Source organism: Paenibacillus sp. FSL R5-0527 (assembly GCF_038008055.1).
Classification (GTDB): domain Bacteria; phylum Bacillota; class Bacilli; order Paenibacillales; family Paenibacillaceae; genus Fontibacillus; species Fontibacillus macerans.
This window is the reverse complement of sequence record NZ_JBBOYI010000001.1, coordinates 6,361,985-6,477,327: the sequence shown is the minus strand read 5'-3', so window position 1 is coordinate 6,477,327 and position 115,343 is coordinate 6,361,985. Positions and strand designations below refer to the sequence as shown.

Here is a 115,343-nt window from a genome sequence, read left to right as displayed (position 1 = left end):
AAACCAAGCCTGCCAACGCTTCGCCGGATAATATTTCGCTTATGGGCAACTACGTATGTATGGACAACCAGGCATGCAATCACAGTATTACCGATACAGGATCATTGGAAAAGTTCATTCTCCCTGTATGTAAATAAAGCTACAACCGGAAATAGGCTGCCGTTTAAGGCAGCCTGTTTTAGGTTCGCCTAAGCGGCTTGCCGGCTAAGGAGATCTTATTATTTTTTATTTGTATGATAGAAAATACGCGCTTATGGCATCAGTATGTTGTGGACACGAAAGGAGTGGGCGAATTGCGGGCTTCACATCACGGGATGCAGGAAGCTGAAATTGAACTGTCGGCGGACAAACGGGTGAAAGCGGTGCCGGCGCTTCGATCAGGCTTCCGTTATGAGCCTGCTGCCAACGAGGGCGGGCGTTCGGAGCCTGTGAGCGAGAAGGAATTGGTTGAACAAGCGAGAAGCGGGGATCCTGATGCATTCGGTGAATTGGTACGCCGTCATCGAGCCAAAGCGTTTGGGATCGCGCATTCGCTTACGCAGGATCACCACTTGGCGGAAGATGTCGTTCAAGATGCCCTTGTTCGTGCGTTTCTTCATCTCGGCACCCTGATTGACGCCGCCCGCTTCTCGCCTTGGCTGGCGAAAATCATTCGCAACGAGGCGTATATGAAGTTGCGCCGGGGCGGTCCGAACTGGAAGGAACGGCCGTTCACAAGCCTGGAAGGCGTTATTTCCCCGGAAATCGGCGCCGGCGATTGGCATGACATCGACCGCGTCCTCTTCCAGTTGAGCCGCTCCGCGCTGGAATCCGCGCGGCAGGCGTCCGACCCGTCCGCCGCTCTATTGCGCAAAGAGCTGATCGACAACATTCATACCATGCTGCGGTGTCTAAGCCCCAGAGAGAAGCGGATTTTCGAAGCCTATTTCTTTGAACAGCTTCCCCCGCAAGAAATCGCCGCCCTGCTGGACACCGCGATTGCAAACGTGTACAACAGCATCTCCCGGGCGCGCGGCAAGATCCAGCAGGAGCGGATCCGCGTCCACATCAGCATGTACGTGCAGCAACGCAAGAAAATGGGTAAACCGGCCAAAAGGCTGCTTGTCCCGCCTTCATTTAAACCGTTATGGAAGGGTTGAGTTCGGATGGGGAAAAGAACAAGGGATGATTTTACATGGAGCCAGAATACGGATACGATCGCGATTCACAGTATGCTGGAATACACCGGCAAAGCAGGCATGTCGTTGGTCGACGTTATGGGCTACACCGCCCATGCGTTCCGTATCATTATTGACCGGGAAGCGGTCGAAGTAGGCAGCTATTCCGCTTTCGATTGGCCGCTTCATCATACGGAGCAGCTGCAAAATCTCGGCTTTACGGTGCAAACCGCAGGCAGGCCGAACCATATTCCGCCGACGCCGGCAGAACTGGAGGAAGCGCTCGGCTTCATTCAGGATAGCCTTGACAAGGGAGTCCCAGCGCTCGGCTGGGATCTGTTTATCCCCGAATGGGGCGTGATTTACGGCTATGACGACGAGAAAAAAACGCTTCGCTGCCGCGATGCCCGGAAGGACGGCGAGCTTCCTTACGAGAAGCTTGGCCGCGGAGAAGCGACGGAGCTGTATGTGCTTGCGATCACGGGTTCCTTCCCTGTAGATAAGCGCAGCATGTTGAAAGGCGCGCTTAAGCTCGCCGTGAAGCATGCCCGCCGGCAATGTTTGGGGCACGAGCGCGGCAACTACCGCAATGGCTTGGCCGCTTATGACGCCTGGATCGAGGCGTTCACGAAACGGACCGTCGATCCGTTCGGAAACGGTGTCAACACCGGAAAAGTGTGGGACACGCGGGAGTTTGCCGCCCAATTCCTGCTTGAGCTTTCCCGGAACTGGGAGGGAAGCTCCCTGCAGGACGGCCGGCTTCGCACCTTAGCCGGGGAAGCAGCGGAGCGCTACGCCGCCGTTGCCGAACGGCTTGGCGAAATGCGCGACATGTTCCCCTTCCCGCATGGCGGCGAACCGAACGCCGACGCGCAAGCCGAGCGTGCACTGACGTTGCTTAGGGAGGCTAAAGCAGCGGAGACGTCAGGTGTTACGTTGCTCGAACGCATGCTGGAACTTTTAGAATAGCGGAAGTAGCCGCGAGCAACGCCATATCAGCCTTGGTCTGGCCGAGTCCCGGAATCAATAGGAAACCGGGGCTTGGCCTTTTTTGCATGGAAGCCGGCTCATCGGGCCGGCGGGGTTATCTCTCCGGCGCTTTATCGAATTGCAGCGGAGCGGCGGAGAACGTTTCATGCATTTGATCGAGCTTGCGGTCCCAGGCCTTCATCCGCTTTTTGCCCAGCGCGATGAACGGTTTTTCAATCGTGTAGTAGAGCACCGTGGATACCGCAAACAAGACCGCCAGATAGACGCCCAGCGCCACCAGCGCGGTGTCGAGTTTGCTTAGCGAAGTATAATGAATCACGCCCGTGACGACGACGGGGAAGAGAATCAGGTGAATCAAATACATCGAATACGAGAGGTTCGCGCCGAAGGCGGAGAGCCGGTTGCCGAACAGCCAACGTACCCCGGCCAACCATTTGTAGACAGCACCGGGGATGATTTTTTTCTGCTTCAAAGGCTCCAGGAACAAGAACAGCGTAATCACCAGCACCATCACAATCGATAACCTCTGCTGCACCAGCAGGACGGTCAGAAGGCTGGCGAACAAGTATCTGGCTTTGACTTTTCCCAAACCGACCGCAGCCAGCAGCATGCCGTATAAGAATAAATGAAGCTTATAGAATAGGATCGACGGCACGGGGAAATGGTTGAACAGGCCTGCGGTCCCATAAATGCCGAATAGCTTGGGCATCGCGTAGGCCAGCACGAACGCGGCCGGAATAAGCAATCCGACCCATCTGATCCGCCGCTCAGCGGCGAAAAAGCAGGCGTAAAGAAACGGAAAGACGAAATAAAACTGCATTTCCAGGGACAAGCTCCAGGCCGGGTCCAGAAATCCGACGGCAAATTCGGCGTAGAAACCGTGCGTAAACGCCAGGTTGCTCAGCAGGTTTTTAAGGCCGGGCTGGTAGTGGCCATAAGGCATATTGAAGCCGGTGATCACGTCGCCCGTGAAAAATTTCAAAATTTCATGTTTGGCGGCCACAAGCTGATCGTTGAAAATAAAGGCGGCCAGAATGGCGATGACATACAGCGGATACAGCCGATACAATCTCCGCAGCCAAAATTTCCAGATCGTCGGAGGATAATGATAGGGCTCCTGCGCCTGTCTCTGCACGTAGTGATACATCATCAGAAATCCGGTAATCGTGATAAAGCCGTCCACAGGAACCGCCCCGTTTAATAGAGTCCAGCTGTAGGGAAAAGAAAAGAAATTGTTGCCTCCCAGGAAAGCGTAAAAATGATCCAAAACGACCCACATGGCGAACCAAAACCGGAGTCCATCCAAATATTTTGTATTTAATTTAACAGCTTCCCCCACTGCATTTCCCTCTTCTTTCTGCAAGATATTTCCTTGAATCAATTTCTGCGTATTACTATGCCATCCCGATCAGAAAAAAGCAACACCTCACAAAAAAAGAATCAGAAAATTCGGATTATTCATTTTTTTGACAGATTCTTGTCTAGTTTTTGTATAGTTTTTGTTTAGTTCTTGTCTAGACGGTGAATCTATACTCTTGCATGTAAATTTTTTTGAAAATTTTCATGTGTTTACGAGGTTCAACTTATAAAAGCAGAGGGACTGAATGGTTATGGTGAGCAAGAGAAAACGAGCGCTGATTATGGCCTCGATGGTCGTTATGACCATCTATTTATTTTGGCGAGTATTTTATACGCTGCCTTCGGGATGGTCCTTGATCTTGGGGCTGATGTTGCTTTTTGTTGAGGCGATATCCATTTTCCAGGCTTTCTTTTTCCATTTGATTATTTCCAAGCCTACGAAGCGAACGCCGGCCCCCTTGCCCGCACAGCCGTTTACCGTCGATGTCACGATCGCTACTTACAATGAGCCGATGGCGATTATCCGCAAGACCGTGCTGGCTTGCCTCAACCTGGATTACCCGAAGGAATATTTGAAGATCTGGGTATGCGACGACGGCAGGCGGGACGAAATCAGGCGGATGGCCGGGGATTTGGGCGTCATGTACCTGACCCGGCCGACGGGCGAGCATGCGAAAGCCGGCAATTTGAACAATGCGCTGCGTTATTTAAACGGCGAGTTAATGCTGACCCTGGATGCGGATATGATGCCTCTTCCGGATTTTTTGAAGCGGACCGCCGGTTTTTTCGCGGAAAACAAGAAGCTCGCTTTCGTTCAGACTCCCCAGGTTTTTTATAACGAGGACATCTTTCAGTACAACTATTATCAAGGCAGAAACATCCCCAACGAACAGGATATGTTCATGAGGCTGATCCAGAGCGGCCGGGACCGCTACAACGCGACGATCTTCGTGGGGAGCAACGCGGTGTTCCGCCGCAGCGCGCTGCTGGACGTCGGCGGTTTCGTGACGGGAACGGTGACGGAGGACCTGGCCACGGGGATGATTATTCAGGCCAAGGGCTACGATACCTACGCTTTGAATGAAGTGCTGGCTCTGGGGCTGTCGTCCGAGTCAATTTCGGACCAGGTTAAACAAAGAAGCCGCTGGGCCCGGGGCACGATTCAAACGATGCGCAAGTGGAATCCCTTGACGATTCGCGGTTTGTCTTTCATGCAGCGGATGCTCTACTTATCGAATCTGCTGTACTGGTATTTCGGGTTTACAAGAATGGTATTTATACTCGCGCCGGTCTGCTTTTTCATCTTCGGAACGACAAGCGTTGAAACGAATCTGTGGCAGCTCATGGCCTTTTGGCTCCCCTATTTCCTGCTCTCCATGACTATGCTTCCGATGATCACCGGGAAAAAGATAAATGTGCTGTGGAATGCCATCTACGAGAATGCGATGGCGCCGACGATTTTTTTCGCGGCCATGGTCGAAACCTTTTCGAAACGGGAGATTCCGTTCCAGGTTACGCCCAAGGGAGTAATCCGGGACAAAACGACGATCAACTACTCGTTCATTCTCCCGCATTTTGTGCTGTTGGCCGTTTCGGCCGTACTGCTGGCTTTTAACGTGCACCGCGTGGCCGACCCCGATCCGATCGAACAGCAGCGGGTCTTCGTCAACGGGTTTTGGGTTCTGTACAACATTGTTGTCCTCTTTTTGACCATTCTGCTCGGTTTCGAGCGGCCGCGGATGCGCAATATCGAACGTTTCAGCAAAGAGTTCAGGATCGGGCTAACGTTTGCGGACGCCCGCGGCGTTCGTCAGCGGTACGAATTAAGCACCTTGGATATCAGCGACCAGGGAGTGCGGATATCGCTGCCCGAAATGATCGCCTTGCCCGAGACGGTCGACCTGGAGCTTTATGGGGACGACGGGCCGATTCCCGTGCTGGGCGAAAAGGTATTTTACGATAAGCAGCAAGACATGTTCCAGGCCGGCTTCAAGGTTCAATTTCCGTCGCTTGCGGAGGAGCGCCGCTGGCTGCGGACGGTTTACGGTTCCGTGGATCAGTTTGTGACCGGGTCTTTCCAATGGCCCGCTTATAAATCGCTGCTGCAGTACATCTCCAAGTTCCAATTCAAATACAGGACGATGAACCGGAAGCATCCGCGCGTAGAAACCAACCTGAATGCCTGGCTCGACACCGGGCAGGACGGCAGGCGCAAGGTCAAAATCATGGACTTGAGCATCAACGGATGTCTGCTCGAAGCCGACGGCGATGCGGATGTGCAAAATGACGAGCCCGCTTTGTTGTCCTTCCCGGGAATCGATTTTAAATTTTCCGGGAAGCTGGTCAGAGTCGGGCCGAAAGACGGAAAGCCGAGAAGATTCGGAGTCGTTTTCGACGAGGAGGCTTCTCCGTCCGCCGTCCGGATGATTCAATCCTTAAGCGAATTCGCGGGGCCTGCCCGGACAGTTGAGACGGGACGTACGGATATGAAGACAACATCGATCAACTAAGTACCCGAGGAGATTAGTACATGGATATTCAGCAACTGGTTAGTTTTGTTTTCCGCAAAATATGGATCATCTTGGCCTGCGCCCTGATTTTTGCCGCCTTCGGGTGGGAGTACAGCGCTTCGGCGGTTCCCAAGTACCGGGCGTCGGTGGACCTGCTTGTATCCTCGGAGACCGATAGCGGAACCTATGTCTCCATCCAGGGAAGCATCAAGCTGATGGATACCTATAACGTGCTGCTGAAGAACCGCTTTATTTTGGATAAACTGATCGCCAGTTTGAAGCTGCCTTTGGATTACAAAGAGCTTGCGGACAAAATTACGGTTCATTCCGTAGATATGTCGCAAATCATCAGGGTGACCGTGACGGACACCAATCCGAAAATGGCGGCGGAGACCGTTAACGGACTGGCCGAGATTTTTCAAAAGGAAAGCAAGAAATTGTTCAATCTCAACAATGTTTATATTTTGCATGCCGTGGACGACTTTGGGCAGTTGGAGCCCGAATATCCCAGCAAACCTTTCTATGCTCTGATCGGGTTGGTCGGAGGGGGAGTTCTTTCCCTGGCCGTTCTGCTGCTCGGATATCTGTTATCTCCGCATGTCAATAGCCGGCAGGAGCTCGGCGGGATCTTCAAGGGCGCGGTCGTGGATGCGGTGCCGGGCGGCCATTCCCGGAGGGCGAAAATAAAGCTCCGCTATATGAAAGCATACCGGGAAAAATGGCGGACCGGCAGGCTGGCGTGGAGCATCGGGCTCAAATATAAGATCGACACCCGCTCCATCGCGGCTTTGTCAATGTTCGGCGTGCAGCGAACCGGCGGCCAGGCGGAGTTGATACGTTCGCTGGCCGGCGAATTGTCCGGCGGGATCAAAACGGCTGTGGTGTCGATCGTGACGAAGCCGCGCTCCGCCAAGGAGCCGCCGGCGAAGGAGCTGCCGGAAGCGGAGCTTCCCGGCTGGCAGGCGACGGTGGCGGAGCGGCACGAAAAGCTGGCGGAAATCCGGCTTTATCCCCGGGAAGGGGGCGCCGTTTCTTTGGCCGACCCGGAGCTGCTGCGGTTTTTGACTATAAAGCTGAAGGAACGATATGCACTTCTGCTGTTCGATCTGCCGCCGCTTGACAGCCGGCCGGACGCCCAATGGATTTTGCGGGCATCCGATCATGCCGTCCTGGTGGTGGATCAGGGACGCACGCCGCGTTCGAAATTAAACGATTGGCAACTAAGACTCGCGGAACTCGATATCGATGTCGGGAGCGTTGTTTTCCTGGAAGATTAAAAAAAACTTTTGAGGAGAGATGGAAATGAAGAAAGTGACGAAAGCCGTCATTCCGGCGGCGGGGCTCGGAACGCGCTTTCTGCCCGCGACGAAAGCTTTGCCGAAGGAAATGCTGCCGATTCTCGACAAGCCGACGATCCAGTATATCGTGGAAGAGGCCGTTCAGTCCGGCATCGAAGATATTCTGATCGTTACGGGCAAGGGCAAGCGGGCGATCGAAGACCACTTTGACAGCGCGTTTGAGCTCGAGGCCAACCTGACCGCCAACGAGAAATACGAGCTGTTGGACAAAGTCCGCGAAATCCCGAATGTCGAAATTCACTACACGCGGCAAAAAGAGCCGCAAGGTCTCGGACACGCGGTTTGGTGCGCGCGTAAATTTATCGGCAATGAGCCGTTCGCGGTACTGCTCGGCGATGACATCGTCCGCGGGGAGAAGCCCTGCACCAAGCAGTTGATGGAGATCTACGAGCAAACGGGCAAGTCCGTGATCGGGGTGCAGCAGGTTTCCGACAAAGAAACTTCCAGATACGGAATTATCGCTCCATCCGGACGGCAAGGGAATTTAATCGGGGTGGACGGACTGGTGGAGAAGCCGAAGCCGGGCACGGCGCCGTCCAATTATGCCATTATGGGCAGATATATTCTTACGCCGGCTATTTTCGATCTGCTGGGCAAGCAGGAGCGGGGCACCGGGCGCGAAATCCAGCTGACCGACTCCCTGCAATCCCTGAACCGGATTGAAGGGATGACGGCGTGCTTGTTTGAAGGCACGCGTTACGATGTGGGGGAAATCCCCGGGTTTATTTTGACGAATGTGGAATTCGCGCTGCAGCGGGAAGATTTGGCGGACGATATTATCGCTTCTTTGGAATTTATTTTAAGTCGTGCAAAAAGCGGGGTTTTCCAATGAAAAAAATAACGATTATAGGTACAGGTTATGTGGGATTGGTATCGGGCACCGGATTTGCGGACATCGGCCACCAGGTCATCTGCGCGGACATTGATGAAGAAAAGATCGCCAAGCTGAACAACGGGATCATTCCGATCTATGAACCGGGCCTTGAGGAATTGGTTCAGCGCAACCGGGAAGCCGGCCGGCTGCATTTTACCAACGACATGACGGAAGCGATCCAGTCCTCCGATATTTTGTTCATCGCCGTCGGCACGCCGATGCTGCCTTCGGGCGAGGCCGATTTAAGTTATGTCCGGTCCGTCGCCGAGATGATCGGGGAAGCGATCAACGGGTATAAAATCGTGGTCAATAAAAGCACGGTTCCGGTAGGAACGGGCAAGCTCGTGCGCGAGATCATTCAGCGCAAAGCGGGCGAGAAAGGCATCGCTTTCGACGTCGTTTCCAACCCCGAGTTTCTGCGCGAGGGCACGGCGATCGCCGATTTCTTCAAGATGGAACGGGTCGTCATCGGCTCGGAATCCCCGGCGGCGATCCGGGAACTCGCCGATGTGCACGAACCACTGCAGACGACGGTGGTCGAGACGGACCTGGAGACGGCGGAAATGATCAAATACGCCAGCAATGCGTTTCTGGCGATGAAAATATCGTTTATCAACGATATCTCCAATATTTGCGAAAAAGTCGGAGCGAACGTCGTCGATCTGTCCTACGGTTTGGGGCTGGATTCCCGGATCGGGTCCAAATTTCTGAATCCGGGCATCGGCTTCGGCGGCTCCTGTTTCCCCAAAGATACGGAAGCGCTGCTGTCCATCGCCAAAAAGGCGGGCCATCCTTTCAAGCTGATGGAGTCGGTGATCGAAACCAACAAGCAGCAGCCGCTGCTGTTCGTGAAAAAAATCGAAGAGGAGCTGCGGACGCTCGCTTCGCGGAAAATCGCCGTGCTGGGGCTGGCTTTCAAGCCGGGAACGGACGACATGCGCTCCGCGCCTTCGATCCAGATCATCCGGAATTTGGCGCTGCGAAAAGCGCAGGTCCAAGCGTTCGATCCCGTGGCGATCGACAACGCCAAGCCGTATTTTAGCGATCTGCCGGGCATTCGATATTCGACCGATCTTTATGAAACGCTCGAGGGCTGCGACGCCTGCGTGATTTTGACGGAATGGCAGGAGATCGCCTCGATCGATCTGGCCAGATTGAAACGGGCGCTGGCCCGCCCGATCGTCATCGACGGCCGGAACATTTTCGATTTGGCCGAGATGGAAGCGCACGGGTTCGTCTACGTTTCGATGGGCAGACCCAAGGTTAACGCCGGTACGGTCAACTATGTCTAACGACGCCGCAGGTCTGCGCCGGAAAACGCGTTCCGGGTTTCTCTGGGCTTTTGCGGGGGCGGGAGCCCAAAACATCCTGCAGTTCGTTGTGCTGCTGGTGCTGGCCAGATATTTGTCCGCGGACGAATTCGGGGTCGTCAACCTGTCCCTGATTATCGTCGGGTTTTCGGCCCTGTTCTCCAACATGGGGGCAGGTCCGGCCATCGTCCAGCGCTATACCTTGACCAGCGGGCATATCAAAGCGGCTTTTATCGTGTCCTCTGTGCTGGGAGCGGCGGTCGGCGCCGTTTTATGGGGATTGTCGGACGTTCTGGCTCATTTTTTCCGCATGGAGGAGCTGCGGAGCGTGGTGCAAATCTTTGCCCTGATCTTCCCTTTGGGCGGTCTGACGGTCGTGCCGGAAGCTTTGTTGCAAAGAGAGATGCGGTTTAAGTATTTATCGGCGCTCCAGGTCGCTTCTTACGCCGCCGGCTACGGCGTGGCGGGAATCGGGCTGGCGATTCTGGATTTCGGGATCTGGTCATTGGTGGGCGCGCATCTCGTACAGACGGCGATCCGTACGATCGGGCTCTGGAGCGCTTATCCGCCTTTGCGTTTGCTTCGCCAGCCGGGGCGTATCGGCAAACGGACGGTTTTCGAAATGCTGCGTTTCGGCGGGGGGGCTTCCCTGGATCAACTCGGGAATTACGCCGCTCTGCAAGGCGATAATGTGCTGATCGGAAGATGGCTGGGAGCGGATGCCTTGGGGATTTACGGGCGGGCCTACCAATTGGCGGTGCTGCCGGCCACGCTGCTCGGCCAGGTGCTCGACAAGGTGCTGTTTTCCTCCATGTCCAAAGTCCAGCAAGATATGGCGGCGTTTCGGGCTTCTTATGTCAGAAACCTGGCCTATGTCAACGGATTCGTCGTCCCGCTGACCGTCTATTGCATCGCGTTTGCCCCGAATATCATCGAATGGGTGCTCGGCGGGGCCTGGTCGGCGGCTGTCCGGCCGTTTCAAATCCTTTGTCTGGGCATGATGTTCCGTACGGGATACAAAGTCAGCAATTCCGCCGCATTGGCGCTGGGACTGGTGTACCAACGCGCCTTGCGCCAATGGATTTACGTGGCCCTGGTGATCGCCGGCACGCTGGCCGGGCTGCGCTGGGGACTGCCGGGCGCGGCGTTCGGCGTATTGGCGGCGATCGCCATCCATTATTGGAATATGATGGCGCTGTGCCGACGCGGCCTTGGGCTGGGCTGGCGGGAACTCATCCGCCTTCATTATCCGGCGCTGGCCGCCGCCGTCTGGCTGGGCTTCGGCATGTGGCTGGGCCTAATGCTGCTCGCGCGCATCCAGGCCGGCAGCTTCCTCGAGTTGGTGCTGGGCGGAGGGATGCTTGTATCGCTGTATGCCGCGCTTGTCTGGCTGGTTCCGGAATTTATGCTTGGCATCGATCGCGAAGGAATTAAGCGCATGTTAACGCGTATTACGAAGTTTGCCCGCGCCGGCAATCGCGGAGTCCGGCGGGCAGAAAGCGGTGAACAACCATGAATCGAGAAGTGAGCGTCGTCCATCTGACCACGGTTCATCATCCGATGGATACGAGAATTTTTCATAAGGAGTGCGGCTCCCTGGCCGCGGCGGGCTTCCGCGTCACCTTGATCGCGACGGAGCATCCCGATCTGGCCGCGGCGAAGCCGGCGTTCGAGGTGCTCCGCCTGTCTCCCGCCCGCAACCGCTGGGCGCGGATGACCCGGAATTGCTGGCAGGCGTACAAATTGGCGAAACGCTTAAACGCCGATATTTATCATTTTCACGATCCGGAGCTCATTTGGGTGGGCTGGCTGCTGAAAAACAAGCGCAACCAGGTGGTGTACGACATCCACGAAGATTACGAAACGGGCATCCGGCAGAAAAAATATTTGCCCCGTTTCGCCCGCCGTTTGCTGGCCGGCGCGTACAGGCTCGCCGAGCGCTTGTGCATCGGCCGGTTCGAGCTGGTGCTGGCGGAGAAATATTACTACGACAAATACGGGCGGGGCACGGCCGTGTTGAATTATCCGCTCCTCGGACCGGCCATTGAAAGCGGCGAACGCCCATCTGCGGATGAGGGCGAGGACCAGCCCCGGGAGCAGGATCAAATCCGGCTGCTTTACACGGGGAATATTACGCTGGACCGGGGAGCGCTTGTTCATGCCAGAGCGGTGAAATTGGACCCGCGTATCCGGCTTTATATGATCGGGAAGTGCCCGCGCCCGCTGTCGGAGCAGATGCTCGGCGAGGCGGGCGGCCATAAGGAACGGCTTCACATCGAGGGAATTGACGCGTTTATTTCGCGGGAGACGATCGACGGCTATTATCGCGCGGGCGGCTGGACGGCCGGCCTGGCGCTGTTCCCGCCGACGGATCATTACATGCAGAAAGAACTGACGAAATTTTTCGAATACATGAACGCGGGTTTGCCGATCGTCTGCTCGGATTTTCCCAGCTGGAAGGCGTTTGTCGAGAAGCATCGCTGCGGCATCGCGGTGAATCCTTACGACGATAAGGCGATTTTGGAAGCCTTGACGTATTTGCACGAGCATCCGGACGAGGCCCAGCAAATGGGTCGAAACGGTCAGCGGGCGGTAAGAAGCGAATTGAATTGGGAGCATGAGCAAGAGAAGCTGATTTCCATGTATATAGAAGGCAAGAAAGGTTCGTCATTGCAGTGTTAGCAAATGGGACGGAGGATCGGGAGAAACGATGTGGAAACGAAAACTATTGATGTTATTGTTAGATATGATTTTAATCTCTGTCATATCCGCTTTGTGCATCATCCTTATTGAAGGAGAGCTCTCCCCCCATTGGTCCGATTGGATCGAGCTTTCGGGTTCTTTAATCATTCCGATCGTCGGATTTATGATGAGCTACAACTTATACAGCCGGCTTTGGAAATATTCGAGCATCGGTGAATTGGTGTCCATTTTCAAGGCCGTTACTTTCGGGACGATCGCGGGGGCCGTGATTTATTTCTTCTTCACGAGCAGCGAGCATCAGGCGATGGTCATCTTTATGTGCTACCAGTCGATGCTGCTGTTCCTGGGGGGCAGCCGGTTTGTTTACAGGCTGTTCAGCGACAACTATCACCGCAAGGGAACGAACGAAACCAGAGTGCTGGTGATCGGCGCCGGAGACTGCGGCATTATGGTCGCCAAAGAAATCAAGCAGAACAAGTACCTTAACAACAGCTACCTGGTCGGCTTTATCGACGACGATCCGCAAAAAAAGCTAAACAGGGTGGTCGGCATCCGGGTGCTTGGCGACAGAAACGACATCCATCAGGTCGTGAAAAAACACGCGGTGAATCATATTATCATCGCCATGCCTTCGGCGAGCCGCAAAGATATTTCCGAGATTGCCAACATTTGCAAAGAGACGAACTGCGAGCTGAAGATCACGCCCAAGCTGGACGATATCCTGCAGGGAAAAATTACGGCTTCCGCCGTGCGCGATGTGGATGTCGAGGATTTGCTGGGCAGAGCGCCCGTGCAGATCGATTTGGAAGGCATAGCCAATTATGTGGAAAATAAGATCGTCCTAATCACGGGCGCCGGCGGTTCCATCGGTTCCGAGCTTTGCCGGCAGATCGCTCCGTTTAAACCGAAATTGCTGTTGCTGCTGGGCCATGGCGAAAACAGCATCTATCTGATCGAATCGGAGCTGCAGAAGCGTTTTCCGGAGCTGAAGCGCGAGCCGCTGATCGCGGATGTGCAAAATATGGAGTCGGTCATGCGGATTTTCCGGGAGTACCGCCCGCAAGTCATCTTTCACGCCGCGGCCCACAAGCATGTGCCGCTGATGGAGAAGAACAGCTACCAGGCGGTGCTCAACAATATCATCGGCACGAAAAATGTGGCCGAGGCCGCCTATCTGAACGGGGCGGAGCGTTTTGTGCTGATCTCGACGGACAAAGCGGTCAACCCCACCAGCGTCATGGGCGCGACCAAGCGGATCGCGGAAATTCTCGTGCAATGCTTCAGCCGCAGAAGCGCGGGCACGAAGTTCGCCGCGGTGCGCTTCGGCAATGTGCTGGGCAGCCGCGGCAGCGTCATTCCGCGGTTCAAAGAACAAATATCCGAAGGGGGACCCGTGACGGTTACGCATCCCGAGATGATCCGCTATTTTATGACGATTCCCGAGGCGTCGCAGCTGGTGATCCAGGCGGGCGCTTACGCGACCGGCGGCGAGGTGTTCATACTGGACATGGATAAGCCGGTGAAAATCTTCGATCTGGCCAAAGACCTGATCCGGCTGTCGGGTTTCGAGCCGTTCAAGGATATCGATATTGTGTTTACCGGCATGCGGCCCGGGGAGAAAATGTTCGAGGAGCTGCTGACGGACGAAGAGGGGATGTCCGCGACGAAGAACAACCGGATTTTTATCGGCAAGCCGATGTCGGCCGAAGCGCAGGAAATCAATGAAGAAATCGGACAGCTGGAGCGGATTATCCGCGTCGATTTAACCGAAATCAAAGCGTTTATCCGCGAGCTGCTGGAGGAAAAACCGCAGTTGTCGCACACATCATAGGGAGGTGGATTCGTGGTTCCGTTTGTCAGCTTGGTGCTCCCCGCCAAAAATGAAGAAGCGTTTATCGGCGAATGCATGAGCACGCTTTTGGCCCAGCAGTACCCGCAGGACCGCTATGAAATCATCGTCGTGGACGGCAATTCCGCCGACCGGACGGTGGAGATCGTAAACGGCTTTAGGCAAGAGGGAGGGCCGGCGATCGTTACGCTTTCCAACCCCAAGTCGATCGTGCCGATCTCGATGAATATGGGGATTAAGGCCGCAAAAGGCCGATATATCGTCAGAATCGACGCCCACTCCACCTACCGGAGCGACTATATTCAAAAAGCGGTGGAATTTCTGGAGAAGACCGGTGCCGCCAATGTCGGCGGACCGATGATCGCGAAAGGCACCTCCTTTGTCGGAAAGGCCATTTCTTACATACACCATTCGCCGTTTGGGCTGGGCGGCGGGAAGTTTCACGACAGCAAGTATTCGGGTTACGTCGATACGGTATACCTTGGCGCTTTCCGCAAAGAGATTTTCGACAAGGTCGGGTTATATGACGAACGGTTGGCGCGCAACCAAGACATTGAATTAAACGCGCGCATCCGGGGGCACGGGTACAAAATCTTTTTGACGCCGGAAATCCAATCGACCTACTACAACCGCGGCAGCATCGGGGGATTATGGAAACAGAATTATAAAAACGGCTACTGGAACGTGATTACGAAGGCGCTGAATCCCGCCGCCCTGTCCTTGCGCCACTTCATCCCGGCGGTGTTTGTGCTGGCGGTGCTCATCGGCCTGATTTTGTCCTTCTCCTGGATCGGACGTTTGTTGTTGGCGGGGGCGCTCGGGTCCTATGCGCTGGCGAATATTCTTTTCTCATTGCAGCTTGGCCGCAAACACGGCTGGCGCTACGTTCCGGTCGCGGCGGTTTGTTTTGCGGCGCTTCATTTCAGCTATGGCTTCGGCACCTTGATCAGCCTGTTGAAGGGAAATCTGTTCAAACCGGCGGGCTTTTAAAGTACGAGTTTACTCTCTTAATAATGAAAGGAAAGGATTTGGCGGTGATGAACCAACAAGATACCATAAGTCCTCTATCCGCAAGGCAGCGCTTCGTGAAACATGCGTTTGACTTTGGGGTGGCCTTGATCGGTTTCGTTCTGACGTGGTGGATCATGGTGTTGGCGGTCGTCATCGCGTCGGCCGACACCCGTTCCTTCGGGCTGTTCGCCCAAACCAGAATCGGCGCGGGCGGGAAGAAGTTTACCATCTATAAAGTGAAAACGATGCGCGCCGGCACGCAGGTCACGACGACGGTGACGGCGCGGAACGATCCCCGAGTGACCGCAACCGGGAAATGGATGAGAAAATTGAAAATCGACGAGCTTCCCCAACTGCTGAACATTTTGCTGGGCCAGATGAGCTTTGTCGGCCCCCGGCCCGACGTCGCAGGCTTTATGGACCGGCTGGAAGGCGGCGACCGGATCATCCTCACGCTCCGTCCGGGGATTACCGGCCCGGCGACGATCAAGTACCGCCATGAAGAGGCCATTCTCGCCTCCGTGCCCGACCCTGAAACATACAACAGAGAAGTGATCTTTCCGGACAAGGTGCGGATCAACAAGGAGTACATCCGGAACTATACATTTGCCGGCGATATCCGCTATATTCTGCAAACCGTCTTTCCCGGCCGCGTTCCGTCCGATGCCGAATCGGACATGAATATCTCAGTTTAGAATTAGGGAGTGAAGTTATGAAACGTATTTATTTGTCCCCTCCTCACCTGGGAAACATGGAGTTCGAATTTGTGCAAGAAGCTTTCCGCAGCAATTGGATTTCGACGGTCGGACCGCATATTGAAGCTTTTGAAGCGGAAATCGCCCGGTATGCGGGGACGAAGGGAGCGATCGTGGTCAGCTCGGGCACGGCGGGGCTTCATCTGGCGCTGCGCGTCCACGGCGTCGGCCCCGGGGATACGGTGTTTGTGTCGACGCTGACCTTCATCGCTTCCGTCAATCCGATTATTTATCAGGGCGCGGAGCCGGTGTTCATCGATTCGGAGCCGGACAGCTGGAATATGTCGCCCGCCGCTCTGGAGCGGGCGCTCGCCGACGCCGCGCGGAAGAACCGGCTGCCCAAAGCGGTCATCGCCGTCAACCTGTACGGACAGAGTGCCAAGTATGACGAGATCAAGGCGCTTTGCGCTCCTTACGGCATTCCGGTCATCGAGGACGCGGCCGAATCTTTGGGGGCCGAGTACAAAGGCAGACGCAGCGGGTCCATCGGCGATATCGGGGTGTACTCTTTTAACGGGAACAAAATCATTACGACTTCGGGCGGCGGGGCCGTTGTATCCGACAATCTCGAACACCTGCAAATCATGAAGCATTGGTCGACGCAGGCCCGTATGCCGGAAATTCATTATCAGCATGAAGAAATCGGCTATAATTACCGGATGAGCAATATTCTTGCCGGGATCGGGCGGGGGCAGCTGCTGGAACTGGACGGGCGCGTGGCCGCAAGAAGGAAAGTATTCGCCAATTACCGGGAGCGCCTGGGCGCCATCGAAGGCATCTCGTTTATGCCGGAGTTGGCCGAAGGCTTCTCCACCCGCTGGCTGACCGCCATGACGGTGGATCCGTCCCAATGTCCGGTGCCGGTTTCGCGGATTATCGCCGCTTTGCAGGAAAATGAGATCGAGAGCCGGCCGGTATGGAAGCCGATGCATCTGCAGCCTTGCTTCGCAGGGAAGGAGATATACGCGCACTCCCCGGAGTTGAACGTTGCGGAGCAATTGTTTGCATGCGGGATTTGTTTGCCGTCCGGCTCAAATTTGACGGAAGAGGAGCAAAGCAGAGTCATGGACATCATTGAGGAAGTCATCCATAAACAAAGCGTGAGTTTGTAGCCGATGAACATGCCGAACTACCTACGGGCTCCGGTCAGCGGCGAGTTCTGGATAGCTGTGTTTATTCTCTCCGGTTTTATCAAAGGGCAGTTTACTTTTCTGCCGGTCGATTTGACGCAACTGCTGCTGGCGGTGACCGTCCTGATCGCTTTTACGCGCATGCTCAGGAAGCCGGAGATTTCGCGCGGGAAGCTGATTCCGATCATGCTGTATCTAGTTTTGTTCGGATATATGTGCATCAGTTTGATCTACTCGCCCAGCAAGGCCTATGCGTTCGACAAAACTTTGTCGTTTCTGCTCTTGACGGGCTGGTCGTTCATAGGGCCGATCCTGCTGGTCAAGGACGATCAGGGCTTAACCCGGTTTTTGATCGGCGTGATATTCGTCTCGTGCCTTATGACGTTTTATGGCTTCCAGCTTTTTATCGAGCATCTTCGCGCCGGGGAATACATCGGGCAGATCAACGCCATGGGCGCGGACTATCTGTCCTTCGGGAGAACGAACGGAATCGCCGTTCTCGCTTTGATCTGCGGCTTTCTCTACCATCCGAAGCTGAAGGCTCCGGCCAAGACGCCCGCCGTTATCTTGCTCCTGATCACGATCGTATCGTTATGCATCAGCGGCGCGAGAATGCCGCTGCTTTCCCTGGCGGCGGTGATTCTCCTCATCGCGGCGATTTCCTTCCGGCTGAAGGAAGGCAGGCTCAGCGCCCGCAAAGGCACCGGATACTTGCTCGCCGTGCTGGCGATATTCTCCATCATTCTTGTGCCGCTCATGGCCTCGGGATTTCTGGACACCTTTATCTACAGAATGTCGGTGCTGTTCACCGAATCCGGAGGCGGGCATTCCGCGGAAGGCCGGGTGGACCGGTTCAAAATCGCCTTTGATATGATCCGGCACGCCTTCTGGGCCGGACATGGCATCGGAAGCTTCACGATTTATTACGCCGGGGAGGATGTTTCCAACTACCCGCACAATATCTTTTTTGAATTATGGAGCGAGCTCGGCTTCGCGGGGGTTGTGTTGTTCTGCGCCGTAGCCTCCGCAGCCTTCGCGGCGGCCGTTAAGGCGGTGATCGGCAAAGCCCGCGATCATCTTACTTTGGTCACCTCGATGACCTTCCTTTATTTATTTTTGAATGCCAACGTATCGGGAGATTTGAACCAAAACCGGGTAATGTTCGCTTACATCGGTTTATGTTGGGTGGTCTCGCGTTTCGGCGAAAACCAGAATACGAGCGAAGAGAGGTAAAGCATGAACATGTGGTTTGGAAAAAATCGACGGGTATCTCTATTGGCCATCTTGCTTCTGATCACGACGGGATTGTTGATCATCAGCCTGGTCAAGCCTGTAAATCTCTTCTCCCCAAACGCCCGTGATTTCGGCGAGCGCGCCGAAAGTTCGGTCGTATCCGCCGCCGCGAGCAAATCGGCGCTCGTGAACGTCGCCGATTTCGGCGCCGCGGGAGACGGGAAGACGGACGATTACAAAGGGATCGTCAGAGCGGTCAGCCGGGCGGCCGCCCTTAAAAACGACGGGCTGGAAACCGCGCTGCTGTTCCCCGAAGCGACGGCGTACGCCTCTTCCGGAACGATCGAAATCCCCGCCAATATTTCGGTGATCCAGAAGGCTCCGCTGATTTACACGGGGAATGAGCCGAAGCCTTTTCTTGTTCTTGGCAGCGAGGACGAAACTTCGACCGCGACTTACAGCGGGTTGTCCGTGATCAAGCGTACAAGCACGGATTGGAAAAAGGACGGCAAGGAAACGGGGATCGGGATCTCGATCATCAATGCGAGCAATTCCCGGATCGAGGTCGCCCACGCCGAGAATTTTACGATCGGGGTGCAAACCGCCGGCATCGGCAAAGGGTTCGTTTACAACAAAGTGGAACTCGGAAAGATCTCATCCAATAAAATCGGCCTGAAAATTACGAATAAAACGAACGGTTCCGGAGCTAAAGGCTGGAACAACGAAAACATCTACTTGAACGGCAACTTTGCCGTGTGGTCGAATGTGAACGAGGGCGAGAGCCGTTACGGCGTGCTCATCACCAGCGAAGACGGAAGTTACTTGAACAACAATAACAACGTTTTTCTTAAACCCAGCTTCGAGCTGAACGACAAGAGCTTGACAAGCGCCAAAGCGGAAAGCATACCGATCGTGATCGAGCACGGACTGAACAACAGTTTTGAATATGTCAGAAATGAAGGCAACGGGACGTATGTGGCGCGGGTGATGAACAACAGCAACAATAACGTCATTTCCGTCGCATACGGTGACGCGGCGATCGAAGATGTATCGGAGTTCGGCAACCAGGTGCTGCGCGATGTGAACGATCAGTTTTTGGCGCAATTTCAGCTGGCTTACTCCTTTCCTTTGTTGGAACGTTACACAGCGCAAAATCAAACCCGGGCTTTTCGCGGCATGACGTTTCTGGACGAAAACGGGAAAGAGCTGAGCTCGACCACGGGCGATTGCATCGGTTTGGATGGGGGATTTGTCTCGTTGGGCCGGGGCTGTGTGGCCCTGGGGGTAAAACTGGATACCTCGTCCGTCAAGCAGTTCGTGATCAAAAGGGCAGCTAGCGATGACATGGGCGGGCGCGTCGCCGTCAAAGGCTTCGACGCCCAAGGGCGGCAAGTGGATGGCCGAACCGCGCCGTGGATCAGAGGGACAAGCAAAAACTCCTTCTTCTACTCGGAGAATTTCGGAGGCGTGTATTTATCGGGAGCCGACAGCTCCGTCCCGGTGTATTTCGATGTGAACGACAAAATTAAATCGATTTGGGTGGGTGTGGCTTCCGGCACGAACACCGCCAAAATCAACAGCATCGGCATCTTTACGAAGCAAACGGATTATCCGGCTCTATTGAGCGGTTTGGAATAAAGGATGAGCGCGATGAAATGGGTTGTAAAGGCACTGGCGGCGTTTTTTGCGGCTTTGCTGCTCTGGGAGGGCATACTGCAGCTTACGACCATTCGATCCACCGGGTACAAGTATGATCCCGTGCTGGGCAAAATCGCCAATGAAGGGACGTATATCAACGGGCAGGAAGGCTACGGATGGACGCGCATTTATGCCGACGGGGCGATCGGCAGGCCGTATCCCGACGCATCGGCGAAGCGCGCGAAGTCATCGGATGAGCGGCGCATTCTGTTTATCGGGGATTCGTTCACGGAAGCGAATCAGGTGATGACCGCGGTGAAGTTTCCTTATCAGGTCGAGCGCAAATGGGCGCAGGCCGGGAACGGGCGGATCGAGTCGTTCGATGCCGGGAGAAGCTCGGGATCGCCCGCCTACTATATTCATCTGGCGGATTATTACCGCGAGCGGATCGATCCCGATTATGTCGTCGTGCAAATCAATGAGAACGATTTGAAGGATGTCAAGAATGACGGCGCCAATTTCTATATCGGCGAAGAGAACGGCCGTTACCGGACCGTCTTTAACGAGAGCTTCCGGAGCGGAAACGCGGTCGCGGCAAAACTGGCGGGCTTGTATCGCCTGTTGGAGTTTTCCGCCGTGCGGGTGGCGTCGGAGAAGCTGCAGAACCTGTTGGCGGATGAAGCCGTGGAGCCGGCGGACAACCGCGATCCCGCGGGGGATCTGGCGCTGACGGAATGGATGCTGGCCGAGCTGCGGCTGAAATATCCGCACCTGGTGGTGCTGTTTCTGCCGGAGCTCGATTTTCGCGGCGATCTGAACGAGCAAGGGTACTTTGAACAGCTTGTCGTTCAGGCGGCGAAGGATCAGAAGGTCGATTTGATCAATATGCGCGCCCCGTTTGCCGGCTTGTACCAGCGTCAGCACAAAATACCGTACGGATTTGCCAATACGCAGTATGGAACGGGACATATGAACTCTTACGGTCACGATCTTACCAGCGATGTGCTTGTCGATTATTTTAGGGAGAAGTTGATCAAATGATTTTTACAAGCGTACAGTATCTTGGCTTTTTTGCCATCATCCTGTTTCTCCTCCGCGTCATTCCCGTAAATAAATACAAAAAAATGCTGCTGCTCGGGGCCAGCTACCTTTTTTATTCATTCTGGGATTACCGTTTTGTGGCCTTGATCGTCGCCATGACGCTGATAAATCACGCGGCGTCCGCGATGATCAGCCGGTCGGACGATAACCGGGTGCGCAAGCTGTGGCTGGCGATCAGCGTGATCGCCAATCTGAGCGTGCTGGGCTTCTTTAAGTATTACAACTTTTTTGTCGAATCGGCGAATGTGTTCCTGGATCAATGGGGGCTCGGCTTTCCCCTGCTGGACATCATCCTGCCGGTGGGCATCTCCTTTGTGACCTTTGAAGTGATGAGCTACACGATCGATATTTACCGCAAAGAGATCAAATCCCATTCGTTCTGGGACTTCTCCTTGCTGGTCGTGTTTTTCCCGCATCTGGTGGCGGGACCGATTCTGAAGCCGCGGCTTTTTTTGCCGCAACTGGAGAAAGACATCGTTATCCGGCGGGACAACGTCGTCAGCGGGATGCAAATCTTCATCTTCGGCGTGGTCAAAAAAGTTGTGATCGCCGACAACATCGCGCATTTTGTCGACCCGGTGTTCGCCGATCCGGGCATGTACGACTCGCTTACGGTGTGGTGCGCCGTGCTTGGCTATGCGGTTCAAATTTACTGCGACTTCTCCGGTTATTCCGATATGGCCATCGGGTCGGCCAGATGTATGGGACTCACGATTCCGCGCAACTTCAACATGCCGTACCTGTCGCTGAATGTTACGGAATTTTGGCGGAGATGGCATATTTCGCTGTCGACCTGGCTGCGCGAGTACCTGTATTTCTCCCTCGGCGGAAACCGCAAAGGAAAGCTCCGGCAATACATCAATTTGACGATCGTCATGCTGTTGGGCGGCTTATGGCACGGGGCCAGCTGGAATTTTGTGGTGTGGGGCCTGCTGCACGGTATCGGGCTGGCCGTTCACAAAGCGTACTTTGATTTTGTCTTAAAGAAGAAAGCCGTCGTGTCCCGGGTTTATCGTTTTTGCTCCTGGGTCGTCACGTTTGTTTTTGTTTGCGTCACCTGGGTGTTCTTTCGTTCGCCGAGTTTCGCGACAAGCGGAGAAATCCTGGCCAAGATGTTCAGCTTCGGCAGTCCCGGCGTCTTCTGGTTTTATCCGCTATGGGGAGTATGCTTGGCGCTGGTCATTGCCGCGCATTTCGCGGGCATGAAGCTAAGCGACTATCCGCAAGTCGATGTCAGGAGCTTTCGGGGACTGTTCATTATTTTCTTCGTCCTGCTGGGGATCTTGTTCTTCATGCCGGTAAATTCATCGCCATTCATTTATTTCCAATTCTAAATGGGAGCCGATCGGTCTATGCCGCAAGCCGCTGTTATCGTCAATACAAGGAAAAAACGCAAACTCGGGATCATCGTCATTGTCTTGCTCCTGGCGGGATTATGCGGCTTCCTGTGCGCCGGCCGTTGTTTGGTCATTACCCCCAATCCGGCCGCCTCGCAAGCGATTGTCGTGCTAAGCGGCGAAACGGGACGTTTGGCCAAGGGGCTGGAATTGTACCGGCGGTACGGGGCCGATTTTTTGATTGTCTCCAACGCGGACGACCGGGATATGGCGGAGGAAATGGCCCGGCTTTCGCTGCCTGAAGGCCGCGTTCTGGAGGAAGTCCGGGCGAAAAGCACGCTGGAAAACGCGGCGTATGTCAAAGAAATCATGAAGGAGAAGGATATCCGCTCCGCGATTGTCGTCACGTCCAATTACCATTCCCGCAGAACCAAATACCTGTTCGATCAAGTGTTTAGGGGGGAGGGGATTCGGCTATCTTACGACTATTACGTCAGCGGCCAATTCCGGCCCGATGGCTGGTGGAGCACGAAGCTGAGCTTTATGATCACCGCGGACGAATACGTGAAGCTGCTCGGGAACTCGTTGGGCTTGGAGGGCGAGGGGGCCAAGCGGATCTTGCGGAAAATCAACAATCTGTTTTTTTGAGTGCGAAGGCAAAAATAAGGCGGTCAGGGGGGCTAAAGCGGGTGACAAGAAAAAGCTTAATCGCAGCGGTCCTGCTTTGTTTGGTTTTGCTGCAACTTAACGGCTGCTCCCCCCTGGGAGCGGATTCGGGTCCGGGTTCGAAGGCGAATGAAGCTGCGGCCGTGAATCCGGCCAAAGACTGGAAAAAAGCGGCCAACGCGCAAATCGAGCGGCTGCGCAAGCGGAATGCGGAGATTCTGGTCGTCGGTCTTAACGGAAAACCGCTGCCCGGCGCGACCGTGCGCGCGGTTCAGCGTACGCATCAATTCGGTTTCGGCACCGCCATCAACCGCACGGCGCTGACCGATCCCGTGTACGCTGATTTTGTGAAACATCATTTTGAATGGGTGACCTTCGAGAACGAGTCCAAATGGCTGTGGAACGAATCCAGTCCGGGGAACGTCTCCTACCGGGAGGCCGATCAATTGCTGGAATTCGCGGCGCAAAACGGGCTGAAGGTTCGGGGGCACAACCTGTTCTGGGAGGCGGAGCAATTTCAGCCGCAATGGGTGAAAAGTCTGACGGGTCCCGAGCTAAAAGCGGCGGTCGACAACCGTCTTAACAGCGCCGTGCCGCATTTCAAGGGCAAATTTGTCCATTGGGACGTCAACAACGAGATGTTCCACGGCAGTTTCTTCAAGGACCGGCTGGGGGAATCCATCTGGTCTTATATGTACAGCCGCACCCGGGAGCTGGACCCGGACGCCAAGCTTTTTATCAACGATTACAATTTGATCGAATACCCGCCGGAAAGGGATTACAACAAGGAAATCCAAGCATGGATCGACCAAGGTGTTCCGATTGACGGAATCGGCGCGCAGGGGCATTTTAACGGCACGGTGAACCCTGTATTCGTCAAGGGAAGATTGGACAAATTGGCCGAATTGAAACGCCCGATCTGGATCACCGAGTTCGATTCCGTCAACGCGAACGAGAATGTAAGGGCGGACAATCTGGAAGCGATGTACCGGGTGGCGTTTGCCCATCCGGCGGTCGAAGGAATTGTGATGTGGGGGTTTTGGGCGGGTTCGCAATGGAAGGGCGCGGCCGCTTCGATCGTAAATGAAGACTGGACCTTGAACGCGGCGGGGCGGCGGTATCTGCAGCTGATGGATGAGTGGACGACGAACGTTCAGGGAACCACCGGCAAGGACGGGAAATTCAAGTTCCGGGGCTTTCAGGGAACCTACGATATCATTGTCGATTATCCCGATGCGGCGGCGGTGAAACAAACTCTGACGCTTACGCCCGGTTCGACCGTTATGCGGCTCAAAATTCCCTTTGACGTCCACAACAAGTCCGTACCGGAGCAGCCTGCGGAGCTCAGCGCCGTGGCGGCGGATTCGCGGGTTATTCTCAGCTGGGACGAGGCCGAAGGGGCGACGGGTTAAACGGTAAAAAGCGCGGCCAGTCCCGGCGGTCCGTATACGACGGTTGCCGATCATTTGACTTCCGCGACATTCACGCACACGGGGTTGGCCAACCGGAACGATTATTATTACGTTGTGAGCGCCAGCAACCGTGTGGGCGAGGGCCCGGACTCCGCGCAGGTTCAGGCTGCGCCCGCTGCGGCGGACGCAAGTCAGGTTCAGCTTGCGTTGCAGTATCGTTCCGCCGATACCGCGGATAACGACCGGCAGATCCAGCCTCAGTTCAATATCAGGAATACGGGAAAAACGCCCGTTTCTTTAAGCGATCTGAAGCTTCGCTATTATTTTACGGCGGAGGGGACAGGGACGGTGGAGGCCAAGATCGACTGGGCCCAGTTCGGGATTGAAAATGTACAAGCTTCGGTCGTTCAACACGCGGGTTCCGATAAGAGCGCATATGTCGAGGTCGGCTTTTTGGAGGCGGCGGGAACGATCCGGCCCGATACCACGGCAGGCAATATTCAATTGCGGATTGTCCATAGCGACGGCTCCGCGTTCGATAAAACGAACGATTACTCCTTCGACCCGGCGAAAACTTCTTACACGGAATGGGATAAAATCACGCTTTATCTAAACGGGGAGCTTGTCTGGGGAATCGAGCCGGAGGCCAGCAAACCGTGGCCTTCTGAGTGATTGGCAGGTAAACAGTTGCAAAAGAACAGGCGATTATAGGGATGAGGAGGAACAGGCTGCCGTTCAAGGCAGCCTGTTTTGCGCTGTACTCCATTCGAAAGATATCCTACAGGCGGACAGTGAAATGAATTGGCCATGCGTAAATCTGACGCGTTAGAGGTATTGCGTAGCGGGATGTATAGTAAGTCCCTTGAATATGACGAGCTAACATTGAAATTTTTGGGAAAATCGGCTGAAGGACATTTAATGGCTCAACCTAATAATCAGATCAATATCCACTGTCCGGACGCTTTGCACAATTATCCCGTTTGATCCGGAAGCAGGAAGGAGGGTAAGTTCAGGAGAATAGGTTTGGGAGAAGCAGACATGTTCGAGATCGTTAAACAGGTTTGTGAGAAGGAGGTTTAGGAGAAGTGAAGCAGACCTGACGGAAGGAATGGGGCAAGACACACCGCGAAAAATGAAAGGACCGTGATTAGCCCCCACCCTCTCACCCCCTGAACAAGAGGGATAATCGTGCAAAGCAGCATGCAGGGATACCAAGACACAAACGCTATAGACAGCCACCTTTAGAGCCAAAGTCATAATTTATTTTCAAATCATTTCTAAACAACTCATTGGGATCAAATGCAAAAGTATATAGTCTTTGCATCGGGCTATTCTCCTTTAGTGATCAGATGTATAATTATGGAACATGAATATTAAAAAGAGGTGTAACAATGGAGATAGCTTCTGAAGTGATCGAGAGTATGTTAGTCAAATTTAAATCTGAACAGAAATGGACTCTTCAGGCGATTGCGCAACTGTCAGAAGAAGATATTAATTGGTCACCGAACTTGGAAAGCAATAGTATTGCGAATTTGGTTGCTCATATTCGGGGTTGTGTTCACTCACGAATTGAAACCATCTTTTTTGATATTCCTGATACAAGGGACCGGGATAAGGAATTTGAACGCGGGTTAACCATGTCCATTGAGGAAGCCTATAACAAGACAAAGGAAGCCTTCGATATAATCATTCAATATCTCGAACACTTAGGCTCGAACCCGGAATTGTTATTGTCTCAACCCTTTATCAACCGTCCGCCCCTTACATATAGCCAAGTAAATAATGAAACAACCGCGCTTAACCTAATGATAGCGATGGTTAGAGAGATTCATTATCACACAGGGCAAATCATATATGCGGCAAAAATAAGAAAAGGGCAGCTTGTATGGCAATATGACTAGACAGAACTCATGGAGAGGGACTGTCTTTTTTATTAAACGAGAAGATATGGTAACGGGATTGCTTTGGATCGATCTTTAAAGGACTCGTTTAATGAATTATTTAATGAAGAATTGGTTTGTACAAGAATAAGATTACGAGAATTAATAATCTGAAAGGAGGAATAATTTCATGCCGTATCATGAATTTATAGTTGGGGATGAACGAGCACCTTTAGAAAATGTGATATGGGATAAAAACAAAATTGTTATTAATGGAATTGAAGTTTTGCCTCAGGTTTCAATAAATGATGATTTTATTAATTATATTAGTGATACTCTCGCATGGATTAAATCTAGGGGGCCGAGTGATGCTTTTCATGGATTTGGATTGGATGTATATGGATATACGATAATCCGGGATAAAGAGAGTCTGAATACTTTTAGGAATATTATTTCATCTTGGAAGGAACTTTTTTTGAACGCTCCTCCAGAGTTTATTATTACCGGAAATTACGGTTGGGAAGCAGGGTCAGATAAAGGGCGCTACGAAAAGATATCAGTTACGCGAAATGAATTAATCGAATCTTTAACCAATTTAATAGAGGTAATAGAAACTGCCTTAGAAACTAATCAATGTGTTATACACTTTGGAATATAATGAAATAACACAGTTGCTTCTCAAACTATGAGAAATTTCTTTCGGCAAGATGGTCGGAATTAACAGGGACTACAGACTATTTAAGAAGCTTATAAATGTAAATGGAGGCTAATGATGATGATAGTCAAAAGAATAGTGACCAACATCCATACAGAGCAGATTGAAAAAGCTAAATACTTTTACCAGGAAGTGTTGGGACTAAATTTATTAATGGATCAGGGGTGGATTGCAACATACGGATCTGATGAAGCAATGAAAGTACAAATTTCTTTTGCTTCAGAGGGAGGTTCTAAGACTCCTACACCTGACTTATCTATTGAAGTTGATGATGTTGATTTTGCATATAAACGAATGAAGGAATCTGGATTTCCAATAGAGTACGGGCCTGCGGATGAACCTTGGGGGGTTAGGCGATTTTATGTTCGAGACCCGTTTGGGAAATTAGTAAATATTCTTGCCCATCGGTGATTTGAGCATTTGAGCATTAAAAATCAAAGAACTAGGGAGGGGGCCCTTTATGAATATTTACTTAGAGTACGGTGATACAAATTTTATAGGGTTAGTTAACGCTGAGGAATACAGGTCTTTTGTTAATGAAGACTGGGAACTGGTTGAACTGCTACAGCATTTTAGTAGTGAAATGTTAAACGAAAACATATTAGTTTACCAAATGACAAACGAAGGAATTGAACATTCTTGGAATATAGATGTAATCATAGGTCCGGAAACAACGGAGGAAGAGTGCTTCAGGAAGGCCGAAGGATACATTAAAGTAACAGACAACAAACTGTATATCGTGGATTATGATTGTTTAACGATGTCGGCGCAATTTGAAGATGAACAGGTCCCGGATCATAATTGCACGAAAAATCAAATAAATATCAACAACGGGACATATAAAGTAACTTTTTATCAGTATTATGATGTGGATGAAAACAAGTTTATTGGCAGAAACGATATTGATATTAGGATGATTTTAACGGAAACTTCTGAAATAAAAGATCAGGCGGGCAAAGTTTATTGGTGCACTTATAACTGATTTCTGTTATGATGATCAACAAAGAGCAGCTCTCTGATGAGGGCTGCTCTTTGAATTTTTTTAATCTAGACCTGCTACTTAGAATGGTATAATCAGGAAGAAGGGACTGATTCAATGATAACAATAAGACAAATCACAAGAGATGACTTAAAGGATTTGTGTATGCTCTACGAGGAACTTATTGATAGACAGACAAATTTTGGGAAATTGCTTGAAGCATTTGAAAGCATTAAAAGTAACGATAACTATTATATACTTGGGGCTTTTAAAGATAATGAATTAGTAGGTTCGGTAATGGGGATTATTTGTCAGGATACTGTAGGGGAATGCAGACCTTTTATGGTAATCGAGAATGTCGTGGTTTCCGGTCGAGTTCGTAAACAAGGAATCGGAAAAAAATTAATGACCAATATTGAAACAATAGCTAAGGAAAGAAACTGTTATTATATAATTTTTGTGTCTGGCGGACATAGAAAGGAAGCGCATGCTTTTTATGAGAGATTAGGATTTAAAGATGAAAAGGTTGAAGGATATAGAAAACATTTTTCTTGAAGGGTAAGTTAAGGGGAAGTCATGAAGAAATTAATTGTGATTAACGATTGAAAGGCTTGAGCCTGGTTTAAGCATCGTCATCGGCGGCACCTTTATTGCGGTTATTTCTCGTGCTATTTTGGTGGATTACAATAATCAATAAGCGGGATAAGAAGGTAATGGGGATAGGCCCTGTCGAATTCTGACGCAGGAGGGTGCACTGTGAATATAGAAATTGCAACGGAAAAGGATTACAAGTACATTGTTGATAAAGATAAGCATATTCCTGAATCACTTGTGAGAACAAAGATTAAAGAAAAGGAGATTTTTATACTAAAGGAGTTGGAACGAGAAATTGGGTGGATGAGATACGGCTACTTTTGGGATAACATTCCTTTTATGAATATGTTATGGATCGAAGAAGAATATAGAGGGCAAGGAATCGGTAAGAAAATTGTATTGCATTGGGAAGAAAATATGCGTCAAAGAGGATTTAAACTGGTGATGACGTCAACGCAGTCCGATGAAGAAGCACAACATTTTTACAGGAAGATTGGATATCGTGATGCCGGATGTTTAATCCTTGAAACCCAACCTCTTGAAGTAATACTGACAAAGAATCTCTAAAATCATTGAATTTGAATTTATAAGGAAACTGTAGTTTAGACATCAAACGACCCAGCCCAAAGTAAGAGCTATCTAGAGTTGGGTATTTTGCTGCTATAAGAGCTGGCGGCTTTACGCTTTTAGGAGGTTGTATGAAAACATATGTTTATATGGTGAGACACGGAGAGTCCCCGAAAACGGAAAATAATGAGAGAACTCGCGGGCTGACGGACAAAGGATGGTCTGATGCAAAAAGAATCACGGAAATACTTAAAAATGAAGGAATAAATGTATTTGTATCAAGTCCTTATAGGAGAGCCGTGTTAACCATCGAGGAATTAGCGGAGTGTTATGATAAAGAAATATTACTTTTTGAAGAGTTAAGGGAATTGGAATTTTCAAACGAAAATCGGATAATGACTGATCAGGAATTATATCCCGAAGTAAATAAGATGATTGGTGATCCCGACTATTCATTGCCTGGAGGAGAGTCCAGTGCGATGTGTATGAACCGGGCTATTGGTGTTTTGAAGAAGATAGTAGAGGAAAATCAAGGAAAGAAGATCGTTGTAGGTACACATGGATTGGTCATGACATTAATGATGAGATATTTTGACAGTAAGTACGATTTCGATTTTTTATTAAGCACAACGAAACCGGATATATACCGGATGGAATTTGAAGAGGGAAGTTTAATGGAAGTAAAGCGAATATGGAATTGAGGAACCGGGTGGAGTTGTTCTTATATCATTATTTTGAATCGAGTCACGGACCGTTCAGAAATTTGTCAGGGATGAAGAAATAATACATAAGTACATTAAGAAGAACGGTATGTGAAAAGGAGAACTTATGCCAACTACATTAGAGCAAGACATACTTTCAACAGCAGAAAGCTTCACCAAAAATTTTGCGGATAAGGGAAACTTTGATTTTAGTATTGAAAGCCTACATGATGTAGATGATCTTCTTGATGAACTATGCGATTTTGAATTGGATGAAGACCATTTGGATTCAATCTCTTCTATGGTAGGATGTTATATTTTTGAAGTTGCCAGAAGGAGCTATGGCGGGAAATACTATTGGGTGCAAGACCGAAAACAACCGATTCTAATTACCGGCGAACCGGATTTTTCAATTTCATTATTAGCTTTTGATAAAGTGAAGGGAAGAATTCTAAATGGAACGGAAGATAATATCCCTTTTTACTTTAATGGCTATGTCGAAGCGGTGAAAAAAGGCAAAGAAACAGGATACTGTGCAACAATTGTTTGAACTTGCCGGACGAATTCAGTTCTCATCAAGAAGAAAGGGGGCATTAGATGAATTTACTTCAAACCATGGTTGAAAGAAGCATATGAAGAACTAAAGGGGAAAATACTCATAGAGGATGAACATTCAATGAAAGAGTTGGAAAAAGCTATAGAACTCAGGCAAAGCGGAAAGTTGGAACAAGCCAAATCGTTGCTGCTCGATTTAGTAGCGCAAGATCCCAAGAATCCATTCGTGTGGTACCAGTGTGCTTGGGTACATGATGCTGCGGGACAGGAAAGGGAAGCGGTTCCGTTTTACCAGAAAGCATTGGAGTTGGGACTCCAAGGAGAGGAAAGACAAGGAGCATTATTGGGTTTGGGAAGTACGTATCGAACACTGGGAATGTACCAACAGTCCGAGAAAATATTTGAAGAAGCGATAAAAGAATATCCGGAATCAAAAGAGTATCAAGTCTTCCTGGCAATGGTTAAATACAATCTTAACGACCACAGTGCTGCAATGGAAATTTTATTAAGCTTATTGGCTGAAACAAGCTGCGATAAGGGGATTCAAACTTATAAGAGAGCCATTCAATTTTATTCAAACAAGCTAGATCAGGTGTGGGAGTAAGAATTAAAGGAGATCGCCATGAGCAAAGAATATATTACAAGGTATATTTTTATATTCAAGACATAGCGGTCATGCCAAAACATCAGAACAATGGTGTCGGAAATAGGATCATGGCAGCCATTACGGAATACTTGCAGGAAAATGCGCCGGACAAATCATTTGTAGGCTTATTTGCCTCGCAAGGAAAAGAGCCATTCTACAATAAATATGGCTTCCATAAACATGACGGAATGACGGGAATGTTCGGCGTTATTCATGAAAGTGAAATAAGATGACGCTATTGCATAAATCTAAAAAAGAAAGAGGGGAACGTTGCATATGATAACGGAACATCCTCGGATCATTTTAATTACGGGGGTTATGGCGAGCGGCAAATCGACGGTGGCTCAATTGCTTGCTGAACGGTTTGAGAAGTCGGTCCATTTGCGCGGGGATATTTTTCGAAAAATGATTGTCAATAACCGCACTGAGGTAACGCCGAACCCGGAAGAAGGCGAAATAGAACAATTGCTGCTCCGGCATAAGCTAACGGCCCAAGCTGCCGATCTTTATTTTGAAGCAGGGTTTACGGTGATTGTTCAAGATGTTGTCATTGGCCCGATGCTGCAAGAGTTTATATCATTTGTCCGTAATCGTCCTTTGGATGTGGTTGTTCTTTGTCCCAATAAATCAGTTGTGGCACAAAGGGAAGCTGCGCGAACGAAGAAAGGATATGGAATTTGGACCGTAGAAGGATTAGATAACGTACTGCGGAAGGAAACTCCGCGAATCGGAATGTGGTTGGATTCCTCTGACTTAACACCCGAAGAAACCGTTGATCAAATTTTAGGAAGCCTCATTTGGAAAGAATAAATTGAAAAATAAGTGATTTTGCGAGCATTCTTTAGGAGATGACGAAATTGTCAAAGGTTGAATTGACAAATATGTGCATGATTTACGATAAAGATACCGGCAAGGTTTTAGTACAGAATAGAGTTAAGTCATGGAAGGGGATAGCTTTTCCGGGCGGACATATCGAAGACGGCGAAAGTATTATAGATTCTACAATCAGAGAAATCAAAGAAGAAACAGGGTTAGCGATCAGTGATTTGGAGCTATGCGGAATCATTCATTGGTTTGATGATGAAACCGGCGATAAGTACCTGGTGTTTTGTTATCGAACGGAGAAGTATAGCGGCGATTTATTGGCTGAAACGGAAGAGGGTCAATTAAGTTGGGTGGATATTAAAGAGTTGCCCTCACTTCCCCTTGCGGAAGGGTTTAGAGAAAGGCTGCCCATGTTTATTGAAAAGAAGTATTCCGAGGGATTCGGAATTTGGAATAAGACGGCAAGTGAAATGAAATGGCAATAGAAGGAGGATATTATGGAAGTATACATTGAAAAACTGTCAGATAAATTTTCCGCGCCCTATGATTTATTGTTGCTCGCAGATCCATCTAAAGCGATAGTTGATGATTATTTATCAAGAGGCACTTGTTACACGGCTTCATTGGAAGATGAGGCAGTTGGTGTATTCGTTCTTTTAAGAACCCGGCCGGATACGATTGAAATTGTAAATATCGCAGTGAAAGAGGACTATCAAGGTCAGGGACTAGGTAAAAAATTGTTGTCGCACGCCATACAAATCGCCAAAGAGATGAACATCAAAACGGTTGAGATCGGCACGGGCAATTCAAGTGTTTCACAGCTGGCCTTGTATCAGAAGTGCGGTTTTCGGATCGTTGGGGTGGATCACGATTTTTTTGTAAGACATTATGATGAAGAGATTTATGAAAACGGGATCCAGTGCAGGGATATGATCCGTTTGCGGATGGAGATTTGATACTGACGCTGGAATGATGTCAATAAACCTTAATGAGGAGAATTAAGATTTGAAACCAAATGATAAATATCTGATCAAGCTGTGGATTCCGGCAATTATCTTCGGCTTGCTAACCATCTATAGTATTTTTGCAAGCGGAAATTTTGGTTTTATCCTGATTCCCGTTGTTGTCGCTATTGTATTTATGGTACTTAAAATTAGGAGTAAAAATGGTGTGGCCAAAGCGCTTCAGCATGAAGATCCATCCAGGTTGATAGACACGATCGTAAAACCATTGAAATCTTCCATTTCGCAAAAGAAAACAGCGGAGTGTTTGATGGCTTACAATACGGCTATCTCCTATGTAATATACGGAGAATACAAGCCGGCCGAAGACGTGATGAGCAGGGTGGATTGGGCCTCCAAAGAGCCGATGTTTCAAGCTTTGGACTGGAGTATCAAGAGTTTAATTCACTTGTTTAGCGGCAACATTCATTTAGGGCTTTCCGAAGCCCGTCAAGCGAGAGCGTTGGCTACGACATCAGCGTTTCCGGGAGCACAAAAAAGTATCGACACCTATGAGGCGTACATACAGATCGGCCAGATCCTGGCCGGGATATGTCATGACGAAATGATACATAGTTTGGAAGCAAAGCAGCAGAAGCTGCCGCTTATTCCCGCTTTGATTGCCGCATGGGGGTTAATGAATGGATATCAACAGAGAAATGAACTGGAGAAATACCGCCGTATGGTTGAATTTTGCGAAAATAACGCGCCCCATTGTCATCCATTAAGACGTTTGGTTTCTGCAAATGGGGATTAGGATGACAGACACTGGGGGAGACAAGTATGGAAACTGAAAGATACGGCTCAAGATTATTACATGAAATAGAATCTCAAGCACAGGCGAAAGGATGTAAACTTGTTCATCTGGACACATGGAATTTTCAAGCCCCGGATTTTTATGTGAAACATGGATATGAAATATTCGGCACCCTGGAAGGATTTCCTGAAGGAACAAAAAGATATTTTTTAAGAAAAGAAATTGGATAGTGTGCAGATCTGCCCTTTAGGTAGCCTGTCATCCGCTCCATGGTCCACCGGGGCTAACATGCAAAAAAACCGGACGAAGGTGTCCGGTTTTTGCATGTTAAGCGATCAAGCAACATCCACCGCAGTCCAACTGGAGTCCAACCGCAGCCACAATGGGCAGGGTTCATAAGGAAGCAACTGGACACTAAAAATAACAAGACAGACAGCCAATAGATGGAGAAATGTATATTTGGGGGATATTTGAAATTGGAATATAGCCTGAAAAAGACATGCCCAACAAGTGCCCACCCTGCTCGCCGTTTAGCAGAAACTTCTTGGTTTCACATTTCGCAATAAACTTATCTACTTATTAATTATGTTGTAATAGCCTAAATTCGTTTCTATAAAAATCAATCAAGCCATCCCGCTTCATCCATGCAAGCTCTCTGGATAAGGCGCTGCGGTCAACATCAAGATACTCGGCCATCGCTTCCCTATTGAAAGGGATGGTAAAGATCTGTGTTCCGGCCTCACGGCTGACCTTTGTTAAATAGGTCCATACTTTGTCGCGAATAGTGGGCATAATTAGGCAGTCATTTCGATCATGCAACTCCAATGCGCGCTCTGCAATACTATCAAAAAGATTGCCAAGTAATTGTTCGTGTGCTACACAAAGCTTCGTACAACGGCTCAATATTTTTTTGACAGGAATAAATAGAACCTCAAGCGGCTCCAATGCCTGTATTGACATAGGGCATCTTCTTCCACGGTTAGCCGCTGTTAAAACAGCAGTATATCCGCCCGGATAATGAAGGGATACAATAATTTGTTTTCCCGTGATGCTCAATTTCGTACTTTGAGCGACACCCTGCAATATGATACCGACATCATCAACTACATCACCCTCACGGACAACCATCTCGTTTTTTGCATATTTTTTCCGTGTGGCTGACAGACATTTGAGCATTGGGGGAATATCATTTGGGGAAATCCCCGAAAATAAGCGTGATTGACATAGGGAATCAAAGTTGTTCATGAGAGGCTCCACGTTGCACGTGCAACATTCTTTTTCTTTCTATCATACTATATTAGTCTTGAATAAATAAGAAGTTTAGTCACCTTCTCTAACGTCAGAATGGAGGAATAACAATGCAAGAAAAAGAAAATGCAATAAGAGCGAGAAATCGGTTTTTAGTATCAAAGGTTATTAAAAATCTGCAAAGCAGAAAGTTTGAGGCTCATTACTGTGATAACGCTATAGAAGCCGTAGAAAAGGCACTATCATTCATTCCGGAACATTCTTCGGTATCATGGGGTGGGTCAGTCACGCTTGAGGAAATCGGACTGCTTAATCTAGTACGTCAGGGCAACTATACAATCATTGATCGTGATAAAGCACAAACAATGGATGAACGTTATGACCTCATGCGCCAATCTCTCTTGTGTGATACTTATTTGACAAGTTTCAACGCAGTTAGCGAAGATGGCATATTGGTCAATATAGACAGTGTGGGCAATCGAACAGCGGCAATTACTTTTGGGCCGAAAAGTGTTATTGCCATCGTCGGGATGAATAAGATCTGTAAAACCGCCGAAGATGCGGTTATTAGAGCCAGAACATATGCGGCCCCCATCAATGTATACCGCTGCTCGTGCTCGTCCAGCCCATTTTTACATTCGTCACAAAAAACACCCTGTCTTATCAATGGCGCTTGCGGAGATTGCAAAACGGATGATTGCCTGTGTTCTTACATTGTCCAAACGAGAATGTGCAAGATTGCCGGAAGAATAAAGATTATTCTTGTCGGTGAGAGCTTGGGATTTTAGTGAAGGGGCTCTCGACATTGTAATATAATACCAGATAAATAAGTTGCCGGGAATCCCAAAAATCTGCTGATCTTCGGGACTGCCGGTTGTTTTTGCAATTCGATGACTTTGGATTTTATACTAGAGTAGGGGTTTTCGGTCAAAGAATTGTAAATTAACGGACTGGTTTGCAGATTTTTATTCAAAAAAATACCCGAACCTTGAATGACATTCACCATGCCCATGTCTTTTAGTTTTTTGATCGCTTCTTGGATCGTATATCTGGAAACGTTGTATTGTGCCGCCAGCTCCCGCTCGGTTGGCAGTTTCCAATCGGGAAAATAGTTTTGGTATATTTTGCTCAGCAAATCGTTAATGACAAATTCTTTCTTGTTCATGAAGGGCTCCTCCTAAACGCATGAATCAAGGCTGTTGATTTCCCCTCAAGTATAACTCAGATTCATAGATTAGATCAGGAGGTAAAACAGATGTTTTTTAAACGCAAGAAAAAAGAGGAAAACCTGCCGTACCTGGATATTCCATCCCCTCTGCCGGGGAAAATCATACCTTTGGATCAAGTGGAGGATGAAGCTTTTTCCAGCAAAGCGATGGGCGAAGGGTTCGCCATTCTTCCCGATTCGGGCAAGGTTGCCGCTCCATTTGCGGGCAAAATCGCCCATATCATGGAGAAAAGCAAACATGCCGTTTTGCTTGAGCATGAATCCGGAGTTCAACTGTTAATTCATGTCGGGATGAATACCGTTGCGCTGAAAGGAGAAGGATTTAAAGCCCATGTAAAGAGCGGCGATCGGGTGAAAAAAGGACAGCAGCTGCTTGAGTTCGATATCGATTTGATCCGTCGGGAGGGATACTCCGTCATTACGCCCGTTGTCGTTCCCGCAGGACAAGAGGCCGTCAAGAGCATCGAACAAATCGATATCGCTCAAGGTTCGCTGGAGGAAACGGTTCTGCGGATTCATTTCTAAATTAACCCTGGAAGGGATGAGGCGGGATGAACATGGGTGAAGCTGAAAAATACCATGTGTTAGCGAGAGGAATTATCTTATCCCATAATTATTTGCTAGTTGCTCATTGTATCGGGATGAATAATACTTTTTTGCCGGGAGGGCATGTTGAATTTCGGGAAGGAATCAGAAAGACCTTATCCAGAGAAATCCATGAAGAATTGGGATTAACATGTGAAGTGAGACAATATATTGGAGCGGTAGAAGCCGGCTATGAAGACCAAGGGGTCTATCACCAAGAAATCAATCACCTGTTTATAACCGACCTGGAAGGCGCAGATCATACAAAGAACCCGGTATCGCAGGAAAAACATTTGGAATTTTATTGGATTCCTATCGATGAAATGGAATTACATCATCTTTTGCCCGCTCCCATCCGGAAAGTGATTAAAAACTACGCGGATCAAGTCAGAGGCCCCTACTTTGAAAGCACATTTGAAGTATAGCAAGTCAAAACCCACTCCAAGGTTTCCGAACCGAGGGGTGGGTTTTGTATTTGTGAGTACAAGGAATATGCTGGAATTGTGCGAAATAAACCAGCCATGGCCGAAAACTAGGCGAATCGTTGTAAAATATACATTTACTTATCCGGATATGTAGCCAAACACTTGCTTAAGTGCAAATCCTGCAATTAAAGTTGTCCAATCCGGAGAAGTGCCGAAAATGTTGGATGTAATTGCAGGAAATACAATTAAAACTTATATTACAACTAAACGCCCAGAGTACGTCGATAGCTGCTTTTGTTACGCGTATCAACCGGGAAATGGGGATGGCTTAACCGGATCAAAAGCAAAAGTGCATTTCATTTTCTCTAAATTTTCATTGTATAGCTTTGTATAGCGTTCGTGTCTTGGTATCCCTGCATGCTGCTTTGCACGATTATCCCTCTTGTTCAGGGGGGAGAGGGGGGGTAATCCGGCCCTTTCATTTTTCCCGGTGTCCTGTCCCATTCCTCCCGTCAGGTCTGCTTCACTTCTCCAAACCTCCTTCTCACAAACTTGTCTAACGATCTGGGAACTAACGATCTGGAACTAACGATCTCGAACTAATGATCTCGAACATGTCTGCTGCTCCCAAACCTATTTTCTTCTCCTGAATTTATCTTCCTCTCTGCTTCCGGATCAAATGGGATAATCGTGCAAAGCGTCCGGACAGGGGATATTGATCTGCCGATATTTCTTGCCACGATCGCTTACCGGCCCTCCCTGTCAAGCGCCCTTGCCCGGCTTCCTTGAAAGTACGCCGGTAGACGTTTCTTGCGCGCACATCACCCCCGCTCCGCCGCCGCTTGCAGCTCCGAACCCCGGGGCTTCTTCTTGTACTCATTTGGCGTAACTCCCACCTCTTGCTTAAACAGCTTGGAAAAATACGAGTAGTTGGCGTAGCCCACCTTGTTCGCCACCGCATAAACGGACAGATTGGTCGTTTTGAGCAGCTGCTTGGCTGCCGAGATGCGGACCTGGATGATGTAGCTTCCCAGCGAAACGCCCGTTTCTTTCTTGAACAGCCGGGCCAGGTAATCCGGGTTAAGGTAGACGACTTCCGCCAGGTCGCTCCGGGTCAGCTCATCCCCGTAATGGGCGTGAATATACTGCTTGATTTCCTCGGCCACGGTTTTCGGCTCGGCGGCGAAATTGCGGTAGGCCATGGCGGTGTTGACCAAATACTTCACATATTCCTCCATATCCTCAAGCGAGTGCAGGGATTGCGCCAGCAATTGATCATTGGCCCGCCCGGCGTACAATTTATGCGCTTCGATGCCTTTCATCTTAAGAAAAGCATACACCAGCTGCACGATATCGAGCCGGAACAAACTCAGGCTGGCGGTGTCCAGCTTCCTGTGATTCAGCCGGTCCCGGAGATACCGGGACGTTTCCTCCAGAAACGCGGCGGGATCATTTTGGTCAAGCAGCTGCTCCAAACGCGTTAAATCCGGCGGAGCATATTCCGGCCTGCTTGGCGCATAATCGCGTTCGGCCAGGTAGATTTGATTGCGGGTTTTGGTCAGATTTTCGTTCATCGCCAGAAGCTGATGCAGGACCGGGCCGATGTCTTCCAGCTTACCGGACAACCCGAGGCAGCAGCAAGCGTCGCATTTCAGATATTGGCCGGCCCGTTGAATCAAAGAAGCGCACAACCGCTCCAGCACCACCGATTCCGGCGGCCGGTTCCATTTCAGAATAGCGATCCAGTTGTAATCTTTATATTCCAAAATAGTTTCAACGGAAAAACGCGAGTCATCCTGCAGCAGCTCATACAGCACATTAAGCAGGGCGAAATCGAACAGCCCTTTCTCTTCCCGGCCCATGCTGCCGCTAAAGGGAAACAGCTGGATCAGCACCGGCTGAAAGAGATCGGTCATGCGGTAGAAAAGATGCTGCTCCTCCATCGCCTGGGCCACGGCCGCCGGCTTGACGGGCGCGGGCACGCTTGAGCTCACCAGCTTGCGCCAGAAATACTCGACGATTTTGGCCTGGTTTTTCTGCCAGAAGTATCCCTCCTGAATCGCTTTTTCCTGGCTCTGCTGCTCCTTGGCCCGGGCCGCCGCCTTCTGAATGATCAGCATCAGCTTGTCGAACTCGATCGGCTTGAGAAAATATTCGAAGCTCTGTAGTTCGATCGCTTTTTGCGCATAGTTGAAGTCGGCGTAGTTGGTCAGAAAAATGGCCTGAACGGCGTACTGCTCCTCCCGGATCCACGCCAGCAGCTCCAGCCCGCTGCCCTGCGGCATTTCGATGTCGGAAATGAGGATTTGCACCGGGTGCTCTTGCAAAATTTCCCGCGCCTGGGCCACGTTGTTTGCCGTATACACGTTTTCGATGCCCAGCAGCTTCCAGTCGATTTTCTTCTCCAACGCGGTAACGACATAATAGTCGTCGTCCACAACCAATGCGTTCATAAGGCCACACTCCTGTTCGTTCCCGCCGCCACGTTCGCCGGGAGGGATAAGATTACGCAGGCGCCGCCGTCCTCCTTGTTGAAGAACGATACTGCCGCTTGTTTATCGTAAAGGGAATCCAATCTCTGCAGCGTATTCATGATCCCGATACGGGTACCCGCAGTTTGATCCAGGGGAACCCCGCTTTGCAATTTCTCCAAAATATCCGGCGGGAACCCGGGCCCGGTATCGGAGATGCGAATCACGAGGCGCTCTTCCCCGGCGTCCAGCTGCAGGCCGGCGGCAAGCTCGATCCGCGCTTCCGCAACCCGGGACACCGCATATTTGACCGCGTTCTCCACGAATGTCTGCAGAACGAGCGGCGGAATTTCAGCTTCCGTCAAATTTTCCTCCTGTTCGATCCGGTAGGCCAGGGCATTTTGATAACGGTGCTTTTGGATCTCGAGATAAATCCGCACATGCTCGATTTCGTCCTCCAGCTTGACGAAGTCCCCGTCGTTTTGGAAGATGTAGCGGAAATACTTCGCGGTCGACAGCGCCATCCGTTCGATCTCCTCGTGCATTTGCATTTGCGCCATGCTGTAGATGGACGTCAGGCAATTCAAGAAAAAGTGCGGCTTGATCTGCAGCTTCATATAATCGAGCTGAATCCGCTGCTTTTCCAACTCCCGTTCGTACAGGTCGATTTTGAATTTTTTGATCTGCCCGATCAGGTTTAAAAACTGCTTGTTCGCTTTCTCCAGCTCAATGATTTTGCTGCCCTGAAACTCCAGCGGTTCGCCGTCTTCCGTCCAAAACGCCAGGTTATAGGAAAATTTTTTGATCGGCCGCAGCACCTTGTTCCGGAAATACAGCAGAATGAATCCCAGGCTGCAGGTGATGATCACGGCCAAAAGCAGGATCAATAGCTGGGCGATCATGATTTTTTCAAAGGTTCCGAACTGGATGACCAGCTTGACGTGAAAAGTAGCGTTCGTGAACTGCCCATTCACCGTCGTTCCGGCCTGGAACAGGCCCGGGGAGGAAGAGGCCTGCGGAACATCGTTCAGCACCTGGCCCCTGTTGGAAACCGGACTGGTGATGCTCTGTCCGTTCTCGGCGATCAGAGACACGAAGCCGTTCTCCCCGAGATTTATCTCGCGCAGGGGGCGGATCAGGTTATCTGCGGAAACCAGGCTGATCATGTAGCTGTCGTAATAAGGCACGATGTTCGTAATGTAAAACTTACCGTTGACCCGAACCGGCGTCCATTTGGAATAGAGCTTTTCATAAACGTTCCGATCCTGCCTGGCGTTGGCGATAATCTGTTCCTTCAGCGCCTGGTAATCCGAATAGGAGATACTGATCGGGGCGCAATTGAGAAAAAACGACTGCTTCTTTAAATACACGAAAAAATTGTATTCCTGTCCGTAATTTTTTTGCAGCTCGGTAAACCGTTTATGCAGATTTTCGTTCGCCTCGAAAAACTCCCGGCTGTTCATCGGGCTCGTAGTCATCGCCTTCAAGCTTTCGTCGTTGGCCAGCGTCCACCCGGTATAGTGATTGATGTAGGCAAAGTCATGGTTGATGCGGTCCAGGTACAAGCCGGCCGTATCCTGCAAATACCTCGTGGCCTGCTGCTTGACGATCGAGATCGCGGAAATGCTGATGGCAAAGTCCAGGATAAGAACGATGAAGGAAATCAGAAACATGATGTTCACGTAATGCCGGAGCGGATACTGTTTGTTTTCCGTTGGTTTGGCCATGGCTTCCTAGCGCCGCATCCTTTCCCGCGCACATCAATTATATAAGTTGAACGATTAATTATTCGGATGGAGGCAGCCGGGTGAAATGTTCTTACGATCGCTGTTGCTCCCAGATTTCTAGGACTTTCTTCTTCAGAATCATTTCACCCTTTTGCCTTTTTCCTGACTATTCTCTGGTTCAACTTATTAAATGAATGCGCTTTTACGGAGGTTTAACCCTATTATAAAACCTTTGGCCGAAAAAAGAATACGTGAGTCCATGCGGTTTGCGGGAAAAGTCCGGAAAGTGCAAACGAAGGTCTGAATTGCATTATGATTTTTACGGCCCCAACCATTTATACTGAAGGTGTCCAAAATTACTTACAACATTTGGATTCACAGGCTAAAATACACTTTCGAGGAGATGAAGATCCGTACCGAAGCGTACAACCGGTATATAGGTGCGGAATAAAAGGAGATGGTCAAAATGGCAAGACGTTTTAAGGCGTTTACGGCATCCGTAGTGGCGGTGCTTATGGCAGCGGTATTTATGGCGGGCAATTTCGCGTATATTCAGCCGGTCCGCGCGGCGAGCCTAGAGGGCGTAACGCAAGCCGATCCCGGCCCGGTCCCGGACGGCTCGCTGCGAGTCCACTATCAGCGCGCCGATCAGCAATACGGCCATATGGGCCTGTGGTTGTGGGGCGACGTAAAGGCTCCGTCCGAGCAGGCCGGCAGCTGGCCGGGCGGGGCGACCGCTTTTGACGGCAACCAAACTACAAGCTACGGGGCTTATCTCGACATCCCGCTCAAGGATAATGCCGCTCATCTTAATTTCATCGTGGTCGACAAGACGAACGGGGTCAAGGAGAGCGGCGATAAGTACGTCGCGTTGACGGCGTCGGGACCGAAGGAAGTATGGATCAAGGAAGGTTCGGATGAGGTGTATCTCCAGGAGCCGTCCGGGCCGCCTACCGGCGGGCCGGAAGACAGTCTGGCTAATTTTCCCGCATGGTCGCAGGATTCCGTGATTTACGAAGTCAATGTCCGGCAGTTTACCAAAGAAGGCACTTTCGCGGCGTTCGAAGCGCATTTGCCGCGGCTTAAGGAGCTTGGCGCGGAGATTTTGTGGTTGATGCCGATCCACCCGATCTCGCAGGAGAAGCGGGTCGGCACGTTAGGATCGTATTATTCGGTTGCGGACTACAAAGCGGTGAATCCAGAGTTCGGGACGATGGACGATTTCAAGCGTCTGGTGGACAAAGCGCACGATATGGGCTTTAAGGTGATGCTGGATTGGGTGGCCAACCACAGCGGCTGGGATCATCCGTGGATACAAAATAAATCGTGGTACGTGACCGACGCCGGCGGCAACATCGTCGCCCCGGAAGGCTGGTCGGATGCCGCCGAGCTGAATTACGACAATCCCGACATGCGCGCGGCGATGATCGATGCCATGGTTTATTGGGTAAGGGAAGCGGATATCGACGGCTACCGGGCCGATTTCGCCTCCGGCGTGCCGCAGGATTTCTGGGAGACGGCGCGGCGGGAGCTGGATCGAGTCAAGCCGGTTTACATGTTGGCCGAGGACGATACCCAGCTGGGATTGCTTTCGCAAGCCTTCAACTCAAACTATAATATGGGGCTGTTCTACAACATCATGAAGCAGATTCCGGGCGGGGGGATCAGCGCCGCGGACGTCAAAGCTTTTTTGGATGCCCAGTCGCAAAAATACCCCAAAGGCGCTTACCCGATGAATTACATTACCAACCATGATACGAACTCGTGGGAAGGCACCGCCTCCGAAATGTTCGGCGGAGCGGAGAACCTGATGGCCGCGCTTAGCTTTACCGTGCCCGGCATACCGCTGATCTACTCGGGCCAGGAGGCGGGCCTGAACAAACGGCTGCAGTTTTTCGAAAAGGATGAGATCGACTGGAGCGATCTGTCCAAGCAGGATTTTTATAAGCGGTTGATTCAAACCAAGCGGGAAAATCCGGCGCTGTGGAACGGCAATGCCGGTGGACCGGTCAAATATTTGGCGGCGGACGACGGGCAGGTGCTGGCGTTTGAGCGGGAGAAAGACGGGAACAAGGTGATCGTGCTCCTCAACCTGTCGGGGACGGCGCGCACGGCGGCCGTTCAGGCCGGAGCCTCCGCCGGCCGCTATTATGATGTTTTCGGGCAATCCTACACGAATATCGGGGCTGGGCAGAGCTTTACGCTGGCGCCGTGGGGATATCGCATTTTCGCAAAGTCCGAATAGTGACAATAAAAGTCTAATTTGCGTTATCGCCCTCTTCCGGCCGGGAGAGGGCGATTTTGTGCGAGCGCATGATCAGGCGGAAAAAAGTCCGGTTAGCGCCTGCTTCCGGTCCGGTAAACGCGCCAGGCGGGGCTTTATACTTAGGATGTTGGAAGAGTAAGGAGGGGATGTCATGAAATCCGGTTCTCCCGGCCTGGGGCGGACGCTCGGCCGGGTCAAACGCAACGGAGGACTTTATTTGCTGCTGTTGCCCGCGTTTGTGCTTACGCTGCTGTTTGCGTACAAACCGATGTACGGGGTGCTTATCGCCTTCAAGGACTACAGTCCGGCTTTGGGGATCGGGGACAGTCCGTGGGCGGGGTTCAAGCATTTCGAGAAATTTTTCAATTCGTATCAGTTTTCCACGACGATCAAAAACACGATTGTGATCAGCCTGTACAGCATCGCCACGTTTCCGATTCCGATCGTGCTGGCCTTGATGGTTAACCAGATGCGCCCAAACCGGTTCCGGCGTTTTTTCCAGACGGTCTCGTACATGCCGCATTTCATCTCGACGGTCGTGATGGTCGGGCTGATGCTTATATTGCTCTCCCCAAGCACTGGTCTGGTCGGCAATCTGTACAAATTGTTCGGCGCCGAGGCGCCCGATTTGATAGGCTCGGCCGCCTGGTTCAGCAGCTTGTACGTCTGGTCGGACGTGTGGCAGCATGTCGGGTGGGACAGCATCATTTTTATCGCCGCGCTGTCCACGGTTGATCCGAGCTTGTACGAGGCGGCCACGGTCGACGGGGCCAGCCGCTGGCACAAAATCCGCTATATCGATCTCCCGATGCTGATGCCGACGGCGATTACGCTGCTGATTTTGCGGGTCGGCGGACTGCTTGGGGTCGGGTTTGAAAAAGTGTACCTGATGCAAAACGACCTGAACATTACCGCCAGCGAAATTTTGTCCACGTACATTTACAAAATCGGGCTGCTGAGCAGCCAGTACAGCTTTTCCTCGGCCGTTAACCTGTTCAACACCGTGATCAATTTCTTGCTGTTGATTCTGGTGAACCAGATCTCCAAAAAATACAGCGAGAACAGTCTTTGGTAAAGGAGGGAAAAGAACATGGACACAGGGCATCCGGAAGTAAGTCCGGCCGCGCAGCCGGTCAACAACCGATCCTCCGACAAGGTGATGGAGGTGGCGCTGTATGTATTCGCGGTCTTGTTTCTGATCATTTTGATGTATCCGCTTTATTTTATCGTCGTCGCCTCCTTCAGCGATCCGTCCGCGGTGGCGAACGGGCAGGTGTGGTTTTATCCCAAGGGCTTCACGCTGGACGGGTACAAGGAGCTGCTGAAGCACGAAAATATTTGGATCGGCTACCGGAACACGATTTTGTATACTGCAGTTGGCACGGCCATCGGCCTGATCGTCAACGTGTCGGCGGCTTACGCGCTGTCGCGCAAAGACCTGGTCGGACGGAAATTTCTCTCGTTGTTTTTTATCTTTACGATGTTTTTCAGCGGCGGGCTGATTCCGACTTTTCTAACGGTCCGCGATTTCCACCTGTACGATACGTTTCTGGTCATGGTTCTGCCGTTTTCCGTGATCGTGTACGACATCATCGTCGCCAGAACCTTTTTCCAATCGAGCATTCCCGAGGATTTGTGGGAGGCGGCGCAGCTCGACGGCTGCGGCAACCTCCGTTATTTCGCCCAGATTGTGCTGCCGCTGTCCAAAGCGATCATCGCGGTGCTGGGACTTTGGATCGCCGTCGGCTACTGGAACTCTTATTTCAATGCATTGATTTATTTGAAAAATCCCGATCTGCATCCGCTGCAGCTGATCCTGCGGAACATTCTGATCACGAACCAGATGCAGTCCGGCATGGGCACCGGCGAAGCCGCGCAAATCGCGCTCCGGCTGGCCAACCTGATGCGCTATTCCGTCATCATCGTCGCCACCGTGCCGATCATGTGCGTGTACCCCTTCCTGCAAAAATACTTCAACCAGGGAGTCATGATCGGCGCGGTAAAGAGTTAGTTGGCTGGGACTACCATATAAGTTGAGAACATTTCACCCGGCTGCCCAATCTCTATCCATAATAGTTCAACTTACAAATGATTAAGGGGGATGCTCTATGAACAAACAAGCCGGTAAATTTGCGGCGAAAAAATGGGTGCCGCTGCTGCTCGCGGCTGCGCTGGCCTTCGGACTCGCCGGCTGCGGCGGCGGCAATGCCGGGAACGCCGGCAGCTCCAAGCCGGACGCGGCGGGCAATTTCAACAAGGAAGGCCTGCCGATTGTGGGTGAACCCGTGACGTTTAAGGTGCTGACCATGCGCTGGGGCAATATGGGGGATACGTTCACCCAAAACCAGTGGCTCAAGGACCTGGAGACGAACACAAACGTTAAAATCGAATGGCAGGTCGTGTCCTCCAACGACTGGGGCGAACAGAAATCGATCATGCTGGCCAGCGGCTCGCTGCCGGACATCATCCTGGGCGATCAGACGTTTTCCGATTCCGATATCGTCAACAACTTAAGCTACTTCCGCCCGCTCGACGATTATATCGACCAGTACATGCCGAACCTCAAGGCGGCGATGGAGGAGACCCCGGAGCTGAAAAAAATCAGCACGTTCCCGGACGGCAAAATTTACTCCCTGCCGACCCGGCTGCCTTCGCGCCCGAAAACGAAAAACCAGCCGGTCATCAACAAAGCCTGGCTCGACAAATTGGGGCTGCAGGTTCCCGATACGGTCGACGATCTTTACAACGTGCTGAAAGCGTTTAAGGAGCGGGACCCGAACGGCAACGGGAAGCAGGATGAGATTCCCTATACCGAAACCGGGCTGGCCCCGGATTTCCTGAATCCGTTCGGCATCACCGACATCAACGCCAACAGCATGCTGGTGAAGGACGGCAAACCCGTCTTTTACCCGGTCAGCGAGGAATACAAGGAAGGCCTCAAATACGCGCATAAACTGTACGCGGAAGGCTTGATCGACAAAGAGCTGTTCACCCAGGATGCCACGATGACGTCGGCCAAGCAGCAAAACGCCGATGTTCCGATCGTCGGGTTTACGAACCAGTGGATGCCGGACGCGGTATTCGGCAAATGGAGCGGTCAATACGCGGCCATTCCGCCGCTCGCCGGGCCAGACGGGAAACGTTACAATCCGGGCAATCCGAACGGGATGAGCTTTAACCGCAACGAACTGCTGATCACGACGTCGTGCAAATATCCGGAGGTGGCCGCCCGCTGGGCCGACCAGTTCTACACTAACGAAGCGAGCATTCAAAATTTCTGGGGCGCGATCGGCACGGTCATCCGGAAAAACGACGACGGAACCTACACGCTGATGGACCCGCCCGAAGGCACCAGCGCCGATGCCTGGTACTGGGAGCAGTCACTCCGCGATTTCGGACCGAAATACGTCAGCCCGTCCTTCGAGAAAAACATCGTCCTGAACCCCGAAGCCGGCGACGGTCTGAAGCTGGAGATCGACAAAATGGGCAGCGAATACGTCACTACGCCGTTCCCGAACGTCATGTATACGGCCGAGGAATTCCAGGAGCTGCCGACCCTGACGACCGATATCGACAGTTATGTGGCGGCGATGCGCGCCCAGTGGGTTACGAAAGGCAGCATCGATGAAGAATGGGAGGCTTACGTGAAGAAGCTGAACGACATGGGCCTGGACAAACTGATGAAAATCCGCACCGCCGCGTACGACCGCTATATGAATGTGAAATAACGCCGCGGGTGAAATCTGAGAAATATTGACGGCGCGGCTGTAAGCTGTAAGCTTGCAGGTTGCTAAGCCCTGACCTTGGAGTAGAATGTTCTAAGGCCGGGGCTTTTTTCATGTTCTAGAGAGCGTTGGTATCGAGGATACCTTGGGTGCTATACTGATAATGAAGCCATGGCCGCGGGGCCCGACCGAATCGGGTGGAAAGCAGCATTGATCGCAGGCAGATACCCGCGGCTTGACACAACGCTCTGATTGGAAATATCCAATTAGAATTGGAAATGAAGTAGTAAATATAGCCGTTTGATTGGATATTTCCAATAGATTGGGTTCGGTAGGAGGCAAAGCGAGCGGTCTAAGCGAATTCTGTTGGATATTTCCATTCAGAGCTCAATATTGCAGTCGATGCTGTAAATCTATTGGATTTTTCCAATGGGACGGTCCATAAAACGTTAAACGCTGAAGCTAGGACGGTGGTTTGTTTGCTATCCAGACTCGTTAACCTGATCCCTCGGGATTGGCTCGTTTACATGTATAAATACATGCCGTCAAAAAAATTCAAAAACTGGGTCGTTTACCGGACCCAGCATAAATTTATGGTTGCCGTCGTGGGCGTGATCACCAACGAGAAAGGGCAGGTGCTGCTGCTGAAGCACGCATACCGCGAAGCCGTGGGGCATACCTGGAGGCTGGATGGAGCTGGAGCAGCCGGAAGCCGCGCTGGTCAGGGAAATATATGAGGAAACCCGATTCAAGCTGCAAATAACGGGACTGGCCAAGGCTATTTATGACAAGAAGCCGGCAAAAGTCGATCTCGTCTTTAGAGGAAACATCGTTGGCGGAACGTTTACTCCCAGCATTGAGATCTCGGACTATATGTACTGTGACCCGGGACGCTGGCCGCAAGGTCTGCCGGCGCAACAGAAGAAACTCATTCTGGACATCCTCGCCCGCGATTAAATTCCCCCAAAAACAAGAAACCCCCGCCCTGAGATTAGAGCTCGCGGACGGGGGCCGCTATTGCCTTTTTTTCCGCTACTTGTGTCAATTGTCTTTCACATTGGCGTCCAATTCCCGCAGCGCCTGTTCCAGCACCTGGATGGTAACCGGGTCCGGAAGCCGGTAATCGCTTGGCAGTGTGGATACGACTTGGTCCCAAACCTGACCGTCCACGATCACAAGTTTCTCGGTATCGCCGACCGGGCGCGCAAACCACCGGCTGTATTTGTCGCCGCTGACAAATGAATGTTTTTTCATCCGCGTGCGCCTCCTCTGCGTTTTTGGATGGCGTATTCGTAAACCGCCAAATAATGATCGACCATCTGATTCAGGTCCCAGTGTCTGGCGGCCCATTGCTTGGCGTTTGCCCCCATGCGGAGTCGAAGCTCATCGTTTTCCAGCAGCATTTTTAAATGATTGCCTAGAGAGTCTATGTCTCCTACCGGATATGTCAGCCCCGTCTGCCCGTGGGACACCATCTCCGGCAAGCCGCCGGAATCGCTCACGATCACCGGCAACCCGGCAAGCTGCGCCTCGATGACCGATAAAGGCTGGTTGTCGAGCAGGCTCGGCTGCACGAAAATATCGGCCTGCTGCAGCATTTGCGGTACGTCCTGGCGTTTTCCCCAGAATACGACGTCGTCCTCCAGGCCCAACGCTTTGGTCTGGGCGCGCAGTTTCACCTGCATATCCCCTTCGCCGACAATCCAGCATACCCAGTCGCTCCGCTGCTTCTTCAGTCCGGCGAGCGCACCGGTCAGATGATGCGGCGCCTTCAGCTCGATCAGCCGTCCCGCGAACATAATCACTTTCTTGCCTGCCGGCTTGCGAACGTCGGAAGCTTGCTTCATCCGGTGTGTAAAAGCGGCTTGATCGTAACCGTACGGATACAATCTTAGCTTTTGGGCGGGGACGTTGAAGTCCTGGATCAGCATGTTTTTGAGCCAATTGTTGGCGACGATGGTCGCTTCCGGCGAAGACGCGCCGAAATGTTCAAGCGCATGAAAATACGCTTTGGCGACGGGGGTGGTGGAGGATTTGTGAATGGTGCCGAATTGGCGCTCCACTTCGCGCGCCACGCTGCCGTGCAGCGAAGCGACCAGCGCCGCGCCGCCGGACCGGACCCGCTGGATGCAGCCGGAGGCTATGACGTCCTGGGCGTGAATGACGTCGTAACGCTCTACGTTTAAGTATGCGGCAGCTAACTCGAACATGTACCGTTCTAGCTCCGTATATAAAACGAGCTGGTTCCGGTGAATGAAGGGATAAGTTTCTTTGCTCAATTTTTCCGCAAGCAGCGGACGAACTTTGCTTTTATGGAACTTGGCTTTGCCGATGATCGAGACGTTAGGGTCCCCCGGATCGCCGCCATTCCCAAGGAGATCGACTTCGTGGCCGCGGGCCTGCAGTTGTTTCTGCAGCTGCTGCATAAAAGGCCAAACGCCGCCGACGTGAGGAACGGCCCAGTAAGTGGCTAACAGGATTTTCATATTCGCAGCCTCCTCAATTTAAAAATCCGCCGTTTCTCAGCATCTGTTCGATTTCATCCTTGGTCATCAAGCCGGAAGAGTTCGAGGTATAGGATTTCTCCTGAGCCCGGGGGTGTGCGGCGTAATGCCGGGACAACTCCTTGTTGTCCGGGGAGGGGAGGACCACGAAATACCGTTTGCCGTCTTTTTCGTACAAAACCGTGTGCTTCACCTCATGATCGGAAATCAAGTGCTCGTGCAGCTTCTCGCCGGGGCGGATGCCGACGACCTTAAGCTCCGTGTCCCGGTTTCCGTATTTCTCCACGATGACTTCCGCCAGGTCGGTAATTTTGCAGGCCGGCATATCCGGAAGGAAGATTTCCCCGCCGAGCCCGTCGGTTAAAGCGTCCAGCATCAGCTCCGAGGTGACGTCGCCGGTGACGAAATAACGGGTCATCGCTTTGTCGGTAATGCCGATCCGGTTGTTCTGGCGGATTTGGTCTTTGAACAGCAGCACCACGCTTTCGCTCGTTCCGATCACATTGCCGCTGCGGACGGAGATAAATCTCGTATGAGCGCTGACCGAGTCGGCGTACAGCACCAGCTTTTCCCCAATCGATTTGGTGAGCCCGTAAAAGTTGGACGGATTCGCGGCTTTGTCCGACGAGACGTTGATCACTTTTTTGACGTTGCCGCGGATCGCCGCCTCGATCAGGTTTTGAACGCCTAGGACGTTGGTTTTCAGCGCTTCAAGCGGCTGGTTCTGGCAAATGTCGACATGCTTCAGGGCCGCCAGGTGAAACACATAATCGATCCCGTCGCACGCTTCGATAAGCGCTTCTTTATCGCGAATATCCCCCACTTTGAAGGTTAATGCCGGATGAGCCAATTCGCGGTGCATTTTAACCTGGTGGGATTCGTTGCGGGAGTATACGATGACTTGGTCCGGTTCGTACGTCAGAAGCTTTTTCACCAGCCCGTATCCCCATGAACCGGTTCCTCCGGTCACCAAAATTTTGCTGTTTTTAATGATGTCTCTCACTGTTCTCCCCCCTCGTTCAAATTGGATACGTAACGAATTCCGTGTAAAATCTGTTTCCATTGCTGGTCATTGCCGCTCCATTTATCGAGATCGGACAGCTGAATGGCACAGACTTTCTCGAGCGGCCAGTTGAGCTCTACGATGCCCCTTACCTGTGTGTGATTGACGAGCAGCACCCGGAAATCATGCCCGACAGCGCGGCGCAGCGTCTTCTCCAGCAGCTTGGCTTCCTCCAAAGTGCCTTCGGTGCGCACGAACAAAATCCGCCGGCTCGTAGAGAGTTTGTGCAAAAACCGCTGGATTCGCCGGTCATATTTGGCCTTCACCTCAGGATAAGCGGCAAGGTCGGCGACCGTATTTTTGCCCGCTTCGAAATCGTGGCTGGAAATGATGGAATTGGCGTCATCCGTCACCCAGATCATTCCGGTTTCCGTTACCCCGCCTACCCGTAAATTTTCCAGCTCCATAAATCCTTTGAACCTGGTGTCGATCAGCCGGCAGACATCGTCAAGATTCGGCGAAGCCACCCAGTCGAATACGCCGGCGTAGGGACGGAGATTGTTTTTCTCGAGCTGCAGCGAAGACAAACATAGGTCTCCCAAGCTGAAAATCGCATCGTAGCCGCCTTTTAAATCTGCCAGTTTCATCTCTTCATCTCCTTTCCTTGTTTCGTGAAATCTGCTCCTGCCAACCTGCTTTTCTATGAACCTGTTTCCCGCTCTATCACGCTCACCTCGCTCTATCGTTTTCTGATACTATGAAATGCAAGATTCTCTGCATCTGCTTGGGTGCTCATATGAATTTTTAAAAAAATTGCTAGTTTTTGATTTTCAGAGATAAGCGTACAAGCACGGCAGTTCGATAGAAACATAGATTAATAGAGAACACGGAAAAGAAAGGAGTTGGCGATAGGGATGCCGGTAAAATTACTTGTGATCGGGGTTCCGGAGTCCGGTCTTGGAGAGATGAATTACCTGCTGGCGCAGCTGCTGCCCCTGCGCAAGGGAGAATGGGTGAACCAGTGGGAGGGGGATGTTCAAGAAGAACTGTTGAAATTGAAATCCGGGGAAATCCGCTCGGGGCACCTCTACTACAGCGAGACGATAAAGCGGTTTTTGGATGCGCAGCGAGTTCGCCGGATATTTATGGTGAGGGATCCGCGCGACATGATCTTGAGCATGCTTCTCTCCATTTTGAGGAACCCCGAACATCCGCATCAAACATATTTCCGCCAGCATTTTAAATCGATGGATGAGCGTCTGCTCCGGATGATTAACGGTTTTATGGAAAGCCGGGCCGTCTCCAAGCAGTACGGAGAGGTGCAGATTGGCTATGGGGACATCAATGAGCATTACAACCGGTATTTGCGGTGGATGGACGATCCCGGCACCTTGACGATTCGTTATGAACAGGCCGCCGGCGATCCCAAGCTGCTGCACGGCGAGCTTGCGCGGGTCGTGGATTATGTGTGGCCCGATTTTCAGGAGGGGGGGCGGAAGTTTACGAAGGAGCAGTATCTCCAGCGGATCAGCCGCTTGAAACTGGTGAAGCCTAAACATCATTTGCCGCCAGGGAGATGGAAAAAGGCGTACACCCCGGAGACGATAGCCGCATTCAAAAAGGTTGCGGGCGAGCTGCTTATTTACTTGGGGTATGAACAGGATTTTGATTGGTGAAAAAAGAAGCGGACCATAAAGTGGCCTTCCCTCAGGCTAGGGAAGGTCTGTTTTTTAGGATTATATCGCTAATTACGGTTATTTAACCGGAAGTGTAGTCGGGCATTTGTTTATATTGCAAACTGAAATATGCCGTCAAAACCGTAAGACTCTTGTATGGATCCAATGGCCGGCGAGTAGTCTATAAACTTAAGTAAGTATAAAGATGGCTCAAAACCGAGATCAGTGCTTGACAAAATAAATTATGATAGTGTTCGTGTCTTGGTATCCCTGCATGCTGCTTTGCACGATTATCCCTTTTGCTCATGGGGGAGAGTTGAGGCTAGTCACGGTCCTTTCATTTTTCCCGGTGTCTTGCCCCCATGCCTCCCGTCAGGTCTGCATCAACTTTCCTAAACCTCCTTCTCACAAACCTGTCTAACGATCTCGAACATATCTGCTTCTCCCAATATATTTTCTTCTCCTGAATTTATCTTCCTCTCTGCTTCCGGATCAAACGGGATAATCGTGCAAAATGTTTAAAAAGAACTAAGAAATGATCCTTTAGCCAATGCTATTTGACAGAGTTGCCGAAAAAATAGGTGGGGAATATAACGCTCATAGAAAGTAGGGTGAAAATATGAATAAAGATTTTCTTTACAGTAAGCCATATGTTCCAGGAATAATAGACGATACACCAGTGGATTTGGATATTGAATTGAAGAGATATAACGCTTTTCCTTTTCTTTGAACAGGCCGATTATGATGTGGAAATATTTTGAATTGGATTGAACAAAATCCCAAAAATATTCCTAATGCAACATGCCTGTCGTAGACTACGAGTTTCGGAGAGTCAATTGACCGTATCCAAAAAAAAGCATATAGTTGTAATATACATAAAATTCCAATACGAACAATATTGTGGATGTTATCCTCCATTACAAATAGGAAGGAGTGGTTAAATTGAACTCATCTACGATACTTGCAGAAGTTTTGTTATATATGAAACAAAATTATTTAAACACAAGACAGTTTGCTTTGAAACTGGATATTAACGTAGGAACATGCAGTTATTTGTTAAATGGCGCTCGAACGCTAACCGCCGATCATTTGGATCGGATTACGGAAGTACTGGGATTCCCCAAAGGACACTTTTATGAAAACTATATTCATGAATATCTCCAAGATCTCGATCCCAACTGGCGCAGGATCGGTCCCTTCCTTCGTAAATGTGCGGAAATAGGCAAGTTGGACTGTATCCGGGAAACAGTAAGTTTATTATTAGATGATTTGACGTATACCCCCCCGTTATTTGATATGGCGGAAGAGTTGTTCGAAAACGGCAACTATGCGGCAGCGGAAATACTGTATGAAAATGTGGCCATGAGCGAAAAAAGGCAGTATTCAGAACGCTTGGCCTTATGTGAATATCGGCTGTTCAAAATCCGGATCGGGGAAGACCAAGTGCGGAATCTCAAATTTGCCTACCAATTTGAACCCTTCGTTGACCGGCTGGATGAAGTCCGGCAGCTGGATGCCCTGAAGGATTTGGCCAACTTGTATCGTTCCGTTCGCCAATGGGATCGAGTTGAAGCATTAGCCCATGAGATGGAGCATAAAGCAAAAATATTATACTTTAACGAAAAACGATCCGCGGCAAAATTTCAGGAAATGCAGCGCAAATTAAGCAGGCCGCTGTTTGTATACATTGCCTATGCCAAACTGTTATGTGCTGATGTTTGTGAAGGCAGGAATGATTTTGAAAAAGCGCTACAGTATACTTATGAATACGCGGATTTAAGCTGGGTAAGAGAAACGGATGCGGATACCAAGCACTGGTTGGATTTATTCCAAAAGTGGTCGCAGGCTAATATTTACGCTAATAAACTCATGGGGGGCGATATCGGTATTTTGTCGGAATATGTAGAGTATATCCGGCAATTGCCGGAAGAGATTGTACAGTCTTTATTTTATATTATGAATTCAGCTAACCGATATCAACTAGATGTAGACCATATCCTCCAACAATTTAGTTTAGAGATAGAAACTTGTGGACAACAAACAAATGATTTAAATAGAGGGATAGTAATAACTGATATATTTAACAATTTTCTATATGATCTTGCTTATTATTATGTTCATAAGGGTGATTACGAAAACGGATTCAAATATATGATGCAGGGTCTGGAAAATTCAGTTATAATTAATAAACAAGACAGTATTATCAAGTTCATGGTTTTGTTTGAACAATTTAGACATACAGCAACAGAGAAAATAAATGTAATTTACAAAAACATAGTTAGTGAGGTGCGTCAGGTAGTATGAAGAAAAAATTAATAATCGCAGCAGCAGCTATTGTTCTATCTTTAGTATTTATTACTCCCAGCTTCATTGATCAACCAACAATTACTATTAATCAGCATGGTATCGCATAGTTTTATGAGTTATGGGGTTGTCCCCAAAGAAAGTTTGCTTGCTTGACGCACAGCTCACTTTAACGAAAATCATATAAAAATAAAGAAAAGGCGATGCAGATGATTTTCTGCATCGCCTTTTCCCGTTAATCTATTGCCGCTTACCTGGCCGGAATCCGGTTGTTAATCGGACAAACCTGCCTTGCTGAGCAGCAGATACAGCGCCGAGGCGGCGGTTTCGCGCGTGGCGGTGGCGTTCGGACGGAAGTTGGTTCCGCCGTCAGCGTCCACACCATGGATGATGCCGGCGGCCGTTAATGCCTGAACGCTGTCTTTGGCGTAAGCGGCTATATCCGCAGCATCGGCATAGGCGGCGACCGGTGAATCACCCTGTGGCAGCTTGGCTCCCGTAAACGCCAGAGCTCTTGCCAGAATCGCCGCCATTTCCTGGCGCGTTACGCTTGCGCCGGGAGCAAACACGGTTTGGCTTTTGCCTTGGATAATGCCGGCTTCATTAGCGGCGGCGATGTCTTCGGCGAACCAGTCGGTCGCCTTCACGTCGCCGAACCGGGCGGCTGTACCTTGCGCTTTAAGACCCAGTGCCCGAACGAGCAAGGACGTGAATTCCGCCCGGGGCAAGTTGCCGTTTGGCGAAAACTTGCCGGCGGAAGTTCCTTCAATGATGAACTTGCTTGCCAGCGCCTGAATATGGTCCGCTGCCGGGGAACCGGCAAGATCCTCGAATTGAATCGTACGGGTTACGGCGGCGTACACGGAAAATCCAGGGCGGTTTACCGTGACCAGCGTTGTCTTGTCTTCCCGGGCCGTGAATATCGAAGCGACCGGTCTGACTTCACCGTTCTCTTCATAAAGGACTCCGGCCGTGCCCGGCTCAATTTGCCCCGGTACGGTGAACGCCCGCTTGATGAAGGTGCCGGCCGGCACCTTGAGCGGCGTGCTTCCGGCCTCGGCAACCCAGTTCGCCGCAAAAAGAACCGGCGTCCCGAGGATCGTTGCGCCGGGAGCATGCTCCGTAAAGGCGGCTTTGCCGGATTCGGACGGCTCGATGATCAGATCGAGTCCGGCGGAAGCCGGAGCTTGCGCCAGCAGGCTAACCGGCAAAGCCAAAGCGGAGCCCGCTGCGCTAAACACGATTACGCTTTGCGGATGCAGGGCGGCCAGCTGCTTGACTTGCCCGGCTAGGAACGATGCCTTGGCGTTTGTTACGGTTGCGCCTGGCAAGCTAAGCACGATCGCAGCCGGCGAGCCGGATCCTGCCGAAGCCAGCGCGGCGCTCAGCTCGCTGTCGCCCACCGAGGCCGTCGTGGCGCCGCCTTCCGCAGTCGTCTTGACGGTGAGATTTACCTGCTTATGGCCCGGGGGAATGACAGCTTCCGCCAAAGCGCTCAAGCTTGCCGACGGAGCGGCGGGAGCAGCCGGATTCGTCACGGAACTATTCCCTTTGTCGCGGTCACCGCCACCACCACCACCGCCGCCGCCACCGCTTCCACCGCCGCCACCGCCGTTGCTTCCCGTGGAGTTGTCCACCCGGAAGGAGGTGACGTTGTTGTACATAATTGCCGAGCCGTCCTTTCTCACGGCTATTTGATAGTTGCTGTCCAACTGAAGAGCGTAAATCCAAATTTTATAGATGCCGTCCTCCAGGTGCCGGGTGACCGGCTGGCCTTGACCATCGAGAATCAAATTGCCGTTCGCGTCGACGGGGTAATACGCGCTGCCGATTCCTTCGAAGGTATAGACCCCTGGCGCAAAACGGTCGTTAATGTCCTCGGTAACCTGATCCCCGATCAGCCCGAGCAGTTCGTCATTCACATTGTACACGCGAATTTGTAAAAAATTCGTATCCGCCGCCGTCAGTTTAAAGCTCAAATCGGTCGATTTTTGCGTGCTGCGGTTCGGGTAAACGATGGTGTTCGTAACCTTGGCCTCCTGAATGCCGAATCCGTTCGCCGGCGGCTGCTTATCGACGTAAACCACAAACGGCAGATGCAGCTCCGGCAAGCCCGGATTCGCCAGGTTGACCTGTCCTTCATAAAATCCGCTTGCGGCATCGGAAGCCGCCGTTAAGGTCAACTGGAACGTAGCGGTCTCCCCGGCGGCGGCGGTCAACGAAGTTAGGTCAAGTGCGGCCTCCACGCCGTCATGACCGCCGTGCCACACAATAGACGCTTCATATCTGACTTCTTGGTCCGACGTATTTTTCAGCTGCAGGACATCGGTTTGGCTCGAGCCGGGAGCAACGACGCCGAGGCTTGCGGATGAGTTATAGTTCACGACATTTTTACGGTTGAAATTCGGATCAAGGATCGTGATCGGCTCAACGGCCTGCAGCAAAGCGGGCGTCTCGATCGCGTTTGCCGCATTGGCGCGCCCGGCCCCTTGCTGATATACCTTATACAAGCCGCCGTCGCCGTTTTCCAATACATCGGCGGTATTAGCTAATGCCGCGCGAACGTCAAAAGGCGTCCAATCCGGATGCTCCTGCAGGAGCAGCAGCGCCAAACCGGCCACATGCGGAGCCGCCATGCTAGTGCCGCTGCTGCGCATATAAGCCTGGTCATACGCGGCGCCCTCCACGAGTTTGCCGTAGGCCGGATAACTGGACCTAATGTTGACGGCAGGGGCGAGGACGTCCGGTTTGATGCTCAGGTCGCCGTCGGCGTTGGGCCCCCAAGAGCTATAGGCGTACAAGGAGTCGCCCGGAACGATTTCCGACGGATACTCTCCGCTGAAGGTGAAATTCAGGGCGAGCCCGTCATTTTCCGTCAAGGCCCGGGCCATGGCGCGTCCGTCCTGTCCCCTGAGGTCAAAGGTCGGAATATAGCCAAAAGAATCGCCTTGAGGCAGGTTGATATGCCCGTCGTACTCATCCGGGATTGCATCGCTTAACTCGGCGTTTTTGCCGCTGGCGTCAGCCGTGCCGTTAAAAATGGCGATAGCGACCGCTCCGTGCTCCTTGGCGTTGGCGATTTTGTAGGCAAAAGGTTGGGCGCCGCGGGAAACCAAAACCACTTTGCCTTTGACATCCAAGTCCGCGTAGTCTTCATCGCTGCCCAGGTTGGCATAGACGACCTCCAGTGGCTTCGTACCCAAAATGTTGCGAAAATCATCCTGCATCGTTTCCCATGCCATGACGTTAAAATTATAGGTTGCATAAGTTGCCGAAGTGGCCGTGGACGAAGCGGAGTCCGGCGAATCAGGCGATTCGGATAAATCGGCAAATTTGGATGTCAGGGTGCCCGAATAATGCAGACTGTCGGTGTCTACGCCGCCGACCGCAATCGCCAGCTGAGCCGTAGCCGGCGAGCCCATGCTGTAATACCCCGGCCCGGCGTTGCCGTTGGCGACGACCGCCACGACGCCCGACAATACGGCGTTGTTGATGGCGACGGCATCCGGCGAATTGACGTCTTTTTCGGAGTCGGAGCCTAACGACAGGTTAATCACATCCATCCCGTCCTTGACCGCCCGTTCAATGCCGTCGATCACCTGCGCGGAGGAGCCGCTGGTTTGGGAAGGATTTTCCTGACTTCTTCCCAGCACTTTATAGGCGTATAGCTCAGCCTCGTAAGCAACGCCTTTTTGCACGACGTCGCTCTCTGTATTGGCGGCCCGCCCTACGATCGTTCCGGCCACATGGGTGCCGTGCGAGGTCCCTTCAAACCCTGTGCCCAGCGGATCATCTTCTATGGGGATCGGCGGTTCCTCATAAGGGTCGTTGTCGTTGTAAAACGAGTCATAGCCGCCTTTATAAGCGCCTGCGATATCGGGATGCAGGTAGTCGACGCCGGTATCGATCACCCCGACCTTCAGGCCTTTTCCTGTAAGCCCTTTTTCCCATGCAAGGTCGGCTCCGATTTGCTTGATCGGATTGATTTCGAACGGAGCACCTTCTTCTATTGCAGCCGTTTCCAGCGGAACCGGATACCATGTGCTGTTCTCATGGATCGATTTGATGCCGGGGATGTCCGCCAGCTTCGGGATTTCATTGGCCGGAATCGTAATTTCAAAACCGTTGAGCACGGTGTCGTACTGATAGTTGACGTCCAGATCCAGGCCTTGATCGGCTGCGGTATGTAAAAATTTCTGCTGTTCTTTGTTGACTGTAGCTTCCGTCGTTACTGCAGCCAAGGAACGCATGCCGGCTTTGGCCGCAAATTTTCCGGCCGCGGCAGGTTGGCCGTCAAGCTGAACGATAATTCTGACCGGTTCCTTGGATGACGTATCGATATGAGGCGATATGAGCGGTTCCGAAGCTGTCGCTGTTGCGGACGTTGAAACCTGACCGATTGACGGCAAGGGCGCCGAGTCCGAAGCTGCGGCTGTACCGGGGAAAGCTCCTGTGGCGATCAGCCCCAGGGCAAGCAAATAGATGAGCCATGTACGAAAACGAATTCTGCTTATCAACTCTATCTCCTCCCAGAAACAAAAATTGGTTACTCACGAGCGTTGCGGTTATTACACATGCATGAAGCCGATGGGACCGGGTATAACTCAATGCCCCCCCTTCTTGTATGTGAATATAGTAGAAATTCAAGAAGATTCTACCATCTGTAAGCTAAATTAACTATATCACTCTAGGTACGTTTCTGAAAAGATAGAGTAGGCGGAGAATGGTATACTGAAATGGTACAAAGTGTTCCGTGAATCTAGCTTTTAGGGAGGGCGGCGCCGATGCGAGATTTTTCGACGATAGCATATTTGCGGGAAGGAAACCCAAGGCAGCGAGAGGCTTACAAGGTAATGACGGACCTGAAGATTATGGACCTGCTCGCACCCTTCCATCCCGTATTGGCCGGAACGATTCCGCTCGGCATCGACCTGCCGGCCAGCGATCTGGACATCATTTGCGAGGTTTACGACCACGGCAAGTTTCAGAGAGACGTGAAGCTAATGTTTGGCAGGTACGAGGATTTCCGGTGCAAGTCGAAAACTGTCAACGGTATGATGCGGACAGTAGCGAATTTTACGGCCGGCGGGTTCCCGTTCGAAATTTTTGGCCAGTCCGTGCCGGTCACCGGGCAAAATGCCTACAAACATATGGTGGTTGAGCATCGGATTTTGGAAATGGCCGGGCCGGCGGGGCCACGGGAAATTCGCAAGAGAAGGCGGCAGGGCATGAAAACGGAGCCGGCGTTTGCCGATTGGCTTGGGTTGCCCGGGGACCCTTATGCCGCTTTGCTGGAGTTGTACGATTGGGAGGACCGGAGGTTGGCCGAATTTGTAAGTAGGGGTGGTATGCATGATCAGTAAAAGCAACGCGGAGCATTACATCTGGGGGGAACGCTGCGACGGATGGAGGCTGGTGGACCGGGAAGAAATGAGCGTCATTCACGAAAAAATGCCCCCAAACACCCGTGAAACCAGGCATTTTCATATCAAAGCAAGCCAGTTTTTCTTCGTATTATCCGGATTCATGCATATTGAAGTCGAAGGAACGGAGCATCTCCTTCAGGCTCACGAAGGGATCGAAGTCCGCGCGGGAATCCCGCATCAGGTGTTCAACAGGTCGGAACAGGCCCTCGAATTCCTCGTCTATTCGCAGCCGAATACGCGCAACGACCGGGTCCAGGCTTGATCGCATGGATTATGCGGGACTATTGAAAAGAGAAATGGGACATGTTCAAGCACCACGCCGCGTCCATTGAAAAGCTCAAAGCCAAGCTGGCCAACAGAGCGGACATATTGGCTTTATTGATTTCGGGCTCGATTGCGCACGGATTTGCCAAAGCTTCCTCCGATGTGGACATGATGCTGGCCGTCGCGGTTTATGGAGGACAGTGAATTGAACTGGCTGCATGGTTTTGCGCCGGTTGGCGATATCTAGCTTAGGGGCATAGGCCCGTTCGGACAGGGCGGTCCCTGTGTTGAAGCCCTGAGCGAACAATAAGGGGGGAGTGGCTCGACTCAAAAAATCAGTGCATGACGGGCCGGCTGCTGGAACAACCACAACTTACCGTCGGCTGTTGGAACAACCACAACCGACGGTCTGCCGACCGTCTGCCGACCGTCGGCCTTCAAAATAGCGGCACTTTATGTACTTATTACCCGCTGCCCCAGCAGTTCATTTCCATTAGCGGCATTTTAAGTACTTATTTTCTATGAAAAGTCCAGAACGGGCGGCATTTCCTTGCGACGGGGGATAATAACGACATAAATTGCCGCTATTTCTCTCAAATGAACGAATATCGCGGGAATAACGACATTATTTGTCCTTATTTTTTGGGGGCTGGAGTTTACCCGGAACACGAGGATCTTGATGAATATATTAATAGCGATGACAGCATTGCTTTCTTATACTATTCCCAAGGAAAATGCTTGGGACATATCAGATTAAGCACAAGTGACGAAATTAAATTTGCTTCCATTGACAGACTTATTGTATTAGAAACAACGCCGGTACTACCCCAAGGCGGTGTACACCAGCATTTTGCTCCCGCCCGGCAAGTTCATATTTCACGGCAAAGGGATTAGTTCCGACATTTGCTTCAAGTTATGGCCTGTGTATCCTTCAATTTTAAATTAGTTCCCCGAAAATGGCCGTTTTCATTGATTAGTATCGACAGCGGCGGCAATTTAGGGTATACATAAAATCATTAATAAAGGAGGCGAAGCGAGGAATGGACTATAGATATCCGATCGGCAAATTTGAATTTACGGGGAAAATTTCCACCGCCCAGCGGGAGCAATGGATCCGGGAAATCGAGACCCTGCCCGCGAGAATGAGGCAGGCGGTCGAAGGGCTTAGCGAGGATCAATTGAACCTGCCATACCGGGAGGGAGGCTGGACGCTGCGGCAGGTCGTGCACCATGTGGCCGACAGCCATATCAACGCTTATACGCGGTTTAAGCTGGCGTTGACGGAAGACAACCTGACGATTCGCCCCTATTTCGAAGACCGGTGGGCGGAGCTGCCGGATTCCAGGGCGGATATTGAGGTTTCGCTGACCCTGCTTGAGGCGTTGCACCAGCGATGGGTGATTTTGCTGAAAGCGCTGAGCGAAGCGGACTACGAGCGGACATTCCAGCACCCCGAATCGGGCACAACAACCAGTCTGGCTTATAATCTCGGCACTTACGCCTGGCACGGCAATCATCATCTGGCTCATATTACGTCATTAAGAACGAGGCTGGATCTTTAGACACTATAGACAGAACGGGAACGGAGAATCCCGAAGACTTTGGAAGGCGTTGGACAATGAAGACGATCTCTTACCGGAAATCCGTGGCATGGGGCAAAACGTTGGGCAGCTTGCTTTTTGTCCTCGTCTGTCTGTTTTTGCTGTACGCGGCTATATTTATAGATGTTAGCCCGGTCCGTCTGTTTTTTTGCATCACTTCGGCCATAATCGGGTTGCCGTTTTTCGGGGGCTATTTCGTTGTGTGCTTCCCCAGAGCTCTGCGGTCCGATCCGCACCTGCTCACTTATGATCAGCGAACGATTTCGGATGGAACGCGCACCGTCACCTGGCCGGACATTTCGGGCATCAGCTACAATGGTCCCTCGATCCGAAAGTGGTTGCTCCCTCAGTTCCCGGAATTGATTTTTCACCTTAAGAACAAGGAAACCTGGACCGTGAGCACTTATTATTTGCTCACCGATACCGAAATCCACGTGGTCATGAAGCTTTTGCGCGGCCTGATCAGCCGAAACGGAAAAGAGTAGTCCGCTAAACCACCTATCTTTGAAATCGGCGCTTGGCCGCCGGCTGCAGGAACGGCCGGCAGGCGGGCCGTCGGCCGTTGGCCTTCGGCCATCAAAATAGCGGCGTTTAATGTACTTATTATCCGGGCCCTGGCAGATTGATCCCCACTAGCGGCATTTTATGTACTTATTTTCCTATGAATGGTCCAGAACAAGGGTATTTCCTTGCAACCGGGGAAAATAGCGGCATAAAATGCCCCTATTTCTCTCAAATGGACGGGTTTCGCCGAAATAACGACCGTAATTGTTCTTATTTTTTCGGTGGAGTAGCTTCTTTTTCTTCTTTGGCCGGGTCGTCTGTTTTTTGCACATATTTCCCTGCTTTACAGCATGTACTTCCCTACTCTACAGCATGCATTCCCTACTCTACAGCACGTATTCCCTGCTTTACAGCATGAACTCCCCAGCTTCACAAACCGTCTCGTTCCAACTTCAGCCAGACGGCCGCCCGTTCCCGCAAGCTTTCCCGGACATCGAGCACCCGCTGATTTTCCGAACCTCTCCATTTTAGTTTGAGATTGCGCCGCTCCAACATAAACCGGCCGTCGATCAGCACATCGCAATAAGCGAGCAGCTCCGTGCGGGAGGCGTCGGCGAGGATCTCCTCAAACGTGTAGCCCGACCAGATCCAGATGTCTTTGCCCGGGCATTCCGCCCGTACCCGCCGCACCAAACCGAGCAGCCCGTCCACGTTCTGAAACGGCTCCCCGCCGAGGATGGACAGGCCCGCCACCCGGATGCCTTCAACCTGCAGGTCGGCGATGACCCGATCCTCGAATTCCCGCGTGTAAGGGAAACCGTAAGCGAAATTCCAGGCGGCCGCGTTGAAGCAGCCTTTGCAACGATGAGTGCAGCCGGAGGTGAACAGCGAGTTGCGCAGTCCTCTCCCGTTCAGCACGTCGAATTTCTTATAGTCCGCGATATACATAGGCAGCGGACCGTCACATGTGCTTGACGCGAGCGAGCACTTCCCGCTGCTTGCCCGCGTTAAACGGACGCTGGCTCGGCTCGGACAGGTAGCCGCAGCAGCGCCGGATGACCGAAGAGGTTTTGGGGTTGCGGTTCCCGCAATTCGGGCATTCAAACCCCGTGTTGGTCGCTTCGAATTCCCCTTCGTATCCGCACTCCAGACATTTGTCCGTCGGGGTGTTCGTCCCGAAGTAAGGCACCCGCTCGTAAGCGTAGTCCCACACCGCTTCCAGCGCCTCGGGATTTTGCACCAGCGAGTCGAACTCGCAGTAGGTGATGAAGCCGCCGCTCGCGTGAACGGGATACGCTTTTTCGAATTCGATTTTTTCGAACGGCGTTACCTTTTTGGCCACGTCCAGATGGAACGAGTTGGTGTAATAGCCTTTGTCCGTAATTCCTTCAAGCACGCCGAAACGCTGCTCGTCCAGTTTGCAAAAGCGGTAGCACAGCGATTCCGCCGGCGTGGAGTAGAGGCTGAAGCCGTACCCGGTTTCATTTTTCCATTCGGCGGTCTTCTCACTTAAATACCGCACGATGTCGAGGCCTTTTTGCCTTAGCGCGGCGTCGTCGAAGATGTGTTTGCCGTATAGCGCCAAGATCGTCTCATGAATGCCTATATACCCCAGCGAGATGCTGGCCCGCCCGTTTTGCAGCAGATGGTCGATCGTGTCTTCCGGCTGGAGCCGGCTGCCGGCCGCGCCTTCCATGTACAAAATGGGCGCGACCTTGGCTTTGACGCCCCGCAAGCGGTCGATGCGGTACATCAGGCCTTCCTTGCAGACTCCCAGCAGCTCGTCCAGCAGCTTGTAGAAGGTCCGCTCCGATCCCTTGGCCTGAATCGCCAGCCGCGGCAGGTTCGCGGTAACCACACCCATGTTAAAACGGCCGTCGTGCAGCTCCCGTCCGTTCTCTTCGTAAGCGCCGAGGAAGGAGCGGCAGCCCATCGGAAATTTGAACGACCCGGTAATCGCTTTGACTTTCGGCACCGAAATGATGTCCGGGTACATGCGCAGCGTGCTGCATTTGAGCGCGAGCTGCTTGATGTCGTAATTCGGATCGCCCGGCCGCAAATTCACCCCTTCTTCCAGGGCGAAAATCAGCTTGGGGAACACCGGCGTTTTGCCGTCTTTGCCGAGCCCGCGGATGCGATTCTTCAGAATGGCGATTTGAATCTGCCGTTCCTCCCAGCTTAGGCCCCGCCCGAACCCGAATGTGCTGAACGGGGTTTGGCCGTTGGCGCTTACGAGCGTGTTGATTTCGTACTCCAGCGATTGGAACGCGTCGAAGGTTTCTTTTTCCGTCAGCTTTTTGGCATAGTCGAAGCATTTCGGGTAACGTTCGTGCAGCTTCGTATTTTCGTAGGAAATATCGAGCCCGGCGATCGCCGCGCCATCCAGTTCATACAGCCACTCCAGGCCGTTCTTATAATGTTTGGCAAAAGATTTCGCCACATAAGGCGCCAAAATTTTATCGATTTCGTTAATCGTGTTCCCGCCGTAAATGTGGCTGGCCACCTGAGCGATGATCTGCGCGGTGATCGCCGTCGCGGTCGTAATGGAACGGGGCGTTTCGATCTGCGCGTTGCCCAGCTTAAAGCCGTTTTCCAGCATACCTTTGAGGTCGATCAGCATACAGTTGTAGATCGGAAAATACGGGCTGTAATCCTGGTCGTGAAAATGCAGACTCCCGCTGTTATGGGCTTCGACCACCCGTTTGGGAATCATGTAGGTCTGGGCGAAGTCCTTGGCCATGATGCCGGCCAGCAGATCCCGCTGCGTCGGAATGGTCGCCCCGTCCTTGTTGGAGTTTTCCTTGAGCACTTCTTCGTTCGTCAGCTCCAGCAATCCCAGCACCTTTTTGTCCAGGCTGCTGCGCTCGCGTCTTTTCAGCGTGCGGATTTCGCGGTAGCCGATATACGCTTCGGCCGCGTCTTTTCTGCGGCTGTTCATCAAGGCCGACTGCACTTCGTCCTGAATATGCTCGATATCCACCTTCTCCAGCTTGGAGATTCTGGCGGTCACTTTGTCGGCTATCTTTTGCGCCACGTCCATGTCGATTTTCTTCTCCGTGCTGTTCATGGCGGCGCAAATCGCGTCAATGATTTTTTGCTGGTTAAAGGCCACCTCGGACCCGTCGCGTTTAATGACTATCGTAACGATCACCCTTTGTTCTTTGTTTGCTCGGTGAGTATAGCACACCCGGCCGGAAAAAACGGTGATGTCACGCACTGTGCATTTTATAGTTTAAGAATAGTTAGTATCAGGAAAATCAATAAGAAAGGACGTTTTTGGATGGAGCTAGTCAAAATATCCCAGTATACCGCCCTGAGGCTTGAGCACGCCAGAAAAGCGGGCATCAGTGAAAGCCGGCTGCTGGACGCCGTCAACTTCCGCGATCCGGCCGTTTTTCGCGAGGCGGAAACGGAAGATTTCACCTACGGCGATATTTTCAATTACGCGGAGGAACATGGGGAACCGCTGCAGCAGGCGCTTCAGCACGGTTACCGGATGACGTTCAACACCCGAAGCGGGCTGAAGATCTGGCTGGAGGAAGCGTTTCGCCTTGGCTCCCGGTCCGATTTCACGGTGGGGGAAGGCCAGATTGAAGGGCTGCGGCTCACGGATGCCCAGCTTGGCCGCTTAAAGCAAGCATTGGCCGTCAATTGGGTGATCGCCTCGGAACAAGCGGCGGCGGACGGGGTGGAAGTGTCGCTGTGCCTGAGGGCATTGGCGTGAAGTTTTGCCGACGCCCTTTGCCCTAAAAGGGGGCGGGCAATAGCGGTAAAAAAGGCTGAACTTCGAAATCGCGCTTGGCAGCCGGCTACTGGAACAAGATCGGCCAACCGTCGGCCCTCAAAATAGCGGAATTTTATATCCTTATTTTCTGATGAACGGTCCAGAACGCGGCTATTTCCATGCGACAGGGAAAAATAGGTACATAAATTTCCTCTATTTCTCTAAAATGGACGGATATCGCCAGAATAACGCCATTTTCTGCCTTTATTTTTTTCTGAATTTACTCATGCGGGAACAGCCATATTGCAAAGGACATGCCGGGCCGAGGCCTGCAGGCATGTCCTTTTGTTTGCCATTCGCTGCCCCTTTGCTTCCGTTACAGCACCAATCCCCCAACGATGCCCGCGGCGATGCCGATCACAACGACCGACGCAAACACGAACAGCAGCGCTTTGCGCGGGAACGAACGCGCCACCATCAGCATGGACGGCAGGCTGACCGCCGGCAGCGTCAGCAGCAGGGCGGCCGCAGGTCCGGCGCCAAGGCCCAGCGCGGTAAACGATTGAATGATCGGAATTTCGGCCGCCGTCGGGATGACGAACAGGGTGCCGACGATTGCAAACACGAGGATCGCGAGGAAGCCGCCGCCCAGTTCCACCGGAAACAGCGTGTTTTGAAAAGCGCCGAGCACGAGCACGGACAGCAGGTAGGCCGGCACGACGTTCAGGATCATCAGCCCCAGGCTTTTCAGCCAGCGAAGCGCAAACGGCGTTTCGTCCTTGCTTTCGGCGGCTTCGATTGCGGCCGGAGCGGGAACCTCCTTGCCCCTGGCGAACCGGTTTGCCAAGTAGCTGACCCCAAACGTCATCAGAATCCCGAACATGAGCCGGAGCAACGTGAATTTCCACGACAGCACGAACGTCATAAAAATGAGCGTCGCCGGATTCAGCACCGGATTGCCGATCCAAAAAGCGAGGCTCGCGCCGACCGACACGTTTCTTTTGCGCAGGCCGGCGGCGATCGGAGCGGCGCAGCAGGTGCACATCATCCCCGGAAGAGAAGCGACGCCGCCGAGGAAGGTGCTTTTGAAGCGGCTGCTGCCCAGCACCTTGTACAGCCATTGGGCCGGAAGCAGCACCTGTACGAGCGAGCCGAGCAGGATGCCGAGCACCGCCGCCTTCCATACCGACTTGAAGTAGGCGAGCGCATAATCCGCCGCGGCTCCCAGCGACGGGGCCGCCGCTGTGTCCGGACCCAAAATCGGGGAGCCGATCGAGTGGCTGGTCGCGCTTTTGAGCGCTTTTTCATAATACGGCCACCACTTGACATAACTTAAGCCGGCGATGGCTATGATGAGAAACAGAATCACGAAAAACACGGTCTTCCGGTTGAAAGAACGCGCCGAATGGAAGTGTTCGCTGTTTGAAGAAGTCATGATGTCCTCCGAGTATCCATAAATTTTGCACAAGCTATAGTATAACACAGTTCCGCTCCGCCGGATGGGCAAGGTCAAACGGAGTTTGGCCTAGGGCAGGCGGGCAAATAAGATAAGTTGCCTTTTTCCCGGCAGCTGGAGTACGATTTATAAGAGAGAAACGATTTTCGAAACCAACTCGCAAGGGAAGGATAGTGAGGATCATGTCAACAATGGATTCCGTTAAGTTAACTTCTTTATCCAGCAAAGGCGGCTGCGGCTGCAAAATCGGCCCCGCCGACCTGATGCAGGTTATCCGCAATCTGCCGCCCGCCGAGCCGAATCCCGATCTGCTCGTCGGCCTGGACACGAGCGATGATGCCGGCGTATACCGGCTGTCGGATGATTTGGCGCTGGTGCAGACGGTCGATTTTTTCACGCCGATCGTGGACGACCCGTATTCGTTCGGGCAGGTAGCGGCGGCGAACGCGATCAGCGACATTTACGCGATGGGCGGCAAACCGCTTACCGTGCTTAATATAGTAGCATTTCCGATTTCCACGCTGGACAAAAGCATTTTGGCCGACATTTTGCGCGGCGCGGCCGACAAGGTCAGAGAAGCCGGAGCCACTTTAGTAGGGGGCCACTCCATCGACGATAAAGAGCCCAAATTCGGCCTGGCCGTCACCGGGCTGGTGCATCCGGACAAGATCAGAACGAATGCCGGCGCGAAGCCGGGGGACAAGCTGATCCTGACGAAACCGATCGGAGTCGGCATTATGACGACTTCGATCAAGAAGGACCAGCTCAGCCAGGAGGAGACGGAACGGGTGACGTCCGTGATGACGACGCTGAACAAAACCGCGGCTGAGGTCATGGAGCCATACGAGGTCCATGCCTGTACCGATGTAACCGGCTTCGGGCTGATGGGACACGCCCTGGAGATGGCCAAAGGCAGCGGCGCCGGGATCACGATCCGCAAAAGCGCGGTACCCGTGCTTCCGCGCGTCAGAGAGCTGGCGGAGCAGGGCTTCGTTCCGGGCGGCACGAAAAATAATTACGCTCATGTGGAAGCCGACATTTCGTTCCCGGAAGCGATGGATCAGACCGACCGCTATATTTTGTGCGATGCGGTAACCTCCGGAGGATTGCTTATCTCGGTGAGCGCGGCGCAGGCGGACAAGCTGCTCGCGGCCTTGGTGGATGCAGGCGTGGAGGCCAGTTTGATCGGCGAAGTGACGGACGGCCCCGCCGGCCGGATCGTTGTCGAAGTCTAATGAAGCGTTGGGATTAACACGGAGAGATTAACATCAAGAAGGAGTTTTTGAACATGTTTCAGGATTTGAGCCTGGAGGAATGGGTGGAGCAGCGGCAGAAAGGGCTCTCGCTTATCGACGTCCGCTCGCCTTCGGAATTTGCCCAGTCCACGATTCCGGGCAGCGTCAACATCCCGCTGTTTGATGACCGGGAACGCGCCGAAATCGGGACGTTATATAAACAAGTCAGCGCGGAGGCCGCCAAGCAGCGGGGACTGGAGATCGTCTCGGCCAAGCTGCCGGGGTTTATCCGTAAGTTCGCCGAAATTCCCGGCCGGAAAGCCGTATTCTGCTGGCGCGGCGGCATGCGCAGCAAAACGACGGCTACGCTGCTGTCCTTGATGGACATCCATGCCTACCGGCTCGCGGGAGGCTACCGGGCTTACCGGCAGTGGGTCGTCGGCACGCTCGAAAATATGTCCTTCGCCCCGCAAATGATCGTGATCCACGGGAATACGGGCAGCGGGAAAACGCTGCTGCTTCGCACGCTGAAGGAGAAAGGGTACCCGGTGATCGATCTGGAGGAGATGGCCGGGCACCGCGGCTCGGCGTTTGGGCAAATCGGCCTCAAATCGCGCAACCAGAAGATGTTCGATTCCCTGCTGGTCGATGATTTGCTCCGCTACCGGGACGAACTGTATGTGCTGATGGAGGCGGAGAGCAAGCGGATCGGCAAAGCGGTGATGCCGGAGTTCCTCGCCGCCAAAAAAGAGCAGGGACGCCATATTCGCCTGGAGCTGCCGTTGGAGGTTCGCGTCAAGATTATTTTGGAAGATTATGAGCCCTGGAAGCACCCGGAGGCTTGTCTGGAATCTTTCCGGAAAATCAAATCGAAGATTCATATCCCGGTGGCCGCGGAAATCGAGTCGTGTCTGACCTCCGGGAAATACGACCGGGCAGTGGAATTGCTGCTGGCGTATTATTATGATCCGCGTTATGCGCACACCGAAGATCAGTACGCCGATGCGGAGTTTGCGGTCGTCCGCGCCGCATCGGTCGAGGAGGCCGCGGCCGAGGTGGAGCGGCTTTTGCCCAAACCGGCTCCGCTGGCCGCAAACAAGCCGTAAATGAGAAACGCGCCGGCCTCGATCGGGCAGGAATAATCGGTTAAAAAGGAGAAGTCCTTAGGGCTTCTCTTTTTTTAATCCCAAATTATGAGGTGCGAATATGGAAGATACCTTAACGTTAAAAGAACGGTTAATAGAAATCCGGGAAAATAACTACCAGGCGCCGTCTTCTGCCCCGGTCTTTGATGTTACTTTGTCGATGATGGATCATATCGGGGCTCCCGATCCTTTTTTGCGCGATGAATTGATCTATACGACCCTCCAGCATTGGGTGACGCAAGGGATGTATACCTCGGACCAGCTTCTTCAACTGCTCCACATCTGCCTCGACAAGCATCACCTTTTCTATAAAATCGGGGAAAAAGGCACCGATTCCGTGTTTACGCGTTCGTTTTCCGTACTGCTTGTCCCGTTGATCCTGTTTGCGGACAGGCAAAATCCTTTTTTGCGCGGCGGCGATACGGAAATGATCAAAAACGAGTTGGTGGCCTACCTCCTGATGGAAAACGATCTCCGCGGATACACGGGGGACACGGGCTGGGCCCATGCCATGGCGCATACCGCCGACGCCTTTGAGGACCTGGCCCGCTCGGAACATATGCGGCAGCCCGCGCTCGTGGAAATATTAAATACATTTCAAGCGAAAATATGCAACCATCAGTACACCTTTATCAACGAAGAAGATGAGCGCACCGTTGCCGCCGTCGTTACTGTCTTGGACAGAAACATACTTGCCGATGATGAGATCGCGGGGTGGATCGAACGCTTCGGGGCGGCTCCGAAACCGGGCAGGTTTCCCGATGACCACGTCCTTGGCACGAACGTTAAATGTTTTCTGAGAAGCTTGTATTTTCGCGTCTTGAACCATAAGGCACACCATAAATACACGGATATCATTTTAAAAACGCTGCGGCGGTTGGAACAGGCGGGGGAGTGACTTCGCCTGTTCCGCCGTTTTTTCGCTCTTTTCGCGCAAGGGTTTACAACTCAAACCTAACTATTTATACCATAGAGCCGTTTCGAGGTGTCACAAATCGACGCCAGATGAGGTGGGGTCTAAAGGGGGTGTCTAAAGGGGGCGTGCCTTGGTGTCCCTACCTTGGTGTCCCTGCCTGCTGCCTGCCTTTGCACGATTATCCCTTTCGTCCAGGGAGGCAGGGTTTGGGGGCTAAAGCAAAGGTTCCAAAAAAAGAGAAGAAAAAATCAAAAAAGATGAGGAAAAAATGAGGCGGTTCAGATGAGATTTTCGGCTTGATAAGGGAACGCATGTTTGGTATAATGGAATAAATGGAACTTATGTTCGTGTATTCTTGATTCGGGAGGTAAGCGGATATGGAAGTCAATGCGGGAACGGAACTTCAACCATTCAGCAGCCGTTTTAACAGTGAGCAGGACTGCATGGAGGCGCTGATCGCGATGAAGTGGCCAAACGGCTTCGTCTGCCCGCGCTGCGCTCACACCCGGTGCAGCCGTCTGACTTCCCGGCATATCCCCTTGTTCGAGTGCGGAAAGTGCAAGCATCAAACATCGCCTTTGGTCGGTACGATTTTTGAAGGAACGCATCTCCCCCTGGTGAAGTGGTTTCAGGCGCTGGAGTTGTTCCTGCTCCCTGACGGCATCTCGGCGACGCGGCTGCGCCAGGTGATCCGGGTCGCCTACAAGACCGCGTGGTCGATGCTGCAAAAAATACGTCATGCCGTGGGGGAGTACGATGCCCGGGAACTGCTCTCCGGAGACGTGAAGGTGAACAGCGATCAGTATGGGCGTAATCCGTCCCGGTGTCAGCTTTCGCATCCGTACGCCTCGGCGGTCGTAGCGGGATGCACGGTCACGGAGTCGGGCGAGCCGGAGCAGGTCAAAATCCGCCTGGTGCCGTATAAGCGGGGAGGCGAAAAAAGGGCAGACCGTCACGATCTAACCGCGTTTATTGGCGGGCATGTGGATGTCCGTACATCGACGGTGCAGTCCTTCCCTCAGGCCTTTCGGCTGTACACTCCCTTGCGGAAAGTGGTGAGAGAGGCGTGGAAATCGCTGAAGAGTACGTATGGAGCCTTGGGACTGAAGCATCTGCAGGCGTACCTGAACGAATACACCGTACGCCGCCGTCTGCGCCTGCAAGGAGGACTGCCCGAAGCGGAAGAAACGATGCGGCAGAAGTTGCTACAGATGTGTGTGGCGATTCCGGCAATCTCTTACCGCCGGCTGATCGCGCGCCAACCGAATCAGCCCCTTGCGGCTGCGGCCTGATCGTGGTGCTTGAAAAGATGGGGGAGTTTGATGCAGATCAACTTAATGGGTCCTTGATCTCCAGTCTTGTTCTCCTTTCTTGATCTCTTGTCCGGTCTGTTTCACCTTCCCAAAACCTGATTCCTTTCCTAAGCCCGATTAAATTGTCTTGAACCGATCTGCTTCTCCACCCAATATTTTCTTCTCCCAAGCTTGTTTATTTCTCTGTTACCTGATCAAATGGGATAATCGTGCAAAGCACCCGGACAGCGAATGTTGATTTGCCGTAGAAGCTCGTCACACTCGCTTTATCAAACGAAGCAGTGTTTTGCTATTTTGCAAGCCGCCTAACTTAATTTTTGAAAACCTTCAGTTCAAGGACTGGTTTAGAACGAATCAGGGTCATTGGTGTCCGTTAGACCCTCCTGCGCATCTAAGGTATGGGAGTGCACGACAAAGGACTTCGCCAGCGGCGAGGGTTTTCTTAATGCAATTTATTCTTGAAGGCCGTTGACTCTCCTCTTGGAGGAGGCTTTATGCTGTAAATGAGCCGGCAAATGCGAGATTCGGATAGGAGGGGAGAATCAAATGCCGTATACCGTCAAAGAAGTTTCGGCCTTATCCGGCGTAACGGTTAAAACGCTGCATCATTACCATAAAATCGGCTTGCTCCTGCCGTGTGAGATCAGCGAGGCGGGATACCGGCTGTACGGCATGAAGGAGCTGGAGCGCTTGCAGCAAATTTTGCTCTACCGCGAGCTGGACTTGCCGCTGGCGCGGATCAAACTGCTGCTGGAGGGAGAGCCGGACCGCGCGGCGATTTTGTCGGAGCAAAAAGCGCTGCTGCATGAGCGCAAGCAAAGGTTGGAGACGATGATTCAAACGCTGGAGAAATCGATCCGCGCTGCGGAGAAAGGAGAAACTATGAACGGTCAGGATATGTTCAAAGGGTTTGCGAGCGAGGAAGAATGGAAGGAGGCGCTGCGGGAGCAGGATCGTCATTTGCAGCAAAATTATGGAGTCCGGCTGGTGGACGACGGCCCGATCGATGTCCCGCAAATGAACGAGCAGGCGGCCGAAGCGGCCGCGTTCATGAACCGGATGGCCCAAGCTCTGCGGGAAAACGCAAGCCACCTGGACGATTCGATTCAAAGTTTGATCGCAGGGCATCTGGCTTTTTTAAATGAGCACGGGCATACGGTGACGGCGGCCGATTTTGCGGGCCAAACCAAGTTTTTCCTAAGCGACGAGTTCCACCGGAATATGCTGGAGAATCAGCAGACCGGGCTGGCGTATTATCTATACGCCGCGGCGGAAGCTTTTGCTTCGCGGCAGTAACGATAGTTGATTCACAATCTCAATTGCTCTTTGGCCCCAGCCAAAGGGCTTTTTACATTCCGCGGGATTATTTTGCCCGGGACTTATGGTAGAATCAGGGTACTACGGCTTAGAACAGGCCGGTTTGGGAAAGGAGACGAATGTATGCTGAGAATGTTCCAATACAACTGGCAGGTCAGGGACGAATGGTTTGCCTGGTGCGAAGATCTGCCGGAGGAGGAGCTGCTGCGGAAGCGGGTTGGCGGCGTCGGAAGCATTCTGGAAACGCTGTTTCATATCGCCGACGTGGAATGGAGCTGGATTCGCGTGATTCAGGGGAAGCCGGATTTTCAGGAGCCGTTTGAGCAGTATAATACTTTGGCAAAAGCAAAAGCATTGTCGGCCGAGTTTCATAAGGAAGTGGCGGACTTTCTCGACACGTGGACGGACGATATGGAGGGGCTCCCGGTCACCGATGGAACCCGCCATTTCACCGCCGGGGAAATCCTCCGGCACGTCATCGCCCACGAAATTCACCATATTGGCCAGCTGTCGGTGTGGTCCCGCGAGTTGGGACGGGCTCCCGTTTCCGCCAACTTTATCGAGCGCGGCATCGTGTAGACGCATTTTTTTGCAAAAAGGGCATTCTATCCTTATATCCCAATTTTGGCTGCCCCAAGGAGGAACAACGTTTGCGACAAAACATTCAGGTGCCCTTTGGATATGAACCTCCGGCCCCTAGCCGGAAAGGCACGGTCATTTTTTACGATTCCTTTATGCGCATTGCGGATGAGGACTTGGAATTTGCGGCCGCGGAGGCGGCCCGCCGGGCGTTTGCCAAGCTGGTGCTGTACCCGCTGCATGAGCTCACCGTGAAGCGGATGTCGAACGAGCAGGCCGGCCCGTTTTACCAAAGAGAGGATCGGCTGCATGCGTGGAAGCGGGAGCGCGGCGCCGCGGATGTGGAGGTACTGGTGGAAGGCTGGGAGGGGAAGCGGAAGAAATATACGCCGGCGGATACCGCGCTTCGGTATTTGATGGAAAAATATCCGGCTCCTTATTTTTTGTACATGACGCCGGACATGGCGAACCGGTTTGCGGGGTTTTCTTCGTTTGAGGAATGGATCGTCAAACTGAGATTATTGTTGTCGGATAACCTTGCCGTCCCGCATCCCAAGCTAGAGAAATACAGGCACCGCTGGGATGTCGCGGGCCAAACCGAAGCGGTGCCGGAGCGGCCGGCGGGCCATAATGGAATAGGAGGGGGAAGAGGATGAAAACGATATGCGTATATGCGGGCTCAAGGTTTGGCAAGGATGAACGGTATCGCGGCGCGGCCGAGCAGCTTGGGCGCTATTTGGCCGAGCACGGCTTCCGCCTCGTTTACGGGGGCTCCAAGCACGGGCTGATGGGCGCCGTGGCCGATGCCGCGCTGGCCGGCGGCGGCGAAGTCATCGGCGTGATGCCTACCGGTTTAATTCACGGCGAAGCGGCCCATCCCGGCTTGACGGAGTTCATTGAAGTCAAGGATATGCACGCCCGCAAAGCGAAGATGAGCGAGCTGGCGGACGGATTTATCGCGCTGCCGGGAGGCTTCGGCACGCTGGAGGAGCTGTTTGAGGCGCTCTGCTGGCTGCAGATCGGAATCCACCGCAAGCCGATAGGCGTGCTGAACGCGGCCGGTTATTACGATCCGCTGCTTGGGCTGGTGGAATCCTGCATCGATGCGGGTTTTGTCAATGAAGGCCACTTGTCGCTGATCAATATGGCCGAGGACCCGGGCGAGCTGATCACCCGAATGCAAAATTTTGTGCCGGCGATCGCCGAGACCAAGTGGAGGCAGGAATGATGACAGGTTACCGGGGCATGGTCGTAATTTTGCTGCTCGTTCTGCTCGTTACCGGGTGCGCCGGCCGTTCGGGGACGCCCGGCGGCGGTTCGCCGTCAGGCGCCGCAGGCGGGACGAACGGGCAATCTTCCGCCGGGGGCGGCGGGGCGAATGTGCAGCCGCCGGCGGACGGATCGGGCGGGGCGGGGAACGCCGCCGGCTCCGGCGAATCCGAACCGGCGCCCGCCGATCCCGTCCGCGATCAGCTCGGCAAGCTGAGCACCGACGAGAAAATCGGCCAGTTGGTGCTTGTCGGCATGGACGGCACCGAGATCGGTCAAAACGCCCGCGATTTGATCGAAAAGGAACATGTCGGCGGATTTATTTTTTACAAGGACAATATCCAGGATAAAGATCAGGCGCTCGCGTTGTTTAACGCGCTCAAAGCGGCGAACCGGGACCAGCCTGTCCCGCTGTTTCTGAGCGTTGATGAAGAGGGCGGGCGCGTCAGCCGGATGCCCGGGGAGTTTGTGAAGCTGCCGGCGATGCGCGCGATTGGCGATACCGGCAGCGAGGAGCTGGCCGGGCAAATCGGCGGAGTCATCGGCAAGGAGCTGTCCGGATTCGGCCTGAACCTCGATTTTGCGCCGGTGCTCGACGTCAACAGCAATCCCGACAACCCGGTCATCGGGGACCGCGCGTTTGGCGAGAAGCCGGACATCGTCAGCAAGATGGGCATTGCCGTCATGAACGGGATTCGGGAGCAAGACGTCATCCCGGTCGTGAAGCATTTCCCCGGCCACGGCGATACGGCGGTCGATTCCCACCTGGGCTTGCCGGTGGTGGAGCATGACCTGAACCGGCTGCGCAAGCTGGAGCTGGTTCCGTTCGCGCGCGCGATCAAGGGAGGCGCGGACGTCGTCATGATCGCCCATCTGCTGCTGCCGAAGCTGGACCCCGACCATCCGGCTTCTTTCTCCGAAGCGGTCATTCACGGTTTGCTGCGGGAGGAGCTCCAGTTCGAAGGGACGATTATTTCCGACGATATGACGATGGGCGCGATCGTCAAAAACTACGACATCGGCGAGGCGGCGGTGCAGTTCCTGCTGGCCGGCGGCAATATCGTGCTCGTCGGGCACGATTACGATCAAGAGAAAGCGGTGATTCAAGCGATTCGCGAAGCCGTGGCTGCGGGAAAAATATCCGGCGAAGTGCTGGACGACCGCGTATACAACGTACTGAAGCTGAAAGCGAAATACGCGCTGAACGCAAAGCCGGCATCCGGTCCGGACGTAAAGGCGATCAACCGGGAAATCCGCTCGCTGCTGGAGGAGAACGGGCTTAAACAGCCGCTTGATCCGGGTGATATTGATACCGGGTTAAATCGATCCGGCCGTGCGGCAGTATCTCAACGTCCTCCGCTTCCAGATTCCAGACCTGCTCCTGGAAGGACTCCTCGTCCTGCAGGGCAATCTGCCCCTGCCCATTGACGACGCGGTGCCAGGGAAGCCCGTGCTTGCGGCTCATGCTGTGCAAAATCCGCACGACCTGCCGCGCGGCCCGCGGGCTTCCGGCGCAAGCGGCGATCTGGCCGTACGTCATCACCTTTCCGGGCGGGATGGCGGCGATAACTTCAATCACTTTGGCTGTAAACGGCTGCATGATGCATACTCTCCTTCACATCGTATTCATTGTTTATTTTTTGGAAGGCTTGAGGTGGTTCGTATGGAATCTATTTTATACTCCGAAAGGCTGATCTTGAAAGAGCTTGGCGCGCCGGATGCGGAAGCCGTCCTCGATTATTTGTTCCGGAACAGGGAGGTGCTCGCGCCCTGGGAGAGAACAAAAGAACCCGGATACTACACACTGGAATACCAGCGCGAACTGCTTCATCAGGAGTCGGCGAAAATACGGAGCGGCGACCTGTGCAAGTGGTGGATTTTTCGGAAAGAGGAGCCGGAGCGGGTCATGGGTTCGGTTGCTTTGAGCAATATTGTGCGGGGCGCTTTCCAATCCTGTCATTTGGGATATGGGCTGGACGGGCAAGATCACGGGAAGGGGTATATGACGGAAGCGGTGCGCCGGGTGACGGAATACGCTTTTGCCGAGTCGGGGCTTTATCTGCACCGGATCGAAGCCAACATCATTCCGCGCAATCGGGCCTCCCTGCGGGTCGCCGAGAAATGCGGCTTTTACGATGAGGGTTTGGCTTACAAATATTTGTACATCAACGGGGTGTGGGAAGATCACATCCATATGGTGCTCAGAAACGAAGCGATGGAATAGGCGCCCGCCGGCTCCGTCTCCCGGCCCCGCCTCCCGCCAGGCCTCGATACGCCGTAACAATTTGCGCGCCCGCATCGTTTATTGATTATGCAAACCAAGCAGGAGGTGCGTAAATGCGGCAGACTTTCAAAGAACTGGGATACCCCGTCAAATTGTACTTGTATATCGCCTTATTCGCCGCGAGCGTGATCGGCATGAGATATGTCGTTGACACGCAGCTGCCCGGAGGAGGGCGTCCTCCCTACCTGTTTCTAATCTGGAACACGTTTTTGGCCTGGATTCCGCTGGCGCTGGCGATTGCGCTTGATTTGATCAGCCTGATTCCGTCCCGTCCGGCCAGATGGGGGCTTATGCTGCCGGCCGGTTTGATCTGGCTGTTTTTTTACCCGAACGCGGCTTATTTAATCACCGACATGCTGCATCCCTTCAACCGGTATCCGATCCCGGAAACCGGAAAATTTTGGCTCGACATGTCATTTTGGGACCATCTGTTTACCTTGTTTTTTGTCGCGCTGCTCGGTTTGGCGCTCGCTTCCGTTTCCCTTGCCTCGGTCCACCAGTTGGTCCGGAAAGCCTGGGGCGCCGCCGCCGGGTGGATGTTTGCAATCGCGGTACTGCTGCTAAGCAGCTTCGGCATTTATTTGGGCCGTTTTATCCGCTGGAACAGCTGGGATTTGCTGAAATCCCCCATGTATGTGGTGCGGGAGACGGCGGCTTACTTCGCCGATGCGGGAAATGTTTCGCATGCGCTGGCGTTCTGCAAGTGGATATTTATCATAACGTTGTTTTGTTATGTCGTATTGTACGGGGCCGGGGCGATGCGAAAGCGGGTGGGGGAACTTTGAGCGGCATCAGGCAAAGGCTGCGGGAGCGGTTTCCGGTGCTGGAGAGCGACAGGCTTGTCTTGCGCAAGCTGGAGCTCCGTGACGCTGACGCTTTATACGACTGCATCACCGATCCGGCCGTCCGCAGGCATGCGGCGATCCGTCCGGACAAACTGCAGTTTCCGGAGCGCTTGTTCCGTTATTTCGAAGAGTCTTACCGCAGTTTGCGGGATCTTCATTTTGCGGTGGAATACAAACGGGAAGGGCGGTTCATCGGGCTGTGTTCCCTGCAATACTTAAGTTTGGACGGCCAAAAAGCGCGGATCGGCTATATGCTGTCGCCGGCTTATTGGAACCGGGGGCTGGCAACCGAGGCGGCACAGACCGTGCTGGGCTTTGGGTTCGAAACGTTGGGACTGGCCAGCATCGAGGCCCGCTGCAGCAGCGGCAACCCGGCGTCGGCACGCGTGCTGCAAAAATGCGGTATGCGCTGTGAAGCGCAGATTCCGCCCGCCGGAGGGCGGGAGGGGCAGGGGGAAGACTTGCTGCTGTATATCGCCGAGCGTAATCCCCTTCTTTAGCAAAAGGAACGATATTTGTTACACAAATGAAATATAGCTGTGATCAAACCCTAATAGAAAGAGGGTACACTTATTACATGACCCCCTTTTGAATATATATTTTCTCTTTTGGAATCCGGTGCATATGGCGCGGATTCTCTTTTTTTGGCCGGATAAGTTACAGCGGCACGGACACCTTTTGTTTGTTTTTGAAATACACCCACTCGCGGAAGCCGATGTCCCTAAGACGCGCGGCAACATCGTCCCATTCGTCGGCGACGCGCTGAGGGATGTGGGCATCCGATCCGAATGTGACATCCACGCCAAAATGCAGCGCGCGTTCGAGAATGGCGTCCGCAGGATACCAGCCGCCGCTCAGCTTGGTTTTTCCCGAGGTGTTGATCTCGATGGCCACCCCGCTTTCCGCGATCGTTTTGAGCGTATCGTCGATCGCCTCCGCGGCGGGAATGTCCGAAAACGCCGGATAGTTGCCCTTCATGGCGTCGATATGCCCGAGAACTTGGAACATTCCGCTTTGCGCCGATTGCCGGATCAAATCGTAATAGGCTTCTTTCGTAGCGATTTTTTCCTGCGGGCTCAGGCCTTTCCAACGGTTTTTGTTGAAAATGCTGACCTCGCCGACGCTGTGTACCGAGCCGATCACATAATCGAACGGATACTGGTTTAGTGTATTCCGATAAACTTCGGCATGTTCCGGGAAGAAATCGGATTCGATCCCGAGCAGAACGTCGATTTTGCCCTCGTATTCCTTTTTCAACTTCAGCACTTCGTCGACGTAGCCGGCGAACTCCTTTTTGCCCATGGAGATCCGGGGAAACGGTCTGTCTTCCGGACTGCCGAAATACGGGGTATGGTCGCTGATGCCGATCACGGCCAAGCCGGCGGCGATGCCGGCCTCGATATAATCCCGGATATTGCCGTCGGCATGTCCGCAGCGGAAATGGTGCGTATGAAGGTCGAACTTCATGATTCTGTCGGCTCCTTTCAGTTAGGGACTGCCGGTTATTCGGAACTGATGAAATGCGTTTCCGGCATGCCCTTCAGGTCTCCGAGAAACTGCTGCATCGCCGAATTGACGTACCGGCTGGATTTATAGATGACCCCGACCGGGTGAGTGACCTCCAGCTCGGGGATCGGGACGATCTTTAGGGAACCCTGCTTCAGCTCCCGCAAAATCGACTGCTTGGAAATAATCGCCGCCCCCAAATTGATCTCCACCATCCGTTTGACTTCTTCGCTGCTGGACAGCTCCATCACGATATGGGGTTCGATGTCGTGTCGCTTGAACACCTCGTCGATAAACCGCCGTCCTACAGTGTCGGGAGAGAGCATAATCAGCGGAACCTCCCGAAGCGAATCCAGCGAAGGGTTGGGAAGGCTGGCCAGAGGGTGCAGCGGCGAAACGACCAGCTCGAACGTATCGTAGTAAAGCACCGAAGACAACACCTGCGGGTTGTTTTCGATCAAATAACCGATCCCGATATCGACGAGCCCTTGCTCCACGTTTTGATAAATCAGGCTGGACGGCATGGACTGGATGGTCGTTTTGATCAGGGGAAACTGGTCTTGAAAATAGGACAAAATACGCGGCAGGATCTGGATGGCGATCGACGTCGTGGTCCCGAGTACGATATGGCCTTGCGGCGTGTGCTCCATATCGGACAGCTTCTGCTTGAGCTCCTCGACAATATCCAGTATCCGTTCCGCCTGCTCAAGAAATACCTGCCCCCGGTCGGTCAGCGTAACGGGTTGATTGCGGTCGACCAGCACGGTCCGGAACTCGTCCTCGAGGCTTTTGATCTGCGCGGACACGGCGGGCTGGGTCAGGTTTAGCAGTTCGCCGGCTTTGCGGAAGCTTTTGGTTTTGGAAATGGTGATCAACGTTTCCAACTGGCTGATATTCAACAGCATACCTCCTTTCCCGTAGGTTTGTTTTCCCTATAGAGGCTTCCTTTTGATTTTATTAATTATAGGTGATTTTCCTGAAGTAAATCAATGATCGGCCGCCTTGGGACCTGAAGCATCCTCCGTTATTATGTGCTATTCGACGCAAATCTTCGATTTTTAATGACTTATGAATAGGAATAAAGTATAATTAGCAATAACTAAAAGCTGGGTCTTTTGTATTGAATAAGTTATTCTCCTAGTGAAAAGGGGCGCATAATTTTGAAAGCAGAAGTGATAAATCCTTTTCTTGAATCAGCGCGTTCAGTCATTGAACAGGTCGTTCAAGTTTCTCCTTCAACTGGGAGCATGGGCGTCAAAGATGTGGTCCCCGTACAGGACCATATCTGGATTCAGATCGGCATGACCGGCCATTTCAGCGGTATGGTTGTGTTCGGCCTGAAGGAAAACGTCGCCCTCCGGATCGTATCGGCGATGATGGGCGGATTTGTGCTTACGGAAATGGACGAGATGGGGCAAAGCGCGATTTCGGAGCTGGGAAATATGATCAGCGGAAATGCCAGCACGCTGTTGTCCAACCAGGGTTTTGCGGTAGATATTACGCCCCCGCAGGTGATCAAGACGGAAACGGCAGGCGGATTCCTGCCGCGCAAAGCGCTGTGCATACCGCTGCTGATGGACGGCATCGGCGAACTGGACATTCAGGTGATGATCTCTTAAGATAGGATCATCCTGGTTTGAAGGGATGAATGACCATGTCTTTGAACAATCGGATCGTTGTCGTTACCGGCGCATCCAGCGGCATCGGCGCGCTGTCGGCGCAAATGCTATCGGAGCGGGGAGCCGTCGTCGTGCTTGCGGCACGTTCGCCGGACAAGCTGAAACAGGTCGGATCGCGCATGAAGGGGCCGTATCGGCTGCTTGAAATGGATGTGGGCGACGATGCTTCGACGCGATCGGGATTTGAGCGGGTGTTATCCGAGTACGGGCGGGTGGACGTCCTGGTGAACAATGCCGGGTACGGCAAGTTCGAATACTTCGATCAAATGCCTTTGCCCGAATTTGCGGAAATGATGAACGTAAATTACATAGGAATGGTGCGCTGCGTCAAAGCCGTTTTGCCGTACATGAAATCGGCGCGCTCCGGCACGATCGTGAACGTGGCATCGCTGGCGGGCAAAATCGGCACCGCCAAATCGACGGCTTACACCGCCACCAAACACGCCGTGGTCGGCTTCAGCAGCGCGTTGCGCCAGGAGCTTCGGCCATACGGCATCAAGGTGTCGACAATTAACCCGGGGCCGATCGATACGCCGTTTTTTGACCTTGCCGATCCGAACGGGGACTACGTACGCAACGTCAAATGGTTCATGCTGAAACCGGAGAAAGTGGCGAAAGCGATCGTCTCCGCCGCGGAGAAGGGCCGCACGGAAATCAACCTTCCCTGGATCGCCGGGGTGGGGACGAAATGGTACCAGATGTTCCCCGGCTTGGCCGATCGGATCAGCTACCGGATGCTGAATAAGAAGTGACCATGACCTGCCTGTGAGGGCGGGTTTTTGTGTATATGAAAAGCGCCCGATTAAGCGGTTATGATTGCAGAGTTACGGAATTTGCAGAAGTTGCGGAAGTTGCGGAAGTTGCAGAATTTGCAGAAGTTGCGGAAGCTGCGGAGATTGCCGGAAACTGCAGAAACTGCAGAAACTGCGCAAGATACGGAAGGCGTGGAAGGCCCAGAAACTGTGGAAGTTGCAGAAACTGCAGAAGTTGCGGAGGTTAAGGAAGCTGCAGAAGCTGCAGAGACTGCAGAAACTGCAGAAACTGCGGAAGCTGCAGAAACTGCAGAAACTGCGGAAGCTGCGGACTGTGGACGCTACCGAAAACGCAGCCATAGCGGTAAAAAAGGGCGTTATTTTTGGCGAGCAAGATAGCTGGGGCAAAATAAAGGATTTTTTTACCGCTATTCTTAGCCAAAGGAGAGGAAAAGGCCGACTTTCCGAAGGATTGCTGCAAAATAGGAGCAAAAATTTCCGCTATTTGGCGAACAACAAGGTGAATTTACAGAATAAGGCCATAATTTACCGCTATTTTTCCGGGACATCGTAAGACGCATAAAAAAACATTGAAAAACAAGAAATATTTGGTACAATCTAACTACAGTTCCTTACATAAATAAACATATTTAGGATTAATCGATTTTGAATGCGCTTACGCGCTTACATCAGCTTTGTTTTTAAGGAACTGTATATCCTGTTATGGAGGTGAGTAAAGCACGCCCCAAAATTCAAACGTTTGCACAAGGTGTTTGGCGCTAAATGAGGCTAGGGATCAATATTGATCAAAATTCAAACGTTTGCACAAAGTGGAAATACATCAGGATAAGCCCAAATCGATGCTTGCGAACCTAAATTATGAAGGAGGATCTTGCAGTGAATAAGAGAGTTCGGAAAATAACGGCCCTGTTCGTTGCCGCCATGTTTTTTGCGACATCTTTTTTTATCCATCCGCTGCCTTCCGCACAAGCTGATTCGGCTGCTTCAACAACAACATCCGCCGGACAACCGGCTGCCCTCTTTAATCTGGCAAACCCGGAGGTGATTGCCGGCGGCGCGGGTACAATCGGTGTTCCGGAAGATTCCGGCAAGAACCCGACGTTCAATTGGGATAACGCCAACGTGTATTTTGTCTTAACCGACCGCTTCAAGGACGGGGATCCAAGCAACAATAATTCGTACGGAAGACCTTCCCGGGATGCGGCCGGCAAAAATATTGGAACTTTCCATGGCGGAGATTTGAAAGGGCTTACACAAAAACTGAAAGAGGGGTACTTTACGGACTTAGGCGTCAATGCTATCTGGATTTCGGCTCCCTATGAGCAGATTCACGGGTTTGTCGGCGGAGGCAATGGCGGCGATTTTGCCCATTACGGCTATCATGGCTATTACGCCCTCGACTTCACGATGATCGACCGCAACATGGGGACTATCGAGGACATGCGTGAATTTGTGGACACGGCACATGCCCAAGGCATCCGGGTTGTGCTTGACATCGTGATGAACCATCCCGGCTACAACACGCTAAAGGATATGGAGGAGTACGGCTTCGGCAGTAAAACGGTCGGCGCAGACTGGGCTCCGGGCAATGGGCAAACCTGGCACAGCTATCACGATTACATTAACTATAACGACGCTTCCGCCTGGTCAAAATGGTGGAATACCTGGGTACGTGCCGGCATTGCCGGTTATGACCCTGGTGGTTCGAACGATCTTACGCAACTTGTCGGCAACTTGCCGGACTTCCGCACGAATGTGACAAACAACATCGGGCTGGCTCCGCTTTTGCAAGCGAAATGGGCTAAGGAAACGGCGGGCTACGAGCAGTGGATCGTTCCGGCGGCGGTACCTTTAAGAAAAGATCTTGGCGTCGCTCCGGCGGATTACCTCGTCAAATGGCTTGCCGCCTGGGTTGAAGAGTTCGGGATCGACGGATTTCGGGCCGACACGGCCAAGCATGTGGAACTAAACCGCTGGAAGCAACTGAAAAATGAGGCCAGCGCGGCTTTGCACAGATGGAGGCAGAACAATCCTGACAAACCGGGCGCGGCTTGGACCGAAGATTTCTGGATGACCGGGGAAGTCTGGGGACACGGCGTCGGCAAAAGCGAGTATTTCAACTACGGATTCGATTCGGTCATCAATTTCAGCTTCCAGGATTCCAACATCAATTCCCTCGAGAGCATCTATGCCGATTACGCCGCAAAGTTAAATGCCGATCCGAACTTCAACGTGCTCAGCTACATTTCTTCGCACGACACCCGGCTGTATGACCGGGGACGGCTGACCCAGGCCGGAACGGCGCTGCTTCTGCTGCCGGGCGGCGTGCAAACTTTCTACGGCGACGAAACCGCCAGACCTTTTGGGGAGACCGGTTCCGACCCGCAACAGGGGACGCGTTCAGCGATGAATTGGGACAACATCAACCAGAACGTATTGTCCCATTGGCAAAAAGTCGGCCAATTCCGGAACAAACATATTGCGGTCGGAGCGGGCCGGCACGTCAAAATCGCCGACAGCCCGTATACGTTCAGCCGGACGTACGCCAAGGACGGGATCGAGGACAAGGTTGTCGTGGCTATCAACGCCTCCGGTTCTACTGCGGTCAACGTATCGCCCGTGTTCCCGGACGGAACGCTCGTTCGAGACGCTTACACCGGAAACGAGGCGGTCGTCAGCGGCGGTACAGCGACTTTCACGGCGGGAGCCAACGGACTGATCCTAATCGAACAGATCGGGGAATCCCCGCTGCCGCTGTTGTTCGCCGATCCTGCGGGAGGAAACTTTAAGACGGACACGCTCACGATTAAGCTGCAAGTGAGGAAGGCGGACAGCGGAAAATACACGCTGGACGGCAGCGATCCGCAGGGAGGGATTGCCTTCACCGACGGGACGGAGATCGCAATTGGCGAAAATATGGAGTTCAACGATAAGCTAACCTTGAGAATGCATGCCGTAAATGAAGATGGTGTTTCCACACAGCAGTATATTTTTACGAAAAAAGATCCGCATGCCGGGTTGAGCGTTCATTTCAAAAAGCCCGCTGACTGGGGAACGCCTCGCCTGTATTTCTATGAAACTTCGCCTAAGGTGGCCGAGCCTGCTTGGGCGGAAGCTCCAGTCATGACGAGGGGGACGGGAGACTGGTATTCCTATACGATTGATGGCGTGGATAACGCTACGGTTATATTCAGGGATGACAAAGGACGACAAAATCCAGGACAGAACCAACCCGGCTTCCCGTTGGCCGCAGACGGCTGGTATGATGGACGGTGGCATGATTCGAATCCGGACGGTCAGGGGGATACGGAAGCGCCGACGGCTCCGACCGGCCTCCGCGCGATCGCGGTAACGGATCGGACGGTAAGCCTCGCCTGGGCCGCTGCAACCGATAATGTCGGTGTGGCCGCCTATGATATTTTCCGGGGAACAGAGAAAATCGGAAGCACGGAGGCAACCGCGTATACGGATACGGTCCTCTCGCCTGAAACCGCTTACATTTATTCTGTCAAGGCGCGCGATGCCGCGGGCAATGTATCCGCGCCAAGCGATCCGCTGGAAGTAACGACCGAACCGGCGGGAACCGGCGGCAATCAGGTCACTGTATATTACAAGCGCGGCTTCAACACGCCGTACATGCACTACCGCCCGGAAGGCGGCGAATGGACAGCCGTACCGGGCGTGCGAATGGAATCGTCCGAAGCAGCGGGCTACAGCAAGCTGACGGTCGATATCGGAACGGCGCAAAGGCTGGAGGCCGCCTTCAACAACGGCAATAATCAGTGGGACAGCAACAATCAGCGGAACTACTTCTTCGGGGTAGGCACCTGGACGTATTCCGGGAATGGCAAGATAACCGCGGGCGCGCCCAACCCGAGTGCTGGCAATCAAGTGACCGTTTACTATAAGGAAGGCTTCAACACGCCGTACATGCACTACCGTCCGGAAGGCGGCGAATGGACAGCCGTACCGGGCGTGCGAATGGAATCGTCCGAAGCAGCGGGCTATAGCAAGCTGACGGTTGACATCGGAACGGCGCAAAGGCTGGAAGCTTGCTTTAGCAATGGCAGCGGGCACTGGGACAGCAACAACGGTAAAAATTACTTTTTTGGGATAGGGACATGGACTTTCAGCAGCTATGGCAATATACGGGAGGGTGCGCCGACCGTCCCTGCGTCTGCCGAGGAAGCGGCGGGTTCCGCCGGCTTGGAGCCCAATCAAAATCAGACCGGGCTGGAATCACCGCCTCCGGATATTTTACCGGATTCGGAGCCAGCGTCCGAAATCGAGCCAGCGTCCGAAATCGAGCCGGCGCCGGTCGTTCCCGAGCCGCCCGCTTTTGAAGCGGGACCGGAAACATTGTCAATCTTAAGTGATGCCAAGCCCGGCGGCGTACTCCATGCTGGCGTACTCCATGTTGGCGTACTCCATGCTGGTGTACAGCATGCTGGCGTAATTCATGTCGGCGACCCATGGGTAAGCCGTTTGTCCGCCTAGACAACCGAAGATCGAGCGAAAAATGCCCCTTTGCCATGAGCCGATCATGGCAAGGGGGTTTTTCTTGGAATGGCGGGGCGAATTAGCTGAATCAAATGCAAAAATGCATTTCATTTTTCGTAAATCACCATTTTCGAGCGAATGAAATGCAAAAATACATCTGTTTTGGGTTTTTTTATAAAAAAGCATCTTTTGCCCGGAAATGAAATGCACTTTTGCATTCGACAGACCATTTCGGGAGGTTTTGACAAGATTCGCCTGCACTTTTGCATTTCATAGAAATTAGCTTAGGACGCAGACCCGGATTTGGCATAATCCCTGGTTTGGTGCAACCCGTATTTCGCATAAGTCCGGAATCGCACAAGCCCAGATATTACATATTACACTATTCCTGATATCGCACTATTCCAGATTTCGCACTATTCCAGATTTCGTGCTATTCCAGATTTCGTGCTATTCCAGATATCATACATATTTCCTAATATCGCACATATCGCACATATTTCCAGATTTCGCATAATCCCGGACCACCAGCATCCTTATATCGAAAGAAAAACCGCCGCCTAACGCGCTCTGTCCACCTGAAATGTACCGCGATCGACGTTTTTCATACGTGATTTATTTGTTGTGACCGCCGTATATCGCATATAATGAAAATATTAACATTCTAAGCAATGATCAAGAGTGGTTAACGATAAATGAAAAAGGATGAATGGATATGACAAATACGACGTTTGCCGGGCTTGGAATCGGAGAACTGTTGTCCGCGAAGCTGATGGACTACGGCATTACGGAACCATCGCCGGTACAGGCGGAATGCATTCCCGCGGCGCTGGAAGGACGCGATGTGCTTGCGCAGTCGCAGACGGGCACCGGCAAAACGCTGGCTTATTTGCTGCCGATCCTGCAGTCCATCGATCCGGGGGCAAAAACGCTGCAGGCCCTGATCCTTGCGCCAACGCAGGAACTGGCCATGCAAATTTTGCGGGAGGCGGAGAAATACGGGGAAGCGCTCGGGATTTTGTCCCAGGCGCTGATCGGCGGAGCCTCCGTGAAAAGACAGCTGGAGCGGCTGAAGCAGCATCCCCAGCTTGTGGTCGGAACGCCAGGGCGGATCCGGGAGATCCTGGCCCTTCGCAAACTGAAGCTGCACGCGCTTAAAACCGTGGTTGTGGACGAAGCCGACCAAATGTTCAAGCTCGGGGGCGCCGCCGATGTGGAACATATTTTGCGCGCGACCCTGCGCGACCGGCAGCTGATGTTCCTGTCCGCGACGATCACCCCGGACATCCGGGCCCTGGCGGCCAAAGAGATGAACAACCCGGTGGAAATCGGAATCGAACCGGAACAGCGGACATCCAAAAGCCTGGAGCATATTTATTTCGTCTGCGAACCGCGCGACAAAATCGACACGCTGCGCCGCATCGTCAGGCATTTCGATCCGGCCCGGGCGATCGTGTTCATCAACCACACCGACCAGATCGCCGAAGTGGAAGGCAAAATGAACTACGTCGGCCTTAGCGCCGGCGCTTTGTACGGCGATGCGGACAAAGCGGCGCGCAGCCTTACGCTGCGGCGATTCCGCGAGGGCAAAATCCGCCTGCTTGTGGCCAGCGACGTAGCCGCCAGAGGCCTGGACATCGAGGATCTCGCCCTGGTCGTGAATCTGGACCCGCCGATCGACGCCGAACATTATGTACACCGCGCCGGACGCACGGGGCGGATGGGCAAGCGCGGCCTGGCCGTCTCGATCGTCTCGCCGCAGGAAGAGTTCATCATGCGCAAGTTTTCCCGCGAGCTGGGCATTGAAATCGAGCCGAAGACGCTGTATCAGGGCGAAGTGCTGGGGCTGGAGGAGCAGTCGCCGGCCGGGAGACGCCGCCATCCGTCCGGGGGCAAAAAGGCGGGGGTGAGCGCTGTCCGCCGCCACGCGGCGGAAGGGCCCGGCGCTGCGTCCGGCGGCCGCTATCCCGCCGAAGGAGGGCGCAGGGGCAAAACCGCCGGGCGGGTGCTGCCGGAACGAGACGATCGCGGAAGCGCGGAGCGTTCGTCAGCGGGGAAATCCGGCTTCGGCAGCCTGCCCGTATCCGGGCGCAAGGCCGCAGCCCCCGCTTTGGGCGGGGCGGCCGGCGGGGGAGCGCGCAAGATGAATCCGGCGGGCGAGCGGAAGAAAGAGCGCCAGGAGGACCGTAAGAACAAAGGCGCGCCGCGGTGGCTGAAAAACAAAAAGCCGCACGGTTAAAGCGAATTTTATGAACCGATGAGTAAGATAGCGCAGTGAGCTTATCCAAGCTCCGCGTTTCTTTGTTGGGAGGAGTTCTGAATTGAGTGAAATGCCCGTACTGCAAGTCGAGGAGCTAAGCGGGGGATACAGCCTGGGCCGTCCGGTGCTCCATGACGTCAGCTTTGAGGTGGGGCCGGGCGAAATGGTGGGGCTGATCGGCCTGAACGGCGCCGGCAAAAGCACGACGATGAAACATATTCTTGGGCTGATGGCGCCGCACCGGGGCGGCATTTACGTCACCGGAAAGACGCGGGAAGAGGCGCCGGAAGCATACCAGTCCTCGCTTGCGTTTGTGCCGGAATCCCCGCTGCTGTATGAAGAATTGACCGTGAGGGAGCACCTGGAATTCACCGCCAGGGCTTACGGGGTCGGCCCCGAGGATTACCAAGACAGGGCGGAACGGCTGCTGAAGCTGTTCCGCATGGAGGAGAAGGCGGACAGCCTGTCGATGCATCTCTCCAAAGGCATGAAGCAGAAGGTGATGATTATGTGCGCCTTCGTCGCCCGTCCGCCGCTGTACATCATCGATGAGCCTTTTCTCGGGCTGGACCCGCTGGGAATCCGCTCGCTGCTCGACTTCATGCTGGAGATGAAGGAGAGCGGGTCGTCGATTTTACTGAGCTCGCACATCCTGTCGACCATCGAGAATTATTGCGACCGTTTTATCGTTTTGCATCGCGGGAAGGTGATCGCGCAAGGAACGCTAGCCGAAATCGGGGAGCAGGCCCAAATGCCGGGAGCCGCGCTGGAATCGATTTTTTACGCTTTAGTGAAGGACGGAGCGTAGCCTATGGAACTTCGAGCGCTGCGGAGCCGGCGCAAAGCGGCGTTTTGGGGCAAGGTGCTCCCGTATTTGCCTTATGTGTTCCAAAGCGGTGTCGCCGTGCTGCTGCTCCTGCTGATCATTGCTTTTTCCGCCTGGTATACGGCTTTTTTGCAAAATCTTCCCCCCGGTCTGCCGGTTTCCTGGATCATGCTGCTTTTGCTGGGCCCGTTGACGGTTTATTCCGGGTTCCGGACTTATGTTGAGCCGGCGGACGTAATTTTCCTGCTGCCGCAGGAGACGCGGATGAAGGAATATTTGTCCCCCGCCTTTCGCAGCGGTATTATTTATAAGCTGATCGGGTTGTATATCGTGCTGCTGCTCGTTTGGCCGCTTTACATACGAAGCTCCGCAATCGTACAGCCGCTGTGGCTGATGATGCTCATCCTGCTGCTGCTTAAAGCGCTAAGCGCTTACGGCGCATGGCAGGAGCTGCGCATTACGACGGCGCGGGCCCGAACGGGCTACCGCCTGCTGCGCTGGTGCTTCATCCTGCTGATGGTCGCGGCTTGGCTGTGGCAGCCCGCCTGGAAAAGCGCGTTGTTTACGCTGCTCGTCGGCCTGAACTATGCGCTCGTGCTGCGTTTTCCGATGAAGCATGCCGTGCCCTGGGACAACCTGATCGCGGCGGAAAAATCGAACGAAGCCAAGGTGCTGCTGCTGCTCGGCTGGTTCGTGGATGTTCCGGCGGAAGGGCAAAAGGTAATCCGGCGCCGCTGGTTGTCCGCGGCCGGCAACCGCACGCCCTGGACGCCTGCGGCTGCTTACCGCTACCTGCTGATCAAAACCTTCGTCCGCAGCGAGCTGCTGGGCATGTTGATCCGGCTGACGCTGCTCGGCCTCTTGCTTGTCGGCTGGAACGGGCGGACCTGGCTGGGCGCGGTGTTGTACCTGCTGTTCGTATTTCTGACGGGAACCCAGCTGGCTTCCCTGCGCCATGCGCACCGCGATTCCCCGGCGGCTTCCTTTTATCCGCTTCCGCCGGGGGCCAGAAAGGCCGCCGCGCTGCGCATCACCTCGCGCCTGCTGTTTGCGCTGGCCGTACTGCTTTGGCTGCCGATGGTCCTGTCTCCCGGCGGAGACGCGGCGCTCACGTTCGGCAGCCTTGCCGCCGGCCTGGCGTTTGCCTGGGCGCTCCGCAGTATTTGGTCCCGCAAATGGCGGGAAGAAGAGCTGGACGAATAAAGTTTGAAGCAAAATGGCCCGCACTCCTGCCGAGCAGGAATACGGGCCATGATTCATAAGATGATCTAAACGTAAAAATGACTATTTCGATTGCAGGTCCTGAACGCCTTGGTAGATCAAATCAAACAGTTCCTCCAGATTTTCCTCGGAGATGCAGGAGAACGCAATGCGCAGGTCGGTTTCGCCGAGCGCGATCGTGCCGACGCCGTATTGGTGAATCAAATGCTGGCGCAGCGCCTCCGCCGAAACGGTCTTCAGCTTCAGGCACATGAAATAACCGGAGTTAAACGGGTAATATTCCCAAACGTCCCCGTACTTGCCGCTGTCCAGCAGCGCTTTGACCTTGTTGGCGCGGCCTTTCATCGCCTTGAATTTCTCCGCCTTCTGCGCTTCGAACTCCGGCGACTGCAGCGCCTTCAGCACGAATGTCTGCGACGGATGCGGCCCGCTGGAAATGGTGGCGCGGATGATGCCGAGCGCCTTTTGCTCCAGGGCGGCGAGCAGCGCTTCGTCGTCCGCCGCGAATGTGATGAACCCGACGCGGAAGCCCCACACATATTCCTCTTTGGTCGCCCCGTCGATCTTCACCGGCAAAATCCGCGGATGCAGGCCGGCCAGCTTGCCGAACAGCGATTCCGTAAGCGAGTCCTCGAAGAACAAGCCGAAATAAGCGTCATCGGTGACGACGACCACGTTAATCCCGGCTTCCGCGGCGGCCTGAATCGCGTCCACAATCTCCCCGCCTTCCTTTGCGCCCGGCGTATATCCGGTCGGGTTGTTCGGGAAGTTCAGGATGACGATCGCTTTACCCTTGTCCTTTTGGGCGAGCAGGGCTTCTTTCAAGCCGGCGCTGTTAAACGTCATCTCATCGGTAAACAAGGGGAAGTTGACGATCCGGGCATGACGGCGGATGCCGAAAGTCAGCTCGTAGTTCTCCCAATTTTTATCCGGAAAAATAACCGCGTCGCCCTCGTCCGCAAACAGGTCGGCGACGATGCTGAGCCCGTGGGTCAGCGCGTTCGTCGCGATCGGATTGCCGAAGCTTTTGCCCGCAAGCGACGGGTTCTCCTGCAGCATTTTGGCCCGCCAAACTTTGCGCAGCTCCGGTTTGCCCGCCGGCGGCGCGTAAGGGTACAAATCCTGCGGCTTATAAGCGGACAACGTATCCTGGATCGCCGCCAGGTGCATCGGTCCCCCGCTTTCCGTAGCGATGCCGATCGTGGCGTTATATTTTTTCGCTTGGGCTGAAGCTTCGGCGGACTGGCTCAAAATGCCTTCCTTCGGAAAATAAATTTCTTTGCCCAGCCCCGACAGCATGTCATACACGTGGCTGTTCCCCGATTTGATGTTCTCGTTTAACTGCTCCGCAAGTGGGTTCATCACATTCATCCTTCCGATCCGTTTAATAATTTAGGGCAGTACCGTCTTAAACTGCCTAACATTATATCATTTCGGTCAGATCGAGTCACGATCTAAAACCGCCGCACCGGTCTATTTTTCGCGGTGAAACGGGCAGTATTTTTTCATATGCTCGATCGTTTCCGCGTCCAGCTCGCCGCCCCGCTGCCGCAGCCCTTCGACCACGGCGTCAAACTTCGCTTCGCTCTGATTTTGCCCGAATTTGAATTTGGCGGTCATCGTCTCCGGGACGATCCGGCATAGCGCCACCGCCTTGAGCTGCCCCGCATATTTGGGATCAGCCGGATCGATCGGCTTGTAGCCGCCTTCGGGCTGGAGCTTTTCCATAAACAAGGTGAACGCATCCGCCTTTTCCCGGGCGTCTTCGACCTTTTCCACTCTTCCGCGGACCATCACGCTTTTAAAAAAGGCGGAAGCCGGACAAGCCAGCAGCGGGTCGGTAAAATAAGACGGAATAATTGCATACTCCTTCGCCACGGTGAAGCTGACCCGCGGATCGCGGGCAAGCTGCTTCATTTTTTCCCCGGCCAGGCTGCCGTGAAAATAAAAGAACCGTCCGTCGTATACAAAATTCAGCGGAGTCACCCGGCTCCAGCCGTCTTCGCCGACGGTGCCGAGAAAGCCATAGCTCATCTCCCGCAAAAACGCTTGGACTTCCGTTTCATCCTGCATTGCAAATTCTTTTCTGCGCATATGTTTCGCTCCCTGCTTGTTTTGACATTCAGCATACGCCGTAAATTGACATTAAAAAAGAACCAATTTAGATTTAAATTAGTAGGCCAATTTAAGCGTAAAGGAACCAGTAGACTGCTCCTGAATGAAATAAGGCGAACGTTGGTGACGACAGCTTCGACTTGTATGGAGGCTAACGGGCATGAGCGCCCTTATTTGCCTGAAAAGACGACGGTTTGATTTCTAACGGACAAGGGAGTCGCTATTTGCCGGGTAAAGGCCAGATATGTCAACGGCGTTGCATTAACGCCTGCACAAAATTTCTCGCACACTTTGCCCGCTATTTCATTTGAGATCACGCCAGAAATCTAGCTATGATGAACGTAAACAAAAGACAGCCCTCCATATTGCTACATCTCGTAGGTTAAAATGGATAGTGAAAACCAAACCATTTCAGAGCTACATAGCAAAGGAGAGCTGATACTATGCAGTCTACCACAAAATTCGTCGGTTTAGATGTATCCAAAGAAAAAATTTCGGTTGCTATTGCAGATGCAAGCGGTGAAACTCCTCGCTATTACGGGAGCATTCCTCACACTCCGGCGGCGCTGCGCAAGCTGATCAAAGAACTGGGACCGGCCGAAACGCTATCGTTTTGTTATGAGGCAGGTCCGACAGGTTACGAAACCTATCGCTGGATCACCTCCATGGGAGCCCATTGCGTTGTCATTGCTCCGTCGCTTATTCCCAAACGCCCTGGTGATCACGTGAAGACGGATCGACGGGACGCCGAGCAGCTTGCCCGTCTGTTTCGTGCAGGAGAATTGACTCCTGTCTACGTCCCGGAGCGGGAAGACGAGGCTTTGCGGGAGTTGGTTCGCGCCCGGGAGGCCGCCAAAGAGGACGCGCATCGGGCACGCCAGCGGATATTGAAGTTCCTGCTCCGCCATCAAATCGAACCGCCGGCTACGATAAAGCGTCGTTGGACCCGGAAGTACCGTTCCTGGCTGGAGCAACTGACATTCCCTTATGAGCCCATGCAAGTAGCCTTCGACGAGATGCTCCATACCTTAAATGAGATCGAGCAGCGGATGGGGCGTTTGGAAAAAGCCTTGGTTCAGCAAGCCACGGTCGGCTCCAAGGCAACTCTGATTCGGGTGCTTCAGTCCCTGCGTGGGATTGGACTACTGACGGCCGTCACTCTAGCTGCTGAGATCGGTTCATTTACTCGCTTCCGCTCCCCGGCCCAACTCATGGCGTATTTAGGGTTGGTTCCTCGTGAGAGTTCAACCGGCCTGAGTACTCGGCGCGGAAGTATGACCAAAGCCGGTAACGGGCGCTTGCGCCGATCCTTGGTGGAATCCGCCTGGAGCTACCGTCATCGGCCTGCGGTGAAAGGAGATCTCGCCAAGCGTTTGGATGGCATGCCGGCCGATATACAACTGTTGTCGTGGAAAGCGCAAGAAAGATTGCATTACAAATACCGTCATCTCATTTTTGGAAAGAACAAACACAAAAATGTGGCCGTAGGCGCGGTGGCCAGGGAGCTAACCGGGTTCATATGGGCTGTTGCTCGAACGGTGGAACAACCGGTGGCTAACTAACGCCCCTTCCGTCCCCTTTGGGGAGACGCAGGGAGCGTTGCCCCCTGCACCCCCACACTCGCCGTGAGGCGTTCCTCATTTCCAATGAGGAATAGGAAAAGTGTTGATTTGAACCTAACCGCTTGTCAAGAAAAGCGCTTGACAAGCTCACGCCTGAGCACGAGGCCCGGGAGCAAACGAAGGTTCCGGGAGAGAATTTGCGTCAACCGTTTGCACTAGGTGAGTAACTGAACGTGCGCTTCTAGCTTGCAAGAGCTCTCCTTGACGAAGGCATAACATGTGGTACCAACCCACGGATAGCAGCGTGCCGACCGTCGCTCGCATTTTTGCTCTCGCGCCACGTGCTCAGGCACCTCTCACACGGAGGGCTTGACAAAAACGTTCATAGCAACGGTTGTATTAGTCGCTATTTTGCCAAAAAAGCCCCTTTCTAAATTTTAACGGTTGTGAGCGCGGTTATCTGCTCAAATCTGAGTCCAAATCGCCGGGTTTTAGCTAAATAAGCGCTACGGCAACCGTTAGAATTTGAAAACGGCGATATTGGAGCAAATAGCGGCTGTGGCAACCGTTAAAATGTAGTGGCGAGAAAATGTTAGTTCAATTAGAGAAATCCGCGAGTGGGCAGCGATCGTAAGAACATTTCACACGGCTGCCCCGATCCGTACAATCAATGGTTCAACTTACAATAGTTTAACTTATAAAGCAGCCACAGCGTGTTAAGCAGCGGGGAGGAGACTTGGAAAATGCCTGATTTTACTATAGCTTTGCAGTCGTTCAGCGAAAAATACCGCTATAAATATTTGGCCTTGTATCATGCGCTCCGCACGGCCATTCATAACGGGACGCTTCCGGAAGGAACGCGGCTGCCGGCCACCCGCGAGCTGGCGGCGATGTACGGCTTGTCGCGCGGGAGCGTCTCGCAGGCTTACGATATGCTGCATGCGGAAGGTTACGTCCGCACGATCGTGGGCAGCGGGACGTTCGTTACCGGGATGCTCGCGCCTCGGCAGGAGACCTCGGACCGCAAGGCGCAGGTTGTTTTGTCGCCATGGGGGCGGCGGGTGGTGTCGGTGATGGACAGGACCGGGAATCAAAGGGACGCCAGGCTTGACGGCGGGGCAGCGGGGGACGGCGACGGGGACGGCCGTTTCCCGGGCGCGGCGGCCGCAGCCGTGGCTTCGCCGGAGCCGGCCGGCGTGATCTCTTACCGCGACGGCGGGCCGTGGGAAGCGCTGTTCCCGGCCGCCGAGTGGAAAAGCGCGCTCGCCTGGGCGGCGCGCGGCAAGTCCGGCGACGCGGGCGTGAGCGGGGCGTACGGAGCGTGCGGGTCCGGCGCGGCCGGAGCAGGCGGAAGCCGCGCCGACACAAAGCGTGCGAGCCTGGACCGCGCTGATCCGGGCGGCGCGGCCGGGGAGAGCGCCGCTCCCGGCCGCACCGGCGCGGACCCGCTCGGCGAGCTGGAGCTGCGCCAGGCGATCGCCGCGCATTTGCGGCGCAGCCGGGGCATCTCGGCAGATGCGGAGCAAATCTGCCTGTTCAACGGCTCGATGCAGGCGATAACGCTGCTGACCCAGCTGCTGCTGGGGGAAGGCGAACCGGCCGTGCTGGAAGATCCCTGTTACTACGGGATCGCCCGGGCGGTCGCCGCCTGCGGGGGCACGGCCGTCCCGGCACGGCTGGACGGCCAAGGGATCGTGCCGCGCGATTGGGACGCGCGGCTGCTGTTCGTGACGCCGGGGCGGCAGTTCCCCACCGGCGCCGTGCTCTCCCACGCCCGGCGGCGCGAACTGCTGAAGTGGGCGTCGCGGCGGAACGCGGTCATCGTCGAGGACGACTACGACAGCGAGTTCCGCTGGGGCGGCCGCCCGCTGGAGCCGCTGAAGGCGCTGGACCAGGAGGAGCGCGTCATCTACATCGGCTCCTTCTCGAGGACGATGTTCGCCGCCCTGCGGATCGGCTATGCGGTGCTGCCGCGCAGCCTGGTGCGGCCGCTGGCGAGCGCCAAGGCGCTCTACGAGCCGGCGCCCCCGGCGCGGCTGGAGCAGCGGGCGCTGGCCCGGTTCATGCGTACGGGCGGCTATGACCGCCATCTGCGCCGGATGCGGCGTTATTACGGCGCCAAGCAGGAAGCGTTCCGCACCCGGCTGGAACACGAGCTGGGCGACCTGTTCCGGCTCCAGCCGGCCGACGCCGGGCTGCTGATGTACGCGCTTTGGCGGAAATCGCCGGAGGAATACCGCGCTTTTCAGGCCGCCGCGGTCCGGCGGGGCGTGTTGTTCCGCGACGCCGCCATCTACCGGTTGACCCCGGGAGAGCCGGCCGCTTGCTTTTGTTTTGACCATTTGGACGAAAAATCGCTGCTCGAAGGGGTGGACCGCATGAAAGCGGCGTGGATAGATATTCAAGAGAACGGGAATTAAGGGTATAATAAGAGAATAAACATTCATCTTTATGAGGTTGTTCAAAAAATCATCTTTTGAAGTTTTAAGGATTTTTTTTCGGGAGGGAAGGACATGCTTCACGTTTCACCGTCTTCGTTTATATTGAAGCCGGCGTTTGCCAAAATCGTTTGCGAACCCGGTTGGAAATGGCATAAGCGGGAAAAACCGCTGGATAATTATGACCTGTTTTACGTTTGGAGCGGCGAAGGAACGGTTGTCCTGAACGACCAGCCGATTCAGGTCAGCAAAGGAAGCTGCTTTCTGTTCCGGAAAGGGGATCATACGAGCGCCACGCACAATCCGCAGCGTCCGCTTGTTCTCACGTATATCCATTTCGACGTCAGCGAGCCGGTGACCGAAGTGCCGGGACCTTACCGCGTGCTTGAAGATACCCTCGATTTTGAATACATGCTGTCCCGCTACGTCCGCCTGTTTCTGGTGAAGGCTTACGCCGCCGAAGAGGAGGCGCGGCTCATCCTCAAACAGCTGCTCATTCATTTGCTGCGCGAGGAGCGCCAGGTGCCGATGGAGAAAAAAGTCAGCAACCAGCTGCATGAAGTGATCCACGAGGTAGCCAACTACGTGCTCCAGCATCCGGGCTTGCCCCACAAAGTGCAGGATCTGGCGGCGCGGGCCGGGTTGTCCCCGCGTTATTTCTCGATCAAGTTCAAGGAAATCATCGGGATGTCCGTTCAATCGTACATCATCAAATCGCGGATCGACCGTGCCCAGCACTTGCTGCTGCACGCCGGCATGAACGTCACCGAGGTGGCCGACGCGCTCGGCTACCGGGACATTTTCTTTTTCAGCCGCCAATTCAAGCAGTACACCGGCAAAAGCCCGTCGGAAATCCGCTGATCGAAGATTTGGGCCAGGCGCGGGCAAAAGGTGTTTGTTCTGAGCTTGGTCCCCAAATAAGGACAAAAAGTTCCGCTATTTTGCGCAGGCGGTGGGGAAACCTCACAATAGCGGCATAACTCACATTGCTGCTCATATCAAACCCGACAAGTTGCGTATTTATTCTAACGGCCGCCACAACCGTTAGATTTCCGGTGACGCGGGTACCCGCTTGAAATGCCACGCCGGTTTGTCCAATCCCCAGCCTTATTCCCATCTCTCTCCCGTATGGTTCAGCCATTCATGAAGCGGCAAGACGCCGTCAGGCGTTTAAGCAGCGCGACGGAGACGTAAAGCGGCCGAGCAACTCGCCCATTCGCACCTTCTGTCCGGCCTCTAGTCCGGGCAACGGCTGAAAACTCCCGCTTTCGGTCAGCAGCACCACGGTGGAGCCGAATTCGAAATAGGCGAGATCGTCTCCCTGGTTCCAGCTTTTCGCCCGTTCGTCGGTATATTTGATGCTGCTGACGTTCATCGCCCCGACTTTGACGAGCGCCACCTCTCCATGCTCATGGGAAATATACGTAATCAGCCGCTCGTTCCGGCATAACACCTTTTTCATATGGCGCATGCCGAAGTCGTTAACCGGATATACCCGGCCTTCGATATGCTCGCTTTCCAGCTTTTTGCCGGTGACGGGGGCATGGATGCGATGGTAATCGGTCGGGCTCAAATATAACACAAAAGCATAGCCATGCTTATACGATTCGATGCGCGGGGAACGGTTGAGCAGTTCCTCAACGGAGTAATCCTGGCCTTTCACGTTTAGAATCGTGCCGGAGCGGATTTCCCCCATAAACGTAATCAGCGCGTCCACGGGGCTGACCATGCCGCCCTGCTCCGCATGAACCGGACGCATGCCCGGCTTTAATTTGCGGGTGAAAAATTCGTTGAGCGTCCGGTATTCCCGCAGTTCTTTTTCCGCTTCATGCAGTGGAATTGCGTACGATTTTGCGAACAAAGGGATCATCAGCCGGCTGATTTCCGAATGGGAAAACTTTCCCATCAGCCTGCAAACCGATTTGCGGGAGGACAATTCCGTCATCCACTTCATCCATGCTGCCGCCAAGAAAGCAACCTCCTACTCTTGATGTGCCACTTCCGCTTATCTTGACACAGAACGGGGACGAAATCAATATGAGAGCGGTTTCTCCTGCGCATTGAAACTTGAATGTTTAAAATTTGTTCTTGATGCTTGAAAACGGTTGGTGTATGTTAAAGACAATCGCATACGATACGGGGGCTTGAGTGAATCAGGCTGAGATGGCAGCATATTCCGCTGCGGACCGTTAATCTGATCTGGATAATGCCAGCGTAGAGAATCGAATGTCCGGGATATACCCTGCGTCCATACCCGTGACCTGAGCGCCGCCTGAGCTTATTCTGGCGGTTTTTTGTCGTTTGCGAAAAAAATATATTTTTTGAAAAGGGGAGAAAAACATGCAAGAAGCAGCAACAAAACAAAGCGGCCGCGGGCTGAAGCTGAGCGATCTGCTGGTGACCGTGCTCGTGTCGGTCGTGCTTGGCGTAGTTTATCATTTCTGGAGCTCGGTGTATAACTTGTTCTCGCCGCTGTTTCCGCAGGCCGATGAAATCGTCTACGGAATGTGGTTTCTGGCTCCGACGCTCGTATTTTTGCTGATCCGCAAGCCGGGGGTGGCGCTGATCGCGGAAGTGGCCGCGGCTCATGTGGAAATTTTGTTCGGCAGCGAATGGGGCGTTCAGCTTGTGCTGTACAGTGTGCTGCAAGGCTTGGGGGCGGAGCTCGTATTCGCGGCTTTCCGGTACCGCAAATTTTCCGGTTCCATCGCCGCTTTGGCCGGCATCGGGGCCGCGGTCGGCTCCATCATTCCGGATATTTATTACGGATACGTGCAGGACTATGAAACCTGGCTGCTGATCGCCAAATACGCAATGCGGGCCGTCAGCTCCGCGCTGATCGCCGGTTACTTCGCTTACGGGCTGGCCAAAGCCGTGGAGGCCACGGGCGTGACCACCCTGCTGCGCCCCGTCGATCCCAAAGATTATGCGGCGCTGGATGATTAACCATGGAAACGGCCGTTGAAGTTTGCGATCTTAGGCTGAAATTTCCGGGGGAGACGCGGTTTGTGTTTAAGGATTTGAGCTTTCGGGCTTTTCGCGGGGAAAAAGTGCTCCTGCTCGGCCCTAGCGGGAGCGGGAAATCCACGCTTCTTCAGGTGCTGTCGGGGATTATCCCGCGGCTTGTGGAGGTTCCGATGCGCTGTGCGTCGCAGCGTTTGCCCCGCTCCTGGGGCTATGTGTTTCAGGATCCCGATACCCAGTTTTGCATGCCTTTCGTGGATGAGGAGCTGGCTTTTACGCTGGAAAACCTGGGGGTCCCCCGGCCGGAAATGACCGCCCGGATGGAGGCGGTGCTGGAGGACGTCGGGCTGCGTTTGCCCGAGCTGCACATGCCGATCCAGGCCCTGTCGCAAGGGATGAAGCAGCGGCTCGCTTTGGCTTCGGTGCTGCTCGGCGATCCGGAGGTTTTGCTGCTCGACGAGCCTTCCGCGCTGCTCGATCCCGAAGGGCGCGAGCAGATTTGGCAGTCCGTCAGCCGCATTGCCGAGGGCCGCACGCTGATCATCGTCGAACACCGGATCGAGGAAATTCTGGCGCTCGGACTCGTCGACCGGGTCGCGTTGTTCGGACCGGACGGCCGCCTGCTGGGCCAGGGATCGCCGGAGACGATTTTTGCGGAGTTCCGGCGGGAGTTAAAGGAATTCGGCATCTGGTATCCCGGAGTTTGGACGGAGTTTCTGGCCGCGCCGGAGGGGCGGCGCCTGCTGGAGCCGGTGCCGGCTCCGGCGCGGAGCGGGGATGGCGGCGGTTCCTCCGCCGGGACGCCGGGCTTTCCCTTGGGCGCTCCCTCGAGCGCTCCGTTCTCGGCGGCTGCGTGCTCCGGCCCAATCCCCGGCCCCGCGCCGCTTGTCGAACTTAAAGGATTTCGCGGGCTGAGGATGGGGAGGCCGGTTATAGAAGTCGAACATGCCGCGGTGATGCCCGGCGATTTTATCGCCGTCACAGGACCGAACGGCGCGGGAAAAAGCTCGCTGCTGCTCAGTCTGATGGGACTTCTGAAAACGGAGGGCGAATACTTTCTGCGGGGCGTTCCGATGCAAGGGGGCAAGGTCGGCCGCCGCGTCCGCCGGCGCCAGATGGAGCGGGCGGCGCAGGAAATCGGCTTTGTTTTTCAAAACCCGGAATTTCAATTTGTCGCCGACCGGGTGGACGAGGAAGCCGCTTTTTCGCTTAGGGAAGGCGGGCTTTCCGCGGCCGGAATTCGCGGGCGTACGGCGCGGATTTTGCGGCAATTCGGCCTGGAAGGGTACGAGGGGCGGCATCCCTACCAGCTGTCGCTGGGGCAAAAACGGCGGCTCAGCGTCGCCAGCGCGGCCGTGCGCGAGCAGCCGCTGCTGCTGCTCGACGAACCGACCTTTGGCCAGGATGCGGCAAACGCGTTTGCGATCCTTTCGTTATGCGAAGAGCTGCGGCGGCGCGGGACGGCGATCGTGATGGTCACGCACGAGGAGTGGATTGCCGCCACGGCAGCAACCCAGCGCTGGGAAGTGCGGGAAGGGCGGCTGGTCTCCCGCTCCTGCACGGAACGCGGGGCGGCAATGGCCGGGATTGCGGCGGAGCCGGGAGGAACGGGCCTGTCCGAATCGGCCGGCTCCTTCGCTTCATCCGTCCCCGGCAGAGCCGCCTCCGGCTCCGCCCCAAAGGCGGTGACCCTGCGATGAAGCCGCTATTGGCCCCCAAAATGAAGGGCTGGCTGCACCGGGCTAACCCGGCCTGCAAGCTGGCGCTGTTCGTTTTGCTGTTTCTGGTGACCTTGTTTACGCACCGTCCCGATTTCATGTTTTATCAAGCCGTATTGTTTACGCTGCTCCTGTTTCTGCTGAGCGGATACGAGCCGTGGAAAATCGCGCTGCTTGTCCTGCCCTTTCTGCTCATCTTCATTTCGTCTTCCTCTACGATGATTTTGTTCGGCAAAGGCGAGCACGAATGGTGGTCCTGGGGCCTCATTCGCATTTCGGAGGAGAGTTTTTTCCGCGGCGTTCACATCGGGCTCAAGTCGGTAACCTTTGCGGCGGAAGGCTTGCTCTTCGTGCTGACCACCTCGTCCGTCGCTCTGTTTTACTCGCTGATGCAGCAGGTCAAGCTTGCGCCCAAATATGCCTACAGCTTTATGGCTTCCGTGCGGCTGCTCCCGATGGTCTGGGAGGAGCTGCAGATCCGCCGGAGCGCCCTGCGCATCCGCGGCGTGCGCACGCCGCGGGGACCGCGGGGCTGGGCCAAGCTGGCCCGGCTTTACGCGGTGCCGCTGCTCTCGCAAAGCATCCGCCGGGCGCACCGCGTGGCCGTGGCTATGGAGGCCAAAGATTTTGACGGCAGCCGGCCGCGCACTTATTATTACCGCTTCGCTTATTCGCGGTATGACCTGCTGGTGCTGCTCGTCATGGGCGCTGCCGTGGCGGCCGCCTTCGCGCTTTCGCGGACGTATCCGCTGTTCGGCATTGCCGATGTCAGGTGAGCAAGGACGATTATAAGGCATTTTCCTGCGGCAGCTTTGGCGCGGCCGTCCGCCCTTGCGGATGATCGAGCAGGTATCTTGCGTAAGACATCGGCTGACGGTACGTGTTTTTCCATATCTCGGTCAACCCGGCTTTGCGGAATCCGTAACGTTGGTCGCGTCCGTTGCATTCAATAAAGTAGGGACGCCCGCTCATGGTGAGGCCGATGTCGAGACCCAGATCGGCAAGCAGGGGCAACTGCTTGCCGAGATAACGGCTGATCGCCAGCGCCAGCGCCTCTACATGGGCGAGGGCCGCGGAGACTGAATGCGGGGACAAAACATGGACCAGCAGCTCTGCCGCCGGGATCACTTCCCCTCCCTTGGCGATGTTGCACAGAAAACTGCCTTTGCGGGCCACCTTGGCGAACAGCCCCGTGACGGCCCATTCGCCGAGCCCGCCGCGTTGGACGGTAACGCGCAAATCTATCGGACGGGAGTCGTATTCCGCCAGCGGAATGCGCTCCTGAACGAGGTAAGGGGTCTGCTGCAGCAAGCGCCGCGTCCAGAGCGGCAAGTCTCCTTGGGGGAGCTTGGCGGTTCGCCATTCATTTTTTTTATCTTTGGACGCATAGATCAGTTCCCAGCTTTGCTCATTGCGGCGCAGCCGCATGATTCCGTATCCGACGGAACCGCGGATCGGCTTAAGCATCAGGTCGGAATATTTGGACATCATGGCGCGCAGTGCGGCCGGCTTGGCCGGAGCGGCCTCGGGCAAATAGCCGCGCAGATGCGGAGCGTTCCACAGCAGGCGGTGGATGACATCTTTGCCATAACGGTTGTTGACGTTGAAAATCGCGATGCCCCGGGAGATCAGGTTGCGGATCTGTTGGTGCGCTGCAGGCTCGGGATACAAGGCCCGGTTATGAATGACCGGCGGCAGGGGAAGGTCGGTGATCACGTATTCTTTGCCATTCGATACGTAGCCGGAGCAGGTTCCCCGGAACAGGTCGATATCGCCCAAGCGGAGAAAGCAGGGGATCAGGCCGTGTTCCCGGGCCGCCTCTTCATAATTGGAGATCGACTCCTGGCCGGTTTTTCGCTGCGGAATTCCCCGGAACATCCCGGAGTTCAGCAGTATTCCTACATAGTCCTGCTTCAAAGGTAGTTCCTCCTCCCTTGCTTCTTCCTTTAATCTATGTTGTCCCGTTCAAAAAGAGTGGACGACTGTTCTGCGTCAGCCGCCTGTTTTCGGGCAGGCTTCCCGAAGCCCCGCTTTCTGGCCGGCAGTCACATTTACCGGGCGGGTATCGTATATTTAGGGTAGCGAAGCTAGCGAAAGGAAGGAGGGGATCGTTCATGGAACGGGAAAAGACAGCGGTGATCACGCCCGGATCGTTCGCCGCGCCTTCAGGCAAAAGCAGTTCGGTGGAACGGATGATTGAAAAAATGGTCCCGCTCGCGGCGGAACATGTAAAAATCCGCATTTTTGGCATGGCGGACGGACATTTGCCTTCCCAGGGCTGGATCGGAAACGTTCCGATTTACCGTTTGCCCGGCGGGCGGCTCTATCTGGAGTCGATTTTACGCCATTTGCGAAAATGGCGGCCCGGAACCGTTGACGTTCACAATCGGCCGCTGCTTGCTTTTCAGTTAAAAAGCCGCCTGCCGCTGGCCCGGGTGCTGCTTACCCTTCATTCCACCGCGTTTATTTCCCCTTCCTGCCACCCCAAACCCCGCATGCAGCAAATGCTCGAAAGCGTAGACGGGATTGTCGTGGGCAGCGAGTATTTGAAGCAGGAGCTGCTATTCCGCTTCCCCGGCCTTTTCACGCCGATTTGGGTCAATCCGCCGGGCGTCAGCCCGGAGGATTTCGTTCCGCGCTGGACGCCGGACGGAGAAGCGCTGCGCAGGGCGCGGCTGGCCGAAGGCGGGTGGGAAAACCGGAAGGTGGTCCTGTTCGTCGGCCGCCTGCTTCCGGCCAAAGGCGCGCACCATTTGCTGGCCGCGTTTCCGGGCGTGCTGCGTCAGGTGCCCGAAGCCATGCTGATCATCGTGGGCGGCAGTTGTTACGGCGCCAACCGGGAAACGGACTATGTCTGCAAGCTCCAAGCGATGGCGGAGCCCTTTAAGGACCGGGTTGTTTTTTTGCCGTTTACGCCTTATCCCAAAATCGCCGATTGGTACAATACCGCCGATTGCCTGGTCGTTCCGCCTAGCGAAGAAGAAGCGTTCAGCCTGATCAACATCGAGGCGATGGCCTCGGCCGTGCCGGTTGTAGCGGCCCGTACGGGCGGAAATCCCGAAATCGTCGCTGACGGTTATTCCGGGTTTCTGGTGCCTGCGGAGGGGAGGGTTGGCGAGTTGGCGGACCGGATCATCCGGCTGCTGCAGGATGAAGCGCTGTGCAAAACGATGGGTCTGGCCGGATACGAGCTTGCCCGCAGCCGCTTCCGCTGGCAGCATACGGCCGATCGGTGGGTCGAGATGATCTGCGCCGGCAGGGTCATTCCGGCAAACACCCCGCAATGGAAACAGCAGCCTTAGCGGGAAGAAGCTTGATGCAGGTGGATATAGAAAAGACCTGGCCGCCGGCCAGGCCTTTTCTATGATATCGCGCACGTACCGCCCGATAGTTGCAAAAGATACATTTATTGTTCGCAAAATGGAGCGGGGCGCTTGTTTAAATGCAAATCCTGCATTTAAACAAGCACGATTCGCAGGGTCCGGCAATAATGTATGGAAGTAGTTGCCGGCCGGAAATGCAATAAAACGTGCTGATGCGCTTGTTCGCGGTAATCTAGTTGTACGTTTTGCTTTTGAGCGGAAATGCAATGTACAAATGTGCGTAAACCCGTATTTTGACATAGCTCCCTAACCTGTTCTATCTCTGTATCAACGTAGAGGCAACATATAAGGACCCGGCCGCCGGCCGGGTTTTTCTTGTCTGAAGAGCCGTGATAGCGGCGGAAGCGACAGGGGCAGAGTGGCAAGTCCGGTCCGGAGGACAGCTGTACGTTTGCCGTTACAACGCCGACAGCATCACATACACTGTTGTATATGCTCCGGTATATCACGATCTGGGAGGAAAGAGACATGGTCAATAAACGCAAAATTCAAGGCCGCCTGAACCGTAAAAAGATTCAGAGCAAGCCGGCGATGCCGCGTTTGGTCAATCATCAGGACCCGATTGTTTCGATCATCATCCCGGCGATGAACGAAAGAGCCACGCTGCGGGACGTTCTGCGCGAAGCCGGACGATTGCATCCCCGCAGCGAAACGATCGTCGTCGCAAACGGCTCGACGGACGGAACGGCGGAGCTGGCCAAAAAAAGCGGAGCCCGCGTGATCCGATCGGCAAAGCCGCTTGGGCACGATGTCGGCAGACGCGTCGGTGCGGAGGCGGCCCGCGGCTCGGTGCTCCTGTTCATCGACGCCGACATGGTCATCCCGGCAAAGGAGCTGCGCCCTTTTGCGGAGGCGGTGTTATCCGGGGTGGACGTGGCGCTGAACGGATATTCCGGTCCGGTTGCCAGCAAAAAGACCCACCCGGTCGTGCTGGCGAAGCATGTACTGAACGGCATGCTGTCGCGAACCGATCTGAAAGGAGCATCATTAACCGCCGTTCCGCATGCTTTAAGCAGGCGGGGGGCGGAACTCATTGGACTTCAAACGCTGGAGATCCCTCCGCTGGCCCAGGCCAAGGCGGTGCTTCTCGGCTTAAACGTGCAGGCCGTCCACACCGTGCCCGTGGGCAGATTAAATCCGGTCAGGGCCCGGCGGCGAGCTGGAGGAAGACGTGAAGATCCGCTGACCTCTCTGGTTGTCGGCGATCATTTGGCGGCCGTGCATTGGCTGACCCTCCAAAAAGGGCCGCGCGGCGGTTACGGCGATCTCGGCCGCATGCGCGGCAGGGTGAGGTGGATGGAATGAATGCGAGAAAACAGGTAAAGCGCCGCCGCAGCCGCACATGGCCCCTGCCGGGACGGATGCGCAAAAGACGCCGCCCTAAGCAGGTGCAGCCGGGCCGCGCAGCCGGACGGCCTTCAAGCGGCTATCGCTTTGGCCGCCGCCCTGGCGTTCGGCGGGACGGCCCAGGCCACACCCAAACCGGCGGGGCGGCCCCTATGGCCGGCGAGAACCACCGGCTGGAGCTGGCGGCAGCGGAAGCGGGGACCCGTGCCGCCATATTGGACGGGGCCCAGGGCCCCGCGAACCCGGAGCGGGTGCAGCAGAGCTTTCAAAGCTGGTATCTTGATCATGCCCCGGCAGGTTTGTCCTATCGTGAAATACTGCCGATCGCCCTCGCTTTCCGCAAGGGTTACGCAGACACATCCGGGCTCGCGGACCCGTGGATTCCACTGCCGTTAAAGGAGGGCGCAGCCGCGATCGTCACCGCAAGCAACGAAGAACGAACGCTGCCCGCTGTGTTAGCGGAGCTGCGCAAGCTGCCGCTTAAGGAAATCATCGTCGTGCTGAACGGCTGCAGCGATGGCAGCTTTGCCGCGGTGGAATGGGATCCCCGGGTGACGAAGCTGAATTTTCCGGAGCGGCTGGGCCATGATATTGGACGGGCGATAGGCGCTGCGGCAGCCTCGGAGCCTATTTTGCTGTTTACCGACGGGGATATGGTTTTGCCTGCGGAGGATTTGGCGGCTTTTCTGATCGCCGTCGATCAGGGAATGGACCTCGCGCTGAACAATCTGTCGCCGTATTTGCCTCCGTTTCCGCAGCAGGATGAGGTGACGCGCTGCAAAACGTTCCTGAACCACGCCTTGGGGCGGCCCGATTTGCAAGCCAATTCGCTAACGGCGGTGCCGCATGCGATTTCTCGCCGGACGCTGCAGACGGTGGGAACCGGGGCGTTGATCGTCCCTCCGAAGGCCCAGGCGCTGGCGCTCGCCCGCGGCCTCACGGTCGGCGCTCCGTATTCCGTCGACGTCGTGCGGAAAAACCGGATTCGCAGGGGCAATACCGGGGCCGGAAACGCCGTTGCCCAAATGATCATCGGCGACCATATCGAAGCGCTGGGCGCGGTGATGCAGACGGAAGGCGTACGCCTGCGCCATACTACGCTGCCCAGGAACGAGCTGGCGAAAGCGAGGAATGCGCAGTGAGCGGAGGCGGACTAACCAGCATTATCATACCGACCTACAACGGGCTGCATTTGCTTCGGCCCTGCGTAGAAGCGATTCGTAGGCATACGGAGGTACCGTATGAAATTATCGTTGTGGATAACGGTTCAGATGACGAAACCGCGCAATTCTGCTTACGGGAAAAGCTTATTTTGGCGGCATTGCCGCGAAACGAAGGTTTTCCGGCTGCCGTGAATCGGGGACTATTGATCGCGTCCGGCGAGCAGCTTCTCGTGCTGAACAACGACGTCATCGTGGCCCCGGGATGGCTGTCCAATATGCTGGCCGCTCTCGGCAGCGCGGACGATGTCGGCCTGGTCGGCCCGGTGACGAATTACGCCAGCGGCCGGCAGCAGGTCGCCGTCCCTTGGAAGGATCGGGACGATTTCCTCCGGGCCGCCGAGCGGTTCAACCGGTCCGATCCCGGCAAATGGCAGGACGTGCGGCGCCTGGTGGGCATGTGCCTGCTGTTCAAGCGGGAAGTGCTGGACCGGGTAGGGCTGTTGGATGAGCGGTTTTCGCCGGGCCATTATGAAGACGACGACTACTGTTACCGGGCGCGGCGGCAGGGTTATCGGCTGCTGATCTGCGGAGATACGCTGGTCTACCATGCCGGCAGCGCAAGCTTCAGAGCCTGTCATCCGGGAGGATGGAACGGGATCATCGAGCAAAACCGCAAAAAGTTCATCGATAAATGGGGAGTGGATCCCTGGCAGTTTATCTAGCTTATATCACTTTTTTTGGGGAGGAGAGTTCATGAAAGGTGTGATTTTGGCGGGAGGCACAGGAACGCGTCTATACCCGCTGACCCGGTTAATCAACAAGCATCTGCTTCCTGTCGGGAATCATCCGATGGTCTGTTACGGCATAGAACGGCTGCGTCAAGCCGGAATCACCGACATTCTCATAGTCATCGGCAAGCAGTCCGCCGGATTGTACGCGGATTATCTCGGCAGCGGCGAAAATTTTGGCGTAAACCTGACGTATCGCGTACAGGAGTCGGCGGGAGGCATCGCCGAAGCGCTGGAACTCGCCGAAGGATTTATTCCGCCCGGAGACAAATTCGTCGTACTGCTGGGCGATAACTTGTTTTTGGACGATTTGACCCCGTACGTGGAAAAGTTTAAGCAACAACCGCCGGGAAGCGCCCGGGTGATGCTGAAGCCGGTGGACGATCCCCGCAGATACGGCGTTCCGGTATTCGACGTGGCCGATTCGAGCTTGATCGCCTATATCGAGGAAAAACCGAAAAAGCCGAAATCGAACTTTTCGGTCACCGGCATTTATATGTATGATGATGCCGTTTTTGGGATTATCCGCGGCATCGGCCGGTCGGCCCGCGGCGAGCTTGAGATTACGGACGTCAATAACCGCTATGCCAAGGCGGGCAAGCTGGAATACGACGTCCTTCAGCTGTGGTGGGGGGACGCCGGAACGCCGGAATCGCTGCAGGAGGCAAGCATCCGGATGCGTGGCGTCCTTCCCTGACCGTTATTGGACGCGAAAGGGGCGTTATGAGGATGGCACATCGCGCTCAAAAAGCCGGCCTGTCCCGCAAAACGCGGACAGCGGCGAGAAGAGCGGCGGGGGCGAAGCGTCCCCGCCCTGCCGGTAGGCGCGGCGGCTACGGCCGGTACGCCAGCGGAAAACGCCGCCGCATCGCCGGACGGGGGAACGCGGCGGCGCGGCGGACGGCGGCGGGCCAGGGTGCTTACGCGCCGCAGCCTGCCAAGGCAGCGGCTCCCCCGCCGCCCTCGTCTTCGCCGAATGCGGCCGCGCCTTTCCCGGCCGCCGATTCGGCGGCGGGGCTTTCCCCCGTCCCCGGACCGGCGGAGTTCGCGACCCGCGAGGAGGCCTATGCCGCCGGGTACCGCGAGGGGCTGTTCGCGGGCGGGGAGGCGAAGCTGGAGCGGCTTATTCCCCGCCATATGATGCTGCCCGAGCTGACGGTGGACGATGTCATCGCCGCCGGATTCCATGCCGTCGCCGGGGCATTGTCCCCTTTGCTGCGGGCTGCTGACGTGTTTGTGGCCGCCGAGCGGGCCCTTAGCGAAGGTCGGCCGCTGTCCATCGTGCGCCTTGGCGACGGCGAAATGCTGACGCTCGCCCATGACACCGTCCTCCCGGTGGAGGAGGCGATGCGATGGGGCGCTTTTTTGCCCTATGCGGGCGTACAGCTGCCGGATCCGTCCGCGCGCGAGACGCTTGCCGCCGCCGTCCGCGCCGCCGGCATCATCGGCATCCCCCAATCTCGCCATCCCTCCTATCAGGGCTTGCTGTTTCCGGTGTTTCGCCATTACGGCATCGATTACCGCACGCTGCAGCTCACCACCTCTACGATCAATTACGAGTTGAACGAGGAGGGGTATTTCGCCAGGCTGCTTAAAGGCCGCCGCGTGCTTTTGATCGGCGATAAGGCTTTCGCCCTTGCGAAGGTCTTGAGGCTTTGGGGAGCCGATATTGCCGGCAGCATCGCCCCGGTCAACGGGGTGGGCGACGTACCGCGGGTAATGGAGCTTGCGCGCGGCATCCCGTTTGACCTTGCCCTCGTCGCCGCAGGAATCGCCGCCGTTATTCTCTGTGAACGCCTCGCTAGAGAGCACGGCAAGGTGACGCTTGACCTTGGGCATCTGGCCAACAAATTGATCAGTGGAGAGGCGGTTATGCCGCCGATTCAGGAGGTGTAGACGCTTGGCGCTCGGAAGAAACCGCAAACCGGGTAAACGCCAGGGGCTAAGCGGCCCCGATGTTAACCGCAAGGAAGACTCCCGCCGCGCTTATGAACACGGGTATGCCGCCGGTTACGCGCACGGGATTGTGGAAGGAAAACGTTCGTTCGGCGCGGGCTTTGAAGGAACGAGCATCATCATACCGACCTACAACCGCAAAGACTTGCTGGCCGAATGCCTGGACCGAATCGAGGCCCATACCGCTCCGCCGTATGAAGTGATCGTCGTGGACAACGGATCGGACGACGGCACGGTAGATGAAGTGCGACGGCGCCGAAACCGGGTCCGTTTGGCCGTTCATCCGCAAAACCTCGGTTTTGCGCGAGCGGTGAATACGGGGCTGATGATGGCCAAAGGACAAACGATCGTGCTGCTCAACAACGATGTGCTCGTAACTGAGCGCTGGCTGGATCAGCTGCTGGGCTGTCTAAAGCTGACCGGGGCGGCGGCCGTCGGGCCGGTCACGAATTACATCGGCGGTGACCAGCAGATCGACGTGCCCTATGAGGACGTCGCCGAAATGCCGGCTTTCGCCGCTGCCTATAACGCCCCCGATCCCCGGAAATGGCGGGAGGTAAGCCGCCTGGTCGGCTTTTGCCTGCTGTTTCCGCGCAGTACGCTGGAGCAAGCCGGTTATTTTGATGAGGGATACGTTATCGGCAATTATGAGGATGACGATTGGGTGGCCAGACTGCTTTTGCAGGGCAAAAGGATGGTGATGGCCGGCGATACGTTTGTTCACCATTACGGAAGTTCCACGATGAAAGCGCTTGGTGCGCAAGGCTTTGAGCAAGTGAATGCCCGCAATCACGACTATTTTGCCGAAAAGTGGGGGGATCTGCACGGACTTCTCCTTCGCAAACCCGAGTCCCGGACGGGGCACGGGCAGAGGGCGGTTGATTTTTATCCTACGCATACGTACGTAAAAGGGTGGTCCGATACGGTGTATTGGCTGGAGCACGGCGTAAGGCATCCGGTTTCCGCAGCCCTGCCGGGAGTGACGGGAGGCGGCCCGCCCCCGGTCCGTCTGTCGGTTGTCGATCTGCTGCAAATTCCGGTTGGCGCGCCGCAAACCCCGGCGGAACCGCGGACGGAAGAAACCGCCGGCCTGCCTGAAGGGGCGGTGGCCCGCAGCACCGATGGACGCTTATATCAGGTCGACCGCGGCCAGCGGCGGGAAATCATGTCGGAATACGCCTGCCGTGTATGGAATCTGCGCGTTTTTCCGGAAATGGTTCCGTCCCATATTCTGCAGCAATATCCGGCCGGCCTGCCCATTACGCCCCCGCCCCGCATCATCAGCGAAGATTTGTAATGAAGATTTGTAATGAAGATTTGCAAACTCATCCTGCTTGGAACGCGCAAATCCGTACCGGCATATGCTAATGCAGGGCACAGGCGGGCAGGTCCTCGGCTATGTTGAGGATGCGGGTAGCCCATTGATGAGGGAGGAATGAGGGTGGAGCAGAAAATTACGGAGATCATCGCCCATATGTCCCACTCCCACCAGCAAATGGCGCGGGTGATTGACGCTGAACGGCAGGTTGCCGTGCGGATGGCTCAGATCGTGCACGCCATTCCAGATGCCGAACCCGCGTTTGAGGGAACGTCCGGGATTCTTGAAAATGCGGGACGGATCAACAAAAGCGTGATCTCTTATTTAAATGCCATCGCCGATTTGGAAGAGGCTATGGCTGAGAATTTGGGTGTTGTGATTAAGGAAATGAAAAGCCAAGATGAAGAGTGAAGAAGTGCGGGAGCGGGGAATGATGGCATGAGCAGGGAGCAGGCATATCTGAATATGTTGGATGCGGCCGCCAAAATTCAGTGGAACGTCGCGATGATTTTGGAGGCCAAGGCGGTTGAAGCGGAGAAGGTCCGGAATTGGGTACTCAACCACGTGCTGGAAAGCAGCTTTGAGGATCATGAGAAGCAGTTGTCCGACCCGCTTGATGTCCATGAGCAGCTCGTGGAAGTGATCGAAGGCTTAACCAAGCTGCAAAACGGGCTGTGCAGCAATTTAAAGAGCTTATTGCCCGAAGAAGAGGAGGATTCCTTGTCCGGGAGCGGCGGCGGGTTCAGCGGCCTGTTTGGCGGCGGTTTTGATATGGAGGATTCCGACAAATGAGATCCGCGCTAAAGGCCGGAGAGGAAGCCAAGCTTCGGCTTATCGATTCCATCAGCCAAAGCCAGCAGGCCATGGCCCGGATCCTTGGCAGCCTGGCCGACGTGACGGAATTATCCGGCGATACCGCCAGGCATTTGGCTCAAAATGTCGAGAAGCTGACGAAATATCAGGAAGCGATGGCCCGGACCGTCTGCGGGCTGTCCTTCCATTGCGTTTATTATGGAACTCCTTCGTTGCCCTGGATATCGGATTCATGTTTTGCCGCAAAAGATGCCGCCCGAGGAGAACAGGAGGATTGAAGTGATGGCAAAAACGAAAGTCCGGCGCAGCCGCCGGGTCAAATCCGCAGCGCTCAGAAAAGCCCGGTTAAGAAAAAAGCGTAAATTGACGTTAAAGCGGGGGCGGGGAGCCGTCCGCAAACGGGTCCGCAAAAAAACGATCAGGAGAGTAAGCCCTCGGCGTAAAAGGCTGAGACGCCGGCGGCGCGTGGCCGCGCTGCCGCTTCCTCCCGCGCCGGAGTCGGCGCCCGAACCGGCGCCCGAACCAGCGCCGGCGCCGCCTCCAATTACGACTCCGGAAGGAGCAGCTGCTTATGAACACGCATATAACGGGGCTTATCAGGAAGGGTTTAATGCCGGTTTTGCGCAAGGGTATGAGGATGGACATAAGCTGACTTACAAAAACCAAATTTAAAACGGTGGATGCTGAGCCTGAATCCCGCTGCCTGTCTAAGGTAGCGGGGTTTTTTTACATTATAGAATTTACAACTCAACTTTCGCAGCAAAAAATTGGCAGACAAGCCTTGAAGCAGCTGGGGCTAAAGTAGCGTGAAGTGGAGGGGCAAAAAGGTGTAGCCGTTCGACCCGCCCATCGTGAGCATAGGAGATCCTTTGTAAAACGTGCCAGTGGCATGATCTCTAAATCGGACAAGCAACTCGGCCGCCTTGCTACGATTCCGCTCAAACATGGAAGCAAGGAAGCAAGAAAGCATGGAAGCGCCAACGATGTAGAGGCGTCACGATCCGGCGGGGTCAGCGGATCCACCTTCTACACCATAGCCGTTTCGAGCCGTGTCACAAATCGACGCCAGGTGAGGGGGCTGTTTAAAGGGGCTGCTTAAAGGGACTGTCTAAAGCGCTCGTGTCTTGGTGTCCCTGCCTGCTGCCTGCCTTTGCACGATTATCCCTTTTGTTCATGGAGCAGGGAGCAGGGGGTGGCTAGAGCAAGGGTTCTAAAAAAAGAGAGAAGAAAAAAACAAAAAAGATGAGGAAAAAATGAGGCGGTTCAGGTGAGATTTTCAGCTTGATTAGAGAACGTGTGTTTGGTATAATGAAATAAACGGAACTTATGTTCGTATATTCTTGATTCGGGGGCGAGCGGATATGGAAGTCAATACGGGAACGGAACATCAGCCATTCAGCAGCCGTTTTAACAGCGAGCAGGACTGCATGGAGGCGCTGATCGCGATGAAGTGGCCAAATGGCTTCGTCTGCCCGCGCTGCGCTCACACCCGGTGCAGCCGTCTGACTTCCCGGCATATCCCCTTATTCGAGTGCGGAAAGTGCAAGCATCAAACATCGCCTTTGGTCGGTACGATTTTTGAAGGAACGCATCTGCCCTTGCTCAAGTGGTTCGAGGCGCTGGATTTATTCCTGCTGGAGGGCGGCATCTCAGCGCTGCGGCTGCGCCAGGTAATCCGGGTCACCTACAAGACCGCGTGGTCGATGCTGCAAAAAATACGTCATGCCGTGGGGGAGTTCGATGCCCGGGAGCTGCTCTCCGGAGACGTGAAGGTAAACAGCGATCAGTATGGGCGTAATCCGTCCCGGTGTCAGGTTTCGCATCCGTACGCCACGGCGGTCGTAGCCGGCTGCACGGTCACGGAGTCGGGCGAGCCGGAGCACGTCAAAATCCGCCTGGTACCGCATAAACGGGGAAACGAAAAAAGGGCAAGCCGTCACGAACTCGATGCGTTCATCAACGGGCACGTGGATGTCCGTACATCGACGGTACAGTCGTTCCCTCAGGCCTTTCGGCTGTATGCGCCCTTGCGGAAAGTGGTGAGAGAGGCGTGGGAATCGCTGAAGAGTACGTATGGAGCCTTGGGACTGAAGCATCTGCAGGCGTACCTGAACGAATACACCGGACGTCGCCGGCTGCGCCTGCAAGGAGGACTGCCCGGAGCGGAAGAAACGATGCGGCAGAAGTTACTGAGCATGTGTGTGGCGATTCCGGCGATCCCTTACCGCCGGCTGATCGCGCGCCAACCGAACCAGCCCCTTGCGGCTGCGGCCTGATCGTGACGCTTGAAAATATGGGGGGAGTTTGATGCAGATCAACTTAATGGGTCCTTGATCTCCTGTCCTGATCTCCTGTCTTAA

Annotated in this window: 108 protein-coding genes, 2 pseudogenes and 1 riboswitch (1 of these 111 cut by a window edge); of the genes and pseudogenes, 89 read left to right on the top strand and 21 right to left on the bottom strand. The window is 53.8% G+C overall.

What is annotated here, in order from left to right:
* The 3 genes from NYE69_RS29155 to NYE69_RS29145 all read left to right on the top strand — a co-directional run.
* Window positions 1-137, top strand: partial view of a FusB/FusC family EF-G-binding protein gene (locus NYE69_RS29155; RefSeq protein ID WP_340929468.1) — the 3' end only. It extends 511 nt beyond the left edge of the window; the window shows 137 of its 648 coding nt (coding positions 512-648); the start codon falls outside the window, past its left edge; its stop codon occupies window positions 135-137.
* 156 nt (window positions 138-293) lie between these two features.
* Window positions 294-1,139: an RNA polymerase sigma factor gene (locus NYE69_RS29150; RefSeq protein ID WP_340929467.1), complete on the top strand. Its 846-nt coding sequence runs from the start codon at window positions 294-296 to the stop codon at window positions 1,137-1,139.
* 6 nt (window positions 1,140-1,145) lie between these two features.
* Window positions 1,146-2,126, top strand: coding sequence for a hypothetical protein (locus NYE69_RS29145; protein ID WP_340929466.1), 981 nt, complete (start codon window positions 1,146-1,148; stop codon window positions 2,124-2,126).
* A gap of 115 nt (window positions 2,127-2,241) precedes the next feature.
* Here the strand turns inward: NYE69_RS29145 and NYE69_RS29140 are convergent, their stop codons facing one another.
* A complete protein-coding gene (locus NYE69_RS29140) occupies window positions 2,242-3,486 on the bottom strand; it encodes an acyltransferase family protein (protein ID WP_340929465.1) in 1,245 nt (414 codons plus the stop codon).
* Window positions 3,487-3,757: 271 nt separating this feature from the next.
* Here NYE69_RS29140 and NYE69_RS29135 point away from each other — a divergent pair, with 271 nt between their 5' ends.
* The 32 genes from NYE69_RS29135 to NYE69_RS28980 all read left to right on the top strand — a co-directional run bounded on the left by NYE69_RS29135 (window position 3,758) and on the right by NYE69_RS28980 (window position 33,843).
* Entirely contained in the window at window positions 3,758-6,016 is a 2,259-nt protein-coding gene (locus NYE69_RS29135) for a glycosyltransferase family 2 protein (RefSeq protein WP_340929464.1), read from the top strand.
* 20 nt (window positions 6,017-6,036) lie between these two features.
* Window positions 6,037-7,293: a YveK family protein gene (locus NYE69_RS29130; protein WP_340929463.1), complete on the top strand. Its 1,257-nt coding sequence runs from the start codon at window positions 6,037-6,039 to the stop codon at window positions 7,291-7,293.
* A gap of 25 nt (window positions 7,294-7,318) precedes the next feature.
* Window positions 7,319-8,206 (top strand): UTP--glucose-1-phosphate uridylyltransferase GalU, encoded by an 888-nt coding sequence (galU, locus tag NYE69_RS29125; RefSeq protein ID WP_340929462.1) that lies wholly within the window; start codon window positions 7,319-7,321, stop codon window positions 8,204-8,206.
* A complete protein-coding gene (locus NYE69_RS29120; RefSeq protein ID WP_340929461.1) occupies window positions 8,203-9,540 on the top strand; it encodes a UDP-glucose dehydrogenase family protein in 1,338 nt (445 codons plus the stop codon). Before galU ends, NYE69_RS29120 begins: the two co-directional genes overlap by 4 nt.
* Window positions 9,533-11,074 (top strand): lipopolysaccharide biosynthesis protein, encoded by a 1,542-nt coding sequence (locus NYE69_RS29115; RefSeq protein ID WP_340929460.1) that lies wholly within the window; start codon window positions 9,533-9,535, stop codon window positions 11,072-11,074. The genes NYE69_RS29120 and NYE69_RS29115 overlap by 8 nt, the downstream gene beginning before the upstream one ends.
* Window positions 11,071-12,240: a glycosyltransferase gene (locus NYE69_RS29110; protein ID WP_340929459.1), complete on the top strand. Its 1,170-nt coding sequence runs from the start codon at window positions 11,071-11,073 to the stop codon at window positions 12,238-12,240. Before NYE69_RS29115 ends, NYE69_RS29110 begins: the two co-directional genes overlap by 4 nt.
* A gap of 49 nt (window positions 12,241-12,289) precedes the next feature.
* The gene (locus NYE69_RS29105; protein WP_340930563.1) at window positions 12,290-14,092 is read left to right on the top strand and encodes a polysaccharide biosynthesis protein; all 1,803 of its coding nucleotides are present in this window, start codon (window positions 12,290-12,292) and stop codon (window positions 14,090-14,092) included.
* A 12-nt stretch (window positions 14,093-14,104) separates the two neighbouring features.
* A complete protein-coding gene (locus NYE69_RS29100) occupies window positions 14,105-15,100 on the top strand; it encodes a glycosyltransferase family 2 protein (RefSeq protein WP_340929458.1) in 996 nt (331 codons plus the stop codon).
* A gap of 47 nt (window positions 15,101-15,147) precedes the next feature.
* On the top strand, window positions 15,148-15,816 hold the full coding sequence (locus tag NYE69_RS29095) for a sugar transferase (protein WP_340929456.1): 669 nt from the start codon (window positions 15,148-15,150) through the stop codon (window positions 15,814-15,816).
* A gap of 17 nt (window positions 15,817-15,833) precedes the next feature.
* The gene (locus tag NYE69_RS29090) at window positions 15,834-16,988 is read left to right on the top strand and encodes a DegT/DnrJ/EryC1/StrS family aminotransferase (protein ID WP_340929455.1); all 1,155 of its coding nucleotides are present in this window, start codon (window positions 15,834-15,836) and stop codon (window positions 16,986-16,988) included.
* Window positions 16,989-16,991: 3 nt separating this feature from the next.
* Window positions 16,992-18,239, top strand: a complete 1,248-nt coding sequence (locus NYE69_RS29085; RefSeq protein ID WP_340929454.1) for an O-antigen ligase family protein — start codon at window positions 16,992-16,994, stop codon at window positions 18,237-18,239.
* Window positions 18,240-18,242: 3 nt separating this feature from the next.
* Entirely contained in the window at window positions 18,243-19,877 is a 1,635-nt protein-coding gene (locus NYE69_RS29080) for a hypothetical protein (RefSeq protein WP_340929452.1), read from the top strand.
* A gap of 12 nt (window positions 19,878-19,889) precedes the next feature.
* Entirely contained in the window at window positions 19,890-20,918 is a 1,029-nt protein-coding gene (locus NYE69_RS29075) for an SGNH/GDSL hydrolase family protein (RefSeq protein ID WP_340929450.1), read from the top strand.
* Window positions 20,915-22,312 carry an MBOAT family O-acyltransferase gene (locus NYE69_RS29070; protein WP_340929448.1) on the top strand — a complete coding sequence of 466 codons (1,398 nt, stop codon included), beginning with the start codon at window positions 20,915-20,917 and terminating at the stop codon, window positions 22,310-22,312. The genes NYE69_RS29075 and NYE69_RS29070 overlap by 4 nt, the downstream gene beginning before the upstream one ends.
* Window positions 22,313-22,330: 18 nt before the next feature.
* Window positions 22,331-22,963 carry a YdcF family protein gene (locus NYE69_RS29065; protein ID WP_340929446.1) on the top strand — a complete coding sequence of 211 codons (633 nt, stop codon included), beginning with the start codon at window positions 22,331-22,333 and terminating at the stop codon, window positions 22,961-22,963.
* 41 nt (window positions 22,964-23,004) lie between these two features.
* Window positions 23,005-24,393, top strand: a complete 1,389-nt coding sequence (locus NYE69_RS29060; RefSeq protein ID WP_340929444.1) for an endo-1,4-beta-xylanase — start codon at window positions 23,005-23,007, stop codon at window positions 24,391-24,393.
* Window positions 24,394-24,447: 54 nt separating this feature from the next.
* Complete coding sequence (locus NYE69_RS29055; RefSeq protein WP_340929442.1) at window positions 24,448-25,065, top strand: cellulose binding domain-containing protein; 618 nt, start codon at window positions 24,448-24,450, stop codon at window positions 25,063-25,065.
* Window positions 25,066-25,784: 719 nt separating this feature from the next.
* Window positions 25,785-26,294 (top strand): DUF1572 family protein, encoded by a 510-nt coding sequence (locus NYE69_RS29050; protein WP_340929440.1) that lies wholly within the window; start codon window positions 25,785-25,787, stop codon window positions 26,292-26,294.
* Window positions 26,295-26,463: 169 nt separating this feature from the next.
* Window positions 26,464-26,931 carry a hypothetical protein gene (locus NYE69_RS29045; protein ID WP_340929438.1) on the top strand — a complete coding sequence of 156 codons (468 nt, stop codon included), beginning with the start codon at window positions 26,464-26,466 and terminating at the stop codon, window positions 26,929-26,931.
* A gap of 117 nt (window positions 26,932-27,048) precedes the next feature.
* Window positions 27,049-27,399 carry a VOC family protein gene (locus tag NYE69_RS29040; RefSeq protein WP_036620197.1) on the top strand — a complete coding sequence of 117 codons (351 nt, stop codon included), beginning with the start codon at window positions 27,049-27,051 and terminating at the stop codon, window positions 27,397-27,399.
* Window positions 27,400-27,448: 49 nt separating this feature from the next.
* The gene (locus NYE69_RS29035) at window positions 27,449-27,970 is read left to right on the top strand and encodes a hypothetical protein (RefSeq protein WP_340929436.1); all 522 of its coding nucleotides are present in this window, start codon (window positions 27,449-27,451) and stop codon (window positions 27,968-27,970) included.
* Window positions 27,971-28,084: 114 nt separating this feature from the next.
* Entirely contained in the window at window positions 28,085-28,522 is a 438-nt protein-coding gene (locus NYE69_RS29030; protein WP_340929434.1) for a GNAT family N-acetyltransferase, read from the top strand.
* Window positions 28,523-28,723: 201 nt separating this feature from the next.
* Window positions 28,724-29,128, top strand: a complete 405-nt coding sequence (locus NYE69_RS29025) for a GNAT family N-acetyltransferase (protein WP_340929432.1) — start codon at window positions 28,724-28,726, stop codon at window positions 29,126-29,128.
* Window positions 29,129-29,259: 131 nt separating this feature from the next.
* On the top strand, window positions 29,260-29,829 hold the full coding sequence (locus tag NYE69_RS29020; RefSeq protein ID WP_340929429.1) for a histidine phosphatase family protein: 570 nt from the start codon (window positions 29,260-29,262) through the stop codon (window positions 29,827-29,829).
* Between the two features lie 127 nt (window positions 29,830-29,956).
* Window positions 29,957-30,379: a hypothetical protein gene (locus tag NYE69_RS29015; protein WP_340929427.1), complete on the top strand. Its 423-nt coding sequence runs from the start codon at window positions 29,957-29,959 to the stop codon at window positions 30,377-30,379.
* 126 nt (window positions 30,380-30,505) lie between these two features.
* Entirely contained in the window at window positions 30,506-30,988 is a 483-nt protein-coding gene (locus tag NYE69_RS29010) for a tetratricopeptide repeat protein (protein ID WP_340929425.1), read from the top strand.
* A complete protein-coding gene (locus tag NYE69_RS29005) occupies window positions 30,979-31,263 on the top strand; it encodes a GNAT family N-acetyltransferase (RefSeq protein WP_445744799.1) in 285 nt (94 codons plus the stop codon). Before NYE69_RS29010 ends, NYE69_RS29005 begins: the two co-directional genes overlap by 10 nt.
* Window positions 31,264-31,306: 43 nt before the next feature.
* The gene (locus NYE69_RS29000) at window positions 31,307-31,840 is read left to right on the top strand and encodes an AAA family ATPase (protein ID WP_340929423.1); all 534 of its coding nucleotides are present in this window, start codon (window positions 31,307-31,309) and stop codon (window positions 31,838-31,840) included.
* A 47-nt stretch (window positions 31,841-31,887) separates the two neighbouring features.
* Window positions 31,888-32,340 carry an 8-oxo-dGTP diphosphatase gene (locus NYE69_RS28995; RefSeq protein WP_340929421.1) on the top strand — a complete coding sequence of 151 codons (453 nt, stop codon included), beginning with the start codon at window positions 31,888-31,890 and terminating at the stop codon, window positions 32,338-32,340.
* 12 nt (window positions 32,341-32,352) lie between these two features.
* Complete coding sequence (locus NYE69_RS28990; RefSeq protein ID WP_445744798.1) at window positions 32,353-32,811, top strand: GNAT family N-acetyltransferase; 459 nt, start codon at window positions 32,353-32,355, stop codon at window positions 32,809-32,811.
* Between the two features lie 49 nt (window positions 32,812-32,860).
* Window positions 32,861-33,613 carry a hypothetical protein gene (locus NYE69_RS28985; protein ID WP_340929420.1) on the top strand — a complete coding sequence of 251 codons (753 nt, stop codon included), beginning with the start codon at window positions 32,861-32,863 and terminating at the stop codon, window positions 33,611-33,613.
* Between the two features lie 26 nt (window positions 33,614-33,639).
* Entirely contained in the window at window positions 33,640-33,843 is a 204-nt protein-coding gene (locus tag NYE69_RS28980; protein WP_340929418.1) for a GNAT family N-acetyltransferase, read from the top strand.
* A gap of 349 nt (window positions 33,844-34,192) precedes the next feature.
* Here NYE69_RS28980 and NYE69_RS28975 read toward each other — a convergent pair whose 3' ends face one another.
* Window positions 34,193-34,858, bottom strand: coding sequence for a Crp/Fnr family transcriptional regulator (locus NYE69_RS28975; RefSeq protein WP_340929416.1), 666 nt, complete (start codon window positions 34,856-34,858; stop codon window positions 34,193-34,195).
* Window positions 34,859-34,971: 113 nt separating this feature from the next.
* Between NYE69_RS28975 and NYE69_RS28970 the strand changes: the two genes are divergently transcribed.
* On the top strand, window positions 34,972-35,649 hold the full coding sequence (locus NYE69_RS28970) for a lactate utilization protein (protein WP_340929414.1): 678 nt from the start codon (window positions 34,972-34,974) through the stop codon (window positions 35,647-35,649).
* Here the strand turns inward: NYE69_RS28970 and NYE69_RS28965 are convergent.
* Complete coding sequence (locus NYE69_RS28965) at window positions 35,646-36,026, bottom strand: GntR family transcriptional regulator (protein ID WP_340929411.1); 381 nt, start codon at window positions 36,024-36,026, stop codon at window positions 35,646-35,648. The genes NYE69_RS28970 and NYE69_RS28965 overlap by 4 nt on opposite strands.
* A gap of 90 nt (window positions 36,027-36,116) precedes the next feature.
* Between NYE69_RS28965 and NYE69_RS28960 the strand changes: the two genes are divergently transcribed.
* Window positions 36,117-36,614, top strand: coding sequence for a PTS sugar transporter subunit IIA (locus NYE69_RS28960; protein ID WP_328270459.1), 498 nt, complete (start codon window positions 36,117-36,119; stop codon window positions 36,612-36,614).
* A 32-nt stretch (window positions 36,615-36,646) separates the two neighbouring features.
* Complete coding sequence (locus NYE69_RS28955) at window positions 36,647-37,099, top strand: NUDIX domain-containing protein (protein ID WP_328270458.1); 453 nt, start codon at window positions 36,647-36,649, stop codon at window positions 37,097-37,099.
* 821 nt (window positions 37,100-37,920) lie between these two features.
* On the opposite strand, the gene NYE69_RS28950 is transcribed toward NYE69_RS28955, so the two are convergent.
* Together NYE69_RS28950 and NYE69_RS28945 are read right to left on the bottom strand one after the other, a co-directional pair.
* A complete protein-coding gene (locus tag NYE69_RS28950) occupies window positions 37,921-39,552 on the bottom strand; it encodes a response regulator transcription factor (protein ID WP_328272315.1) in 1,632 nt (543 codons plus the stop codon).
* Entirely contained in the window at window positions 39,549-41,297 is a 1,749-nt protein-coding gene (locus NYE69_RS28945) for a sensor histidine kinase (protein WP_328272316.1), read from the bottom strand. The genes NYE69_RS28950 and NYE69_RS28945 overlap by 4 nt, the downstream gene beginning before the upstream one ends.
* A gap of 466 nt (window positions 41,298-41,763) precedes the next feature.
* Between NYE69_RS28945 and NYE69_RS28940 the strand changes: the two genes are divergently transcribed.
* From NYE69_RS28940 to NYE69_RS28915, 6 genes are all read left to right on the top strand, one after another.
* Window positions 41,764-43,542 carry an alpha-amylase family glycosyl hydrolase gene (locus NYE69_RS28940; RefSeq protein WP_340929408.1) on the top strand — a complete coding sequence of 593 codons (1,779 nt, stop codon included), beginning with the start codon at window positions 41,764-41,766 and terminating at the stop codon, window positions 43,540-43,542.
* A gap of 172 nt (window positions 43,543-43,714) precedes the next feature.
* Window positions 43,715-44,638: an ABC transporter permease gene (locus NYE69_RS28935; protein ID WP_340929405.1), complete on the top strand. Its 924-nt coding sequence runs from the start codon at window positions 43,715-43,717 to the stop codon at window positions 44,636-44,638.
* Window positions 44,639-44,653: 15 nt separating this feature from the next.
* Window positions 44,654-45,574 (top strand): carbohydrate ABC transporter permease, encoded by a 921-nt coding sequence (locus tag NYE69_RS28930; RefSeq protein WP_340929403.1) that lies wholly within the window; start codon window positions 44,654-44,656, stop codon window positions 45,572-45,574.
* 97 nt (window positions 45,575-45,671) lie between these two features.
* Window positions 45,672-47,291 carry an extracellular solute-binding protein gene (locus tag NYE69_RS28925; protein ID WP_340929401.1) on the top strand — a complete coding sequence of 540 codons (1,620 nt, stop codon included), beginning with the start codon at window positions 45,672-45,674 and terminating at the stop codon, window positions 47,289-47,291.
* A 524-nt stretch (window positions 47,292-47,815) separates the two neighbouring features.
* Window positions 47,816-48,025 carry an NUDIX hydrolase gene (locus NYE69_RS28920; protein ID WP_340929399.1) on the top strand — a complete coding sequence of 70 codons (210 nt, stop codon included), beginning with the start codon at window positions 47,816-47,818 and terminating at the stop codon, window positions 48,023-48,025.
* Window positions 47,979-48,245 carry an NUDIX hydrolase gene (locus NYE69_RS28915; RefSeq protein WP_340929398.1) on the top strand — a complete coding sequence of 89 codons (267 nt, stop codon included), beginning with the start codon at window positions 47,979-47,981 and terminating at the stop codon, window positions 48,243-48,245. Before NYE69_RS28920 ends, NYE69_RS28915 begins: the two co-directional genes overlap by 47 nt.
* Window positions 48,246-48,329: 84 nt before the next feature.
* Here the strand turns inward: NYE69_RS28915 and NYE69_RS28910 are convergent, their stop codons facing one another.
* Genes NYE69_RS28910 through NYE69_RS28895 form a run of 4 tightly spaced genes read right to left on the bottom strand, consistent with a single transcriptional unit; the run spans window position 48,330 to window position 51,442 of the window.
* Window positions 48,330-48,542 carry a hypothetical protein gene (locus NYE69_RS28910; protein WP_155619626.1) on the bottom strand — a complete coding sequence of 71 codons (213 nt, stop codon included), beginning with the start codon at window positions 48,540-48,542 and terminating at the stop codon, window positions 48,330-48,332.
* Window positions 48,539-49,774, bottom strand: a complete 1,236-nt coding sequence (locus NYE69_RS28905) for a glycosyltransferase family 4 protein (RefSeq protein WP_155619627.1) — start codon at window positions 49,772-49,774, stop codon at window positions 48,539-48,541. Before NYE69_RS28905 ends, NYE69_RS28910 begins: the two co-directional genes overlap by 4 nt.
* A gap of 13 nt (window positions 49,775-49,787) precedes the next feature.
* Window positions 49,788-50,786: a polysaccharide biosynthesis protein gene (locus tag NYE69_RS28900; protein WP_240752630.1), complete on the bottom strand. Its 999-nt coding sequence runs from the start codon at window positions 50,784-50,786 to the stop codon at window positions 49,788-49,790.
* 5 nt (window positions 50,787-50,791) lie between these two features.
* A complete protein-coding gene (locus tag NYE69_RS28895; RefSeq protein ID WP_155619629.1) occupies window positions 50,792-51,442 on the bottom strand; it encodes a DUF1796 family putative cysteine peptidase in 651 nt (216 codons plus the stop codon).
* A 267-nt stretch (window positions 51,443-51,709) separates the two neighbouring features.
* Between NYE69_RS28895 and NYE69_RS28890 the strand changes: the two genes are divergently transcribed.
* Together NYE69_RS28890 and NYE69_RS28885 are read left to right on the top strand one after the other, a co-directional pair.
* Window positions 51,710-52,471, top strand: coding sequence for a sulfotransferase domain-containing protein (locus tag NYE69_RS28890; protein WP_155619630.1), 762 nt, complete (start codon window positions 51,710-51,712; stop codon window positions 52,469-52,471).
* 942 nt (window positions 52,472-53,413) lie between these two features.
* Window positions 53,414-54,775: a transcriptional regulator gene (locus tag NYE69_RS28885; protein WP_340929391.1), complete on the top strand. Its 1,362-nt coding sequence runs from the start codon at window positions 53,414-53,416 to the stop codon at window positions 54,773-54,775.
* A gap of 272 nt (window positions 54,776-55,047) precedes the next feature.
* Here NYE69_RS28885 and NYE69_RS28880 read toward each other — a convergent pair whose 3' ends face one another.
* Window positions 55,048-59,292 (bottom strand): S8 family serine peptidase, encoded by a 4,245-nt coding sequence (locus tag NYE69_RS28880; RefSeq protein ID WP_340929389.1) that lies wholly within the window; start codon window positions 59,290-59,292, stop codon window positions 55,048-55,050.
* 267 nt (window positions 59,293-59,559) lie between these two features.
* Here NYE69_RS28880 and NYE69_RS28875 point away from each other — a divergent pair, with 267 nt between their 5' ends.
* The 5 genes from NYE69_RS28875 to NYE69_RS28855 all read left to right on the top strand — a co-directional run bounded on the left by NYE69_RS28875 (window position 59,560) and on the right by NYE69_RS28855 (window position 62,551).
* Entirely contained in the window at window positions 59,560-60,138 is a 579-nt protein-coding gene (locus NYE69_RS28875) for a DUF4269 domain-containing protein (RefSeq protein WP_340929387.1), read from the top strand.
* Window positions 60,128-60,463 carry a cupin domain-containing protein gene (locus tag NYE69_RS28870; RefSeq protein ID WP_340929385.1) on the top strand — a complete coding sequence of 112 codons (336 nt, stop codon included), beginning with the start codon at window positions 60,128-60,130 and terminating at the stop codon, window positions 60,461-60,463. Before NYE69_RS28875 ends, NYE69_RS28870 begins: the two co-directional genes overlap by 11 nt.
* A gap of 41 nt (window positions 60,464-60,504) precedes the next feature.
* A complete protein-coding gene (locus tag NYE69_RS28865; RefSeq protein ID WP_340929383.1) occupies window positions 60,505-60,669 on the top strand; it encodes a hypothetical protein in 165 nt (54 codons plus the stop codon).
* 836 nt (window positions 60,670-61,505) lie between these two features.
* Window positions 61,506-62,027 (top strand): YfiT family bacillithiol transferase, encoded by a 522-nt coding sequence (locus NYE69_RS28860; protein ID WP_340929381.1) that lies wholly within the window; start codon window positions 61,506-61,508, stop codon window positions 62,025-62,027.
* Between the two features lie 56 nt (window positions 62,028-62,083).
* Window positions 62,084-62,551 (top strand): DUF5381 family protein, encoded by a 468-nt coding sequence (locus tag NYE69_RS28855; protein ID WP_340929379.1) that lies wholly within the window; start codon window positions 62,084-62,086, stop codon window positions 62,549-62,551.
* A gap of 448 nt (window positions 62,552-62,999) precedes the next feature.
* Here NYE69_RS28855 and nrdG read toward each other — a convergent pair whose 3' ends face one another.
* A complete protein-coding gene (nrdG, locus tag NYE69_RS28850; RefSeq protein ID WP_340929377.1) occupies window positions 63,000-63,518 on the bottom strand; it encodes an anaerobic ribonucleoside-triphosphate reductase activating protein in 519 nt (172 codons plus the stop codon).
* A 13-nt stretch (window positions 63,519-63,531) separates the two neighbouring features.
* The gene (gene nrdD / locus NYE69_RS28845) at window positions 63,532-65,721 is read right to left on the bottom strand and encodes an anaerobic ribonucleoside-triphosphate reductase (protein WP_340929375.1); all 2,190 of its coding nucleotides are present in this window, start codon (window positions 65,719-65,721) and stop codon (window positions 63,532-63,534) included.
* A 129-nt stretch (window positions 65,722-65,850) separates the two neighbouring features.
* Here nrdD and NYE69_RS28840 point away from each other — a divergent pair, with 129 nt between their 5' ends.
* The gene (locus NYE69_RS28840; RefSeq protein WP_340929373.1) at window positions 65,851-66,294 is read left to right on the top strand and encodes a hypothetical protein; all 444 of its coding nucleotides are present in this window, start codon (window positions 65,851-65,853) and stop codon (window positions 66,292-66,294) included.
* Between the two features lie 376 nt (window positions 66,295-66,670).
* Here NYE69_RS28840 and NYE69_RS28835 read toward each other — a convergent pair whose 3' ends face one another.
* A complete protein-coding gene (locus NYE69_RS28835; RefSeq protein WP_340929370.1) occupies window positions 66,671-67,729 on the bottom strand; it encodes a permease in 1,059 nt (352 codons plus the stop codon).
* Between the two features lie 212 nt (window positions 67,730-67,941).
* Between NYE69_RS28835 and selD the strand changes: the two genes are divergently transcribed.
* The 9 genes and pseudogenes from selD to nagZ form a co-directional block, all read left to right on the top strand.
* Entirely contained in the window at window positions 67,942-68,985 is a 1,044-nt protein-coding gene (selD, locus tag NYE69_RS28830; RefSeq protein WP_445744849.1) for a selenide, water dikinase SelD, read from the top strand.
* Between the two features lie 53 nt (window positions 68,986-69,038).
* A complete protein-coding gene (gene mnmH / locus NYE69_RS28825; protein ID WP_340929366.1) occupies window positions 69,039-70,091 on the top strand; it encodes a tRNA 2-selenouridine(34) synthase MnmH in 1,053 nt (350 codons plus the stop codon).
* A gap of 100 nt (window positions 70,092-70,191) precedes the next feature.
* Window positions 70,192-71,028: a DUF2785 domain-containing protein gene (locus NYE69_RS28820; protein ID WP_340929364.1), complete on the top strand. Its 837-nt coding sequence runs from the start codon at window positions 70,192-70,194 to the stop codon at window positions 71,026-71,028.
* 395 nt (window positions 71,029-71,423) lie between these two features.
* A complete protein-coding gene (locus NYE69_RS28815; protein WP_340929362.1) occupies window positions 71,424-72,338 on the top strand; it encodes an IS1595 family transposase in 915 nt (304 codons plus the stop codon).
* Between the two features lie 567 nt (window positions 72,339-72,905).
* Complete coding sequence (locus NYE69_RS28810) at window positions 72,906-73,655, top strand: MerR family transcriptional regulator (RefSeq protein ID WP_340929360.1); 750 nt, start codon at window positions 72,906-72,908, stop codon at window positions 73,653-73,655.
* A gap of 144 nt (window positions 73,656-73,799) precedes the next feature.
* A complete protein-coding gene (locus NYE69_RS28805) occupies window positions 73,800-74,255 on the top strand; it encodes a DinB family protein (RefSeq protein WP_340929358.1) in 456 nt (151 codons plus the stop codon).
* A 71-nt stretch (window positions 74,256-74,326) separates the two neighbouring features.
* Window positions 74,327-74,911 carry a hypothetical protein gene (locus NYE69_RS28800; RefSeq protein WP_340929355.1) on the top strand — a complete coding sequence of 195 codons (585 nt, stop codon included), beginning with the start codon at window positions 74,327-74,329 and terminating at the stop codon, window positions 74,909-74,911.
* Window positions 74,908-75,483: an LOG family protein gene (locus tag NYE69_RS28795; RefSeq protein ID WP_036620270.1), complete on the top strand. Its 576-nt coding sequence runs from the start codon at window positions 74,908-74,910 to the stop codon at window positions 75,481-75,483. The genes NYE69_RS28800 and NYE69_RS28795 overlap by 4 nt, the downstream gene beginning before the upstream one ends.
* Window positions 75,480-76,697 (top strand): annotated as a pseudogene (gene nagZ / locus NYE69_RS28790) (beta-N-acetylhexosaminidase); the annotation flags it as partial. The gene NYE69_RS28795 and the pseudogene nagZ, both read left to right, overlap by 4 nt.
* Before the next feature lie 106 nt (window positions 76,698-76,803).
* Here nagZ and NYE69_RS28785 read toward each other — a convergent pair.
* The gene (locus NYE69_RS28785; RefSeq protein WP_340929353.1) at window positions 76,804-77,124 is read right to left on the bottom strand and encodes an MGMT family protein; all 321 of its coding nucleotides are present in this window, start codon (window positions 77,122-77,124) and stop codon (window positions 76,804-76,806) included.
* Window positions 77,125-77,187: 63 nt separating this feature from the next.
* Between NYE69_RS28785 and NYE69_RS28780 the strand changes: the two genes are divergently transcribed.
* From NYE69_RS28780 to NYE69_RS28770, 3 genes are all read left to right on the top strand, one after another.
* Entirely contained in the window at window positions 77,188-77,748 is a 561-nt protein-coding gene (locus NYE69_RS28780) for a GNAT family N-acetyltransferase (RefSeq protein ID WP_340929351.1), read from the top strand.
* A 113-nt stretch (window positions 77,749-77,861) separates the two neighbouring features.
* The gene (locus NYE69_RS28775) at window positions 77,862-78,593 is read left to right on the top strand and encodes a DUF1361 domain-containing protein (RefSeq protein WP_340929349.1); all 732 of its coding nucleotides are present in this window, start codon (window positions 77,862-77,864) and stop codon (window positions 78,591-78,593) included.
* Window positions 78,590-79,153, top strand: a complete 564-nt coding sequence (locus NYE69_RS28770) for a GNAT family N-acetyltransferase (RefSeq protein WP_340929347.1) — start codon at window positions 78,590-78,592, stop codon at window positions 79,151-79,153. The genes NYE69_RS28775 and NYE69_RS28770 overlap by 4 nt, the downstream gene beginning before the upstream one ends.
* 157 nt (window positions 79,154-79,310) lie before the next feature.
* Here NYE69_RS28770 and NYE69_RS28765 read toward each other — a convergent pair whose 3' ends face one another.
* Both NYE69_RS28765 and NYE69_RS28760 read right to left on the bottom strand, forming a co-directional pair.
* Window positions 79,311-80,120: a histidinol-phosphatase gene (locus tag NYE69_RS28765; RefSeq protein WP_340929345.1), complete on the bottom strand. Its 810-nt coding sequence runs from the start codon at window positions 80,118-80,120 to the stop codon at window positions 79,311-79,313.
* 35 nt (window positions 80,121-80,155) lie between these two features.
* Window positions 80,156-81,058 carry a LysR family transcriptional regulator gene (locus NYE69_RS28760; RefSeq protein WP_036620284.1) on the bottom strand — a complete coding sequence of 301 codons (903 nt, stop codon included), beginning with the start codon at window positions 81,056-81,058 and terminating at the stop codon, window positions 80,156-80,158.
* A 261-nt stretch (window positions 81,059-81,319) separates the two neighbouring features.
* Between NYE69_RS28760 and NYE69_RS28755 the strand changes: the two genes are divergently transcribed.
* From NYE69_RS28755 to NYE69_RS28720, 7 genes are all read left to right on the top strand, one after another.
* A complete protein-coding gene (locus NYE69_RS28755) occupies window positions 81,320-81,778 on the top strand; it encodes a chemotaxis protein CheX (RefSeq protein WP_340929343.1) in 459 nt (152 codons plus the stop codon).
* A 35-nt stretch (window positions 81,779-81,813) separates the two neighbouring features.
* Window positions 81,814-82,590: an SDR family NAD(P)-dependent oxidoreductase gene (locus NYE69_RS28750; protein WP_340929341.1), complete on the top strand. Its 777-nt coding sequence runs from the start codon at window positions 81,814-81,816 to the stop codon at window positions 82,588-82,590.
* 108 nt (window positions 82,591-82,698) lie between these two features.
* Window positions 82,699-82,989, top strand: a complete 291-nt coding sequence (locus NYE69_RS28745; protein ID WP_340929338.1) for a hypothetical protein — start codon at window positions 82,699-82,701, stop codon at window positions 82,987-82,989.
* A 498-nt stretch (window positions 82,990-83,487) separates the two neighbouring features.
* Window positions 83,488-87,108 carry a carbohydrate binding domain-containing protein gene (locus NYE69_RS33825; RefSeq protein ID WP_445744797.1) on the top strand — a complete coding sequence of 1,207 codons (3,621 nt, stop codon included), beginning with the start codon at window positions 83,488-83,490 and terminating at the stop codon, window positions 87,106-87,108.
* Window positions 87,109-87,826: 718 nt separating this feature from the next.
* Window positions 87,827-89,350: a DEAD/DEAH box helicase gene (locus NYE69_RS28730; protein WP_340929336.1), complete on the top strand. Its 1,524-nt coding sequence runs from the start codon at window positions 87,827-87,829 to the stop codon at window positions 89,348-89,350.
* An 82-nt stretch (window positions 89,351-89,432) separates the two neighbouring features.
* Window positions 89,433-90,179 (top strand): ABC transporter ATP-binding protein, encoded by a 747-nt coding sequence (locus NYE69_RS28725; protein WP_036620296.1) that lies wholly within the window; start codon window positions 89,433-89,435, stop codon window positions 90,177-90,179.
* Window positions 90,180-90,182: 3 nt separating this feature from the next.
* On the top strand, window positions 90,183-91,400 hold the full coding sequence (locus tag NYE69_RS28720; RefSeq protein ID WP_340929333.1) for an ABC transporter permease: 1,218 nt from the start codon (window positions 90,183-90,185) through the stop codon (window positions 91,398-91,400).
* An 81-nt stretch (window positions 91,401-91,481) separates the two neighbouring features.
* On the opposite strand, the gene NYE69_RS28715 is transcribed toward NYE69_RS28720, so the two are convergent.
* The gene (locus tag NYE69_RS28715) at window positions 91,482-92,780 is read right to left on the bottom strand and encodes an aminotransferase class I/II-fold pyridoxal phosphate-dependent enzyme (RefSeq protein ID WP_340929331.1); all 1,299 of its coding nucleotides are present in this window, start codon (window positions 92,778-92,780) and stop codon (window positions 91,482-91,484) included.
* Between the two features lie 111 nt (window positions 92,781-92,891).
* Window positions 92,892-93,512, bottom strand: coding sequence for a pyridoxamine 5'-phosphate oxidase family protein (locus tag NYE69_RS28710; RefSeq protein WP_340929330.1), 621 nt, complete (start codon window positions 93,510-93,512; stop codon window positions 92,892-92,894).
* Window positions 93,513-93,976: 464 nt separating this feature from the next.
* On the opposite strand from NYE69_RS28710, the gene NYE69_RS28705 reads away from it, so the two are divergent.
* From NYE69_RS28705 to NYE69_RS28695, 3 genes are all read left to right on the top strand, one after another.
* The gene (locus tag NYE69_RS28705) at window positions 93,977-95,095 is read left to right on the top strand and encodes an IS110 family transposase (RefSeq protein ID WP_036623922.1); all 1,119 of its coding nucleotides are present in this window, start codon (window positions 93,977-93,979) and stop codon (window positions 95,093-95,095) included.
* A gap of 743 nt (window positions 95,096-95,838) precedes the next feature.
* The gene (locus NYE69_RS28700) at window positions 95,839-97,515 is read left to right on the top strand and encodes an aminotransferase-like domain-containing protein (protein WP_340929329.1); all 1,677 of its coding nucleotides are present in this window, start codon (window positions 95,839-95,841) and stop codon (window positions 97,513-97,515) included.
* 93 nt (window positions 97,516-97,608) lie between these two features.
* The gene (locus NYE69_RS28695) at window positions 97,609-98,394 is read left to right on the top strand and encodes a helix-turn-helix domain-containing protein (protein ID WP_328272313.1); all 786 of its coding nucleotides are present in this window, start codon (window positions 97,609-97,611) and stop codon (window positions 98,392-98,394) included.
* A gap of 301 nt (window positions 98,395-98,695) precedes the next feature.
* On the opposite strand, the gene asd is transcribed toward NYE69_RS28695, so the two are convergent.
* Window positions 98,696-99,502 (bottom strand): archaetidylserine decarboxylase, encoded by an 807-nt coding sequence (gene asd / locus NYE69_RS28690; protein WP_340929327.1) that lies wholly within the window; start codon window positions 99,500-99,502, stop codon window positions 98,696-98,698.
* Window positions 99,503-99,659: 157 nt separating this feature from the next.
* Window positions 99,660-99,771: riboswitch (TPP riboswitch) on the top strand.
* Window positions 99,772-99,873: 102 nt separating this feature from the next.
* Here asd and NYE69_RS28685 point away from each other — a divergent pair.
* Genes NYE69_RS28685 through NYE69_RS28675 form a run of 3 tightly spaced genes read left to right on the top strand, consistent with a single transcriptional unit; the run spans window position 99,874 to window position 102,991 of the window.
* Window positions 99,874-100,479: an ECF transporter S component gene (locus NYE69_RS28685; protein ID WP_340929325.1), complete on the top strand. Its 606-nt coding sequence runs from the start codon at window positions 99,874-99,876 to the stop codon at window positions 100,477-100,479.
* 2 nt (window positions 100,480-100,481) lie between these two features.
* The gene (locus NYE69_RS28680) at window positions 100,482-102,197 is read left to right on the top strand and encodes an ABC transporter ATP-binding protein (protein ID WP_340929323.1); all 1,716 of its coding nucleotides are present in this window, start codon (window positions 100,482-100,484) and stop codon (window positions 102,195-102,197) included.
* Window positions 102,194-102,991, top strand: coding sequence for an energy-coupling factor transporter transmembrane component T family protein (locus NYE69_RS28675; RefSeq protein WP_340929321.1), 798 nt, complete (start codon window positions 102,194-102,196; stop codon window positions 102,989-102,991). Before NYE69_RS28680 ends, NYE69_RS28675 begins: the two co-directional genes overlap by 4 nt.
* Before the next feature lie 10 nt (window positions 102,992-103,001).
* On the opposite strand, the gene NYE69_RS28670 is transcribed toward NYE69_RS28675, so the two are convergent.
* Window positions 103,002-104,132: a YheC/YheD family endospore coat-associated protein gene (locus NYE69_RS28670; RefSeq protein WP_340929319.1), complete on the bottom strand. Its 1,131-nt coding sequence runs from the start codon at window positions 104,130-104,132 to the stop codon at window positions 103,002-103,004.
* Between the two features lie 197 nt (window positions 104,133-104,329).
* Between NYE69_RS28670 and NYE69_RS28665 the strand changes: the two genes are divergently transcribed.
* The 11 genes from NYE69_RS28665 (at window position 104,330) to NYE69_RS28615 (ending at window position 113,655) form a co-directional block, all read left to right on the top strand.
* Window positions 104,330-105,517, top strand: a complete 1,188-nt coding sequence (locus NYE69_RS28665) for a glycosyltransferase family 4 protein (RefSeq protein ID WP_340929318.1) — start codon at window positions 104,330-104,332, stop codon at window positions 105,515-105,517.
* A 549-nt stretch (window positions 105,518-106,066) separates the two neighbouring features.
* Window positions 106,067-106,903 carry a glycosyltransferase family 2 protein gene (locus NYE69_RS28660; protein WP_124333097.1) on the top strand — a complete coding sequence of 279 codons (837 nt, stop codon included), beginning with the start codon at window positions 106,067-106,069 and terminating at the stop codon, window positions 106,901-106,903.
* The gene (locus NYE69_RS28655) at window positions 106,900-108,087 is read left to right on the top strand and encodes a glycosyltransferase family A protein (protein ID WP_340929316.1); all 1,188 of its coding nucleotides are present in this window, start codon (window positions 106,900-106,902) and stop codon (window positions 108,085-108,087) included. The genes NYE69_RS28660 and NYE69_RS28655 overlap by 4 nt, the downstream gene beginning before the upstream one ends.
* The gene (locus NYE69_RS28650; RefSeq protein ID WP_340929314.1) at window positions 108,084-108,830 is read left to right on the top strand and encodes a glycosyltransferase family 2 protein; all 747 of its coding nucleotides are present in this window, start codon (window positions 108,084-108,086) and stop codon (window positions 108,828-108,830) included. Before NYE69_RS28655 ends, NYE69_RS28650 begins: the two co-directional genes overlap by 4 nt.
* A 31-nt stretch (window positions 108,831-108,861) precedes the next feature.
* Window positions 108,862-109,593, top strand: a complete 732-nt coding sequence (locus tag NYE69_RS28645) for a sugar phosphate nucleotidyltransferase (protein ID WP_340929313.1) — start codon at window positions 108,862-108,864, stop codon at window positions 109,591-109,593.
* 32 nt (window positions 109,594-109,625) lie between these two features.
* Window positions 109,626-110,792 (top strand): GT-D fold domain-containing protein, encoded by a 1,167-nt coding sequence (locus NYE69_RS28640; protein ID WP_340929312.1) that lies wholly within the window; start codon window positions 109,626-109,628, stop codon window positions 110,790-110,792.
* A gap of 4 nt (window positions 110,793-110,796) precedes the next feature.
* Window positions 110,797-112,149 carry a glycosyltransferase family 2 protein gene (locus tag NYE69_RS28635; protein ID WP_340929311.1) on the top strand — a complete coding sequence of 451 codons (1,353 nt, stop codon included), beginning with the start codon at window positions 110,797-110,799 and terminating at the stop codon, window positions 112,147-112,149.
* 144 nt (window positions 112,150-112,293) lie between these two features.
* Window positions 112,294-112,581, top strand: a complete 288-nt coding sequence (locus NYE69_RS28630) for a nucleoside-diphosphate sugar epimerase (RefSeq protein ID WP_082207696.1) — start codon at window positions 112,294-112,296, stop codon at window positions 112,579-112,581.
* Between the two features lie 27 nt (window positions 112,582-112,608).
* Window positions 112,609-112,962 carry a restriction endonuclease subunit S gene (locus tag NYE69_RS28625; protein ID WP_340929308.1) on the top strand — a complete coding sequence of 118 codons (354 nt, stop codon included), beginning with the start codon at window positions 112,609-112,611 and terminating at the stop codon, window positions 112,960-112,962.
* The gene (locus NYE69_RS28620) at window positions 112,959-113,261 is read left to right on the top strand and encodes a hypothetical protein (protein ID WP_036620340.1); all 303 of its coding nucleotides are present in this window, start codon (window positions 112,959-112,961) and stop codon (window positions 113,259-113,261) included. Before NYE69_RS28625 ends, NYE69_RS28620 begins: the two co-directional genes overlap by 4 nt.
* 4 nt (window positions 113,262-113,265) lie before the next feature.
* A complete protein-coding gene (locus tag NYE69_RS28615) occupies window positions 113,266-113,655 on the top strand; it encodes a hypothetical protein (protein ID WP_340929306.1) in 390 nt (129 codons plus the stop codon).
* Window positions 113,656-113,782: 127 nt separating this feature from the next.
* On the opposite strand, the pseudogene NYE69_RS33820 reads toward NYE69_RS28615, so the two are convergent.
* Window positions 113,783-113,932 (bottom strand): annotated as a pseudogene (locus NYE69_RS33820) (IS4 family transposase); the annotation flags it as partial.
* A gap of 412 nt (window positions 113,933-114,344) precedes the next feature.
* On the opposite strand from NYE69_RS33820, the gene NYE69_RS28610 reads away from it, so the two are divergent.
* A complete protein-coding gene (locus NYE69_RS28610) occupies window positions 114,345-115,259 on the top strand; it encodes an IS1595 family transposase (RefSeq protein ID WP_340929305.1) in 915 nt (304 codons plus the stop codon).
* The last annotated feature ends 84 nt before the right edge of the window (window positions 115,260-115,343 follow it).

Excerpts from the sequence above, each read along its gene's own strand:
- NYE69_RS29145 (WP_340929466.1), top strand. The coding sequence starts at position 1,146 with ATGGGGAAAAGAACAAGGGATGATTTTACATGGAGCCAGAATACGGAT.
- NYE69_RS29135 (WP_340929464.1), top strand. The coding sequence starts at position 3,758 with ATGGTGAGCAAGAGAAAACGAGCGCTGATTATGGCCTCGATGGTCGTT.
- NYE69_RS29130 (WP_340929463.1), top strand. The coding sequence starts at position 6,037 with ATGGATATTCAGCAACTGGTTAGTTTTGTTTTCCGCAAAATATGGATC.
- galU (WP_340929462.1), top strand. The coding sequence starts at position 7,319 with ATGAAGAAAGTGACGAAAGCCGTCATTCCGGCGGCGGGGCTCGGAACG.
- NYE69_RS29120 (WP_340929461.1), top strand. The coding sequence starts at position 8,203 with ATGAAAAAAATAACGATTATAGGTACAGGTTATGTGGGATTGGTATCG.
- NYE69_RS29115 (WP_340929460.1), top strand. The coding sequence starts at position 9,533 with ATGTCTAACGACGCCGCAGGTCTGCGCCGGAAAACGCGTTCCGGGTTT.
- NYE69_RS29110 (WP_340929459.1), top strand. The coding sequence starts at position 11,071 with ATGAATCGAGAAGTGAGCGTCGTCCATCTGACCACGGTTCATCATCCG.
- NYE69_RS29105 (WP_340930563.1), top strand. The coding sequence starts at position 12,290 with ATGTTATTGTTAGATATGATTTTAATCTCTGTCATATCCGCTTTGTGC.
- NYE69_RS29095 (WP_340929456.1), top strand. The coding sequence starts at position 15,148 with ATGAACCAACAAGATACCATAAGTCCTCTATCCGCAAGGCAGCGCTTC.
- NYE69_RS29090 (WP_340929455.1), top strand. The coding sequence starts at position 15,834 with ATGAAACGTATTTATTTGTCCCCTCCTCACCTGGGAAACATGGAGTTC.
- NYE69_RS29085 (WP_340929454.1), top strand. The coding sequence starts at position 16,992 with ATGAACATGCCGAACTACCTACGGGCTCCGGTCAGCGGCGAGTTCTGG.
- NYE69_RS29080 (WP_340929452.1), top strand. The coding sequence starts at position 18,243 with ATGAACATGTGGTTTGGAAAAAATCGACGGGTATCTCTATTGGCCATC.
- NYE69_RS29075 (WP_340929450.1), top strand. The coding sequence starts at position 19,890 with ATGAAATGGGTTGTAAAGGCACTGGCGGCGTTTTTTGCGGCTTTGCTG.
- NYE69_RS29070 (WP_340929448.1), top strand. The coding sequence starts at position 20,915 with ATGATTTTTACAAGCGTACAGTATCTTGGCTTTTTTGCCATCATCCTG.
- NYE69_RS29065 (WP_340929446.1), top strand. The coding sequence starts at position 22,331 with ATGCCGCAAGCCGCTGTTATCGTCAATACAAGGAAAAAACGCAAACTC.
- NYE69_RS29050 (WP_340929440.1), top strand. The coding sequence starts at position 25,785 with ATGGAGATAGCTTCTGAAGTGATCGAGAGTATGTTAGTCAAATTTAAA.
- NYE69_RS29045 (WP_340929438.1), top strand. The coding sequence starts at position 26,464 with ATGCCGTATCATGAATTTATAGTTGGGGATGAACGAGCACCTTTAGAA.
- NYE69_RS29040 (WP_036620197.1), top strand. The coding sequence starts at position 27,049 with ATGATAGTCAAAAGAATAGTGACCAACATCCATACAGAGCAGATTGAA.
- NYE69_RS29035 (WP_340929436.1), top strand. The coding sequence starts at position 27,449 with ATGAATATTTACTTAGAGTACGGTGATACAAATTTTATAGGGTTAGTT.
- NYE69_RS29030 (WP_340929434.1), top strand. The coding sequence starts at position 28,085 with ATGATAACAATAAGACAAATCACAAGAGATGACTTAAAGGATTTGTGT.
- NYE69_RS29020 (WP_340929429.1), top strand. The coding sequence starts at position 29,260 with ATGAAAACATATGTTTATATGGTGAGACACGGAGAGTCCCCGAAAACG.
- NYE69_RS29015 (WP_340929427.1), top strand. The coding sequence starts at position 29,957 with ATGCCAACTACATTAGAGCAAGACATACTTTCAACAGCAGAAAGCTTC.
- NYE69_RS29010 (WP_340929425.1), top strand. The coding sequence starts at position 30,506 with ATGAAAGAGTTGGAAAAAGCTATAGAACTCAGGCAAAGCGGAAAGTTG.
- NYE69_RS29000 (WP_340929423.1), top strand. The coding sequence starts at position 31,307 with ATGATAACGGAACATCCTCGGATCATTTTAATTACGGGGGTTATGGCG.
- NYE69_RS28990 (WP_445744798.1), top strand. The coding sequence starts at position 32,353 with ATGGAAGTATACATTGAAAAACTGTCAGATAAATTTTCCGCGCCCTAT.
- NYE69_RS28980 (WP_340929418.1), top strand. The coding sequence starts at position 33,640 with ATGGAAACTGAAAGATACGGCTCAAGATTATTACATGAAATAGAATCT.
- NYE69_RS28975 (WP_340929416.1), bottom strand. The coding sequence starts at position 34,858 with ATGAACAACTTTGATTCCCTATGTCAATCACGCTTATTTTCGGGGATT.
- NYE69_RS28970 (WP_340929414.1), top strand. The coding sequence starts at position 34,972 with ATGCAAGAAAAAGAAAATGCAATAAGAGCGAGAAATCGGTTTTTAGTA.
- NYE69_RS28965 (WP_340929411.1), bottom strand. The coding sequence starts at position 36,026 with ATGAACAAGAAAGAATTTGTCATTAACGATTTGCTGAGCAAAATATAC.
- NYE69_RS28960 (WP_328270459.1), top strand. The coding sequence starts at position 36,117 with ATGTTTTTTAAACGCAAGAAAAAAGAGGAAAACCTGCCGTACCTGGAT.
- NYE69_RS28955 (WP_328270458.1), top strand. The coding sequence starts at position 36,647 with ATGGGTGAAGCTGAAAAATACCATGTGTTAGCGAGAGGAATTATCTTA.
- NYE69_RS28950 (WP_328272315.1), bottom strand. The coding sequence starts at position 39,552 with ATGAACGCATTGGTTGTGGACGACGACTATTATGTCGTTACCGCGTTG.
- NYE69_RS28945 (WP_328272316.1), bottom strand. The coding sequence starts at position 41,297 with ATGGCCAAACCAACGGAAAACAAACAGTATCCGCTCCGGCATTACGTG.
- NYE69_RS28940 (WP_340929408.1), top strand. The coding sequence starts at position 41,764 with ATGGCAAGACGTTTTAAGGCGTTTACGGCATCCGTAGTGGCGGTGCTT.
- NYE69_RS28935 (WP_340929405.1), top strand. The coding sequence starts at position 43,715 with ATGAAATCCGGTTCTCCCGGCCTGGGGCGGACGCTCGGCCGGGTCAAA.
- NYE69_RS28930 (WP_340929403.1), top strand. The coding sequence starts at position 44,654 with ATGGACACAGGGCATCCGGAAGTAAGTCCGGCCGCGCAGCCGGTCAAC.
- NYE69_RS28925 (WP_340929401.1), top strand. The coding sequence starts at position 45,672 with ATGAACAAACAAGCCGGTAAATTTGCGGCGAAAAAATGGGTGCCGCTG.
- NYE69_RS28920 (WP_340929399.1), top strand. The coding sequence starts at position 47,816 with ATGTATAAATACATGCCGTCAAAAAAATTCAAAAACTGGGTCGTTTAC.
- NYE69_RS28915 (WP_340929398.1), top strand. The coding sequence starts at position 47,979 with ATGGAGCTGGAGCAGCCGGAAGCCGCGCTGGTCAGGGAAATATATGAG.
- NYE69_RS28910 (WP_155619626.1), bottom strand. The coding sequence starts at position 48,542 with ATGAAAAAACATTCATTTGTCAGCGGCGACAAATACAGCCGGTGGTTT.
- NYE69_RS28905 (WP_155619627.1), bottom strand. The coding sequence starts at position 49,774 with ATGAAAATCCTGTTAGCCACTTACTGGGCCGTTCCTCACGTCGGCGGC.
- NYE69_RS28895 (WP_155619629.1), bottom strand. The coding sequence starts at position 51,442 with ATGAAACTGGCAGATTTAAAAGGCGGCTACGATGCGATTTTCAGCTTG.
- NYE69_RS28890 (WP_155619630.1), top strand. The coding sequence starts at position 51,710 with ATGCCGGTAAAATTACTTGTGATCGGGGTTCCGGAGTCCGGTCTTGGA.
- NYE69_RS28875 (WP_340929387.1), top strand. The coding sequence starts at position 59,560 with ATGCGAGATTTTTCGACGATAGCATATTTGCGGGAAGGAAACCCAAGG.
- NYE69_RS28870 (WP_340929385.1), top strand. The coding sequence starts at position 60,128 with ATGATCAGTAAAAGCAACGCGGAGCATTACATCTGGGGGGAACGCTGC.
- NYE69_RS28865 (WP_340929383.1), top strand. The coding sequence starts at position 60,505 with ATGTTCAAGCACCACGCCGCGTCCATTGAAAAGCTCAAAGCCAAGCTG.
- NYE69_RS28860 (WP_340929381.1), top strand. The coding sequence starts at position 61,506 with ATGGACTATAGATATCCGATCGGCAAATTTGAATTTACGGGGAAAATT.
- NYE69_RS28855 (WP_340929379.1), top strand. The coding sequence starts at position 62,084 with ATGAAGACGATCTCTTACCGGAAATCCGTGGCATGGGGCAAAACGTTG.
- nrdG (WP_340929377.1), bottom strand. The coding sequence starts at position 63,518 with ATGTATATCGCGGACTATAAGAAATTCGACGTGCTGAACGGGAGAGGA.
- NYE69_RS28840 (WP_340929373.1), top strand. The coding sequence starts at position 65,851 with ATGGAGCTAGTCAAAATATCCCAGTATACCGCCCTGAGGCTTGAGCAC.
- NYE69_RS28835 (WP_340929370.1), bottom strand. The coding sequence starts at position 67,729 with ATGACTTCTTCAAACAGCGAACACTTCCATTCGGCGCGTTCTTTCAAC.
- selD (WP_445744849.1), top strand. The coding sequence starts at position 67,942 with ATGGATTCCGTTAAGTTAACTTCTTTATCCAGCAAAGGCGGCTGCGGC.
- mnmH (WP_340929366.1), top strand. The coding sequence starts at position 69,039 with ATGTTTCAGGATTTGAGCCTGGAGGAATGGGTGGAGCAGCGGCAGAAA.
- NYE69_RS28820 (WP_340929364.1), top strand. The coding sequence starts at position 70,192 with ATGGAAGATACCTTAACGTTAAAAGAACGGTTAATAGAAATCCGGGAA.
- NYE69_RS28815 (WP_340929362.1), top strand. The coding sequence starts at position 71,424 with ATGGAAGTCAATGCGGGAACGGAACTTCAACCATTCAGCAGCCGTTTT.
- NYE69_RS28810 (WP_340929360.1), top strand. The coding sequence starts at position 72,906 with ATGCCGTATACCGTCAAAGAAGTTTCGGCCTTATCCGGCGTAACGGTT.
- NYE69_RS28805 (WP_340929358.1), top strand. The coding sequence starts at position 73,800 with ATGCTGAGAATGTTCCAATACAACTGGCAGGTCAGGGACGAATGGTTT.
- NYE69_RS28795 (WP_036620270.1), top strand. The coding sequence starts at position 74,908 with ATGAAAACGATATGCGTATATGCGGGCTCAAGGTTTGGCAAGGATGAA.
- NYE69_RS28785 (WP_340929353.1), bottom strand. The coding sequence starts at position 77,124 with ATGCAGCCGTTTACAGCCAAAGTGATTGAAGTTATCGCCGCCATCCCG.
- NYE69_RS28780 (WP_340929351.1), top strand. The coding sequence starts at position 77,188 with ATGGAATCTATTTTATACTCCGAAAGGCTGATCTTGAAAGAGCTTGGC.
- NYE69_RS28775 (WP_340929349.1), top strand. The coding sequence starts at position 77,862 with ATGCGGCAGACTTTCAAAGAACTGGGATACCCCGTCAAATTGTACTTG.
- NYE69_RS28765 (WP_340929345.1), bottom strand. The coding sequence starts at position 80,120 with ATGAAGTTCGACCTTCATACGCACCATTTCCGCTGCGGACATGCCGAC.
- NYE69_RS28750 (WP_340929341.1), top strand. The coding sequence starts at position 81,814 with ATGTCTTTGAACAATCGGATCGTTGTCGTTACCGGCGCATCCAGCGGC.
- NYE69_RS28730 (WP_340929336.1), top strand. The coding sequence starts at position 87,827 with ATGACAAATACGACGTTTGCCGGGCTTGGAATCGGAGAACTGTTGTCC.
- NYE69_RS28720 (WP_340929333.1), top strand. The coding sequence starts at position 90,183 with ATGGAACTTCGAGCGCTGCGGAGCCGGCGCAAAGCGGCGTTTTGGGGC.
- NYE69_RS28715 (WP_340929331.1), bottom strand. The coding sequence starts at position 92,780 with ATGAACCCACTTGCGGAGCAGTTAAACGAGAACATCAAATCGGGGAAC.
- NYE69_RS28710 (WP_340929330.1), bottom strand. The coding sequence starts at position 93,512 with ATGCGCAGAAAAGAATTTGCAATGCAGGATGAAACGGAAGTCCAAGCG.
- NYE69_RS28705 (WP_036623922.1), top strand. The coding sequence starts at position 93,977 with ATGCAGTCTACCACAAAATTCGTCGGTTTAGATGTATCCAAAGAAAAA.
- NYE69_RS28700 (WP_340929329.1), top strand. The coding sequence starts at position 95,839 with ATGCCTGATTTTACTATAGCTTTGCAGTCGTTCAGCGAAAAATACCGC.
- NYE69_RS28695 (WP_328272313.1), top strand. The coding sequence starts at position 97,609 with ATGCTTCACGTTTCACCGTCTTCGTTTATATTGAAGCCGGCGTTTGCC.
- NYE69_RS28685 (WP_340929325.1), top strand. The coding sequence starts at position 99,874 with ATGCAAGAAGCAGCAACAAAACAAAGCGGCCGCGGGCTGAAGCTGAGC.
- NYE69_RS28680 (WP_340929323.1), top strand. The coding sequence starts at position 100,482 with ATGGAAACGGCCGTTGAAGTTTGCGATCTTAGGCTGAAATTTCCGGGG.
- NYE69_RS28675 (WP_340929321.1), top strand. The coding sequence starts at position 102,194 with ATGAAGCCGCTATTGGCCCCCAAAATGAAGGGCTGGCTGCACCGGGCT.
- NYE69_RS28665 (WP_340929318.1), top strand. The coding sequence starts at position 104,330 with ATGGAACGGGAAAAGACAGCGGTGATCACGCCCGGATCGTTCGCCGCG.
- NYE69_RS28660 (WP_124333097.1), top strand. The coding sequence starts at position 106,067 with ATGGTCAATAAACGCAAAATTCAAGGCCGCCTGAACCGTAAAAAGATT.
- NYE69_RS28655 (WP_340929316.1), top strand. The coding sequence starts at position 106,900 with ATGAATGCGAGAAAACAGGTAAAGCGCCGCCGCAGCCGCACATGGCCC.
- NYE69_RS28645 (WP_340929313.1), top strand. The coding sequence starts at position 108,862 with ATGAAAGGTGTGATTTTGGCGGGAGGCACAGGAACGCGTCTATACCCG.
- NYE69_RS28640 (WP_340929312.1), top strand. The coding sequence starts at position 109,626 with ATGGCACATCGCGCTCAAAAAGCCGGCCTGTCCCGCAAAACGCGGACA.
- NYE69_RS28625 (WP_340929308.1), top strand. The coding sequence starts at position 112,609 with ATGAGCAGGGAGCAGGCATATCTGAATATGTTGGATGCGGCCGCCAAA.
- NYE69_RS28620 (WP_036620340.1), top strand. The coding sequence starts at position 112,959 with ATGAGATCCGCGCTAAAGGCCGGAGAGGAAGCCAAGCTTCGGCTTATC.
- NYE69_RS28615 (WP_340929306.1), top strand. The coding sequence starts at position 113,266 with ATGGCAAAAACGAAAGTCCGGCGCAGCCGCCGGGTCAAATCCGCAGCG.
- NYE69_RS28610 (WP_340929305.1), top strand. The coding sequence starts at position 114,345 with ATGGAAGTCAATACGGGAACGGAACATCAGCCATTCAGCAGCCGTTTT.